Source organism: Streptomyces sp. NPDC006610 (assembly GCF_040611575.1).
Taxonomy (GTDB): Bacteria; Actinomycetota; Actinomycetes; order Streptomycetales; family Streptomycetaceae; genus Streptomyces.
Genome location: NZ_JBEXOP010000006.1, coordinates 139,032 through 225,223 on the forward strand (window position 1 = coordinate 139,032; position 86,192 = coordinate 225,223).

General features: G+C 73.8%; 67 protein-coding genes and 2 pseudogenes (1 of these 69 only partly in view). 40 read left to right on the plus strand and 29 right to left on the minus strand.

Annotated elements, in window-relative coordinates; all coding sequences use genetic code 11:
• The 3 genes from ABZY13_RS07295 to ABZY13_RS07305 all read left to right on the plus strand — a co-directional run.
• On the plus strand, positions 1-1,119 hold the 3' portion of the coding sequence (locus tag ABZY13_RS07295; protein ID WP_356627892.1) for a heavy metal translocating P-type ATPase. It extends 792 nt beyond the left edge of the window; the window shows 1,119 of its 1,911 coding nt (coding positions 793-1,911); its start codon lies off the left edge, out of view; it ends in the stop codon at positions 1,117-1,119.
• 362 nt (positions 1,120-1,481) lie between these two features.
• Complete coding sequence (locus ABZY13_RS07300; RefSeq protein ID WP_356627893.1) at positions 1,482-2,963, plus strand: AlkA N-terminal domain-containing protein; 1,482 nt, start codon at positions 1,482-1,484, stop codon at positions 2,961-2,963.
• Between the two features lie 35 nt (positions 2,964-2,998).
• Complete coding sequence (locus ABZY13_RS07305) at positions 2,999-3,502, plus strand: methylated-DNA--[protein]-cysteine S-methyltransferase (protein WP_356627894.1); 504 nt, start codon at positions 2,999-3,001, stop codon at positions 3,500-3,502.
• Positions 3,503-3,553: 51 nt separating this feature from the next.
• Here ABZY13_RS07305 and ABZY13_RS07310 read toward each other — a convergent pair whose 3' ends face one another.
• Positions 3,554-4,408, minus strand: coding sequence for an endonuclease/exonuclease/phosphatase family protein (locus tag ABZY13_RS07310; protein ID WP_356627895.1), 855 nt, complete (start codon positions 4,406-4,408; stop codon positions 3,554-3,556).
• Positions 4,409-4,506: 98 nt separating this feature from the next.
• Complete coding sequence (locus tag ABZY13_RS07315) at positions 4,507-5,244, minus strand: Sir2 family NAD-dependent protein deacetylase (RefSeq protein ID WP_356627896.1); 738 nt, start codon at positions 5,242-5,244, stop codon at positions 4,507-4,509.
• 79 nt (positions 5,245-5,323) lie between these two features.
• Between ABZY13_RS07315 and ABZY13_RS07320 the strand changes: the two genes are divergently transcribed.
• Positions 5,324-5,521 (plus strand): DUF2191 domain-containing protein, encoded by a 198-nt coding sequence (locus tag ABZY13_RS07320; protein WP_356627897.1) that lies wholly within the window; start codon positions 5,324-5,326, stop codon positions 5,519-5,521.
• A gap of 67 nt (positions 5,522-5,588) precedes the next feature.
• Here ABZY13_RS07320 and ABZY13_RS07325 read toward each other — a convergent pair whose 3' ends face one another.
• Positions 5,589-6,080 carry an NUDIX hydrolase gene (locus tag ABZY13_RS07325; protein ID WP_356627898.1) on the minus strand — a complete coding sequence of 164 codons (492 nt, stop codon included), beginning with the start codon at positions 6,078-6,080 and terminating at the stop codon, positions 5,589-5,591.
• Between the two features lie 196 nt (positions 6,081-6,276).
• Between ABZY13_RS07325 and ABZY13_RS07330 the strand changes: the two genes are divergently transcribed.
• Positions 6,277-7,413, plus strand: coding sequence for a glycerate kinase (locus ABZY13_RS07330; RefSeq protein WP_356627965.1), 1,137 nt, complete (start codon positions 6,277-6,279; stop codon positions 7,411-7,413).
• Positions 7,414-7,510: 97 nt separating this feature from the next.
• Here the strand turns inward: ABZY13_RS07330 and pssA are convergent, their stop codons facing one another.
• The 9 genes from pssA to ABZY13_RS07375 all read right to left on the minus strand — a co-directional run bounded on the left by pssA (position 7,511) and on the right by ABZY13_RS07375 (position 18,501).
• Positions 7,511-8,329, minus strand: coding sequence for a CDP-diacylglycerol--serine O-phosphatidyltransferase (gene pssA, locus ABZY13_RS07335; protein WP_356627966.1), 819 nt, complete (start codon positions 8,327-8,329; stop codon positions 7,511-7,513).
• 22 nt (positions 8,330-8,351) lie between these two features.
• Positions 8,352-9,008 (minus strand): phosphatidylserine decarboxylase, encoded by a 657-nt coding sequence (locus tag ABZY13_RS07340; RefSeq protein ID WP_356627899.1) that lies wholly within the window; start codon positions 9,006-9,008, stop codon positions 8,352-8,354.
• A 172-nt stretch (positions 9,009-9,180) separates the two neighbouring features.
• Positions 9,181-10,386 (minus strand): acyl-CoA dehydrogenase family protein, encoded by a 1,206-nt coding sequence (locus ABZY13_RS07345; protein WP_356627900.1) that lies wholly within the window; start codon positions 10,384-10,386, stop codon positions 9,181-9,183.
• A 3-nt stretch (positions 10,387-10,389) separates the two neighbouring features.
• Positions 10,390-10,902 carry a MaoC family dehydratase gene (locus ABZY13_RS07350; protein ID WP_356627901.1) on the minus strand — a complete coding sequence of 171 codons (513 nt, stop codon included), beginning with the start codon at positions 10,900-10,902 and terminating at the stop codon, positions 10,390-10,392.
• A 5-nt stretch (positions 10,903-10,907) separates the two neighbouring features.
• Complete coding sequence (locus ABZY13_RS07355) at positions 10,908-11,927, minus strand: CoA ester lyase (protein WP_356627902.1); 1,020 nt, start codon at positions 11,925-11,927, stop codon at positions 10,908-10,910.
• Positions 11,924-13,972, minus strand: coding sequence for a protein meaA (locus ABZY13_RS07360; protein ID WP_356627903.1), 2,049 nt, complete (start codon positions 13,970-13,972; stop codon positions 11,924-11,926). Before ABZY13_RS07360 ends, ABZY13_RS07355 begins: the two co-directional genes overlap by 4 nt.
• Positions 13,973-13,984: 12 nt before the next feature.
• Complete coding sequence (ccrA, locus tag ABZY13_RS07365) at positions 13,985-15,328, minus strand: crotonyl-CoA carboxylase/reductase (RefSeq protein WP_356627904.1); 1,344 nt, start codon at positions 15,326-15,328, stop codon at positions 13,985-13,987.
• A 379-nt stretch (positions 15,329-15,707) separates the two neighbouring features.
• Positions 15,708-16,535, minus strand: coding sequence for a TetR family transcriptional regulator (locus ABZY13_RS07370; RefSeq protein WP_356627905.1), 828 nt, complete (start codon positions 16,533-16,535; stop codon positions 15,708-15,710).
• 136 nt (positions 16,536-16,671) lie between these two features.
• Entirely contained in the window at positions 16,672-18,501 is a 1,830-nt protein-coding gene (locus ABZY13_RS07375; protein ID WP_356627906.1) for a 3-hydroxybutyryl-CoA dehydrogenase, read from the minus strand.
• 405 nt (positions 18,502-18,906) lie between these two features.
• On the opposite strand from ABZY13_RS07375, the gene ABZY13_RS07380 reads away from it, so the two are divergent.
• Positions 18,907-19,488 carry an adenylosuccinate lyase gene (locus ABZY13_RS07380; protein ID WP_356627907.1) on the plus strand — a complete coding sequence of 194 codons (582 nt, stop codon included), beginning with the start codon at positions 18,907-18,909 and terminating at the stop codon, positions 19,486-19,488.
• Between the two features lie 53 nt (positions 19,489-19,541).
• Here ABZY13_RS07380 and ABZY13_RS07385 read toward each other — a convergent pair whose 3' ends face one another.
• Positions 19,542-20,582, minus strand: a complete 1,041-nt coding sequence (locus ABZY13_RS07385; RefSeq protein ID WP_356627908.1) for an Rv2578c family radical SAM protein — start codon at positions 20,580-20,582, stop codon at positions 19,542-19,544.
• A 139-nt stretch (positions 20,583-20,721) separates the two neighbouring features.
• Between ABZY13_RS07385 and ABZY13_RS07390 the strand changes: the two genes are divergently transcribed.
• The 6 genes from ABZY13_RS07390 to ABZY13_RS07415 all read left to right on the plus strand — a co-directional run bounded on the left by ABZY13_RS07390 (position 20,722) and on the right by ABZY13_RS07415 (position 28,537).
• Complete coding sequence (locus ABZY13_RS07390; RefSeq protein WP_356627909.1) at positions 20,722-21,168, plus strand: SRPBCC family protein; 447 nt, start codon at positions 20,722-20,724, stop codon at positions 21,166-21,168.
• Between the two features lie 104 nt (positions 21,169-21,272).
• Positions 21,273-23,648, plus strand: a complete 2,376-nt coding sequence (locus ABZY13_RS07395) for an MFS transporter (RefSeq protein WP_356627910.1) — start codon at positions 21,273-21,275, stop codon at positions 23,646-23,648.
• A gap of 159 nt (positions 23,649-23,807) precedes the next feature.
• Positions 23,808-26,312: a SpoIIE family protein phosphatase gene (locus ABZY13_RS07400; protein WP_356627911.1), complete on the plus strand. Its 2,505-nt coding sequence runs from the start codon at positions 23,808-23,810 to the stop codon at positions 26,310-26,312.
• A gap of 114 nt (positions 26,313-26,426) precedes the next feature.
• Complete coding sequence (locus ABZY13_RS07405; RefSeq protein ID WP_356627912.1) at positions 26,427-27,152, plus strand: class I SAM-dependent methyltransferase; 726 nt, start codon at positions 26,427-26,429, stop codon at positions 27,150-27,152.
• A gap of 90 nt (positions 27,153-27,242) precedes the next feature.
• Positions 27,243-27,581, plus strand: a complete 339-nt coding sequence (locus ABZY13_RS07410; protein ID WP_356627913.1) for a PadR family transcriptional regulator — start codon at positions 27,243-27,245, stop codon at positions 27,579-27,581.
• On the plus strand, positions 27,578-28,537 hold the full coding sequence (locus ABZY13_RS07415; protein ID WP_356627914.1) for a hypothetical protein: 960 nt from the start codon (positions 27,578-27,580) through the stop codon (positions 28,535-28,537). Before ABZY13_RS07410 ends, ABZY13_RS07415 begins: the two co-directional genes overlap by 4 nt.
• Positions 28,538-28,616: 79 nt before the next feature.
• Here ABZY13_RS07415 and ABZY13_RS07420 read toward each other — a convergent pair whose 3' ends face one another.
• From ABZY13_RS07420 to ABZY13_RS07440, 5 genes are all read right to left on the minus strand, one after another.
• Positions 28,617-30,116 (minus strand): AMP-binding protein, encoded by a 1,500-nt coding sequence (locus ABZY13_RS07420; RefSeq protein WP_356627915.1) that lies wholly within the window; start codon positions 30,114-30,116, stop codon positions 28,617-28,619.
• Positions 30,113-30,412, minus strand: coding sequence for an acyl carrier protein (locus tag ABZY13_RS07425; protein ID WP_356627916.1), 300 nt, complete (start codon positions 30,410-30,412; stop codon positions 30,113-30,115). Before ABZY13_RS07425 ends, ABZY13_RS07420 begins: the two co-directional genes overlap by 4 nt.
• Before the next feature lie 46 nt (positions 30,413-30,458).
• On the minus strand, positions 30,459-31,487 hold the full coding sequence (locus ABZY13_RS07430; protein WP_356627917.1) for a 3-oxoacyl-[acyl-carrier-protein] synthase III C-terminal domain-containing protein: 1,029 nt from the start codon (positions 31,485-31,487) through the stop codon (positions 30,459-30,461).
• 32 nt (positions 31,488-31,519) lie between these two features.
• On the minus strand, positions 31,520-32,971 hold the full coding sequence (locus ABZY13_RS07435; protein ID WP_356627918.1) for an MFS transporter: 1,452 nt from the start codon (positions 32,969-32,971) through the stop codon (positions 31,520-31,522).
• Between the two features lie 179 nt (positions 32,972-33,150).
• Positions 33,151-34,116, minus strand: coding sequence for a helix-turn-helix transcriptional regulator (locus tag ABZY13_RS07440; protein WP_356627919.1), 966 nt, complete (start codon positions 34,114-34,116; stop codon positions 33,151-33,153).
• A 146-nt stretch (positions 34,117-34,262) separates the two neighbouring features.
• On the opposite strand from ABZY13_RS07440, the gene ABZY13_RS07445 reads away from it, so the two are divergent.
• Both ABZY13_RS07445 and ABZY13_RS07450 read left to right on the plus strand, forming a co-directional pair.
• Positions 34,263-34,898, plus strand: coding sequence for a 4'-phosphopantetheinyl transferase superfamily protein (locus ABZY13_RS07445; protein ID WP_356627920.1), 636 nt, complete (start codon positions 34,263-34,265; stop codon positions 34,896-34,898).
• Between the two features lie 237 nt (positions 34,899-35,135).
• Entirely contained in the window at positions 35,136-36,500 is a 1,365-nt protein-coding gene (locus ABZY13_RS07450) for a helix-turn-helix domain-containing protein (RefSeq protein WP_356627921.1), read from the plus strand.
• A gap of 165 nt (positions 36,501-36,665) precedes the next feature.
• Here the strand turns inward: ABZY13_RS07450 and ABZY13_RS07455 are convergent, their stop codons facing one another.
• Positions 36,666-38,408: an acyl-CoA dehydrogenase family protein gene (locus tag ABZY13_RS07455; protein ID WP_356627922.1), complete on the minus strand. Its 1,743-nt coding sequence runs from the start codon at positions 38,406-38,408 to the stop codon at positions 36,666-36,668.
• Positions 38,405-38,749: an acyl carrier protein gene (locus tag ABZY13_RS07460; RefSeq protein WP_356627923.1), complete on the minus strand. Its 345-nt coding sequence runs from the start codon at positions 38,747-38,749 to the stop codon at positions 38,405-38,407. Before ABZY13_RS07460 ends, ABZY13_RS07455 begins: the two co-directional genes overlap by 4 nt.
• A 153-nt stretch (positions 38,750-38,902) precedes the next feature.
• On the opposite strand from ABZY13_RS07460, the gene ABZY13_RS07465 reads away from it, so the two are divergent.
• Positions 38,903-39,691 carry an alpha/beta fold hydrolase gene (locus ABZY13_RS07465; protein ID WP_356627924.1) on the plus strand — a complete coding sequence of 263 codons (789 nt, stop codon included), beginning with the start codon at positions 38,903-38,905 and terminating at the stop codon, positions 39,689-39,691.
• Here ABZY13_RS07465 and ABZY13_RS07470 read toward each other — a convergent pair.
• The 5 genes from ABZY13_RS07470 to ABZY13_RS07490 all read right to left on the minus strand — a co-directional run bounded on the left by ABZY13_RS07470 (position 39,678) and on the right by ABZY13_RS07490 (position 52,852).
• Entirely contained in the window at positions 39,678-40,904 is a 1,227-nt protein-coding gene (locus tag ABZY13_RS07470; protein ID WP_356627925.1) for a cytochrome P450, read from the minus strand. The two genes, ABZY13_RS07465 and ABZY13_RS07470, sit on opposite strands and share 14 nt — an antisense overlap.
• A 79-nt stretch (positions 40,905-40,983) precedes the next feature.
• A complete protein-coding gene (locus ABZY13_RS07475) occupies positions 40,984-41,754 on the minus strand; it encodes an SDR family oxidoreductase (RefSeq protein ID WP_356627926.1) in 771 nt (256 codons plus the stop codon).
• A 56-nt stretch (positions 41,755-41,810) separates the two neighbouring features.
• Complete coding sequence (gene gntD, locus ABZY13_RS07480) at positions 41,811-42,890, minus strand: guanitoxin biosynthesis L-enduracididine beta-hydroxylase GntD (RefSeq protein ID WP_356627927.1); 1,080 nt, start codon at positions 42,888-42,890, stop codon at positions 41,811-41,813.
• 252 nt (positions 42,891-43,142) lie between these two features.
• Positions 43,143-49,631 (minus strand): amino acid adenylation domain-containing protein, encoded by a 6,489-nt coding sequence (locus tag ABZY13_RS07485; RefSeq protein WP_356627928.1) that lies wholly within the window; start codon positions 49,629-49,631, stop codon positions 43,143-43,145.
• The gene (locus ABZY13_RS07490) at positions 49,628-52,852 is read right to left on the minus strand and encodes an amino acid adenylation domain-containing protein (protein WP_356627929.1); all 3,225 of its coding nucleotides are present in this window, start codon (positions 52,850-52,852) and stop codon (positions 49,628-49,630) included. Before ABZY13_RS07490 ends, ABZY13_RS07485 begins: the two co-directional genes overlap by 4 nt.
• A gap of 328 nt (positions 52,853-53,180) precedes the next feature.
• On the opposite strand from ABZY13_RS07490, the gene ABZY13_RS07495 reads away from it, so the two are divergent.
• Positions 53,181-54,812 carry an AMP-binding protein gene (locus ABZY13_RS07495; RefSeq protein ID WP_356627930.1) on the plus strand — a complete coding sequence of 544 codons (1,632 nt, stop codon included), beginning with the start codon at positions 53,181-53,183 and terminating at the stop codon, positions 54,810-54,812.
• 119 nt (positions 54,813-54,931) lie between these two features.
• On the opposite strand, the gene ABZY13_RS07500 is transcribed toward ABZY13_RS07495, so the two are convergent.
• Entirely contained in the window at positions 54,932-55,951 is a 1,020-nt protein-coding gene (locus ABZY13_RS07500; protein ID WP_356627931.1) for a diiron oxygenase, read from the minus strand.
• Between the two features lie 228 nt (positions 55,952-56,179).
• Here ABZY13_RS07500 and ABZY13_RS07505 point away from each other — a divergent pair, with 228 nt between their 5' ends.
• The 22 genes and pseudogenes from ABZY13_RS07505 to ABZY13_RS07610 all read left to right on the plus strand — a co-directional run bounded on the left by ABZY13_RS07505 (position 56,180) and on the right by ABZY13_RS07610 (position 80,302).
• The gene (locus tag ABZY13_RS07505) at positions 56,180-57,001 is read left to right on the plus strand and encodes an alpha/beta fold hydrolase (protein ID WP_356627932.1); all 822 of its coding nucleotides are present in this window, start codon (positions 56,180-56,182) and stop codon (positions 56,999-57,001) included.
• 3 nt (positions 57,002-57,004) lie between these two features.
• Positions 57,005-63,706, plus strand: coding sequence for an amino acid adenylation domain-containing protein (locus ABZY13_RS07510; RefSeq protein WP_356627933.1), 6,702 nt, complete (start codon positions 57,005-57,007; stop codon positions 63,704-63,706).
• Positions 63,707-63,765: 59 nt separating this feature from the next.
• Positions 63,766-63,978, plus strand: coding sequence for an MbtH family protein (locus ABZY13_RS07515; RefSeq protein WP_356627967.1), 213 nt, complete (start codon positions 63,766-63,768; stop codon positions 63,976-63,978).
• Between the two features lie 96 nt (positions 63,979-64,074).
• Positions 64,075-65,214: a glycine amidinotransferase gene (locus ABZY13_RS07520; RefSeq protein ID WP_356627934.1), complete on the plus strand. Its 1,140-nt coding sequence runs from the start codon at positions 64,075-64,077 to the stop codon at positions 65,212-65,214.
• A 111-nt stretch (positions 65,215-65,325) separates the two neighbouring features.
• Positions 65,326-66,159, plus strand: a complete 834-nt coding sequence (locus ABZY13_RS07525) for a M55 family metallopeptidase (RefSeq protein WP_356627935.1) — start codon at positions 65,326-65,328, stop codon at positions 66,157-66,159.
• Positions 66,152-67,456 carry a M20/M25/M40 family metallo-hydrolase gene (locus tag ABZY13_RS07530; protein WP_356627936.1) on the plus strand — a complete coding sequence of 435 codons (1,305 nt, stop codon included), beginning with the start codon at positions 66,152-66,154 and terminating at the stop codon, positions 67,454-67,456. Before ABZY13_RS07525 ends, ABZY13_RS07530 begins: the two co-directional genes overlap by 8 nt.
• A 3-nt stretch (positions 67,457-67,459) precedes the next feature.
• Positions 67,460-69,424, plus strand: coding sequence for a prolyl oligopeptidase family serine peptidase (locus tag ABZY13_RS07535; RefSeq protein ID WP_356627937.1), 1,965 nt, complete (start codon positions 67,460-67,462; stop codon positions 69,422-69,424).
• A complete protein-coding gene (locus tag ABZY13_RS07540) occupies positions 69,421-70,344 on the plus strand; it encodes an LD-carboxypeptidase (RefSeq protein ID WP_356627938.1) in 924 nt (307 codons plus the stop codon). Before ABZY13_RS07535 ends, ABZY13_RS07540 begins: the two co-directional genes overlap by 4 nt.
• A gap of 18 nt (positions 70,345-70,362) precedes the next feature.
• The gene (locus ABZY13_RS07545) at positions 70,363-70,995 is read left to right on the plus strand and encodes a GNAT family protein (protein ID WP_356627939.1); all 633 of its coding nucleotides are present in this window, start codon (positions 70,363-70,365) and stop codon (positions 70,993-70,995) included.
• Positions 70,996-71,035: 40 nt separating this feature from the next.
• Positions 71,036-71,323: pseudogene (locus ABZY13_RS07550) on the plus strand (phage holin family protein); the annotation flags it as partial.
• A gap of 319 nt (positions 71,324-71,642) precedes the next feature.
• Positions 71,643-73,079, plus strand: coding sequence for an NAD(P)/FAD-dependent oxidoreductase (locus ABZY13_RS07555; RefSeq protein ID WP_356627940.1), 1,437 nt, complete (start codon positions 71,643-71,645; stop codon positions 73,077-73,079).
• Entirely contained in the window at positions 73,076-74,929 is a 1,854-nt protein-coding gene (locus ABZY13_RS07560; RefSeq protein ID WP_356627941.1) for a transketolase, read from the plus strand. The genes ABZY13_RS07555 and ABZY13_RS07560 overlap by 4 nt, the downstream gene beginning before the upstream one ends.
• Before the next feature lie 84 nt (positions 74,930-75,013).
• Positions 75,014-75,379: a gas vesicle protein gene (locus ABZY13_RS07565; RefSeq protein WP_356627942.1), complete on the plus strand. Its 366-nt coding sequence runs from the start codon at positions 75,014-75,016 to the stop codon at positions 75,377-75,379.
• 135 nt (positions 75,380-75,514) lie between these two features.
• The gene (locus ABZY13_RS07570; protein ID WP_356627943.1) at positions 75,515-75,940 is read left to right on the plus strand and encodes a gas vesicle structural protein GvpA; all 426 of its coding nucleotides are present in this window, start codon (positions 75,515-75,517) and stop codon (positions 75,938-75,940) included.
• Entirely contained in the window at positions 75,937-76,710 is a 774-nt protein-coding gene (locus ABZY13_RS07575) for a GvpL/GvpF family gas vesicle protein (RefSeq protein ID WP_356627944.1), read from the plus strand. The genes ABZY13_RS07570 and ABZY13_RS07575 overlap by 4 nt, the downstream gene beginning before the upstream one ends.
• Before the next feature lie 4 nt (positions 76,711-76,714).
• Positions 76,715-76,981: a gas vesicle protein GvpG gene (locus ABZY13_RS07580; protein ID WP_356627945.1), complete on the plus strand. Its 267-nt coding sequence runs from the start codon at positions 76,715-76,717 to the stop codon at positions 76,979-76,981.
• A complete protein-coding gene (locus tag ABZY13_RS07585; RefSeq protein WP_356627946.1) occupies positions 76,978-77,550 on the plus strand; it encodes a DNA primase in 573 nt (190 codons plus the stop codon). The genes ABZY13_RS07580 and ABZY13_RS07585 overlap by 4 nt, the downstream gene beginning before the upstream one ends.
• Positions 77,547-78,674, plus strand: a complete 1,128-nt coding sequence (locus ABZY13_RS07590) for an SRPBCC family protein (protein WP_356627947.1) — start codon at positions 77,547-77,549, stop codon at positions 78,672-78,674. Before ABZY13_RS07585 ends, ABZY13_RS07590 begins: the two co-directional genes overlap by 4 nt.
• Positions 78,671-79,048 (plus strand): gas vesicle protein, encoded by a 378-nt coding sequence (locus tag ABZY13_RS07595; protein WP_356627948.1) that lies wholly within the window; start codon positions 78,671-78,673, stop codon positions 79,046-79,048. The genes ABZY13_RS07590 and ABZY13_RS07595 overlap by 4 nt, the downstream gene beginning before the upstream one ends.
• Positions 79,045-79,836 (plus strand): GvpL/GvpF family gas vesicle protein, encoded by a 792-nt coding sequence (locus ABZY13_RS07600; RefSeq protein WP_356627949.1) that lies wholly within the window; start codon positions 79,045-79,047, stop codon positions 79,834-79,836. Before ABZY13_RS07595 ends, ABZY13_RS07600 begins: the two co-directional genes overlap by 4 nt.
• Positions 79,833-80,021 (plus strand): gas vesicle protein, encoded by a 189-nt coding sequence (locus ABZY13_RS07605; protein ID WP_356627950.1) that lies wholly within the window; start codon positions 79,833-79,835, stop codon positions 80,019-80,021. Before ABZY13_RS07600 ends, ABZY13_RS07605 begins: the two co-directional genes overlap by 4 nt.
• Entirely contained in the window at positions 80,018-80,302 is a 285-nt protein-coding gene (locus ABZY13_RS07610; RefSeq protein WP_356627951.1) for a gas vesicle protein K, read from the plus strand. The genes ABZY13_RS07605 and ABZY13_RS07610 overlap by 4 nt, the downstream gene beginning before the upstream one ends.
• A gap of 64 nt (positions 80,303-80,366) precedes the next feature.
• On the opposite strand, the gene ABZY13_RS07615 is transcribed toward ABZY13_RS07610, so the two are convergent.
• Positions 80,367-81,194: a methyltransferase domain-containing protein gene (locus ABZY13_RS07615; RefSeq protein ID WP_356627952.1), complete on the minus strand. Its 828-nt coding sequence runs from the start codon at positions 81,192-81,194 to the stop codon at positions 80,367-80,369.
• Between the two features lie 74 nt (positions 81,195-81,268).
• Complete coding sequence (locus ABZY13_RS07620; protein ID WP_356627953.1) at positions 81,269-82,792, minus strand: phosphatase PAP2 family protein; 1,524 nt, start codon at positions 82,790-82,792, stop codon at positions 81,269-81,271.
• 114 nt (positions 82,793-82,906) lie between these two features.
• Here ABZY13_RS07620 and ABZY13_RS07625 point away from each other — a divergent pair, with 114 nt between their 5' ends.
• Positions 82,907-84,526 carry an ATP-binding cassette domain-containing protein gene (locus ABZY13_RS07625; protein WP_356627954.1) on the plus strand — a complete coding sequence of 540 codons (1,620 nt, stop codon included), beginning with the start codon at positions 82,907-82,909 and terminating at the stop codon, positions 84,524-84,526.
• Between the two features lie 49 nt (positions 84,527-84,575).
• Here ABZY13_RS07625 and ABZY13_RS07630 read toward each other — a convergent pair whose 3' ends face one another.
• Positions 84,576-85,706: a Vms1/Ankzf1 family peptidyl-tRNA hydrolase gene (locus ABZY13_RS07630; RefSeq protein WP_356627955.1), complete on the minus strand. Its 1,131-nt coding sequence runs from the start codon at positions 85,704-85,706 to the stop codon at positions 84,576-84,578.
• Positions 85,707-85,793: 87 nt separating this feature from the next.
• On the opposite strand from ABZY13_RS07630, the pseudogene ABZY13_RS07635 reads away from it, so the two are divergent.
• Positions 85,794-86,009 (plus strand): annotated as a pseudogene (locus ABZY13_RS07635) (DUF6158 family protein); the annotation flags it as partial.
• Positions 86,010-86,192: the final 183 nt, after the last annotated feature.

An 86,192-nucleotide genomic window follows, 5' to 3' on the forward strand; every position in this document is an offset into this window, starting at 1 on the left:
GCGACCCTCGCCGTCTTCGCCGTTCCCCTCGCCTTCGGCGCGGAACTGGCCGACGCCCTGCTGCGGGCCATGACCTTCATGATCGTCGCCTCACCGTGCGCGGTCGTCCTGGCCACCATGCCGCCCCTGCTGTCCGCCATCGCCAACGCCGGCCGGCACGGCGTCCTCGTCAAGTCCGCCGTGGCCATGGAACGCCTCGGCGAGATCGACACCGCCGCCCTCGACAAGACCGGCACGCTCACCGAGGGCACCCCCGAGGTGACCGCCGTACGCCCGCTGCCGGGCTCCGGGCTCGACGAGGACGCGCTGCTGGCGCTGGCCGCTGCGGCCGAGCACCCGAGCGAGCACCCGCTGGCCCGCGCGGTCGTGGCCGCCGCCCGCACCCGCGGGCTGACCGTGGAGCCCGCCCGGGACTTCACGGCGCTGCCCGGCCGCGGGGTCACCGCCGTGGTCGGGGGACACGTGATCGAGGTCGGCCGCGCGGACGCCCCCGAGGGCGACGAGACGGCCGTCCGGGTCTCCCGCGACGGCGTCCCCGTCGGCGCCCTCGCCCTCACCGACCGGATCCGCTCCGACGCGCCCGCGGCCACCGCGGCGCTCACCGCCGTCACCGGCGCCCCGCCCGTCCTGCTCACCGGAGACAACCTGCGCGCCGCGACCCGGGTCGCCACGGCGACCGGACTGACCGACGTCCGCGCCGAACTGCTCCCCGAGGACAAGGTCAGGGCCGTGCGCGACCTCCAGGACGCCGGGCGCAAGGTCCTGTTCGTCGGGGACGGCGTCAACGACGCCCCCGCCCTCGCCGCCGCCCACACCGGCGTCGCCATGGGCCGCGCGGGCTCCGACCTCGCGCTGGAGACCGCGGACGCCGTCGTCGTACGCGACGAACTCACCGCGGTGCCGGCGGCCGTACGGCTCTCCCGCGCCGCCCGGCGTCTGGTGGTCCAGAACCTGGTGATCGCCGGTTCCTTCATCACCGTGCTCGTCGCCTGGGACCTGATCGGCCACCTCCCGCTGCCGCTGGGGGTCGCCGGCCACGAGGGCTCGACGGTCCTGGTCGGCCTCAACGGCCTGCGGCTGCTGCGCGAGTCGGCGTGGCGGCGCGCGGCCACGGGCTGAGCCGGGCCGCCCGGCAGGGCCGGGCGGTCCCGGCCGTGTCGCCGGGGCCGCACGGGTCCCGGGGGTCCGCAGGGCCGCTGCGGGCCGGCACGGGCGTCGGCGTGGCGAGCCGCACCGTGCCGACGGCCCCACCGCGTGCCGGCGGCGGCCCCGCCCTCGTGCCGGCGGCTCCACCTCTGTGCCGGCGGCCTTGCGCCCGAGCCGGTCAAGGGCCGCCGCGCGGATCCGATGATGCCGTGCATGCGTACCGTCGGCCGTGGACCGTTCACCGACCTCGCGGCGGCACACGGACGCGCTGGCCCGGCGAGGACGATGTCGGATTCCCGCCAGCCAGCGGGCCGCCGGTCGCCCATGCTGGACGCATGCAGAGGGCGATGCACACCGACACCGAGCGCTGCGTGCGCGCCGTCCAGTCGAAGGACGGGCGGTTCGACGGCTGGTTCTTCACGGCCGTCCTGACCACCCGCATCTACTGCCGTCCCAGCTGCCCGGTCGTGCCGCCCAAGCCGGAGAACATGACGTTCTTCCCCAGTGCGGCGGCCTGCCAGCAGGCCGGTTTCCGGGCGTGCAAGCGCTGCCGTCCGGACACCAGCCCCGGCTCCCCGGAGTGGAACCGGCGCGCCGACCTGGTCGCCCGTGCCATGCGGCTGATCGCCGACGGCGTCGTGGACCGCGAGGGCGTCCCCGGCCTCGCCGCCCGGCTCGGCTACAGCGCCCGCCAGATCGAACGCCAGCTCCTCGCCGAACTGGGCGCGGGACCGCTCGCCCTGGCCCGCGCCCAGCGCGCCCAGACCGCCCGCCTGCTGATCGAGACGACGACGCTGCCGATGGCGCGGATCGCGTTCGCCGCCGGCTTCTCCTCCATCCGCACCTTCAACGACACCGTCCGCGAGGTCTTCGCCCTCACCCCCAGCGGCCTGCGCGACCGTGCGCCCCGCTCCGGGGCCGGCGCCGCCCCGGGCGCCCTCTTGCTGCGGCTGCCGTTCCGCACCCCCCTCAACCCCGACAACCTCTTCGGCCACCTCGCGGCCACCGCGGTACCGGGCGTCGAGGAGTGGCGCGACGGCGCCTACCGTCGCACCCTCCGTCTGCCCCACGGCCACGGAATCGCCGCCCTGACCCCGCGCCCCGACCACATCGCCTGCCGCCTCACCCTCGCCGACCTGCGCGACCTGCCGGTGGCGATCAGCCGCTGCCGCCGGATGCTCGACCTCGACGCCGATCCGGTCGCGGTGGACGACCGGCTGCGCGCCGACCCCGTCCTCGCCCCGCTCGTCGACAAGGCGCCCGGCCGCCGGGTCCCGCGCACGGTGGACGAGGCGGAGTTCGCCGTACGGGCGGTGCTGGGCCAGCAGGTCTCCACGGCGGCCGCCCGCACGCACGCGGCCCGCCTCGTCGCCGCGCACGGCGACCCGGTGGACGACCCCGAGGGCGGTCTGACCCACCTCTTCCCGTCACCGCAGGCGCTGGCGTCCCTGGCCCCCGAGGCCCTGGCCATGCCCCGGACCCGCCGCGCGACCCTCACCACCCTCGTCACGCAACTGGCCGACGGCACCCTGCACCTGGGCGTCGAGAGCGACTGGCCCGAGACCCGCGCCCGGCTCCTCGCCCTCCCCGGCTTCGGCCCCTGGACGGCCGACGTCATCGCCATGCGCGCCCTAGGCGACCCCGACGCCTTCCTCCCCACCGACCTCGGCATCCGCCGCGCGGCCCGCGACCTGGGCCTGCCGTCGACCCCGGCGGCCCTGACGGCGCGGGCACAGGCGTGGCGGCCCTGGCGGGCGTACGCGGTCCAGTACCTGTGGGCGACGGACGACCACCCCATCAACTTCCTCCCGGTGTAAGGCACGTGATGAACAGGACGAGCAAGAGGAACCCGATGAGCAGGACCGGCACGACGACCAAGCGGCACACGGTGATCGACAGCCCCTACGGCCCCCTCACCCTGGTCGCCGAGGACGGCGTCCTGTGCGGCCTCTACATGACCGACCAGCGCCACCGCCCCCCGGAGGAGTCCTTCGGCAGGCCCGACGCGTCCCCCTTCGCCGAGGCGGAGGAACAGCTGGAGGCCTACTTCGCGGGAGACTTGAAGGAGTTCACCCTCGAACTCCGCCTGAACGGCACGCCGTTCCAGCGCGGCGTCTGGTCGGAGCTTCTCCGCATCCCCTACGGCGAGACCCGTTCCTACGGCGAACTGGCCGCCGCGCTCGGCAACCCCCGGGCGTCCCGCGCCGTCGGGCTGGCCAACGGCAAGAACCCGATCGGCATCATCGTCCCCTGCCACCGCGTCGTCGGCGCGACGGGCGGCCTCACCGGTTACGGCGGCGGCCTGCCCCGCAAGCAGCGCCTGCTGGACTTCGAGCGGGGTACGGCGCTGTTCTAGGCGCCCGCGAGCCCCGACGCGTACGGGTCCCGACGCGCAGGAGCCCGGACCCTACGAGTCCGGGCTCGGCTCCGGACCACCCAGGTCGGCGCGGACCAGGTGGTGGTCCGAGTGCGGGGTGGGATGCACGCCGTGCTCGCGCGGGACGATGCCGCGCACGAAGATGTAGTCGAACTTGCTCTCCCAGTCGGTCGTCGTCGCGCAGGCGCCGCCGGACGAGGGGTGACACCGGGGGTCCGTGTCCGTGGCCAGTGCCCACATCCCGGCGAGTTCGGGGGCGTACGGCACGGCGTTGAAGTCGCCGAGGGCGATCGCGCGGTCGTGCCGGGCGACGGCGGTGGCGAGGACGCCGACCTGGTCCGCCCGGACCGCTTCCTGACGGCGCTCGGCGAGGTGCGTGTTGAAGACCCGGGTGGGCCGGCCGCCCACCATGGTGGTGACCGCCACGTACCCGCGGTCCTCGGAACCCCCGTCGGGATACTCCACGTTGACGCGGTCGGTCATCGGCGCCGCGGACAGGATCGCCTGGCCGTAGGCCCCCGGACGCCACGGCACTCCACCGCAGCGGCCCCAATTGCGCAGGACCGTCCCGTACTCGACGTGGTAGACCAGCCCGAAACGCCTCGCCAGAAGGTCGCGGATCCTCTCGACGTGGCCCTGGCACGCTTCCTGGAATCCAATGACCTCGGGCGCGTACGCGGCGATCTCCGCCGCCTGCTCCGCGGCGCCCACCTCACAGGGGTTGCAGAGGTTCCACGTCATGACGCGGTTCGGCACCACGTCCCTGGCCTCACCGGCCGCCGACCCGGGGAAGCGGGCGCCGCCCGGCGCGCTGGGGCCGACGAGCACCACACAGGCCACGAACACGGCGCCCACGAGCAACCACATGCCCCTTCCGAGCACCATCGCCTCCTCGACGTGGATTTCCGATGACGACCGACGTCCCTCTGCACGAGGTTAGAGGCATCCGCCTCACCGGCTCGCGGTGCCCCGTCGGCGCCCGCTCACCGCGCGCCCCCTGCGCTCAGCCGCCGCAGCAGCCCGGGCAGCGCCGTCCCGATGCGTTCCCGCACGATCTCGTCGGCGATCGAGTCGTACGGCGTGGGCTCGGCGTTGACGATGACGAGGCGGGCCCCGTGGTCGACGGCGACCCCGGCGAGGCCGGCGGCGGGATGGACCTGGAGGCTCGTGCCGACGGCGATGAAGACCTGACAGGCCTTGCTGATGGCGAGGGCGTCGCCGAGGACGACGGGGTCGAGCCGCTCGCCGAACATCACGGTCGCGGGCTTCAGGACGCCCCCGCACTCCAGGCAGGGCGGATCGTCCTCGCCGGCGTCGACCCGGGCGAGGGCGTCCTCCATGGGCCCGCGGGCATGGCACCGGGTGCACACCACGCTGCGCGCGCTGCCGTGCAGTTCGAGCACCTTGCGGGCGGGCATTCCGGCGGCCTGGTGCAGGCCGTCGACGTTCTGCGTGATCACCCTCACCGGCACGCCCGACCGCTCCAGCTCCGTCACGGCCCGGTGGGCGGCGTTCGGCTCGGCGCGCAGCGTCCCGGTCGCGCGCCGCATCCGCCAGGAACGGCGCCGGATCTCCGGATCGCCCATGTAGTACTCGTACGTGACGAGCTTCTCGGCCTCCGGGTCCTTGCGCCACACCCCGCCCGGCCCGCGGTAGTCCGGGATGCCGGAGTCGGTGGAGATGCCGGCGCCGCTGAGGACGGCGACGAGGGGCTTGGTCATGCGGCCGAGGGTAGGCCGTGCCCGTGCGGGGCGGCGAACGGACATCCGGTGGCCGGACGGTGGTGCTAGGGTCCGCGGCATGGCAAAGGTCAACGTGTCCCTCGACGCCGAACTCGTCGTGGAGACCATGGTGCTGTCGGGTGTCGGCAACCCCCAGGACGCCGTGTCGCTGGTGCTGCGCGACTACATCGAGAAGGGGCACCGCACCGAGGCGCGGATCGCCGCGCGCGACGAGGCGCTGCGCGAGATCGACGTCAAACCCAGGGAAGAGGGCTGACGGCCCGACGTCCGGCAGGCCGACGGCCGACGGGCCGGCGCCCGACGGGCTGCTCCCCGACGACGGGTCAGCCCACCCGGTGACCGTTCTCCAACTCGACGGTTCCCGCGCCCTCGGCGAGCACGTCGAGGGCGGCCAGCACGCGGCGCCCCAGCGCTCCGGGCAGACGCTCGGCCAGTTCCTCGCGGGGCACGAGCCGCCAGGACAGCAGTTCCTCCTCCTGGAGACGGATCGCCCCGAAGTCCTCGTCGCCGAGGACGCCGCCGTCGTACAGGTACGCCACCAGCGGCGGCCGGCCCGTGCCCGGCACCCAGTCCACGGCCAGCAGCCGCCCCGGCTCCCGGTCGAGGCCGATCTCCTCCGCGGTCTCCCGGCGCGCCCCCTGCCGCGGGGACTCCCCGTCGTCGGACTCGACGGTTCCGCCCGGAAGCGCCCACCCCTGACGGTAGTTGGGCTCCACGAGCAGCACCCGCCCCTCGGAGTCCCGGAAGAGCACGGCGGCGCCGGCGAGGACGCGGGGCAGGCCGGCGATGTAGGCGGCGTAATCGAGAGTGGTCACCCCGGAAGGGTAACCAGCCCGGACGACGAGGCCGCTCGTCCCGTCACGGGGCCGGGCGGCGGCGACCCGTCGGTTCCACGGGCTGGGCAGGGGCATGACGGCCGGGGCGGGCGGCGGTTAAGGTCGCTGCGGCGCGACTGGCCCCGCCGACGTGCGCGGGGCCGTAGAGCAAGGGGAATGAGAAGTGGCTGACGCTGTGGACGGTGCCCGTCGGGTGCTCATCGCCGCGGACAAGTTCAAGGGCTCGCTGACGGCCGTAGAGGTAGCCGAGCGGGTGACGGCGGGGCTGCGGCGGGTGCTGCCCGGCCTCGACGTGACGGCCCTGCCCGTGGCCGACGGCGGGGACGGCACCGTGGCCGCCGCCCTCGCCGCCGGGTTCGAGCGGCGGGAGGCACGGGTCACCGGGCCCCTCGGGGACGAGGTCACCGCGGCCTTCGCCCTGCGCGGGGACACCGCCGTCGTGGAGATGGCCGAGGCCAGCGGCCTCCAGCGGCTGCCCGCCGGGGTCTTCGCCCCGCTGACGGCGTCCACGTACGGCTCCGGCGAACTGCTGCGCGCCGCGCTCGACGCGGGGGCGCGCACGATCGTCTTCGGCGTCGGCGGCAGCGCCACCACCGACGGCGGTGCGGGGATGCTGTCCGCGCTCGGGGCGCGGTTGCTGACCGCGGACGGGGAGCCCGTGACGCCGGGAGGCGGCGGGCTGGCCGCGCTGGCCTCCGCCGACCTGTCCGGGCTGGACCCGAGGCTGTCCGGGGTCGACCTCGTGCTCGCCAGCGACGTCGACAACCCCCTCACCGGCCCGAAGGGCGCCCCCGCGGTGTACGGCCCGCAGAAGGGCGCCTCTCCGGACGACGTCGCCGCCCTCGACGCGGCCCTCGGGCACTTCGCCGAGGTGCTGGAGGAGTCCGTCGGGCCGCGCGCCGCCGAATACGCCGCCTCGCCCGGCGCGGGCGCCGCCGGCGGCATCGGGTACGGCGCGCTGCTCCTCGGCGCCCGCTTCCGCCCCGGCATCGAGGTGATGCTCGACGTCCTCGGTTTCGCCCCCGAGCTGGCGCGGGCCGACCTCGTGATCACCGGCGAGGGCTCCCTCGACGAGCAGACCCTGCACGGCAAGGCCCCGGCCGGCGTCGCCGCCGCGGCCCGCGCCGCCGGCAAGGACGTCGTCGCCGTGTGCGGACGCCTCGCCCTCGACCCGACGGTGCTGGAGGCGGCCGGCATCCGGCGCGCCTACCCGCTCACCGAGGCCGAGCCGGACGTCGCCACGTGCATCGCCGAGGCGGGGCCCATCCTGGAGCGGGTGGCGGAGCGCATCGCCCGCGACTGCCTCGTGTGACCCTGCGCCCCCGCGGGGGCGGACGGCGAAGGGCCCCGAACCGGATCTCCGGTTCGGGGCCCTCTCGGTGGTACTCCGTGGTGCGCGGCCGCTACGGCTACGGCACCTGCGCCGCCCGCGCCTCGCGGCGGTTGTCGCGGAAGTTGTTCACCCGGCGGGCCGTGGCGAACAGGGGGATCACCGCGCCCATGACCAGCTGCAGGGCGCAGCCCGTCTGGAGCAGGAGCTGGCCGCTGGGGGCGCCGAAGGCCCACGCCACCAGCAGGCCCATGCTCAGGACGATCCAGGACAGCATCGCCCCGGCCAGCCGTCCCCGCGGCTTCGGGTACTCGACGCGGCTCACCATCAGCCACGCGGTGCCCAGGATGGCCAGGAGCGTCGCCACGAACGGCAGCTCCAGCAGCACGATCGCCACGACCGTCAGCGCGCCGAAGGGACTCGGCATGCCCTGGAACGTGCCGTCCTTCACCGTCACGCAGGAGAACCGCGCCAGTCTGAGGACCACGGCGAGCAGGACGACGATCGCCCCGACCGCGGCCACCCGCTGGTGCGCGTCGTCCGCGACCATGCCGTAGACCAGGACGAAGTACGCCGGGGCGAGGCCGAAGCTGATCAGGTCGGACAGGTTGTCCAGCTCGGCGCCCATGGGGGAGGAGCGCAGCTTGCGCGCGACCAGGCCGTCGAACAGGTCGAAGACCGCCGCGCAGAGCATCAGGATGACCGCCGTGGCCGCGCTGTGGCGGGCCATGCCGGTCTCCTGGCTGCCGGTGAGGTGCGGGATCAGGATGCCGGTGGTGGTGAAGTACACCGCCATGAAGCCGCAGGTGGCGTTGCCCAGGGTCAGCGTGTCGGCTATCGACAGGCGGAGCGAGAGGGGCATCTCCTCCTCGTCGTCCTCCGCCGCGGCCTCCGGCACCCAGCCGGTGCGTGTCTCCGGATCAGTCACGGTCAATTCGGGTCACCCCTGCCACCGTCTTCTGGCCGACCTCGACCGCGACCTCCACGCCCTCCGGCAGGTACAGGTCGACGCGCGAGCCGAAGCGGATGAGACCGATGCGCTCGCCCTGCTCGACCTTGGTGCCCTGCGGCACGTAGGGGACGATGCGGCGGGCCACTGCGCCGGCGATCTGGATCATCTCGATGTCGCCGAGCTCGGTGTCGAAGTGCCAGACGACGCGCTCGTTGTTCTCGCTCTCCTTGTTGAAAGCGGGAACGAAACCGCCGGGGATGTGCTCGACCGACGTCACGGTGCCGGCCAGCGGGGCGCGGTTGACGTGGACGTTCAGCGGGCTCATGAAGATCGCGACGCGGGTGCGTCCGTCCTTCCACGGCATGATGCTCTGCACCACACCGTCGGCGGGCGAGATGACCCGGCCCTGGGTGATCTCGCGCTCGGGGTCGCGGAAGAACCACAGCATCCCCGCCGCGAGCGCGGTGGCGGGAACGGCGACGGCCTTCGCGGCGCCGGAGCGGCGCGCGCGGACGAGGCTGAGGGCTGCGGTGGCGACGGTCGGCAGAAGCCACGGCGATGCTCCGCGCGCGAGGCGTACGCCGGCGAGGCTGTCGCGAGGTGCAGAGGTTTGGCTGTGGGGCATGGATGACCTTCGTAGCGGATGATGCCGCGCTTCGGAACGGGGGACGGCGGCTTACTCGCGATCGTAGCGGCTGTGAGCCACAACTGGGTAAGGCGGGAAGCCGAGTCGGTTTCCGAAGAGTGCCTACGGGGTGTGATCTTCTTCTCGAAGAAAACACCCCGTTCCCTGACATTCAGCCCTGGAACCGATACTCTTCGAGCAACCTGCGCCCGATGATCATTTTCTGGATCTCGGCGGTACCTTCACCGATCAGAAGCATCGGAGCCTCGCGGTAGAGGCGCTCGATCTCGTACTCCTTGGAGAAGCCGTAGCCTCCGTGGATGCGGAAGGCGTCCTCCACGACCTCCTTGCAGTACTCGGAGGCGAGGTACTTCGCCATCCCGGCCTCCAGGTCGTTTCGCTCCCCGGAGTCCTTTTTGCGAGCCGCATTCACCATCATGGCATGCGCGGCCTCCACCTTGGTAGCCATCTCGGCCAGTTTGAACTGAATCGCCTGGTGCTGGGCGATCGGCTTGCCGAACGTGTGACGCTGCTGGGCGTACTGGACGCCCAGCTCGAAGGCACGCTGAGCGACGCCGCAGCCGCGCGCGGCCACGTTCACGCGGCCCACCTCGACGCCGTCCATCATCTGGTAGAAGCCGCGGCCGGTGACCCCGCCGAGCACCCGGTCGGCGGGAATCCGCAGGCCGTCCATGATGAGCTCGGTCGTGTCGACGCCCTTATAGCCCATCTTGTCGATCTTGCCCGGGATGGTCAGGCCGGGGCGGACCTCGCCGAAGCCGGGCTCCTTCTCGACCAGGAAGGTGGTCATCGACCTGTGCGGGGCGGTCCCCTCGGGGTGTCCTTCGTCACTGCGGACCAGAACGGCCACCAGCGACGAGGTGCCGCCGTTCGTCAGCCACATCTTCTGGCCGCTGAGGACGTACTCGTCGCCGTCCTTCACCGCCTTCGACGTGATCGCCGACACGTCCGAGCCGAGGCCCGGCTCCGACATCGAGAAGGCGCCCCGGACGTCGCCGGCCGCCATCCTCGGCAGGAAGTGGTCCTTCTGCTCCTGGGTGCCGTGCTGCTTGAGCATGTACGCCACGATGAAGTGCGTGTTGATGATGCCGGACACCGACATCCAGCCGCGCGCGATCTCCTCCACGCACAGCGCGTAGGTCAGCAGCGACTCGCCGAGGCCCCCGTACTCCTCGGGAATCATCAGGCCGAACAGGCCGAGCTCCTTGAGCCCGTCGACGATCTGCTGCGGGTACTCGTCGCGGTGCTCCAGCTCGGTCGCGACCGGGATGATCTCCTTGTCCACGAAGTCCCGGACGGTGGACAGGATCTCCTGCTGGACGTCCGTGAGGCCGTGGGTCTGGGCGAGACGGGCCATCGCTTACTTCCCCTGTTCCTTGGGCTCGGGGCGGCCCGGCTGCTCGCCGCCGCGCTCCTTGACGTACGTCTCGGTGGGCACCATGACCTTGCGGCGGAACACGCACACGAGCGTGCCGTCCTGCTTGTAGCCCTTGGTCTCGACGTGGACGATGCCGCGGTCGTTCTTCGACTTCGACGGCCACTTGTCGAGCACCGTCGTCTCGCCGTAGATCGTGTCGCCGTGGAAGGTCGGCGCGACGTGCTTGAGCGACTCGATCTCCAGGTTGGCGATCGCCTTGCCGGACACGTCCGGGACGGACATGCCGAGCAGGAGCGAGTAGACGTAGTTGCCGACCACCACGTTCCTGCCGAAGTCCGTCGTCTCCGCGGCGTAGTGGGCGTCGAGGTGGAGCGGGTGGTGGTTCATGGTGAGGAGGCAGAAGAGGTGGTCGTCGTACTCGGTGACCGTCTTGCCCGGCCAGTGCTTGTACACCGCGCCGACCTCGAACTCCTCGTAGGTGCGTCCGAACTGCATCGCGCTCAGGCCTCCGGGATCTCGAACGTGCTGGTGCGCTTCATGCCGGCGGCGCGTCCCTTGCCCGCGACGACCAGGGCCATCTTGCGGCTGGCCTCGTCGATCATCTCGTCGCCGAGCATCGCGGAGCCCTTCTTGCCGCCCGCCTCGGACGTGTAGTAGTCGTACGCGTCCAGGATCAGCTCGGCGTGGTCGTAGTCCTCCTGCGACGGCGAGAAGATCTCGTTGGACGCCTCGACCTGGCCCGGGTGCAGCACCCACTTGCCGTCGAAGCCGAGCGCGGCGGCGCGCCGGGCGACCGCACGGTAGCCGTCGACGTTGCGGATCTGCAGGTAGGGGCCGTCGATCGCCTGGAGGTCGTTGGCGCGGGCGGCCATCAGGATCTTCATCAGGATGTAGTGGTAGGCGTCCGCCGGGTAGCCGGGCGGCTGTTCGCCCACGACCAGGGACTTCATGTTGATGGAGGCCATGAAGTCGGCCGGGCCGAAGATGATCGTCTCCAGGCGCGGGGAGGCCTGGGCGATCTCGTTGACGTTGTTCAGGCCCTGCGCGTTCTCGATCTGCGCCTCGATGCCGATGCGGCCGACCTCGAACCCCATCGTCTTCTCGATCTGGGTGAGGAGCAGGTCGAGGGCGACGACCTGCTGGGCGTTCTGCACCTTCGGCAGCATGATGCAGTCGAGGTTCGGTCCCGCGCCCTCGACGACCGTGACGACGTCGCGGTACGTCCATTCGGTGGTCCAGTCGTTGACGCGCACGACGCGGGTCTTGCCGGTCCAGTCGCCCTCGTTGAGGAACTTCACGATGGTGTGCCGCGCCTCCGGCTTGGCGAGGGGGGCGCAGGCGTCCTCCAGGTCCAGGAAGACCTGGTCCGCCGGGAGGCCCTGGGCCTTCTCCAGGAAGCGCGGGTTCGAGCCCGGCACCGCCAGGCAGGAGCGCCGCGGGCGAAGGCGGTCGACACGGGGAAGGGGGGCGGCGGAGCCGCTCGCTGAAAGGGTGGTGGTGGGAGACGGGCGGGCGGTCATGCGGGGACCTCCAGGGGGTCGAGCTCGTGTGCTGTCCGGATCTCGTCGACGATGCGGCCGATGATCCCGGTGATGTCGAAGTCCTTCGGGGTGAAGACCGCGGCCACTCCGGCGGCCCGCAGCTGCTCGGCGTCACCGTTCGGGATGATGCCACCGGCGATCACCGGTATGTCTGTGGCACCGGCCACACGCAGCCGCTCCAGCACGTCCGGGACCAGCTGGGCGTGCGACCCGGAGAGGACGGACAGGCCCACCGCGTGGACGTCCTCGGCCAGGGCCGCGTCCACGATCTGCTCCGGGGTGAGCCGGATGCCCTGGTAGACCACCTCGAAGCCGGCGTCCCGCGCGCGCACCGCGATCTGCTCGGCGCCGTTGGAGTGGCCGTCCAGGCCGGGCTTGCCCACCAGGAAGCGCAGCTTGCCGACGCCGAGGTCCCGCGCGGTCAGCTCCACCTTCCGGCGGACCCGCGCCATCGCGGTGCCCTCCTCGGCGGCGACCGCGACCGGCGCGGACGACACTCCCGTCGGGGCGCGGTACTCGCCGAACACCTCGCGCAGCGCCCCGGCCCACTCGCCGGTCGTCACGCCGGCCCGGGCGCACTCCAGGGTGGCCTCCATGAGGTTGTCGGTGCCCTTCGCGGCCTCCTTCAGCCGTTCCAGCGCCTTGCACGGGCGCGGGTGGTTGAAGGGCGGCTGGTAGCGGGTGTCCCGCCAGTGCCGGAGCGAGGCGACGACGCGGGCCTCGACCGCCGGGTCGACCGTCTGGATCGCGGTGTCCAGGTCGGCCGTGAGCGGGTTCGGCTCGGTGGTCTCGAAGATGTTGACGCCGACGATCTTCTCCTCGCCCGACTCGATCCGCGCCCGGCGCTCGGCGTGCGAGGCGACGAGCTGCGACTTGAGGTAGCCGGACTCGACGGCGGCCATCGCGCCGCCCATCTCCTGGATGCGGTCGATCTCCGCGAGCGACTCCTCGACCAGCTGGGCCACCTTCGCCTCGATCACCTTCGAGCCCTCGAAGATGTCGTCGTACTCCAGCAGGTCGCTCTCGTGGGCGAGGACCTGCTGGATGCGCAGGCTCCACTGCTGGTCCCAGGGCCGGGGCAGGCCCAGCGCCTCGTTCCAGGCGGGCAGCTGCACGGCCCGCGCGCGGGCGTCCTTGGAGAGGGTGACGGCGAGCATCTCCAGCACGATCCGCTGGACGTTGTTCTCCGGCTGCGCCTCGGTCAGACCGAGGGAGTTGACCTGGACGCCGTAGCGGAAGCGGCGGTGTCTGGGGTCCTGGATGCCGTACCGCTCGCGGGTGATGCGGTCCCAGATGCGGCCGAAGGCACGCATCTTGCACATCTCCTCGACGAACCGCACGCCCGCGTTCACGAAGAAGGACATGCGGCCGACGACGTCGCCCATGCGCTCCTCGGGCACCTGCCCACTGTCGCGCACGGCGTCGAGGACGGCGATCGCGGTGGACATCGCGTACGCGATCTCCTGCACCGGAGTGGCGCCCGCCTCCTGCAGGTGGTAGCTGCAGATGTTGATCGGGTTCCACTTCGGCAGGTGGGAGACCGTGTACGCGATCATGTCCGTCGTCAGCCGGAGGCTCGGCCCCGGCGGGAAGACGTGCGTGCCGCGGGACAGGTACTCCTTGACGATGTCGTTCTGGGTGGTCCCCTGGAGCCGGGTGATGTCCGCGCCCTGCTCCTCCGCGACGACCTGGTAGAGCGCCAGCAGCCACATCGCCGTGGCGTTGATGGTCATCGAGGTGTTCATCCGCTCCAGGGGGATGTCCTGGAACAGCCGGCGCATGTCACCGAGGTGGGCGACCGGCACGCCGACCCGGCCGACCTCGCCGCGGGCGAGGACGTGGTCGGAGTCGTAGCCGGTCTGCGTCGGCAGGTCGAACGCCACCGACAGACCCGTCTGGCCCTTGGCGAGGTTGCGCCGGTACAGCTCGTTGGACGCCTCGGCCGTGGAGTGGCCGGCGTACGTGCGCATGAGCCACGGCCGGTCCCTTTCCCTCGGCGCCTGCGCAGTCTGACGCTCTGACATCCGTGCCCGTCCTCAGATGTTCCGGAAGCGGTTGATGGCGTCGATGTGGCGCGCCCGCTTCTCGTGGTCGCGCACGCCGAGGCCCTCCTCGGGGGCGAGGCAGAGCACTCCGACCTTGCCCTGGTGGACGTTGCGGTGGACGTCGTGCGCGGCCTGGCCGGTGTCCTCCAGGGCGTACACCTTCGACAGGGTGGGGTGGATCCTGCCCTTCGCGATGAGGCGGTTGGCCTCCCATGCCTCGCGGTAGTTGGCGAAGTGGGAGCCGATGATGCGCTTCAGCGACATCCACAGGTAGCGGTTGTCGTACTCGTGCATGTAGCCCGAGGTGGAGGCGCAGGTGGTGATGGTGCCGCCCTTGCGGGTGACGTAGACGGAGGCGCCGAAGGTCTCGCGGCCGGGGTGCTCGAAGACGATGTCGATGTCCTCGCCGCCGGTGAGTTCGCGGATGCGCTTTCCGAAGCGCTTCCACTCCCTGGGGTCCTGGGTCCGCTCGTCCTTCCAGAACCTGTAGCCCTCGGCGCTGCGGTCGATGATCGCCTCGGCGCCCATCGAGCGGCAGATCTCCGCCTTCCGGGGGCTGGAGACGACACAGATCGGGTTGGCGCCGCCGGCCAGCGCGAACTGCGTGGCGTACGAGCCCAGTCCGCCGCTCGCGCCCCAGATCAGGACGTTGTCGCCCTGCTTCATGCCGGCGCCGTTGCGCGAGACCAGCTGGCGGTACGCGGTGGAGTTGACCAGGCCCGGGGCCGCCGCCTCCTCCCACGACAGGTGGTCCGGCTTGGGCATCAGCTGGTTGGACTTGACGAGCGCGATCTCGGCGAGGCCGCCGAAGTTGGTCTCGAAGCCCCAGATCCGCTGCTCCGGGTCGAGCATGGTGTCGTTGTGGCCGTCGCTGGACTCCAGCTCGACGGAGAGGCAGTGCGCGACGACCTCGTCGCCGGGCTTCCAGGAGTTCACGCCCGGCCCGGTGCGCAGCACGACGCCCGCGAGGTCGGAGCCGATGATGTGGTACGGCAGGTCGTGGCGCTTGGCCAGCTCGCTGGTGCGGCCGTAGCGCTCCAGGAAGCCGAAGGTCGACAGCGGCTCGAAGATCGACGTCCACACCGAGTTGTAGTTGACCGAGGAGGCCATGACGGCCACCAGCGCCTCGCCGGGGCCCAGTTCGGGCAGCGGCACCTCGTCCAGGTGGAGCGACTTGCGCGGGTCCTTGTCGCGGGTCTCGAGGCCCGCGAACATCTCGGTCTCGTCCTTGTGCACGGTGATCGCGCGGTACGACTCGGGCAGCGGCAGGGCGGCGAAGTCGGCCGGCGTGGAGTCGGGCGACTGGATCGCGGCCAGGATGTCCTTCACGGTCACGGTGTTGCCTCCGGCGGTGAGCGCCCCGAGGGAAGGGCGCTGAGGGTTGCGTCGGTGCTGCTGAGGGTGTGGGTGTGCCGTCGGTTCGGCGGGTGGTGCTGTGGGCGGCGCTTTGTGGCGCGGGAGGGTGCCTGTGACGCAGGCGTCCGGGCGCGCGGGACGAGACGGTCCCGCGGGGACAGCCCGGACACCCTCAACGTATGGCACCCCGTGACACCTTGCAAGGCACTGGGTGCCAGAAATTCCTCTCAGATGAAATCTTTACGCGACATATGAGCGATGATCGATCGAACGGCCCGCCGGAGCCGGGCGAAAAGCGCCTCTGACATGCCAAAACGGCCACCCGGGCGGGTGGCCGTCATCACAGCGGGAGGGTGACTCAGCGCTCTTTCAGCGCCTGCTCGATCGTGCGCATGACCTCGGCCAGCGGGGCGTCCGTGCGGGCCACGGCCACCAGCACCTCGCCCTGCGCGGAGACCGACGCCGGGCCGGACGCCGGGCCGGACGGCGGCTTGGGCGCCGAGGTGCGGCCGACGCCTATCCCGGCGCCGAACGTCCTGCGGACGATCGCGAAGGCGTGGTCCAGCTGCGCCTCCACGTCCCCCTGGCCGCCGGCCCGCAGCCAGCGCCGCAGCACGTGATTGTGGGCGGTGACCACGGCGGAGGCGGCGACCTCGGCGAGCAGCGGGTCGTCGTTGGCGTCGTCGTCGTGGGCGTGCTCGTCGAAGTGGCCGAGCAGATAGCGGGTGAACAGCCGCTCGTAGCGGGCCACCGACGCGATCTCCGCCTCCCGCAGGGTGGGCACCTCGCGGGTCAGCTTGTAGCGGGCGACGGAGATCTCCGGGCGTCCCGCGTACATCTTCATGACTTCCTTGATGCCGCGGCACACCGTGTCGAGCGGATGCTCGTGCGCGGGCGCGGCGTTGAGCACCGCCTCCGCCCGGACCAGGGTGTCGTCGTGGTCCGGGAAGATCGCCTCCTCCTTGGAGCGGAAGTGGCGGAAGAAGGTGCGCCGGGCCACCCCGGCGCGGGCCGCGATCTCGTCGACGGTGGTCGCCTCGTAGCCCTTGGTCGCGAACAGCTCCATCGCCGCGGCGGCCAGTTCCCGGCGCATTTTCAGCCGCTGGGCCGCCGCGCGGTTGCCCGCGGCGCTCTCCGGTGCGTCGGGCGTGGCTGGTGTACGTGAGGACTTGGCGGGCTGGGACATGACCCGAACGTACTGCATGTGCGCAGTTCGGCGCGCGGGCCCGGCACTTCCCCCGCCCGGGGAGGGCGGGGGAGCGCCGGCGGGGCCGAGCAGTCCGCCCCAGTCCGCGTCCCTGCGGAACCAGTCACCCGGACGGTCAGCGGCGGGCATACTCGCGGAAGCCGCGCCCCGTCTTGCGGCCGAGGCAGCCGGCGGCCACCAGGTGCTCCAGCAGCGGCGCGGGGGCCAGGCCCGGCTCGCGGAACTCGCTGTGCAGGACCTTCTCGATGGCCAGCGAGACGTCCAGACCGACCACGTCCAGCAGCTCGAAGGGACCCATCGGATAGCCCCCGCCCAGTTTCATCGCGGCGTCGATGTCGTCCAGGGACGCGTAGTGGTCCTGGACCATCTTGATCGCGTTGTTGAGGTACGGGAACAGCAGCGCGTTCACGATGAACCCGGCCCGGTCGCCGCAGTCGACGGGGTGCTTGCGGATGCGGCCGCAGACCTCGCGGACGGTGGCGTGGACGTCGTCGGCCGTCAGCACCGTGCGGACGACCTCGACCAGCTTCATCGCCGGGGCCGGGTTGAAGAAGTGCATGCCGATCACGTCCTGCGGGCGCGAGGTGGCGCGGGCGCAGGCGACCACGGGCAGCGAGGAGGTCGTCGTGGCCAGGACCGCGCCGGGCTTGCAGACCTTGTCCAGCGCGGCGAACAGCTGCCGCTTGACGTCCAGGTCCTCGGCGACGGCCTCGACGGCCAGGTCGACGTCGGCGAAGGCGTCGTAGGAGCCCGCCGGGACGATCCGCTCCAGGGTCTGCGCCGCGGCCTCCGCAGTCATACGGCCCTTGTCGACCGAGCGGGCCAGCGAGGCGCCGATCCGGGCCCTGGCGGCCTGTGCCTTCTCCTCGCTGCGGGCGGCGAGCACGACGTCGTAGCCCGCCTTGGCGAACACCTCGGCGATGCCGGAGGCCATGGTCCCCGAGCCGGCCACGCCGACGGAGCGCACCGGGCGGCCGGGCGCCCGCTCGCCGTCCCCGGCCGGGGTCAGGGCGTCCGGCACGACGGCGGCGCCGCCGGGGGCGTCGTAGGTGTAGAAGCCGCGGCCGGCCTTGCGGCCCGTCAGGCCCGCCTCGCTGAGCTGCTTGAGGATCGGCGCGGGGGCGTGCAACCGGTCGCGGGACTCGGCGTACAGGGCGTCCAGGACGGTGCGGGCGGTGTCGATGCCGACCAGGTCGAGCAGCGCGAGGGGGCCCATCGGCAGCCCGCACCCCAGCCGCATCGCCGCGTCGATGTCCTCGCGGGAGGCGTACCGGGACTCGTACATCGCGGCGGCCTGGTTGAGGTAGCCGAACAGCAGGCCGTCGGCGACGAATCCGGGCCGGTCGCCGACCGAGACCGGCTCCTTGCCCAGGTCGAGGGCGAGGCCGGTGACGGCGTCGACGGCACTGGGCGCGGTCAGCACCGACGAGACGATCTCGACCAGCTTCATCGCCGGGGCCGGATTGAAGAAGTGCAGGCCCAGCACCCGCTCCGGGCGCGCGGAGTCCGCGGCGAGCCGGGTGACGGACAGGGCGTTGGTGCCGGTGGCCAGGATCGTCTCCGGGCGGACGACGCCGTCCAGCTCGCGGAAGATCTGCTGCTTGATCTCGTACGACTCCGGGGCCACCTCGACGACCAGGTCGACGTCGGCGGCGGCCCGCAGGTCGGTGGAGGTGCGGACGCGGGCCAGGGCGGCGGTCCGCTCCCGCTCGGTCATGCGGCCCCGCTCGACGGCGCGGGCCGTCGCGGCCTCCAGCGCGGCGACGCACCGGGCGGCCTGGGCTTCGCTGATGTCGATGCCGACGACCTCGCGGCCGGCCCTGGCCAGCACCTCGGCGATGCCGGTCCCCATGGTGCCGAGGCCGACGACGGCGACGGTGCGCAGGGGCGAGCCGGAGGCGGGGGCGGGGGAAGCGGGAGAAGAAGGGGACAGGGGAGCGGCCATCGCGGGACTCCTGGATGAGGGTGACGACTGGGAACGCGCCCCGGTGCGCCGAAGGGGCGCACCGGGTGCGTGCGGAGCTGCGGTTGCGGGTGATGCCGGGCTGTCAGGGGCCTGACACGCAGGCCCCGGCGCACACGCCCGGGAGCCGTCGCCGCGGACGCGCACACGTCCGGCGAACGGTGATGCCGGCCGGCCCTGTCCCGGAGCCGAGCCGTACTGCGGTACACGGGGTACCGAACCGACTGCGCCCGCCACGGCTGCGTCACCAGGCCGTGGCGAGGGGGTGCGAGCGGGTGGCTCGCTCGTCTGAGCTTAACTCGCCGGTAACGAGCGCGCCAGCCCCCGTCCCGGCGATGTCTGTGTGATGTGGATCCCTCCGCGCGGGAGCGTTTGTACCCTCGGGACATGGACGAAGAGTTGCGATCGCTCACGGAGCGCTTACGGCGGGAGTCCGGCGCCCCGCCCGAGTTCGCGGAGCTGACGGCGACCGGGGACCTCGACGCACTGGCCCGGGTGCTCACCGAGCCGGGCCGGCCGCTGTGGGCGCGGGAACTGGCCGCCTTCCGGCTGGGCCTGGCCGGCGACCGGCGGGCGTTCGAGTCGCTCGTCCTGCTCCTCAACCACCGCGACCCGCCCCGCTGCGCCTCCGCCGCCCACGCCCTCGCCCGCCTCGGCGACCCCCGCACCGCCCGCGCCGCCGCCGCCCTCGCCACCAACGAACTGCGCGTCGCCTACGCCCTGCACCCGGTCCGCCTCCTGGTCCGGCTCGGTGCCCCGGAATCCGTCCCGGCCCTGATCACCACACTGCAGCGCCGCCTGCGCCCCCACGACCCGTACCGCCGTGTCGCCCTCGCCTGCGTGGAGGGCCTCGGCGAACTCGGCGACGCCCGGGCGGTCCCCGTGCTGAACGAGGCCCTGGCCCACCCGCCCCTGGCGGAGGCGGCGGTACGGGCGCTGGCGCGGATCCCGGGGCAGCGGCGCGGGTGAGGCCGCTGCCCCGCCCCGGCGCCGACGCCGGTCGTCCTCCAGCGCGGGCCCTCTCAGAGGAGGGACAGCTGGACCGGCTCCGCCGGCTCCGTCGAGAGCGGCTGCGGTTCGCGGACGCGGCGGGGCATGCCCGCGCGGGCCGGTCCGATGCCGTACTCCTGGGCCAGTTCGTGCACCTGGCGGGTGATCCGCCGCTGGTACCACTTGGGGGCGTACGCGCCGTCCGCGTACAGCCGCTCGTAGCGCGCCACCAGGTAGGGGTGCTCGCGCGCGAGCCAGGCCATGAACCACTCGCGGGCGCCCGGCCGCAAGTGCAGCACCAGCGGCGTGACCGAGGTCGCCCCGGCCTGCGCGATCGCCCGCACGGTGGCCCGCAGCTGGTCCGGACGGTCGCCCAGGAACGGGATCACCGGCGCCATCAGCACCCCGCACCCGATGCCGTGCCCACCCAGCGTCCGTACGACGTCCAGCCGCCGCTCCGGCGCGGGCGTGCCCGGCTCCACCGTGCGCCACAGCTCCGGGTCGGTGAAGCCGACCGAGACCGAGATCCCGACGTCGGTGACCCGCGCCGCCTCGGTCAGCAGCTCCAGGTCGCGCAGGATGAGCGTGCCCTTGGTGAGGATGGAGAACGGGTTGGCGTGGTCGCGCAGGGCGGCCAGGATGCCCGGCATCAGGCGGTAGCGGCCCTCGGCGCGCTGGTAGCAGTCGACGTTCGTGCCCATCGCGATGTGCTCGCCCTGCCAGCGGCGCGAGGACAGCTGGCGGCGCAGCAGGTCCGGCGCGTTCACCTTGACCACGATCTGCGAGTCGAAGCCCAGCCCGGTGTCCAGGTCCAGATAGCTGTGCGTCTTGCGGGCGAAGCAGTAGACGCACGCGTGCGTGCATCCCCGGTAGGGGTTCACCGTCCATTCGAACGGCATCCGGGACGCCCCCGGCACCCGGTTCACGATCGACCTCGCCCGCACCTCGTGGAAGGTGATCCCCCGGAACTCCGGGGCGTCGAACGTCCGCGTGACCACGGCGTCCGCGCCGAACAGCGCGGCGTCCGCAGGGCCGCGGCCGCCCGCCTCCAGTGAGAGGTTCTCCCAGCGCATGACGCCTCCTCGGTAGCACTGGCCTCAGAATAGAACACATGTTCCCTTGATCGTGCGCGCGACCGTGTGATTTGGGCGGCCGGGCCGTGGGGTGGTTGGCTTGCCGTCAACCCCGAGAACCAGCTACTGGAGGAACGCAATGGCGCAGGTCGAGGCCGGCACGGAACGGGTCGTCGCGGCGGGTCCGGAGGATGTGTTCGACGCCATCGCCGATTACAGCGGGACGCGCGGGAAGATCCTTCCGGAGCAGTTCAGCGAGTACGAGGTCCGCGAGGGCGGCGACGGCGAGGGCACCCTCGTCCACTGGAAGCTCCAGGCCACCAGCAAGCGCATCCGCGACTGCCTGCTGGAGGTCACCGAACCGAGCGACGGCGAGCTGATCGAGAAGGACCGCAACTCCTCCATGGTCACCACCTGGCGGGTCACCCCGGCGGGAGAGGGCGCATCGAGGGTCGCCGTCACCACCACCTGGGACGGCGCCGGCGGCATCGGCGGCTTCTTCGAGCGCACCTTCGCCCCCAAGGGCCTCGCCCGGATCTACGACGCCCTGCTGGCCAACCTGGCCGCCGAGGTCGAGAAGAAGTAGGCCGGCTGCCGCCACGGAAGCCGGCCCAGCCGTAACTCGTCGCGCCTGCTCGCAGTTGACGCTTTACGCGGAAATGTGCGGCAGCGCGACGAGGGGAGCGGTACGTGGGCGGGACGACACTGGTGCAGGACGAGCCGGTCGTGGCGGCGCCTTCGCCGCCGCCCGCGGCCCCGCCGCCCCCGGCGGCCACCGCCGAACTCGGCCCGCGCCGCGTGCGGTTGGTCTTCCTCGGCCTGATGCTCGCGCTGCTCCTCGCGGCCCTGGAGCAGATGATCGTCGCCACCGCCCTGCCGCGGATCGTCGGCGAACTGCACGGCCTGGACCGGATGTCGTGGGCTATCACCGCCTATCTGCTCACCTCCACCGTCGGGTTGCCGATCTACGGCAAGCTCGGCGACCTCCTCGGCCGCAAGGGCGTCTTCCAGTTCGCCATCGCCGTCTTCGTCGTCGGCTCGGCGCTCGCCGGCCGCGCGCAGACCATGGACCAGCTGATCGCCTACCGCGCGGTGCAGGGCGTCGGCGCGGGCGGGCTGATGATCGGCGTCCAGGCGATCATCGCGGACATCGTGCCGCCCCGGCGCCGCGGCCGGTTCATGGGCATGATCGGGGCCGCCTTCGGCCTCGCCTCCGTCGCCGGACCGCTGCTCGGCGGCTACTTCACCGACCATCTGTCGTGGCGCTGGTGCTTCTACGTCAACGTCCCCTTCGGCCTGTTCACCATGGCCGTCGTCGCCGTCGTGCTGAAACTGCCCCGGCCCGCGGTCCGGCCCCGCTTCGACGTCCTCGGCGCGCTGCTGCTCGCCGCGGCCTCGACCTGCCTGGTCCTGCTGACGAGTTGGGGCGGCACCGAGTACGCCTGGGGCTCCCGGACGATCCTCGGCCTCGGCGCGGGCGCGCTCGCCGCCACGCTGCTCTTCCTGGCCGCCGAGCGCTTCGCCGCCGAACCCCTCATCCCGCCGAGGCTGTTCCGCGACTCCGTCTTCAACGTCACCGGCCTGGTCGGTCTGGTGGTCGGCGTCGCCCTCTTCGGCGCGGCCGGCTATCTGCCGACCTACCTCCAGATGGTCGAGGGCGCCTCGGCCACCGAGTCCGGGCTGCTGATGCTGCCGATGATGGGCGGCATCGTCGTCACCTCCATCGTCTCGGGCCAGCTCATCAGCCACACCGGCCGCTACCGCGCCCACCCGATCCTCGGCGGCGCCCTGTCCGTGCTCGGCATGTGGCTGCTGTCCCGCCTGGAGCCCGACACCCCGCGGCTCCACTACAGCGTCTGGATGGCCGTCCTCGGCGCGGGCATCGGCATGGTGCTGCCGGTCCTCGTCGTCGCCGTGCAGAACTCCGTGCGCCCCGCCGACCTCGGCGTGGCCACCAGCGCCACCAACTACTTCCGGCAGATCGGCGGCAGCGTCGGCGCCGCCGTGTTCGGCTCCCTGCTCGCCGACCGGCTCGCCGACTCCCTGCACGACCGGCTGCCGGCCGGGGCCGGACTGCCCGACCCGCAGTCCATCACCCCCGCCGCCGTCCACGCGCTGCCCCCCGAGCTGCGCGAGGGCTACATCCAGGCCTACGCCGACGCCATGCCGAGGATCTTCCTGTACCTCGTCCCGGTGCTGGCGCTCGGCCTGTTCCTCGCCTTCTTCCTCAAGGAGAAACCGCTGGTGTCCCACAACGCCCCCGTCACCGACACGGCCACGATCCCGCAGGCCCGCGCGGCCTACGCGGCCGGAGTCCCGGTCTGCGGCACGGTGCAGCACCCCGACGGCACCGTCGTGCCCCGCGCGGCGCTCACCCTCATCGACGTCGCCGGACAGCAGATCGGGCGGGGCGCCAGCGGCGAGGACGGCCGCTACGCGCTGTCGACGCCGGGCGCCGGGTCGTACGTCCTCATCGCCGCGGCGGGCGGCCACCAGCCGCAGGCGGTCTCCGTGACCGTCGGGGAGCGGCCCGTCGAGCTGGACGTCGTCCTCGGCGGCGCCGGACGCCTCGCCGGCAGCGTGCTCACCGCCGACGGCAGCCCCGTGCGCGACGCCACCGTCACCCTCACCAACGTGCACGGCGAGGTCGTCGCCGCCACCCGCAGCGGACGTGAGGGCGGCTATGTGATGACCGAGCTGGTCGCCGGGGAGTACACCCTCGCCGCCAGCGCGCCCGCGTTCCGCCCGGCGGCCCTGCCGGTCAGCGTCCAGGCCGCCCGCGAGACCCGCCAGGACGTCGAACTCGCCGGCGGCGCCGTGCTGCGCGGCACCGTCCGGGCGACCGGAGGCCGGCCCGTGGAGGACGCCCGCGTGACGCTGCTGGACGCCGCCGGGAACGTCGTCGACACCCTCACCACCGGCGCCGACGGGACGTTCCGGTTCGTCGACCTGTCCTCCGGCGAGTACACCGTCATCGCCGCCGGCTACCCGCCGGTGGCCACCGTGCTGCAAGTGGCGGGCGGCGGACGCACCGAACGCGACCTCCAGCTGGGCCACGAGGACTGACTCCGGCCCTCCGCGACCCCCCCCGCGCGGGCGGGCGTGCGCCCCGCGCGGAGCGGTCGCACGAATTCCCGGATTGCCGCACATCGTGACGGACCGCGCCCTACGGTGGTGGCCGGGGGCACAGATCTTGCACAGCCGTGGGGAGAGAGGGCCTGGGCCATGGACCGTGGCGCCGATCGGCAAGCACCTCCCGGTCATCCCGCCGAGGACGGCGCGCCGCCGAACGGGCGCGCCCCGGCCGGCCGGGTGCCGCTGGCCGTGGTCGTGGTGGACCGGGAGGGCCTCGTCTCCCACTGGAGCACCGGGGCGAAACGGCTGTTCGGCCCCGCGCGGCAGGACGCGATCGGCCGCCCCGCGATCGACCTGCTGCCCGTCTCCGGGGTACTGCCCGAGCCCGACGACGAGAGTCCGTACGGCGGTCCCGACGGCCACGAGAGCCCGTACGGCGGCTTCGGCGGCCTCGGGCCCGACCTGGGCGCCACCCTCGACGGCAGGCTGTCCTACCCGGCCGCGGGCCGCGCCCGGCTCACCGGGCGCGGCGGTCACCGAACCGACATCCTGTGGTGGGCCTACCCGCTGGTCGGGCCCGGCGCCGAACGCCTCCTCGTACTCGCCGCCGACGCCGCCGTCGCCCACCCGCAGGGCGGGGCCGACGCCGAGCCCGGCACCGTGGAGCACGTCACCCCCGGCCTCGCCCGCCACACCGACCTCCCCGACGCCGACGAGCTCGCCCGCGGCCTGCCCGAGATCCTGCCCAGCATGAGCGTGGACGAGAGCGCCCGCATCGCCGCCCAGGTCCTCGAACTCGGCTACCCCGTCCTGGAGTTCAGCCGGAACGCCCGCGTGCCCGTCACCCCCGACTGGGGCGTGCCCCGGCGCGCCGAGCGCAAGGCCCGCCGCGAGCGCCTCGCCCGCGCCCTCGCCGCCGGGCAACCCGTCCCCGCGGACCTGCGCGACGAGGCCGAGGAGGACCGCGAGGACCTCGAGTACGCCGCCGTGCGTGAGCGCCTGGAGTTCCTCAACGAGGTCAGCGGCAGGATCGGCACCTCCCTCGACCTGTCCCGCACCGTCGTCGAGGTCAGCAAGGCGGTCGTGCCGCGCTTCACCGACGTCGCCGGCACCTATCTGCGCGAACAGGTCGTCGCCGGCGAGGGGTTCCCCGAGGGCGTGCCGGACACCACCACCCTGTGGCACCGGGTCGCCGTCGAGCACACCGACGCACCCGGCCGCTGGGACGACGTCGTGCCCGTCGGCGAGGCCATGCCCTTCCCCGCCCACACACCGTTCTTCCAGTGCATGACCACGGGCGAGCCCGTCCTCGTGCCGCGGATCAGCGAGCAGATGGGCCACGCCATCGCCTCGCAGTTCGAGAAGCGGGACATCCGCCCGCTGATCACCGGCCGCTCGATGCTGGTGGTCCCGCTGAAGGCGCGCAACGTCGTCCTCGGCTTCATGATCCTGCTGCGGCACCCGGAGCGCCCCGAGTTCAACGACATGGACCGGGTCACCGGCGCCGAACTCGCCGCCCGCGCGGGCCTCGTCCTCGACAACGCCCGGATGTACACCTTCCAGGAGAACGTCGCCGAGACCCTCCAGGACAGCATGCTGCCGCACATCCCGGCGCGCATGGCGGGCTGCGACATCGCCACCCGCTATCTGCCCGGCACCCTGCTCGGACGCGTCGGCGGCGACTGGTTCGACTCGGTGAAACTCCCCGGCGCCCGCACCGCCTTCGTCGTCGGCGACGTCATGGGTCACGGCCTCAACTCCGCCGCGATGATGGGCCAGTTGCGCACCGCCGTGCAGACCATGGCCGGCCTGGACCTGCCGCCCGCCCAGCTGCTGCGCAACCTCGACGACCTCGCCCAGCGGCTCGGCGACACCCACCTCGCGACCTGTCTGTACGCCGTGTACGACCCGATCGCCGGCGAGCTGCACCTCGCCAACGCCGGGCACATCCCACCGGTGCTGGTCCGCGCCGAGGACGGGCGCAGCGAGCTGCTGGAGCTGCCGACCGGCGCGCCCATCGGCGTGGGCGGGGTGCCGTTCGAGGCCGTGCGGGTGAGCGTGCGGCCGGGGGACCGGCTGGTCATGTGCACCGACGGGCTGGTCGAGATGCGCGGTGAGGACATCGGCGTCGGGCTGGCCACGCTGTGCGAGTCCGCCGCGCACCCGGCCGCCTCCATGGACGACGCCTGCGACACCATCATCCGCGCCCTCAACACCCGCGGCGGACGCAAGGACGACGTGGCGCTGCTGATGGCCCGCCTCACCGGCATCGGGCCCGAGGACGTGGCCGAGTGGCGGCTGCCCCTGGACGTGGCCGAGGTGCGCCGCGCCCGGGCGGCGGTGCGCGAGCAGTTGCACGCGTGGGGACTGGCCCGTCTGGCGGACAACGCCGAGCTGATGGTCGGCGAGCTGGTCACCAACGCCGTGCGCCACTCGCACCGGCGGCCCGTGGAACTGCGGCTGGTGCGCGGGGACACGCTGCTGTGCGAGGTGGACGACGACGACCACGAGCTGCCCACGCTGCTCAGCGCCGGCCCCGGCGACCTCAAGGGGCGAGGTCTGCGCGTGGTGAGCACCCTCGCCCGCGAGTGGGGCGCGAACCGCACCGCGTCCGGCAAGTCGGTCTGGTTCGAACTGACCCTGCCGCGCCGCTGAGTTCGTGCGGGCGTGCGCCCCCGGCCTTGTGGGCGTCGCCCGCCCGCGGTAGACCGTACTCGCCCGTCGGCTCGCACGGGCGGACACGGCGTCGGATCAGGGGAGTTGTCGGCGATGAGCGTGACGAGTCGGTACCGCGCGGCCTGGGAGGGCTTCTGGAGCGAGGCGCCGCAGGGGCAGGGCGCGGTCCTGTGGGACGCCGGGCCGGAGCTGACCGCAGGGCTGCATCTGCCGCTGTTCGAGCCGCACCTGGCCGACCCGGACCTGCCCCTGGTCGACCTGGGCTGCGGCAACGGAACCCAGACCCGGTTCCTCGCCGACCGCTTCCCGCGCGTCCTCGGCGTCGACCTGTCCGACGCGGCCGTGGCGCACGCCCGGCAGGCCGACCCCGCCGGGCGGGCCGGCTACCGGACCCTGGACGCGGCCGAGCCGAGCGAGGCCGCGGCCCTGCACGCCGAACTCGGCGACGTGAACGTCTACATGCGCGGCGTCCTGCACCAGAGCGAGCCCGGCGACCGCCGGCCCCTCGCGGAGGGCATCGCCACCCTCGTCGGCGCCCGCGGCAGGGCCTTCCTCGTCGAACTCGCCCAGGCCGCCGGAACCGCCCTGCGCGACCTGGCCGCCCGCCCCGGGGGCCCGCCCGCCAAGCTCGCCCCGATCTTCCGGCACGGCATAGCCCCCGGGGAGGTGGCCGACGACGCGATACCCGAGTTCCTGCGCGCCGCCGGACTCACCGTGCTGGCGAGCGGCGACCTGCCGCTGACGACCACCGAGCCCGGACCGGACGGCGCACCGATCCAGGTGCCGTCGAAGTGGCTGGTGGCGGGCCGGCCGGTCTGACCCGCAACCCCCGACCGTCGTACTCCGTTCACCGGTTGGCCGCACCCGGTCGCGTGACATTAGTGTGCGGCGCACAGTATCGTGTGAGTCGTGTCCGTAGAAGAGATGACCCTCAGCCAGGCGCAGGAGCTGCGTCGTGGAACGGTCGTGCTGGCTTGCCTGGCACTGCTCCGGAAGCCGAGCTACGGCTACGCGCTGCTGGAGACGCTCAACGATGCGGGGGTTACCGTCGACGGCAACACGCTCTACCCACTGCTGCGACGCCTGGAGAAACAGGGCCTGCTCACGAGCGAGTGGAACACCGACGAGTCCCGGCCCCGGAAGTTCTACCAGGTCAGCGCCGACGGCTCGCGAGTGCGCGCCGGGCTGGTGCGCGAATGGCAGGACCTCGTCGCCTCGATCTCACAACTGACCAAGGAGAACGAATGAGTACGGGCGTGCTCACCGAACGCTATGTGCACGAGGTCGTCCGGCGGCTGCCCGCCGACCAGCGCGACGACATCGCGGAGGAACTCCGCGCCACGATCGCCGACACCGTCGAGGGACGCAACGCCGCCGACCCCCGGACGGCGGAGCGCGAGGTGCTCACCGAGATGGGGGACCCGGTCCGCTGCGCCGCCCGCTACACCGAGCGGCCGCTCGCGCTGATCGGCCCCGATCTCTATCCCGCCTATCTCCGGCTGCTGACCGTCCTGCTGACCACCGTCCTGCCGGTGATCACCGTCGGCCTCGTCCTGCTGGAGCTGGCCGACACCGACGACGTGGGCGCCGCGCTGCGCTCCGGAGTCGGCACCCTGATCACCGTCGGCGCCCAGCTGGTCGCCGTGCTGACGCTGGTGTTCGCCGTGACCGAGCGGGTCCGGCACCGTCGCGGGGTGACGGGCGCGGCTCGGTGGACCCCCGACGACCTGCCCGACGTACGGCAGCCGGACCAGGGCGGCTTCGGGGCCATCGCCCAAGTGGTCTGGGACGCCTTCCTGTTCGGGCTGATCGTCTGGCAGCACACCGCCGAACCCTTCTGGGCGGACGGCGACGGCGCGGCCGGGGACGGCGAGTGGCTGGAGGTGCTCCACCCGGACCTGTGGTCGGGGTGGATCTGGCCGGTCCTCGCGGGCCTCGCCGGCCTGGTGGGCATCGGGCTCGCCCGGGTGGTGGCACGCGGCTGGACCGTGCGGCTGGCCACCTGGCACGCGGTCGCCCAGGCGCTGTTCACGCTGCCGCTGGCGTGGGTGCTGTACCAGCAGGAGCTGTTCAACCCGGACTTCCTCGCCGAGGGCAAGACCCTCTGGGAGTCACCGGACCCCGTCTACAGCGGCGCCGCGCTCATCGTGCTCGTCGTCGGCGCGGTCTCGGTGGCCAAGGCCTTCCGGGGCGCGCGCGGCTGAGGCACCGTCACGCGGGAAGGGGGGCTGCCCGGCCGGGCAGCCCCCCTTCCCGCGTTCCCGCGTCCGCCCTGTGACGCGGTCAGCGCGCGAGCAGGTCGGCCTTGATCCGGTTGCGGTCCACCTTGCCCGTCGACGTCCGCGGCAGCGGCTCCGACACGGTCTCGAACACGCTGGGCACGGCCGCGCGGACCGCGCGCTCCGCGCAGTACTGCCGCAGCGCCAGGACGCCCGCGGCGCCGGGCGCGGTCAGCCGCATCCGGGCGTGCAGCCGGTGGCCCGCCTCCGGGTCCGGGAGCGCGACGACGGCGGCCTCGACGACCGCCGGGTGCTCCAGCAGGATGCTCTCGACGTGCTGGGTGCTCACCTGGGTGCCGCGCACCTTGACCATGAAGTCGGTCCGGCCGAGCACGCTCAGCGAGCCGTCCTCGTGGCGCACGGCGACGTCGCCGCTGCGGTAGTAGACGACGCCGGGCTCCCCGTCGGGATGCGGGCCGAACTTCTCGCCGCCCGGCACGTTCACGTAACCGGCCGTCTGGAACGGGGTGCTGACCAGCAGCTCGCCCTGGCCGCGGCCGGTCAGCGCACGGCCGTCCTCGCCGACGAGCAGCCAGCGCACCCCGGGCAGCGGTCTGCCGATCGGCAGCGGCGCGGTGACCGGACGGCCGAGGTCCACCTCGTGCAGGAAGCTGTTGTTGGTCTCCGTGCAGCCGTAGTTGTTGTACCAGCGGGCCGACGGGAACACCTCCGGCAGGTCCGCCAGGATCTTCGCGGGCATGCTCTCGCCCGCGAACACCAGGTGCTCGGGCGTGGTCAGCGGGCCCGAGTCGGCCGCCGCCCGGGCGAGCAGCTGGAACAGCAGCGGCACGCCCTGGACGAAGGTGACCCGGTGCTCGGTGACCAGGCCGTGCAGATACTGCGCCGAGGCGCCGCGGTCCGGGTCGACGAGGACGACCGTGCCGCCGTACGCCAGGGTGGTCCACACGTCCAGCAGGCACAGGTCGAAGTTGAGGGGCGCGTAGTTGAGGACGACCGTGCCCCGGGCGATGCCGAAGGCGTCTGCCGCCCAGGCGGTGAAGCGGGTGAGCGCGCCGGAGGAGATCGGCACGATCTTCGGCAGTCCGGTGGAGCCGGAGGTCGTCAGCATGAACCCGGTCGCGTCCTCGGCGACCTCGGCCGGCGGGCGCGTCTCCGGCGCTCCCACGGCGGCCTGTGGGCCGGGGCCGACGTCCACGACGACGTCCACCAGCGGGTCGTCGGCGAGGCCGAGGACGACCACGCAGCCGGCCTGCCCGTACAGCTCCTTCAGCGGCAGCTCGGGCAGTTCGTGCGACGGCAGCAGGAAGCCGCGGCCCGCCATCAGGCAGCCCAGCACCAGGGCCACCGTCTCCGGCGACTTGCGCACCCGCAGGCCCACCGGGCGGTCGGCGCGCGGCGCGGCGGCCTCCACCCGGTCCCGGGCCCGGCAGGCCATCGCGTGCAGTTCCGCGTAACTCACCGCGTGCCCGTCCCAGATCAGCGCCGGCGCGGACGGCTGCGCCGCGGCGCGTTCGGCGAACGCGGCGGCGAGGGAACGGCTCATGCCCTCGCCTCCCCGCTCCCGGCGCGCTCCGCCGTGGCCCGGATGGCCCGCACGGTACGGAAGTTGCGGGTGGTGAGTTCCTCGTCGGGCACGAGGACGCCGTGCTCGTCGGAGAGCCAGGCGGCGATGTGCAGCACGCCGAGGCTGTCGATCACGGCGGTGGCCAGCAGGTCGTACTCCGGGTCCAGCTCGGCGGCATCGACGCCGGGCAGGAACCGCTCGACGACGAAGCCGGCGATGGCCGCCTCGGACACGGCCGAGGGCATCACCGGCGCGGCAGGGGGCTCGGCGGGCATATCGTCATTCCTTTCGCAGGTGCGTGGCGTCTTGCGCGCCGCCGCCTCACACTTCGACGATCGTGCAGAACCAGTGCATGCCGGGGGAGGCGACGCCGGTGAGCGCCACCAGGTCCCCGAGCGCCAGTTCGCCGTTCTCGATGTGCCGCCACAGGCAGACCAGTTGATCGGCGGCGCCCATGTGGCCGAGGCCGCGGGCCAGTGCGGCGTTGGTGCGGTCCAGGGGCATGCCGACCGCGTCGGCGACCGCGCGGAACGTCGGCTGGCTGTCGTTGATGTGGATGACCCGGGCCAGCTCGCCGCGGTCGCGTCCGGCGCGGGCCAGCGCCTCGTCGACGACGTCCGCCAGCCGGCGGCTGAGCTCCTTCATGAACGCCTGGAAGCGCTCGGGGTCCCGGCCGAAGTGCCGGTAGACCGAGGCCATCGGACTGACGTCCTTCAGCCCCCGGCCGGGCGGCGGCAGCGGGCTGGCGGCCCCGCCGAACTCGATGCGGAACAGGTCCGCGTACTCGGGGTTGGTGAACTGGGCGGAGGACAGCCGGCGCAGCCTCGGGTGCCCGCGCCGCACGACGGCCGCCACGGCCCCGTCGCTGGCGACGCAGCCGTTGAAGTCCATGCGGTTGCTGTGCGCCTCGCTCAGCACGTTGACCATGACCAGCAGCACGGTCTCCACGTCGGGGGAGAGGGCCATCGCGCCCGCCGCGTGGTCCAGCGCCGGCGACCAGGCGGCGCACGCCTGGGTGAACAGCACGGTGGGCGTGCCGTGTGCGCCGAGCGCCCGGGCCACGGCGGCGGAGGGGTCCCAGCCCAGGTAGTCGGGCACGTCGGAGTTGCCGACGACGATCAGGTCGACGTCCCCGATGGTCAGGTCCGCGTTCTCCAGGGCCTCACGGGCGGCCGCGGCCGCGAGGTCGGTCGCGGTGACGCCCTCGGCGACGCGGTGGTAGGTCTCGTAGCCGAGGGCGACGACCGTCTCGGGATCGGGAACGTAGCCGGCCGCGGTCTCGCGCACGCCGTACCGCTCGCCGAAGGCCATGCCCGTCGCGACGATGCCCGGCTCCACTGACGTGGCCATGTGGTGGTCCCTTCACTGCTGAACGGGGTGGATCAGCCCGCCCGGCCCTTCGACGGGTGGGTGAGGACGGGTTCGGGGTCCGGCTCCGCGGGCTGCGCCGGCTCGGCCAGCTCCTGGACCTCCTCCAACGGCGTGTCCAACAGCGCCAGTTGGCGACGCCCGGCGTGCAGGACCAGCGCCAGGACGGCCATCGCGGCGGCCAGGATCAGCACCGCGCGCTCCACGCCCACCGCGTCGGCGAGGAAGCCGGCGGCCAGCGGGCCGGTCCACTGCACGGCCTGGAAGCAGAACTGGCCCGTCGACGCCACCCGGCCCAGATAGGCGTCGGGAACCAGCCGGACCTCGTAGGACTCGGTGACGATGTTCATCGGGACCATGCTGGTCATGCCGATCAGCATCACGAGCCCGATGTGCCAGGGCCGGGGGACCAGGGCGACGGCGGCGAAGGACGCCGTGAACAGCCACGCGGACAGCAGCAGCACCCGCCGGGCGCCGATGCGCCGCATCAGCGCCGGCCCGGCGACCGCGCCGAGCACGCCGCCGGTGACGGCGAGCGAGGTGACGACGCCGATGGTGGTGGGGCTGCCGCCGCGGTGGTTCACGATGACGACGAACAGCAGCATGAAGCCCTGCGCCACGGTGTTCAGCAGCGCGCCCCAGGCCAGCGTGAAGACCAGGTAGTCGCTGCGGCGGATCATGCGCAGCCCGGCACGGACGTCGGCGGCCAGACCGGGCCGCCGCTCCTTCCCGGGCGTGCGGTCGGGGCCGAGCGGGCGGCGGATCAGCAGCGAGGACAGGGCGATGAACAGGAAGGTGATCGCGTCGAACAGGAACGGCACCCAGCGGGCCGTCGCGTACAGCAGGCCGCCGAGCGGGGCGCCGAGGAGCTGGGCGAGCATGTCGCGGCCCATGCCCTGGGCGGTGGCGTCGGCGACCTGCTCCTTGGGCACGATCCGCCGGATCACCGGCGCGGTGACGCCCGACCTCAGCCCGGCCGCGAGCCCGCCGGCCAGCGCGAGCGCGTCCAGTGCGAGCACCGGCGGGTCGCCCCGGTACACCAGCCAGGCGACGGCGCCCATCGACACGGCCTCGGCCAGCGCGGCCAGGCACAGCAGGGCGCGCCGGGAGACGCGGTCGGCCAGCGCGCCGCCCACGACGAGGGTGGCGAGCCTGCCGAGCATGTGCAGCACGGTGATGGTGCCGGCCTGCGCGGCGGAGCCGGTCGCGTAGAGCATCAGCAGCGGGAAGGCGAGCGTGGACACGCTGGTGCCGAGCTGGTTCAGCCCTTCCCCGGTCCACCAGTAGACGTAGTCGCGGCTGCGCCACAGGGACGGGAGCTTGGACTGCCCGGCGGGGGCGCCGGCGGCGGTGGGCTCCGTGGCGGTGGCCTCACCGGGGGAGGTCTCCTCGCCCGCGGGCCGCGCGGGGGTGTCCTCCTCGGGGGCGTCTTCCGCGGGGGAGCCCTCGGGACGTGACCGCTCCATCGTCGTGCGTCCCCCGTCGCTCGTGTGCTCGCTCGTGTGCTCACCGGTCCGGGGCGGCGCCTCGGATCCCGACGAGCATGCTGGTCGATGCGTCACCGGCCCGGCCAGGCAGCGCACCGGCAACTCCGGGGGAGAAAGTTGCCGCTCGGCACGGACCGGGCCCGGGGGCCGGCCGGGCCTCAGATCCAGCCGCGCTTGGCTGCCTGGTAACCCGCCTCGAAACGGCTCGCCGCGCCCAGCCGCACGCACAGCTCGGCGACGATCCTGCGCACCGTGCGCAGCGAGACGCCGAGCCGCCGGCGGATGGCGTCGTCGTTCAGGCCGCGCGCCAGCAGCCGCAGCAACTCCTTCTCGCGCGGGCTCAGTCCGTGCTCGTCCACCGTGGGAGCGGCGGCGCCGAGGGGCACGGCGCCCTCCCACACGCTCTCGAACAGCGAGGTCAGCGCCTCGACCGCGCCGGGCGCCGTGAAGTGCAGGACGCTGTGCCAGGGGTCGGCGGGATCGGCGGGCAGCAGCGCCCGGGAGCGGTCGACGACGAGCAGGTGCACCGGCAGCGACGGCACCGTGCGCACCCGGTTGTGCGGCTCGGCCTCCCAGGCGGCGCGCAGCCCGGCCCGGGTGTCGCCGCGGATGCTGTCCGTGGTGACGGTACGGGTGTCCACGCCACGGGCGCCGGCCCGCCGCTGGAGCACCTGGAGCTGTTCCAGCCAGCTCACGGACGGCGAACCGTCCGGCACGAACGCCAGCCACTCGGCGCCGGCCCGGCCGGACAGCTCACGCAGCTCCTCGGCGACCGCCTCGCGGCCGGTGACGTACGAGGTGCCGGGCACCTCCCCGGCGCCGGGACGCGCCTCGGTGTACTCGTCGATCAGTGCCATGACGGCGGCGCGGTCCTCCTCGAACTCGCGCAGCCGCTCGTCGATCCCGGACATCTGCCGCAGCAGCAGCTGTTTGAGGCCGAGACGGGGGTCGACCGGCTCGCCGACGCCGTCGGGCGCGGGCCGGATCAGCTCCAGCTTGGCCAGGCGGTCCAGGGCCGGCCGTATGTCGTCCGCGGTGACGCCCAGGTGGTCGGCCAGGTCGTCCGCGCTCCGGTACCGCCCGGCGATGAGCTGCTTGTACACCGCATCGCTCAGGTCGTCCAACCCTAGTCTGTGCAACATGGAGCACCCCCGTGGTCCCGTCACTCCCCGGATCTCGCGCATCATCCTCACATGAAGTTCGCGGATCAAGCAGAAGTCCCTCCGGTTCGGCGGGTGTCGAACGCCCTTATTTCCTGCGAAGTCCCGGCATGATCGGCGATCTCGTGCCGCCGGGCGTCGAGGCCCGGGAGGCGTACGGGGACGACGGGCCGGAGGCGTCGATCGCGCTGTTCGCCGCCGAAGAGGCGCTGGTGGAGGGCGTGGTGGCGGAGCGGCGGCGGGAGTTCACGACCGTGCGCGGGTGCGCGCGCCGGGCGCTTCGGCGGCTCGGCGCGCCGGTGGGCCCGCTGCTCCCGGACGCGTCGGGCGCGCCGCGCTGGCCCGAGGGCGTCGTCGGGAGCATGACGCACTGCCGCGGTTACCGCGCCGCCGCCGTGGCCCGCGCGTCGGACGTCACGGCGCTCGGGATCGACGCGGAACCGGCCGCGCCGCTGCCCGCCGCGGTCGCCGCGCGGATCGTGCCGAGCGCCGCCGCACAGTGGCTGGAAGACGACGTTTGGACCGCGTCCGACGTGCCACGGGACCGCCTGCTGTTCTGCGCGAAAGAGGCTTCCTACAAGGCGTTTTCGCCACGGCTGGGAAGTCGTTTCGGATTTAATGACTTTCGGGTCAGGTTGGCTCCCGACGGTACGTTCCGGGGCGATCCGCCGGACGGGTCCGGGGGCTTCCGGGGCCGTTGGACGGCGCGTTCCGGGTACCTTCTGGCGGCGGTGTGCCTGGTGTAGGGAATCTGGCAGGAAGCGGTCAGGTGGCGTCTTCCTGTAAGGGGCGGAACTCCCGTTCGGTTCTTCGGTCGAGTAGGGTCCGGTCTTGGCCAAAACATGGGGCATGGCGGTGTTGACACGGCGGAGGACCACGTCGTGTCCGCCGCCACGGGGTGATCATGCGGCGGCCTGTGTGTTTCATTTCCAAGGGGGATTCTGTCAATGGTGATTCAGGATGAGTTCACTTCCTACGGCAGAATGGACATTCACCAACTGCGTGAGTTTCTGCTCAATCGGCGGAAAATCTCCGGATGGACGCAGGAGGAGCTCTCGGAGCGCTCCGGCGTCAGCGTCCGGACGATCCGCAATCTCGAAACCGGCACCAACACCAATCCGCGTCGGGTTTCGGTCGAATTGCTGCTCAGTGCCCTCGGCGCGGCGCCCGCGGACGCGGCGCCCTGGAGCGGCGCCGGCTGGCCGCTCATGCCGGGCATTCCGGAGCAGCGCACCCAGACGCCGGGGGACGGCGCGGGGACGCCGTCCCCCTGGCACGGGCCCCGGCCGCTCGGCGACCCGCTGGTGGGCCGGCAGGCCGACATGCGGCACATTCTCGCCAGCGCGCAGCGCAGCCGGCTGGTCGTGCTCACCGGGCCCGGCGGCGTGGGCAAGACCCGGCTCGCGCTCGCGGCGGCGGCCCGGCTGCGCCCGCTGTTCCCGGACGGCGTCGCCGTCGCCGAACTGCACGACTGCACGCCGGAGCATCTGGACCCGGCCCGCGCGCAGGCCGAACTCGCCCGCATCACCAGGGACCTGGTCGGCGAGCCGGGAACCGCGACCCGTCGGCTGCTGGTGCTGGACGCCGCCGAGCGGGTGATACGGCAGACCGCGCGCCTCGCCCGTCAACTGCTCGACCGGCATCCCGGACTGCATCTGCTCGTCACCTCCCGCCGGGCGCTGGCCGCCGGCGCGGCCGAGAGCTGGGAGGTCCAGCCGCTCGCCGTCGACGACGCCCCGGGCCGGGACGCCGTGCCGAGCGCCGTGGAGCTGCTGCTCCGCCGGGTCCAGGCCTGCCTGCCGACGCTGGATCTCGCACAGCACATGGAGCAGGTCACCGCGCTGTGCCGGCTCCTCGACGGGGTGCCGCTGGCCATCGAGATCGCCGCGCAGCGCCTGCGGTCGCTGCCGCTGACCTCGCTGCTGCGCGAGGAGACGCTGTTCCAGCTGCTCGACCAGGTCGACGCGGGCGGCCTGAGCGCGCACCGGACCCTGTCCGGCAGCGTGCGGTGGAGCTACGACCTTTTGCCCGCCCCGCACCGGGCGCTGCTGCACGACCTGGTCACGCTGCCCGACGGCTTCTCCCTGGACGACGTGCTCGCCACCCGGCCCGACCGAGACCGCGAGATGACGCGCGTAGCGCATCTGCTGGCCGAACTGGCCGACGCCTCGCTCGTCCAGACGAACCGTCAGGGCCGTTACGAGTACCGCATCCACGCTCTCGTCCGTCACGTCGTCACCCGCACGGCCACCCGCTCCGGCGACGCCACCCACTCCCCGTCCCCGGACGAGGACCTGGTCGGCTCGGCCCCGACGACGAGGTCCGGCCACCCGGTCGACGTGGCCTGACCCGACGTGATCCGACGGTGAGGCGTCCGCCGGTCGGGCTCGTTCGGCCCGGGGGACGCCCCGGCCGGCGGGCCGCGGGCCCCGCCGGCCGGGCCACGGTCCGTCGGTTCGGACGCCACGGGCCGCCGGCCGGCGGCCCGTGGCCCGACACGCCCCGCACACCCGTCACCCCGCCCGGCAGGCCGCCTTCACCGCGTCCAGCGAGAAGTGGTCGGGGCCGTCCAGGCAGGACAGCATCAGTGACTCCAGGCGCGGCAGCAGCGACTCGTCCAGTTCCACGCCCGGCTGGAGGCGGGACAGCACCCGCTGGAGCGCCAGGATCACCCATGCCGTGCCCAGGGGCGTCGTACGCTCCTCCTCGAAGGAGTACAGCCACGTGTACAGGCACGAGGCCGCCGCGTGGTGGAAGCAGTGCTCCACCGCCACGTCCTGCGCCTCGGCCGTGCCCGCGTCCAGCTCGCCCGTCGCGATCACCGCGTAGAACGCCGTGCGGCGGGTGGACAGTTCGTCCAGCACCCGGCTGAGCGCGACCGCCTCCGCCGTCGGCAGCTCCCGCTCGGCGATCAGCCGGGCCCGCGCCACGGCGGGCTCCCAGCCGCGGGTGATCTCGTCCTCGCTGGCGTTGGTCAGCCGCAGCGCCCGGCCCGACGGCTCCCACACGGGCGCCTCCTCGGACCAGTCGAACAGCGCGCGCAGCACCGTGTTGCCCTCGCGCGCCGGCCGGTCGGCGACCCGCGCCACCGCGGGCAGCTGCGAGGCGATGCTGTGCAGGTTGACGTGCGTCGTGCCCTCGAAGATGCTCGCGATCGCGTGGTCGCGCTGCAGCTTCTGGAAGGCGCCGTCGGCCACGCCCTCGCGCAGATAGCTCCGGGCGCCCAGCACCCGCCCGGCCTCCGCGACGACCTCCTCGCCCAGCGTCGGCACCAGGTACTTCACCACCGACGACCACAGGCTCAGCCGCGACGGCGCCACCGACAGCGACCGCGTCACCGGGACCGCCGTGCACTCGGCGACGAGCAGGTCCAGATGGGAACGGACCAGGTGCCGCCGGATGACCGGGATGTGGTAGATCTCCCGCCCGTACAGCACCCGCTCCCGCGCGTGCCGCAGCGCGATCCGCAGCACCGAGTCCATCGTGCCCATCGACAGCGCGCCGATCGCCGTGCGCGTGATCTGGAGCACCTGGAGGATGCCGGGCAGACCCCCGCCGGGCCGTCCGAGCAGCGACCCCCGCGGCACCCGCGTGCCCTGGAAGACGATCCCGCTCAGGTCGTGCCCGCGCAGGCCGACCGTGCGCACGAAGGGATGGTTGGTCCACGTCGACTCGTCCAGCCGGGACTTGTCGAGCAGCAGCAGCGACGAGCCCACGCCCTGGACGTTGGCGTACACGGTGAGGAACCGGCCCCGCGTGGCATTGCCGACCGGCCACTTCTCGCCGCTGAGGAGGTAGTCGTCCCCGTCCGGCACCGCGACCGCCTCGTTGGTGCCGAGGTCGCTGCCGTGGTCCGGCTCCGACACCGCGAAGCACGCCAGGTCGCCGCCGAGCATGCCCTCGGCGACCCGCGCCCGCTGCTCCTCGTCGCCCCACAGCCACACCGGGTTGACCCCGAGCAGCGCCGAACCGAACATCACCGACACCGTCAGGTTCCGGCGCGCCAGCACCCGTGTGATCAGGAACAGCTGCTCCAGGTTCCGCAGCCCGCCGCCGAAGGCCTCCGGCACCAGAAAGCGGGCGAATCCCCACTCGCGCAGCTGCTCCACCGCGCCCGGCGGCAGCTCGCCCCGCTCCTCGTGCTCGACGATCCGGGCGAAGGAGAACGGGCCGCTCCCCGAGGCGGGGTCGCCGAGCAGTTCGTCCAGCTCGGCGGCCAGCCCGTAGGAGGGCCGGTCGAAGGCGCGCCCGGTCATGCCGCGGTGTCGTCGAGGCCGTAGCGGGCGAAGAGGAGCGTGACCTCCTCCTCGGCGGGCAGCTCGGCGCGGCCGGCCGCCACCTCGGTGCCCACCCAGTCGATCACGTCGCTGACGCGCTCCAGCTTCATGGCCTCCTCCGGCGTCAGCGACCGCAGACCGTACAGGTCCTCCAGGTTGTAGCCGAGCTCGGCGAGGACGAGGGAGTGGAAACCGAGGTCGCCGATGAGACGGTCGCCCGGGTCGACGGCCTCGGGCTTGCGCGGGGCGATCAGCCGGACCATCCCGAGGATCACGGGCGCGACGGCTTCGGTGGAGCTTGCGGCAGGGGTGTCAGTCATGACGCCGACGGTAGGGAGGATCGTACGGCCGCCCCAGGTAACCGGCCCGGCAAGCTCTCGGCAACTCGCCCGCCCGGCGGGGGTGTTGCTTCCGCCGAAACTGCCGCCGCGCTGCCTGGCCGTGGTGGGTCCGGGCCGGTAACGCTGTCCGGCATGAGTGCACCCGACCCCGTGACCACGCAGTGGATCAGCGCCCGGTACGCCGTCGGCCGGCCGCGGCTGAGGCTGCTGTGCCTGCCGCAGGCCGGCGGCAGTTCGGCGTCCTTCGGCGGCTGGCGGCCGTTCCTGCCGGAGGGGGTCGAGCTGGCCCCGGTGGAGCTGCCGGGCCGCGGATCCCGCATCGACGAGCCCGTGCCGGACTCCCTCGACTCGCTGACCGAGGCCCTGCTGAACGGCCTGCGCGGCGAACTCGGCCTGCCCTACGTGCTGTTCGGGCACAGCTTCGGCGCGGTCGTCGCCTTTGAGCTGACCCGGCGCATCGAACGGGAGGACGGGCTGCGCGGCCCCGAGGCGCTGCTGGTGTCCGGATCGCGCGCCCCGCACGTGCCGCTCGCCCGCGAGCCGCTGACCGGCAGAGACCGCACCCGGCTGGTCGCCTGGCTGCGCGAGCACGGCGGCCTGCCCGATCAGCTCCTGGAATACCCGGAGTTCCTGGACATGCTGCTGCACCCCGTGCGCGCGGACCTCGAACTCGCCGAGCGCTACCTGCTCGACGGGCCCGCGCCGGTGCGCTGCCCGCTCGTCGCGTTCGCCGGCGCCGACGACAGCGTGGCGACCCGGGCGCAGGTGGAACCCTGGGAGGCGTACACGACGGCAGCGCCGCCCCGGACGCGGGTGGTGCCCGGCGGGCACTCCTACCCGCAGGCGCATCCGGAGGCGACGCTGACGGCGGTCCTCGACGAACTGGAACGGCTCGGCGTGACGGCGCTTACGCGGCCTTGAGCGTGACCGGCAGGGCCGACAGGCCGCTGAGGAAGTTGGAGTAGACGTAGCGCGGTTCGCCGGCCGGCTCGGCGACCGCGACCAGCTCCCGCAGGCTCTCCAGCAGCGCCGACAGCTCGGCCCGGGCCAGGAAGGCGCCCAGACAGAAGTGCGGCCCGTGCGCGAACGACACGTGCTTGTTGGGCGTGCGGGACAGGTCGAAGACGTCCGGGTCCTCGAAGACCCGCTCGTCCCGGTTGGCCGAGGCCATCCAGGTCGTGACGATGTCGCCCTCCTCCACGAACTGATCGCCCAGCAGCACGTCCTGCGTCGCGGTGCGCCCGCTGTGCAGGGCCGGCGTGGTCCAGCGCAGCACCTCCTCCACCGCCGTGGAGACGGCCGCCGCCCCGGACGTGAGGGCGGCCCACTGGTCCGGCCGGTGCATCAGCGCGTGCAGCCCGCCCACCATGGCGAAACGGGTCGTCTCGTGGCCGCCCATGATGATGCTGTAGCAGTTGAAGACGATCTCCTCGTGCGTCAGCGGGCGCCCGTCGATCTCCCGCGTCACCAGCAGGCTGACCACGTCGTCGTACGGCTTCTTGCGCCGGTCGGCGGCCAGTTCGGAGAAGTACAGCAGCAGCCCGTTGCGGGCCGACCAGGTCGCCTCCTCGTCGGGCACGCCGTCCGCCGACGACAGCGCCCCCGACGTCAGGGAGATGATGTGCTGCCGGTCGGCGGCCGGCACGCCGAGCAGGTCGCAGATCGCGGCGAGCGGGATGTGCGCGGCGACGTCGGCGGCGAAGTCGACCGTGCCCCGCTCGACCGCCTCCTCGACCAGCCGCCGGGTGCCGCGCCGCACGCTGTCCACCACGACGTCCAGCGACCGCGGCGAGAACGGCTTCAGCAGCGCGCTGCGCAGCGCCTTGTGCGGGCCGCCGTCGGTCACGGCGAGCATCTTCCCGGCCGCCGAGTCGCCGCCGGCGAGCAGGGTGTCGAGCACGTTGCCCCGCTCGGAGGTGAAGGTCTCGTTGTCGCTGAGCACCGACACCACGTCGGCGTAACCGGTCACCACCCAGAACCCGGGCCCGCTCGGCCCCTCCGGCTGCCAGTGCACCGGCGCCTCGGTGCGCAGCCTGCGCCACAGCGGCCCCAGGTCGTGGCCGGCGTGCAGCAGCGGATCGGCGAGATCCACCGCGTCGAGCGTTCCCGGATCGAGCACGGGGCGGGTCGTCATGGTCGTAGTCCTCGGACTCGGTGGTGCGGTAGGGAAGATCGGGTGCGAAGGGGGTGCTGCGCAGGGGCGGGGCGGCCGGTCAGCCGACGGGTTCGGTCGGGCCCGGGAAGAACGCCGTGGTCGCCCCGGCGGTCTCCGCGCCGTCCACGGTGAACTGCTGGCCCGAGACGAACGACGCCTGCGGCGAGGCCAGGAAGTGGAACACGTCGGCGATCTCCTCGGGCGAGGCGTGCCGGCGGGCCGGAATGCGCTCGTTGACCTCGTCGAGCATGGCGTCGGTGTACTCGGCCCGCTGCATCGGCGTGAGCACCGCGCCGGGCGCCACGCACGCGGTGCGGATCAGCGGGGCCAGCTCCACGGCGAACGTCTGGCACAGCGACGTCACGCCGGCCTTGCTGGCGTTGTAGTCGGCGTACAGCGGGTAGCCGCGGGAGCCGTTGACCGAGGCGGTGGCCAGCAGCACGCCCGCGCCGGCGCGCAGCATGTGCGGGACGGAGTGCCGCCACAGGGCGAGGACGCCCATCAGGTTGACGTCGAGGGTGCGCCGGGCCTCGGCCTCGGTGATCTCCAGGATGCCGTGGCGGACGCTGATGCCGGCGTTGGCGACGACGACGTCCAGGCGGCCCCGCTCGGCGGCCACCCGGTCGACGGCGTCGCGCACGCCGTCCCAGTCGGAGACGTCCAGCTTCACCCAGTGGACCTCGCCGCCGCCCTCGCGCGGTCCCGTCGCCGTGTCCGGCGCCGGGGGCTGCACGTCGAGGTTGACGACGTAGTCGCCGGCGCGGGCGAAGCGCTCGGCGGTGGCGTGCCCGATTCCGCTGGACGCGCCGGACACGATGACGGTGCGCATGAGGTGCTGCCTGCCTTTCAGCTGCGGGTGACGACGGCGGTGCTCGGTACGGCCGGTCAGACGATGACGCGCGGGCTGCCGAGGGCGTACCCGCTGAAGTTGCGCCGCAGGTTGCGGCTGACGGTGAGCTTCTTCAGCCAGCGGTCGCTGCCGTCGTAGCGGGCGGTGAAGGGCCGGCGGCCGTGCACCGCGCGGTAGTTGTCGACGATCAGCATCGAACCCGGGCCGACCGCGATGTCCTGCTGCACGCGCTGGAGCTCGGCCATGAGCCGGTCGAGCGCCGCCTCCGCCTCGGTGTCGCCGGGCAGCGCGTCCATGAACGGCCGGTCGATCCGCAGGTACGGGCTGGTCCGGTCGCCGGACAGGACGGCGGTGGGCACCGGGTTCGCGGCCATCTCGCGCAACCGGGGCAGCGCCGGGTGGTCGGGGTGGTAGGTCTCCAGCTGGCGGATGTGCTCGGTGTCGGGGCGGATGTGGAAGCGCTCCTCGGCGAGCACCGCCCGGTCGTGGTCGTCGAGCCGGGTGTCGCGCACGGACGCCACGATCGTCGGCACCGCGTCGGGGTTGCGCAGCCCGAACAGCAGCAGGTAGTCGCAGCGGTTGGGGTGGAAGCCGTCCTCGGTGTGGAACTCCAGCAGCGCGTCGCTGCCGTAGCCGCTCTGCCGGTCCTCGTCGCCCCGGATCGGCAGGATGTTCTGGATGATCCGCCCCTCCTGGAGCGTCACCCAGCCGAACGGGTCGCCGAGCGCCATGCCGCACAGTGCCAGCCACAGCTCCTGCGGGCGGGCGCTGTCGCCGTGGATCGCCTCCCGCCAGTGGCCCGGCGTCGGGCCCAGCTCGGCGTCGTCCACCGGGAAGCCGTGCACCAGGCAGGCGGCGTTGCGCTCGCTCCTGCGGTACGTCAGCAGGAAGGTGCGCAGTCCGGCGGGCAGCAACTCCTCGGCGGCCAGAGCGCGGTCGTAGAACTCGGGCAGGCTCGGGGCGCCGTGGACCTCGCCCAGCTTCTCGGCGGCGGACCGCAGTTCGGCGACCTCGTCGGCGTCGAGGCGGTACTCGACGGGGGAGTCGAGGCAGGGCGCCGGGGAGTCGGCCGCGTCCCGGCGGAAGGCGTCGACAGTCGGAAGGGTGGTTGTCATGGTCGGTGTCCTCACCGGGTCGTGACCGCTCGGGTCGTCCGTCGTTCGGTCCTGTGCGATCCGCGCCGCGCCTCGTCGGTGCGGCCGGACCGCGTGTCGTGCGCACTGGACCGGCCGAGCAGGGTCCCGGCCGGTGATGCGGTCCAGTGGTCGTGCGGTGGTGCGGTTGTGCGGTGTGGTGCTCGTGGTGCCGTGGTGGTGCGGTGGTGCGTCGCCGGGGTGGTACGGCGGGTGGTGCGGCGGAGCCGACGGCTAGCGCCAGTCCTCCGCGAACCGGTCCAGCTCGGCGGCGTCCAGCTGGATCAGCGGCTCCTCCTCTTCCCCGGCCGGGTCCGCGCCGGGGGCGGGGGAGAGCTCCTTGACCGCCACCGCGAGCGCGGCCACGGTCTTGTGGGTGAACACGTCCCGCGGGGCGAGGTCGAGACCGGCCTCGCGAGCCAGGGTGACCAGCCGGATCGAGACGATCGAGTCGCCGCCCAGGTCGAAGAAGCTGTCGTCGATGCCGACCCGCTCCACGCCGAGCGCCTCGGCGAACAGGGCGCACAGCCGCTCCTCGCGCTCGGTGCGCGGGGCCCGGCTCTCACTGGCGGCGGAGTAGTCGGGCGCGGGCAGGGCGGCCGGGTCGAGCTTGCCGCTCGGCGTGAGCGGCAGCCGGTCCAGCACGACGACGGCGGCGGGCACCATGTGGTCGGGCAGCGCGTCGGCGACCCGCAGCCGCAGCGCCGCGGGCTCCGGGCGGGCGTCCGCGACGCCGGCCGCGTACGCCACGAGCTGCCGGTGCCCCGGCCGGTCCTCGCGCACGACGACCACGGCCTGTGCGACCGCCGGGTCCTCGGCGAGCACCGCCTCGATCTCGCCCGGCTCGATGCGGAAGCCGCGCACCTTGACCTGGTGGTCCGCCCGGCCCAGGTACTCCAGGGAGCCGTCGGCCGTGCGGCGGGCCAGGTCGCCGGTGCGGTACATGCGTGATCCGGGCGGCCCGAACGGGTCGGCGACGAACCGCTCGGCCGTCGCGCCGGGCCGGCGCAGATAGCCGCGCGCGAGCCCGTCCCCGGCCAGGTACAGCTCGCCCGGCGCCCCGGCCGGGACCGGCCGCAGCGCGTCGTCGAGCAGGTACACCCGGGCGCCGGCGACGGGTTCGCCGAGCGGCGGCCGGACCCGGCCCCGCAGCGGACGGCTCATCGTGGCCATGACGGTGGCCTCGGTCGGACCGTAGGCGTTGACCATGCGGCGGCCCGCCGACCAGCGCTCGACCAGGTCGGGCGGGCACGCCTCGGCGCCGACGACCAGGGTGACCCCGGGCGGCAGCCCGTCCTCGGGCATCACCGCGAGCGACGAGGGCGGCAGCAGCAGCGCGGTCACGCCGTGCCGGGCGACCGTGGCCGCGAGCGCCGGGCCGGGCAGCAGCTCGTCCGCGGGCGCGGTGACCGCGCAGGCGCCGGTGAGCAGGGCGGTGGCCAGCTCCCACACGGAGGCGTCGAAGCTGGGCGAGGCGAACAGCAGCACCCGCTCGTCCGGGCGCAGGGCGAGCCCGGCGCGCTGCTGGGCGGCCAGGGCGGCGATGCCCAGGTGCGGGACCAGCACGCCCTTGGGGCGGCCGGTGGAACCCGAGGTGTGGATCAGGTACGCGCCGTGGGCGGGCCGCAGCGGCGCCCTCCGGTCGGCGTCGGTCAGGTTCCCGCCGTCGTACGCGTCGGCGCTCTCCAGGTCGAGGCACATGGTCCGCCGGGCGCCCGCCTCCGCGAGCTGCCCGGTCGCCCCGGTCGTGGTGAGGACCAGGGTGGGGCGGGCGTCGCCGAGGATGTGCCGCAGCCGCTCCAGCGGATAGTTGAGGTCCAGCGGCAGATAGGCGGCGCCGGCCTTGAGCACCGCGAGGACCGCGAGGACCGACCGCGCCGACTTCGGCAGCGCCACCCCGACGACGTCCTCCGGGCCGACGCCCCGCTCGACCAGCGCCCGGGCCAGCCGGTTCGCCCCCTCGTTGAGTTCGGCGTACGTCAGCCGCAGCTCGCCGTCGAGCACGGCGAGCGCGTCGGGACGGGCCCGGACCCGCTCCTCGAACAGCGCCGGGAAGGTGCTCGGCTCCGGGGCGGCCGGCCCCTCGGCGGCGGCGCGCAGCAGTTCGTGCTCCGTGTCCGTCAGCAGGTCGAGCCGGCCCAGCGGCGCGGAGGGCGCGGCCAGGAAGCCCTCCAGGACCCGGCGGACCCGGGTGAGCAGGGCCGCGCCCGCCTCCTCGGTGAACAGGTCCGCGCGGTAGCTGAGTTCGAGGCTCAGCCGCTCGCCCGGCACCACGACCAGGTTCAGCGGGTAGTGCGAGGCGCCGGGGACGGGCTCGCCGTCCACCGACATCGTCAGGCCCGGTACCTGCTGCTGGATCGCCGAGCCGTCGAAGGGCGTGCTGGCGAAGTCCAGGACGGTGTCGAAGAGTTCGCCGAGGCCGAGGGAGCGCTGCACCTCGGTCAGGCCGATGTGCTGGTAGGGGCGCAGCCCGGCCTGCTGGTTCTGCACGTCGGTGAGCAGCGCGTCCAGCGGACGGGACGGGTCGAGCCGGACCCGGACCGGGACGGTGTTCATCAGCAGGCCGACGATGTCGCCGGAGCCGGTCAGCTCCGGCGGGCGGGCGGCGGTGGTCGCGCCGAACACCACGTCGTCGCGGCCCAGCAGTCCGCCCAGCACGACGGCCCAGGCGCCCTGGAGCAGGGTGTTGAGGGTCAGGCCCGCGGCGCGGGCGGCGGCGGCCAGTTCGGCGGTGCGCTGCGGGTCTAGGGCCTCGGTCACCAGGTGCGGCACGGTCGCGGTGGCGGCCTCCGCGTCGGGGGCGACCAGTGTCGGCTCCTCGAACCCGGCGAGCGCCTCGTTCCAGGCCCGCGCCGCCGCGTCCGCGTCCTGCCCGTCGAGCCAGCGCAGGAAGTCGGTGAACTGCGCGGGCGCCGCGTCGGGGGCGGCGCCGCCGCGGGCGTAGCAGGCGAACAGGTCGCGGAAGAACAGCGGCAGCGACCAGCCGTCGAGCAGGGCGTGATGGTGCGAGACGACGAGGAGGTGGTCGTCGTCGGCGATCCGGACCAGCGTGACCCGCAGCAGCGGCGGCTCGGCCAGGTCGAAGCGGCGCACCCGCTCGTCGGCCAGCAACTCGGCGATGCGGGCGTCGCGTTCGGCCTCGCCCAGCGCCGAGACGTCGACCTCCCGCCAGGGCACCCGTACGTCCTCGTGCACGACCTGGACCAGACGGCCCGAGCCGAGCAGGGCGAACGACACGCGCAGCGCCGTGTGGCGGGCCAGGACCGACTCGAACGCGGTGCGCAGCACGGCGGGGGAGAGGCGGCCGGCGAGCCGGACGGGGGCCTGGGCGGTGTAGACGTCGACGCCGTCGGCGGCGAGCATCGCGTGGAAGTGCATGCCCTGCTGGAGCGGCGTCAGCGGCAGCGCCTCGGCGAACGGCCGTCCCAGCGCGTCCAGTTCGGCCCGCTCCGCCTCGGTGAGGTCGAGCAGCGGCCCGGTCGGCGCGGCCGCCTCGGCGGGCTGCTCCACGACGTCGCGGGCGGCCTGTGCGAGCCGGGCGATCGTCTTGTGGACGAAGACGTCGCGGGCGCCCACGGCGAGCCCGGCGCGGTGGGCGCGGGCCGCGAGCTGCATGGCGATGATCGAGTCGCCGCCGAGGTCGAAGAAGCTGTCGTCGACGCCGACCCGCTCCCGGCCGAGCACGTCGGCGAACACCTCGTGCAGCACCCGTTCGCGTTCGGTGGACGGCGCCCGGTAGACGCTCGTCGCCCGGAACCGCGGCTCCGGCAGGGCCTTGCGGTCGACCTTGCCGTTGGGCGTGAGGGGGAAGGCGTCCACGGCCATGACCAGCGCCGGGACCATGTACGCCGGCAGCCGCCCGGCGACGGACGCGCGCAGGTCCTCGGGCCGCACCTCGGCGCCCTCGGCGGCACGCACGTAGCCCACGACGCGCTGCACGCCCTTGGCGTCGGCGGAGACCGCCGCGACCGCCTCCGCCACCGACGGGTCCGCGGCGAGCGCGGCCTCGATCTCGCCCAGTTCGATGCGGTGTCCGCGGATCTTCACCTGGAAGTCGGAGCGGCCCCGGTACTCCACCACGCCGTCGGGCCGGCGGCAGCCCAGGTCGCCGGTGCGGTACATGCGCGCGCCCGGCTCCCCGAACACGTCGGCGACGAACCGCTCCGCGGTCAGCCCCGGACGGCCCAGATAGCCGCGCGCCACGCCGTCGCCGGCGATGTACAGCTCGCCCACGACCCCGTCCGGCACCGGCCGCAGGAACGCGTCGAGCAGGTACACGCGGGTGTTGTCGGCGGGGGTGCCGATCGCGGGGCCCGCCGTCGCGCCGCCGTGCCACAGCATGGCGTCGACCGTGCACTCGGCGGGGCCGTAGAGGTTGTAGACCGACAGGCCCGGCGTCTCGTGCAGCCGCTCCCACAGGTCGGCGGCGACCTCCTCGCCGCCCAGCGCGAGCACGCCGACGCGGTGCCGCCCGTCGGCGGGGCCGAACATGCCGGCCGCGAGCATCTGCCGGGCCACCGACGGCGTGGTGTCGACCACGTCGACGGCCGCGGCGGCGACCAGCGCGGCCAGCGCGAGGGCGTCCTTGCGGACGGTGTCGTCCACGAGGAGCAGCTCGTGCCCGCCGACCATCCACAGCAGCTGGCTCCACGAGGCGTCGAAGCCGAGGGAGTTGGTGAGGGCGGCGCGCAGCGCCCGCCCGCCCAGGCGCTCCCGCTCGGGCTCGAAGAAGTTCACCCGGTGGCTGTGGAACATGTTGACCAGGTTCCGGTGCTCCACCACGACGCCCTTGGGGCGGCCCGTCGACCCCGACGTGTAGATCACGTACGCCGGATGGGCCGGCCGCAGCGGGGCCGGGCGGTCGGCGTCGGTGAGGTCGCGGGCGTCGTCGGGCAGCTCCGCCCGGTCCAGGAGGAGCGTTCGCGCGGACAGGGCGGGCGCGGCCTGCGAGGCCGCCAGGACCAGGACGGGCGCCGCCTCCGCGCAGATCGCGGCGATGCGCTCCGCCGGGTACTCGACGTCGATGGGCAGATAGCCGGCGCCCGACTTCAGCACCGCGAGGATCGCCACCACCGCGTCCGTCGTGCGCGGCAGGGCCACCCCGACCAGCGTGCCGGGGCCCGCGCCCTCGGCGACCAGCAGCCGGGCGAGCCGGTTGGCCTCGGCGTTGAGCCGGGCGAAGGTCAGCCCGGTCCTGCCGTCGCTCACGGCGACCGCGTCCGGGGTGGCCCGCACCTGCGCCTCGAACACCTCCGGCAGCGTCTGCGCGGGGCGTGCCACGGTACGGCCACCGGTGCGCCGTACGATCTCCTCCCGCTCGGCGGGGAAGCGCACCGGCAGCCGGCCCGCGGGCAGTTCGGGACGCTCGGCGATGTCGCGCAGCAGCCCGCACAGCAGCCGCAGCACCTCCGCCGCGGCGTCGGTGTCGTACACGTCCGCGCGGTGGTTGAGCTCCAGCCGCAGCCGCTCGCCGGGGTGGACGGCGAGGCTCAGCGGGTAGTGGGTGCCCTCGAAGGCGTCCGTGTCGCCGTCGGCGATGTCGCGCAGGATGCCCGCGGACAGGCCGGGCACCTCCGCGCCCCGGACGGCGCTCTCGACGGGGACGTTCTCGAACGCGACGGTGGTGTCGAAGAGTTCGGTGACGCCGGCCGCGCGGTGGATGTCGGCCAGGCCCAGGTACTCGTGGCGGGTGAGCGCCGACTGCTCCGCCTGGACGCGCGCCAGCAGGTCCGCGACCGGCTCGGCGGGGTCGATCCGCACCCGGGCGGGCACGGTGTTCATCATCAGTCCCACCATGCGCTCGCTGCCCGGCAGCTGCGGCGGACGCCCGGCGACCGTGTTGCCGAACACCACGTCCTGACGGCCCGTCAGCAGGGTCAGGAGCAGCGCCCAGGCGCCCTGGACCACCGTGTTGAGGGTGAGTTCGCGCGACCGGGCCGCGCGGGTCAGCCGCTCGGTGTCGGCCTCGGACAGCTCGGCGACCGCCCGCTGCTGCCCCCGGTCCGCGGCGTCCGCCGCCGCCCCCTGGGCCACCAGCGTCGGCCCGTCGAGGCCCGTCAGCGCGGAGCGCCAGGCCCGCTCGGCCTCGTCCCGGTCCTGGGCGGCCAGCCAGCCCAGGTAGTCCCCGAACGGGACCGCGGGCTCCAGCCCGTCCGCCGTGCCGCCGTCCCGGTAGATGCGGAACAGGTCGGCCAGGACCAGCGGCAGCGACCAGCCGTCCAGCAGGATGTGGTGGTTGGTGAGCACCAGGACGTGCCGCTCGGGCGCGAGCCGGACCAGGGTGAAACGCAGCAGCGGCGGCTTCGTCATGTCGAAGCGCCGCGCCCGGTCGCCCGCGAGCAGGCCCGCCAGGCGCGGCCCCTGCTCCTCGGCGTCGAAGCCGGAGAAGTCGACCTCCTCCCAGGCGGGTTCGACGGACCGGGCGATCGCCTGCACCGCCTCGCCGGAACGCCGGCGCAGGAACCCGGCCCGCAGGCTCGGGTGGCGGGCGGGCAGCGCGGCGCAGGAGCGGCGCAGCACCTCCACGTCGAGCGCCCCGGTCAGCTCCAGCGGCGTCTGCACGGTGTAGAAGTCGACGCTCCGCCCGGCGGAATCCGCCGCGTTCGCGGTGCCCGCCGCGGTCGCCGCGTCCTTTCTGCCGCCCTCGTCGAAGAGGGCGTGGAAGAGGATGCCCTGCTGCAACGGCGTGAGCGGCAGCACCGCTTCCAGGGATGTCTGTCTCACAGTGTTGTCCCCCACTGGGCTTCGAGCTCGTCGAGTTCGTCCGCGTCGAGCCGCACCAGGCTCTCGGCGCTCGGCAGCGCGGCCTGCGGGTCGGTGTCCCGGGCCGCCTCGGCGAGCCGTGCGATGGTTTTGTGACCGAAGACGTCCTTGGCGGTGAGCAGCAGACCGGCGCCGTGCGCGCGGGCCGCCAGCCGGGTCGCGGTGATGGAGTCGCCGCCGAGGTCGAAGAAGCTGTCGTCGACGCCGATCCGCGGCAGGCCCAGCACCTCGGTGAACACCTCGTGCAGGATCCGCTCGCGCTCGGTGGACGGCGCCCGGTAGGCGGTCGCGGTCTCGAACCGCGGCTCCGGCAGCGCCTTGACGTCCACCTTGCCGCCCGGCGTGCGCGGGAAGGCCTCCAGCACGGTCACCGCCGCCGGGACCAGGTAGCCGGGCAGCCGCTCCTCGGCGAAGGCGCGCAGCGCGACCGGGTCGGGGGCCGTCGCGGCGTCCGGGGCGGGGACGACGTAGGCCACCAGCAGCCTCGTCCCGGGCCGCACCTCGCGGGCGACGACCACCGCCCCGCCCACGCCCGGCGCGCCGGTCAGCACGCCCTCGACCTCGCCTGGCTCGATGCGGAAGCCGCGCACCTTGACCTGGTCGTCGGCGCGGCCCAGGTAGACCAGTTCGCCGTCGGCGCTCCACCGGGCCAGGTCGCCGGTGCGGTACATGCGGGCGCCGGGCGCGCCGAACGGGTCGGCGACGAAGCGCTGCGCGGTGGTGCCGGGACGGCCCAGGTAGCCACGGGCCAGGCCGTCGCCGCTGAGGTACACCTCGCCGGGCACGCCGGGCGGCACTGGGCGCAGGGCCGCGTCCAGCAGCCGCACCCGGGTGCCCGGCACGGCGCGGCCCATCGGAGGAACGATCCGTCCGGACAGCGGGCCCGTCTGGGTGGCGATCACCGTCGACTCGGTGGGCCCGTACGCGTTGACCATGTGCCGGCCCGGCGACCAGCGCGCGACCAGCTCCGGCGAGCACGCCTCCGCGCCGACGACCAGATTGACGCCCTCGGGCAGGGCGTCGGCCGGCATCGCCGCCAGCGCGGAGGGCGCCAGCAGCAGGCAGGTGACGCCGAGTTCGGCGACCAGGTCGGCCAGCGGCCGTCCCGGCGCCAGCCGTTCGGCCGGGGCGGTCACCGCGGCGGCGCCGGTGAGCAGCGCCGTGCACAGCTCCCACACCGAGGCGTCGAAGCTGGGCGAGGCGAACTGGAGCACGCGCGTGCCCGGCGCCAGGTCCAGCTGCGCGCGCTGGTGCGCGACCAGGGCGGCGAGACCGGTGTGCGGGACGACGACGCCCTTGGGGCGGCCGGTCGAGCCCGAGGTGTAGATGACGTACGCCGGGTGCCCGGTGCGCAGCGGCGCGGGGCGCTCGGCGTCCTCGACGTCCGTCTCCGGGAAGCCGTCCAGCGCCTCCAGGTCCAGGTGCAGACGGGGCACGCCGGGCGCGAGGCCCGGGTCGTCCGCCTCGCTCGTGGTGAGCATCAGCAGCGGCCGGGTGTCGTCGAGCATGGCGGTCAGCCGGGCCCGCGGATAGCCGAGGTCCACCGGCAGATAGGCCGCGCCCGACTTCAGGACGGCCACCACGGCGGCCAGGGCGTCGGCGCCGCGCGGCAGCGCCACGGCCACCAGCCGCTCGGGCCCCGCACCGCGCGCCAGCAGCGCCCGCGCCAGCCGGTTCGCGCGCGCGTCCAGGCCCGCGTAGTCCAGGGCGCCGGCGGGGGAGAGCACCGCCAGGGCGTCCGGGGCGCGCCGGACCTGCTCCGCGAACAGCTCCGGGAAGGTGCGCGGCACCACCCCGCCCGCGCCCGTGCCGGCCGCGAGCACCCGCTCCCGCTCCTCGGGCCCCGCCACCTCGAGCCGGCCGAGCGGCAGGTCGCCCGGCGCGGCGAGGAACCGGGCGAGGAACGCGGTGAACCTGCGCCGGTGCGCGGCGAGTTCCTCGGGCGTGTAGCGGTCCGGATTGGCCTCGAAGTCGACGCGCGCGCCGGTGCCGTCGGGCTCCGGGTGGCAGGTGATGTTGAGGTCGGTCACCGGGCCGCCGGACAGCGTGGTCAGGGTCGCCTCGCGTCCGGTGAACGCCGTCTCCGAACCGGCGGGCATGATGTTGACCAGCACGCCGTACAGTTGCTCGCCCGAGCCCAGCAGGCGCAGGTCGCGGCGGAGTTCGTCGTACGGGTAGCGCTGGCGGGTGAGCAGCTCGCCGAGCCGGCGCCCCACCTGGCGGACCAGGTCGAGGCGGCCCTCGGCGGGGCGCACGGCCAGCCGCAGCGGCAGCTGGTTGGACAGCATGCCGGGCGTGTTCCGGGAGCGGGCGCCGAGGCGGGCGGTGACCGGGACGCCGATCGTGAGGTCCTCGGCGCCGGTCATGCCGTGCAGGTACGCGGCGACGGCCGCCAGCAGCGCCACCGTCCACGGCGCACGCGCCGCACGGCCCGCCGCGTGCAGCGCGGTCAGCTCACCGGCCGACAGCCGCGCCTGCTCGCGCAGCGCCGAGGGGGCCGCGCCGGTGGGAATGCCGGGGGCGAGGCTCACCGTCTCGGGCCGGTCCTCCAGGACGCCGTTCCAGTAGTCCCGGTCCGCGGTGTAGTCCGCCGACGCCCGGTACTCCGCCTCCTCGGCGAGCAGGTCCCGCAGCGCGCCGAGCGGCTCGCCCGCGGCCTCGGCGCCCGCGGCCAGCGCCTCGTAGTGGGCGGCGATGCGGCGCGAGTGCAGCACCGAGCCGAACGCGTCGGACAGGATGTGGTGGCTGCGCTGGTACCACAGGTGATGGTCGGGTCCCACGCGCATCAGGAAGTGCGCGGACAGGGTGTCCCGCGTCAGGTCCAGCGGGGTGCTCCGGTCGCGGTCCACCAGCTCCCGCGCCACCGCGAACGGGTCGTCCTCGCCCGTCAGGTCCAGCTCCTCGAACGAGGAGCGGCCCGGCGGCAGCGGCCGCTGGAACACGCCCTCCGGTCCCTCGGCGAACTCGACGTCGAAGGTGCCGCTCTCCGCCTCCGACCGGCGGATCGCACGGCTGAGCAGATCCCCGTCCAGCGGTCCCCGGACCTCCATGACGGCCACCGTGTTGAAGGCCGGGTTCTTCGGGTCGAGGCTCTGGGCGTGGAACACCCCGCGCTGGGCGGCGGTCAGCGGAAGCGGGCCGGTGTCGGGAAGCAGACCGGCGTCGGCGTCGCGTGATGTCATCAGGTTCGTAACCGCTCTCGTGGACTTCCGGGGGACTTCCGAGGCCTTCCGTGCATGCGTGACCGTCCGCGTCGTCAGGGGCGGATCGGGAGCTGGAACCCCGCTCGATGCTGCACGGCCGCCGCGGCGGTCACCAGGCAACCGACCGGCAATCGATGTTGCTGGTGGAACTGCCGCCCCCCGTGGCCGAGTTACCGGTGTCCCTGCCTGGCGCCGCCCGTCCGCCCCGCCAAGGCTGGCAGGCACCGGGCGCGGCGCCCGCCCGTGCGCGGGCCCCGCCGCGACCGCGGACCTTTCCTGACGCCCGACACACCGGAGGACGAGGACGTTGGCAATCCCGGACCGGGGCCTGCTCGACTGGCTGGACGAGGCGTCCGCCGAGCGGGGCCTGTACTACGCGAAGCGCGGCGACGGCTGGGACTTCTGGTCCTACCGGGACCTGCGGGACCTGGTGCTGAGGACCGCCGCCGCACTGCGCGCGAACGGCGTCGAGAGCGGTGACGTTGTAGCGCTGGTGCAGCGCTCGGGCCCCGGCTTCGTCGCCACGTTCTTCGGCGCGCTCGCCGCCGGCGCGACCCCGTGCACCATCGCGCCGCCGTTCGCCTTCCAGAAGGCCGACGACTACGAGAAGCACGCCACCCACCTCTTCGGCACCGTGCGGCCCAGGATCACGGTCTGCGACGACGAGTCGCTGGAGCGGATCCGCAAGATCTCTGCCGCCGCCGACGTCCCCGAGCCGGTCGTCTTCGACGAACTCGTCGAAGGGGCGCAGCCGTTGGAGCGCCCCCACCCGCTGCCCGAGACGGCGCTGGTGCAGTTCACCTCCGGGTCCAGCGGCTTCTCGCGCGGCGTGCGCATCTCCGCCGAGGCCCTGCGCACCAACCTCACCGGCATGCGCCGCTGGCTCGGCTGCGCCCCCGAGTACCCGGCGATCAGCTGGCTGCCCGTCCACCACGACATGGGCCTGGTCGGCTTCCTGCTCAACGTCGTCGTCACCGGCTTCGACGGGCACATGCTCCAGCCCGACGACTTCATCCGCTCGCCGCTGCGCTACCTCAAGCACATCAGCGAGCAGCGCATCGTCATGACGGCCATGCCCAACTTCGGCCTGTCGTACATCCTGCGCCGCGTGCGGCCCGCCGACCTGGAGGGCCTGGACTTCTCCTCGCTGCGGTGCGTCATCATCGGCGCGGAGCGGATCGACCCGCAGGTGCTGCTCGACTTCCACGCCCTGCTCGGCCCGCACGGCCTCGACCGCGGCGCGCTGCTGCCCGCCTACGGCAGCGCCGAGGCGACCCTCGCCGTCACCGGCCTCGCCCCCGGCGCGGGCTGGACGACCGGGGAGCCCTACGACGGCGACGCCGCCGCGCTCGCCGGGACGGCGGTGGTCGGCTGCGGCGGGCCGCTGGAGGACCGCAGGGTCGCCATCGTCTCCGAGGACGGCGAGGAACTGCCGGACGGCCAGGTCGGGGAGATCGTCGTCAGCGGCGTCTCCATCGCCTCCGGCTACGTCGGCGACGCCGGCACCGCCTCCGGCACCAGCCTCGGCGACCGGCTCGAGACCGGCGACGCGGGCTTCGTGCGCGACGGCCAGCTGTTCGTGATCGGACGGCTCGGCGACGGGCTGAAGGTCAACGGCAAGATGGTGTTCGCCGAGAGCCTGGAGACCCTGCTGCACCAGCGGGGCATCCCCGAACGCCGGGTCGCCGTGCTGCTCGGCGTCCGCGACGGCGCGCCGACCGGCGTGGCCGTCTTCGCGGGCGTCCAAGAGGGCTGGCACGCCATCGCCCACGAGGTGCTGTCGGAGTGGCTGGGCGACGCCGAACTGCTCGCCCTGGAGGTGCCGCGCGGCGGCATCGCCGTCACCACCAGCGGCAAGCCCCGCCGCCGGGTCATCTGGAAGGCCGTCTGCGCGGGCTGGTTCGCCGACGCGACCCGGCCCCTGACGCCCGAGGGATGACCACCGGGCCCGCCCCGGCCGGGGCGGGCCCGCCGGGACCGCCCCGCGATGCGCACACACCACTGCCCCGGCGCGCCGTTTCGCGCCGGGGCAGTGGTGGGCCGGGGCGGGCCGGCCGGTCAGCGGACCGCGGCCATCGTCTCCGTGCGGACCAGGTTCTCCGCGATCAACAGCTCGCGCACCTTCTCCGTCAGCATCCCCAGCTGCCGCAGAACGTGGATGACCTGCTGGAACAGCAGCTGCCGGTACGTCGACATCATCGGGTTCGTCCGGGCGAACACCACGCCCTTGTCGACGTCGAGGTCCATCCGCTCCCACAGCTCGCGCAGCATGAACCGGCGCGACATCAGCCGGATCGCCTCCAGCAGGAAGTCCTCCCGGTCGCGCAGCTCCGCCGACGTCACCTCCTGGTACATGCCGGTGAGCATGGTGACCCCGAAGGCGATGTGCCGGGCCTCGTCGGCCGCCACCATCCGGGTGATCTGCCGGATCAGCGGGTCGCCGAAGCCGCTGCTGGCCAGCCGCAGTCCGGTGATCGCGAGGCCCTCCATCACGACCTGCATGCCGAGGTAGACGATGTCCCAGCGGGACTCCGACAGCACGTCGTGCAGCAGCGTCCCCAGGCCCGGGTTGACCGGGTAGACGACGCCGAGCTTCTCGTCCATGTAACGGGCGAACGCCTCGACGTGCCGCGCCTCGTCGGCGACCTGGGAGGCGGCGTACGTCTTGGCGTCCATGTCGGGCACGGTCTCGACCAGGCGCGCCGTGGTCACCAGCGCGCCCTGCTCGCCGTGCAGGAACTGGCTGCACATCCACGCCTGGTACTCCCAGCGGAACTGGGTGAGCAGTTCGGGCGGGACCGGGCTGCCCTCGCCGACGACGAACGACGCCAGCTTCGCGCCGTTCTCCTCCGTCAGCTCGGCGCCGAACTGCACGTCGTGGTCCCAGTCGATGTCGGTCGTGGCGTTCCACTGGGCGGCCTTGTTCTTCTCGTACAGGCTCCACACACGGCTGTCGCGCTTGCCGTAGTCCCAGTTCAGGCAGGCCCGGGTGAGGCTCTCCACCTGCATGAGGTCCGCCTTGGCGGATTCCAGGGTGAAGAACGTCGGGTCGGCTGCCTCGTCAGGAAGGGCGGTCATCGGGTTTGCGATCCCCTCGGCACAGGAGCAGGAGTGTCCCGCCGATCGTCAGCAGGAGTGTCCCGCCGATCGTCGCCGCGCCGCGTCCCCGGCTCCAGGCAGGCGCTGGGCAACTGGGCGGCAGACCTGTTGCCGGTCGGCGTGCCTGGTACGGGGGTTCGGGGGTCCGCACGATGATCCCCGCGGGTCACCGCCCCGACAAGAGTGCCGGCCGACGAAAGGAGCGGGATGCGAACTCATACCGCCGCACGACCTTCCCACCCCGCGCACACCCCCGCGCGGGGCGTGGACAGTCCGTGGATCGTCGGCCGGGTCATCGCGCCCGGAGCCCGTCTCAAGCTGATCTGCCTGCCCCAGGCCGGCGGCAGCGCCGCCTCGTACGCCCCGTGGCGGCTGCTCGCCCCGGCCGGCGTCGAACTCGCCACCGTCGAACTGCCCGGGCGCGGCGTCCGCAGCGCCGAGCCGCTGCCGGACACCCTCGAAGCGCTGGCCGACGCCGTCCTCGACGGCATCTGCGGCGAACTCGACGGCCCCTACGCCCTGTTCGGGCACAGCTTCGGCGCGCTGCTCGGCTACGAGATCGCCCTGCGCGTGCGCCGCCGCGGCCTGACCCCGCCCGTCGCCCTGCTCGTCTCCGCCTCCCGCGCCCCGCACGCCCCCGTCCTCAAGCGCGTCTCGCACCTGGACGACCAGGGCCTGCTCGACTGGCTCGACGGCTTCGGCGGCTTCCCGCCCAGTCTGCGCCGGTACCCGGCGTACCTGAGCTACGCCCTGCGCACGGTCCGCCGCGACCTGGCGCTGGCCGAGGCGTACACCGCCCCGGAGCCGGCCCCGCCCGGCTGCCCGCTGCACGTCCTCGGCGGCGCGGACGACCCGCTGGTGGGCCGGGAGCGGCTGGAGGACTGGCGCGCCTGCGCCGCCGACGGCTTCTCGCTGCGACTGCTGCCCGGCGGCCACGACTACCTCTTCAGCGGGGCGCAGCACACGCTCGACGCGATCACGCAGGCGCTGGAGCACGCCGAACCGGGCCCTTCGCCCAGGGAGTTGTGAGGATTGAAGACCCAACACGAGACCCAGTCGCCGATCGAGGCGGTCCTGCCCCTCACCCCGCTCCAGGAGGGCATGCTCTTCCACGCCCTGTACGACCCCGAGGCCGCGGACGTCTACACCATCCAGGCCCCCTTCGAACTGCGCGGCGACGTCTCGCCGACGGCGCTGCGGGCGGCCTGCGCCGGCACGCTGGCCCGGCACGGGGTGCTGCGCGCCGGCTTCCGCGAGCGCGCCAACGGACAGCCGGTGCAGCTGATCCGGCGCACCGTGGACACCCTGTGGACCGAGCTGGACCTCTCCGCCGAGGACGAGTCCGTGCGCCGCAAGAAGCTGCTGGTCTTCCTGGAGGAGGAGCGCCGGCGCCGCTTCGACATGGCGGACCCGCCGCTGATGCGGTTCGCCCTGGTGCGCCTCGCCGACGACCAGTACGCCTTCGTGCTGACGTACCATCACATCCTGCTGGACGGCTGGTCGTTGCCGCTCGTGCTGGAGGACCTGTTCACCCTCTACCACCGCGAGCGCGGCGGCCGGGGCGGCGCCCCGCGCGCCGGCACGCCCCTCACGGACTATCTGCGCTGGCTCTCCCGGCAGGACCGGCAGGCCGCCGAGGCGGCCTGGCGCACCGCGCTGGACGGGCTGACGGAGCCGACCCTCGTCGCGCCCGGCGCCGCCGAGGCCGGCCCCGAGGCGATGCCCGCGCTCACCCACGTCACCCTGTCCGAGGACACCAGCACGGCGCTGGCCCGGGCCGCCCGCGCGCACGGTCTCACCCTCAACTCCGTGGTCCAGGGCGTCTGGGCGCTGCTGCTGTCCGTCCTCACCGGACGCGACGACGTGGTGTTCGGGCAGACCGTGCACGGCCGACCGGCCGAACTGCCCGGCGCGGACTCGGTGGTGGGCCTGCTGATGAACGGCGTGACGGTCCGGGTGCGGATCGACCCCGCCGAGACGCTCGCCGCGCTGTTCGCCCGGGTCCAGGACGAGCAGCTCGCCCTGGCCCCGCACCAGCACCTCGGCCTGGCCGCGGTGCGCCGCCTCACCGGCCTCGACACCCTCTTCGACACCTCCGTCAACTTCGGCACCGCGCCCCAGGGCTTCGACGCCCTGCGCGACGGCGTGCCCGGACTGCGGATCACCCCTCTCACCGAACTGGCCGAGCCCGGCGCCGACACCGACGCCGAGGCCGACGGCGCGCCGGAGATCACCGGTGCGACCCACTACCCGCTCAGCGTCGTCGCCGTCGCCGGCCCCCGGATGCGGCTCAACGTCAGCTACCGCAGGGACCTGTTCGACACCGCCCGCCTGGAACTGATCCGCTCCCTGCTGCGCCTGCTCCTCGACACCTTCGCGCACGCTCCCCAGACCCCCGTCGCCCGGCTGAGCCTGCTGACCGCGCCGCAGCGCGACCAGGTGCTCGGGGAGTGGGGCCGCGGCGCCGGCGGACTGCCCGAACCGGCCACGCTCACCCGCCGTATCGAGGACCAGGTCCGCCGCACCCCCGACGCACCGGCCGTCGCCGACGCAGACCGCACCCTCACCTACCGCCGGCTGGACGACGCCGCCAACCGGCTGGCCTCACTCCTCGCCGAACGCGGCGTCGCCCCCGGCGACCTGGTGGCCGTCGCCCTCCCGCGCACCACCGACCTGCTGGTGGCGCTGCTCGCGGTGCTCAAGGCCGGCGCCGGATACGTGCCGGTCGACCTCGCCTACCCGGCCGACCGCATCGCCTACATGCTGGACGACGCCGCGCCCTCCGCCGTCGTCTGCGCCGACGCCGCCCACCCGGCGCTCGCCGCGCACCCGGTCGTGATCGGCCTGGACGACCCGGCCCTGCGGTCCGCGCTCACCGCCCGGCCCGCCGTCGCCCCGGACGTGCGGACCAGCCCCACCGACGTCATCTACGTCATCTACACCTCCGGATCCACCGGCCGCCCCAAGGGCGTCGTCGTGGAGCACCGCACCGTCGACGGCTACCTCGCCTTCTCCCGCTCCGCCTATCCGGGCCTGGCGCGGCAGGCGCTGGTGCACTCGCACCCGTCGTTCGACCTCACCGTCACCGGCCTGTTCGGACCGCTCACCCTGGGCGGACTGGTCCGGCTGGTCGACCTGACCGACTTCGACGCCCCGGCGGGCGCGGAGGACCACCCGCCGGCCTTCGTCAAGGCCACGCCGAGCCACCTGCCGGTGCTCGCCGCCTCCGACGACTGGTACTCGCCCACGGGCGAACTCGTCCTGGGCGGCGAGCAGCTGACCGGCGAGGCACTCGCGCCCTGGCGCTCCCGCCACCCGAACGTGACGGTCGTCAACGAGTACGGCCCCACCGAGACCACCGTCGGCTGCATGGAGTACCGCATCGAGCCCGGCGACCCGCTGCCGACCGGCGCCGTCCCGATCGGCGGCCCCGTCCCGGCCGCCCGCCTCTACATCCTGGACGCCTGCCTGCGCCCCGTGCCGCCCGGCGTCCCCGGCGAGCTGTACATCGGCGGCGACGTCCTCGCCCGCGGCTACGCCGGCCGCCCCGGCCTGACCGCCTGCCGCTTCGTCGCCGATCCCTTCGGCGCGCCCGGCGCCCGGATGTACCGCACCGGCGACATCGTCTGGTGGCGGCCCGACGGCGTCATGATGTACGGCGGACGCACCGACGACCAGGTCAAGATCCGCGGCTACCGCATCGAACTCGGCGAGGTCGAGGCCATGATCGGCGTCGACCCCGCGGTCGCGCAGGTCGCCGCCGCCGTCCGCGCGGACCGGCGCGGCGCCCCGCGCCTGGTCGCCTACGTGGTCGCCGCGCCCGGCCGGGAGGCCGACCTGGCGACCTTGGGCGAGCGCGTCGCCGAGCGGCTGCCCGCCCACATGGTCCCCTCGGCGTTCGTCACGCTGCCCGCGCTCCCGGTCACCCCCAACGGCAAGGTCGACCGCGCGGCGCTGCCCGCCCCGGAGGAGTCCGCCCCCGACCGGCAGGCCCCGTCCGAGGAGGCCCCCCGGGACCTGGCCACCACCCTCGCCGCGCTGTTCGGACAGGTGCTGGGCCTGGAGCCCGTCGGCGTGGAGGACGACTTCTTCGCGCTCGGCGGTGACTCGATCACGGTGATCCAGCTGGTGGCGCGGGCCCGCGAGGCGGGGGTGCGGCTGACGCCCAAGCAGGTCTTCGCGCACCGCACGCCTTCCGCCCTCGCGGCAACGCAGGCGCCGGCGCAGGCGCCGGCCGACCTGACGGCGCCGGAACCCGCCCCGGCCACCGGCCCCACCGCCTCCGCGCCCGCCGCTGCCGCTGCCTCCGCGCCCGCCGCCCCCTCCGCTGCGTCCGACCCCGCCCCGGAGCCCGCGCGGAACGACGCCGCCGACACGCTGGCCGGTCTGTTCGGGCAGGTGCTGGGCCTGGACGCGGTCGCGGTCGAGGACGACTTCTTCGGGCTCGGCGGCGACTCCATCACCGTCATCCAGCTCGTGGCACGGGCGCGCGAGGCCGGCGTACGGCTGACGCCCAAGCAGGTCTTCGCCCAGCGCACGCCCGCCGCGCTCGCGGCCCTGCTCGGCGCGGCGCCGAAGAAGCCCGCGCCCGCCGAGCCCGTCCGCCGCGACCGGCCGGAGTCCCGGCCGGCCACCCGTCCCGAGTCCGTCCCGACGGCAGAGCCGCAGCCCCACCGGGCCACCGCCACCGCCGCCCATGGGACCGGGCCCGCCACCGCCCCGTCGCCCGAGCCCACCGCCGTCACCCCGGTCATGCACCGCCTGCGCGAACACGGCGGAGCCTACGACGCGTTCCATCAGTCGACCCTGCTCAGCGTCCCGCCCGGCCTCGGCGCCGGCGACCGGCTGGTCACCGCCGTGCACGCGGTCCTGGAGCGGCACGAGGCGCTGCGCGGCCGGCTGCGGGAGGACGGCTCCCTCGCCCTGGCCCCCGCCGACCCGGCCGCGGCGCGGGAAGCGGTCCGGCGGATCGAGGTCCCCGGCACGCAGGCCACCGGCGAGGCCCTGCGCGCCCTGATCGCCGCCCGCGCCGCCGAGGACGCCGACGCCCTCGCCCCGCGCGCCGGCGCGATGCTGCGGGTCACCTGGTTCGACGCGGGCGAAGGACGCCAGGGGCGGCTGCTCGTCACCGTCCACCACCTGGCCGTCGACGCGGTGTCCTGGCACATCCTGCTCACCGACCTCTACACCGCCTGGCACGAGGCCGCGTCCGGCGGCGCCGTGCGGCTGGAGCCCGTACCCGTGCCGCTGCGGGAGTGGACGGCACGGCTGCGCTCCGCCGCGCAGTCGCCCGAGGTGCTCGCCGAACTGCCGTACTGGAAGCGGACGGTGAGCCCCGGCTGCGTCACCCTGACCGACGCCCGGCTGTCCCCGTCGCTGGACATCCACGCCACCGCCGGCGCCCTGCGCCTCACCCTCCCCGAGGACCTCACCGAGCCGCTGCTGTCCAAGGCGCCCGCCGCGTTCGGCGCCCGCACCAACGACGTCCTGCTGGCCGGCCTCGCCCTCGCCGTCACCGCCTGGCGCGGCGCCGGGACGGACGCGGGCGGCGCGGTCCTGGTCGACGTGGAGGGACACGGCCGCGAGCCGCTCGCCGACGACGCCGACCTGTCCGGCACGGTCGGCTGGCTCACCTCCCTGTACCCGGTACGGCTCGACGCGGGCGCCCCCGACTGGACGCCCGGCGACGACCCCGCGTCCGACGCCCGCCTCGGGGAGGCCGTACGCCGGGTCGCCGCCCAGCTCGGCCGGGTCCCGCGGCGCGGCATCGGCTACGGACTGCTGCGCCACCTCAACCCCGGCACGGCGGCCGAACTGGCCGGCGGCGCACGCCCCCAGGTGTGCTTCAACTACCTGGGCCGGCAGGACCGTTTGGAGCAGGCGGAGGCCGACTGGGGCGTCGCGCCCGAGGCGGACGCGCTGCCGCTCGGCGCGGACCCGCGGATGCCGCTCACCCATGTCGTCGAGGTCAACGCGGCAGTCGAGGATGGACCTGCCGGAGCCGGCGGCGCGGCCGGGCCCCGGCTCGTCGCCCAGTGGCTGTGGGCCCGGCGGCTGCTGTCCGACGCGGAGGCCGGCCGGCTGGCCGAGCTGTGGTTCGCGGCGCTGCGCGCGCTGGTGGCCTACGGCACCGCCCGGCCCGAGCGCGCCGAGCGCGAGGAGGCCGAGGAGCGGGCCCGGCTCGCCGCCCGGATCGGCACGCCGGTCGAGCGGCTGCTGCCGATGACCCCGACGCAGGAGGGGCTGCTCTTCCACGCCCGCTACGACAGCGGCGACCTCGACGTCCACAACGTGCAGATCGCCCTGGAGACCAGCGGCCCGCTCGACACCGACCGGTTCCGGGCCGCCTGCGACGCCCTGCTGGAGCGCCACCCGATGCTGCGCGCGGCGTTCCTCCAGCGCCGGTCGGGCGAGCCCGTGCAGGCCGTCCCCGAGCGGGTCGCCATGCCGTGGCAGACCCACGACCTCACCGCGCTCGACCCGGCCGGACGCGACGCGCGGCGGACGGAGCTGCTGGAGGCCGACCGGCGCCGCCGCTTCGACCCCGCCCGGCCGCCGCTGATGCGCTGCACCGTGCTGGCGCTCGCCGAGGACCGGCACGAGGTGGTGCTGAGCATGCACCACATGCTCGTCGACGGCTGGACCACCTCCCTGGTGCTGCGGGACCTGCTCGCCCTGTTCGACCAGGACGGCGACGACCGCGGACTGCCCGTCCCCGGCCACTACCCCGACTACCTCCAGTGGCTCGCCGCCCAGGACCGGGACGAGGCGCGGGCCGCCTGGACCGAGGCGCTGGCCGGACTGGAGGAGCCCACGCTGGTGTGCCCCGGCCGGGACACCGCGCGGGTGCGCGCCCTGCCCGAGACGACCACGGTCGAGTTGTCCGAGGCCGCCACCGCGGCCCTGCTCGACGCGGCGCGCGCCCACGGCGTCACCCTCAACACCCTGGTCCGGGTGGCGTGGGCACTGTGCCTGCACCGGCGCACCGGGCAGCGGGACATCACCTTCGGCGCCGTCGTCTCCAGCCGCGAGGCCGATCTGCCGGACGTGGACGAGATGGTCGGCCTGTTCATCAACACCGTGCCGGTCCGGGTGCGCCTGGACCCCGCGGAGACGGTGGCAGGCCTGCTGCGCCGGCTCCAGGGCGAACAGGCCGAGCTGCTGCCGTACCACCACCTCGCCCTGGCCGACCTCCAGCGCGCGGTGGGCAGGGGCCCGCTGTTCGACACCTGCGTCGTCTTCGAGAACTACCCCACGGCGCAGACCCTGCCGAGCCCCGACGACGGGCTGCGCCTGGTGGGCTTCACGGGGCACGACCCCTACCACTATCCGCTGAAGCTGATGGCCGCACCCGGCGACCGGCTCCGGCTGGTCGTCGGCCACCGCCCCGACCTGCTCGACGCCGACGCCGGCCGGCGGACCGCCGCCGACCTGCTCGAACTGCTCACCACGCTGCCGACGGCGCTCGGCGAGCCGACCGGGCGGCTGCTCACCGGCCCGCCCGCGCCCGGCGCCGCCGCCGGACCCGTCGAACAGCGGCTGTGCGAGCTGATCGCGGAGGTCCTGGAGCGGACCTACGTCGACGCCGACGACGACGTCTTCGCCCTCGGCTGCGACTCGCTGACCGCGCTGCGCCTCGCCGGCCGGATCGAGGCCGACCTCGGCCGCAGCCTCGACGTGGGCACCGTCTTCCGGTGCCGCACGGCCCGCGCCCTCGCCGGCGAACTCACCTGACCCCCGTGGATCGGCGCGCCACCGCCGACGAACTCCTGGAAAGAGAGCTGGGAAACGACATGACCAACCCGTTCGACAACGAGGACGGCACCTTCCACGTGCTCGTCAACGCCGAGCGCCAGTACTGCCTGTGGCCCGCCTTCGCCCTGGTCCCGCCCGGCTGGGACGTCGTCGTGGCCGACAGCGACCGGCAGACCTGCCTCGACCACATCGAGCAGAACTGGACCGACATGCGCCCGGCGAGCCTCGTCGCCGCCACGGACGCCGCGTAACCGCACACCCCGCCGCCGGTACCCCCGTACCCCCACCCCCCACGAACCGCCTCACCCCGCACCCCCGCACCTCCACAAGGACAGGTGGCCGCAGACATGAACACCGACTCCGTCGTCGTCAACTCCTGGAACGAATGGGACCCGCTGGAGGAGATGGTCGTCGGCTCCGCCGACAACGCCAACTTCGAGCCGGTCGAGCCCGGCAGCCGGCCCGCCGTCCGCAACGCCCCCGGCGAGCCCTTCCCGACCGGCCCCAAGTCCCAGGACGCCATCGACCTCGCCAACGCGGAACTCGCGGGTCTCGCCGCCCTGCTGGAGTCCCAGGGCGTCACCGTGCGCCGCCCCCAGCCGCACGACTTCTCCCGCCCGGTCGTCACCCCCGACTTCGAGGTGCCCAACCAGTACTGCGCGGTCTGCCCGCGCGACGTGATGATCACCATGGGCAACGAGATCATCGAGGCGACCATGTCGCGCCGCGCCCGCTACTTCGAGTACCAGCCCTACCGCAAGCTGGTCTACGAGTACTGGAACGCCGACCCGCGCGTGCTGTGGACCACCGCGCCCAAGCCGTCCATGGCCGACGACATGTACCGCGAGGAGTTCTGGGACTGGCCGCTGGAGAAGCGCCACGCCGAGATGCACTCCTTCGAGTTCTGCATCAACCAGGACGAGGTCGTCTTCGACGCCGCCGACATGAGCCGGCTCGGCCGCGACATCCTCGTCCAGGAGTCGATGACCACCAACCGGGCCGGCATCCGCTGGCTCAAGCAGCACCTGGAGCCGCGCGGCTTCCGCGTCCACACGGTCCACTTCCCGCTGGACTTCTTCCCCTCGCACATCGACTGCACCTTCGTCCCGCTGCGCCCCGGCCTCATCCTCACCAACCCCGAGCGGCCGCTGCGCGAGGGCGAGGAGAAGATGTTCTACGCCAACGACTGGGAGCTGGTCGAGGCCCCACAGCCGGTGCTCACCAACGACGAGATGCCGAAGTACTGCCAGTCCTCCAAGTGGCTGTCGATGAACGTGCTCAGCATCTCCCCGACCAAGGTGATCGTGGAGGAGCAGGAGAAGCCGCTGCAGGAACTGCTCGCCAAGTACGACTTCGAGGTCTTCACCGTCCCGTTCCGGCACGTCTTCGAGTACGGCGGCTCCCTGCACTGCGCCACCTGGGACGTGCGCCGCACCGGCACCCGCGAGGACTACTTCCCGAACCTCGACTACCGGCCGCTGGTCTGACCCCGTAGCCGGTCCCCCGGACCGGGTGTGCCGGGCCCCCGCATTCCCCCGTGCCCGGCCCGGCACACCCCTCATGGCCTGTTCGCGCCCCGGCGCGTAACGTGGCGCACCATGAAGATCCTCATCAGCGCCGACATGGAGGGCGCCACCGGTGTCACCTGGCCGGCCGACGTCCTGCCCGGGACACCGCAGTGGGAGCGGTGCCGCTCCATGTTCACCTCCGACGTCAACGCCGCGGCCCTGGGCTTCTTCGACGGCGGCGCCGACGAGGTCGTCGTCAACGAGGCGCACTGGACCATGCGCAACCTGCTGCTGGAGCGGCTGGACGAGCGCGTGGAGATGCTCACCGGACGGCACAAGTCGCTGTCGATGGTCGAGGGCGTGCAGCACGGCGACGTCGACGGCATCGCCTTCGTCGGCTACCACGCCGGCGCCGGCGCCGAGGGCGTCCTCGCCCACACCTACCTCGCCAACTCCATCACCGGCGTCTGGCTGGACGACGTACGGGCCAGCGAGGGCCTGCTGAACGCGCACGTCGTCGCCGAGTACGGGGTGCCCGTGGTCCTGGTCACCGGGGACGACGTGGCCTGCGAGGACGCGCTCGGCTATGCCCCCGAGGCGCGGAAGGTCGCCGTCAAGGACCACGTCTCGCGGTACGCCGCCGTGTGCCGTACGCCGGCCCGGACCGCCGCCGACATCCGGGCGGCCGCCAAGGAGGCCGCCGCCCTGGCCGTGCGGCACGAGCCCGTGCAGGCCGGCCCGCACACCGTCGCCGTCGAGTTCGACGCCGAGCACCTCGCCCTGGCGGCCACCGTCGTGCCGGGCGTCGCACGCGTCGGCGAGCGCAAGGTGGCGTACACCAGTGCCACCATGTTCGAGGGGATCCGCACCTTCAAGGCGGTCACCACCGTCGTCTCGGCCGCCGTGGAGGAGCAGTATGGCTGACCAGCGCGCACTGGACGAGGTCGTCGAGTTCACCTCCGACCTCATCCGCATCGACACCACCAACCGGGGCGGCGGCGACTGCCGGGAGCGGCCCGCCGCCGAGTACGCGGCGGCACGGCTGGCCGAGGCGGGCCTGGAGCCGGTGCTGCTGGAGCGCACCGAGGGCCGCACCAACGTCGTCGCCCGCATCGAGGGGACCGACCCGTCCGCGGACGCCCTCCTCGTGCACGGGCACCTCGACGTGGTGCCCGCCCAGGCGGCCGACTGGAGCGTGCACCCCTTCTCCGGGGAGATCCGCGACGGCGTCGTCTGGGGCCGGGGCGCCGTCGACATGAAGAACATGGACGCGATGATCCTCGCGGTCGTCCGCGCCTGGGCCCGCGAGGGCGTCCGGCCCCGGCGGGACGTGGTGATCGCGTTCACCGCCGACGAGGAGGACAGCGCCGTCGACGGCTCCGGCTTCCTCGCCGACCGGCACCCCGGCCTGTTCGAGGGCTGCACCGAGGGCGTCAGCGAGTCCGGCGCGTTCACCTTCCACGACGGCTCCGGCCGCCACATCTACCCCATCGCCGCCGGCGAGCGCGGCACGGGCTGGATGAAGCTGACCGCGCGGGGCCGCGCCGGGCACGGCTCCAAGGTCAACCGGGACAACGCGGTGACCCGCCTGTCGGCCGCGATCACCCGCATCGGCGAGTACGAGTGGCCGCTGCGGCTCACGCCGACCGTGCGCGCCGCGCTCACCGAGCTGGCCGCGCTGTACGGCATCGACACCGACCTGCGGGACGTCGACCGGCTGCTGGAGAAGCTCGGCCCGGCCGCCCAGCTGGTCGAGGCGACCGTCCGCAACAGCGCCAACCCGACCATGCTGAACGCCGGCTACAAGGTCAACGTCATCCCCGGCGAGGCCGTCGCCCATGTCGACGGACGCTTCCTCGCCGGCGCCGAGGAGGAGTTCCGGGCCACCATGGACCGGCTCACCGGGCCGGACGTCGACTGGGAGTTCCACCACCGCGAGGTCGCCCTGGAGGCGCCCGTGGACGCGCCGACGTTCGCGCGGATGCGGGCGGCCGTCGAGGAGTTCGCGCCCGAGGGGCACGTCGTGCCGTACTGCATGTCGGGCGGCACCGACGCCAAGCAGTTCTCCCGGCTCGGCATCACCGGCTACGGCTTCGCGCCGCTGAAGCTCCCCGAGGGCTTCGACTACCAGGCGCTCTTCCACGGGGTCGACGAACGCGTCCCCGTGGAGGCGCTGCACTTCGGCGTCCGTGTCCTCGACCGCTTCCTGCGGAGCGCCTGACCGATGGGGGAGAGCATGCAGACCCTGGCGTACGGCTCGTGGCCCTCGCCCGTCGACGCGGCCCTCGCCGCCGCGCGCGACGGACACCCCGAGTACGTCGGCTTCGTCGGCGACGAGGTCTGGTGGACCGAGCCGCGCCCTGCCGAGGGCGGCCGGCGCACCCTCGTGCGCCGGCACGCCGACGGCACCGAGGAGTCGGTGCTGCCCGCGCCGTGGAACGTGCGCAGCCGGGTCATCGAGTACGGCGGCCTGCCCTGGGCCGGCGCCGAGGCGGACGGCCGGCCGCTTCTGGTGTTCGCCCACTTCACCGACCAGCGCCTGTACCGCTGGGAGCCGGGAAGCGAGCCGCGTCCGCTCACCCCGCTGTCGTCCGTCGGCGGCGGACTGCGCTGGGCGGACCCGCGGTTGGTGTTGGAGCGCGGCGAAGTGTGGTGCGTGCTGGAGGAGTTCACCGGCGACGGCCCGAGCGACGTGCGCCGCGTGCCCGTCGCGGTGCCGCTGGACGGCTCCGCCGCCGACGACCGCGCCGCCGTGCGCGGACTCGCTCCCGCCCGGCACCGGTTCGTCACCGGACCGCGCCTGTCCCCGGACGGGCGGCGCGCGGCGTGGCTCGCCTGGGACCATCCGCGGATGCCCTGGGACGGCACGGAGCTGATCGTCGCCGACGTCACGCCGGACGGCGTCCTGGAGTCGCCCCGCACGCTCGCCGGCGGCCCCGAGGAGTCCATCGCCCAGGCCGACTTCGCCCCCGACGGCGCCCTGCTGTACGCGAGCGACCGCACCGGCTGGTGGAACCTCTACCGCGACGGCGTGCCCCTGTGCCCGCGCGAGGAGGAGTTCGGCGGACCGCTGTGGAAGGTGGGCCAGCGCTGGTTCGCCCCGCTGGACAGCGGCCTCGTCGCCGTCGTGCACGGACGCGGCGCCACCGCCCTCGGCGTCCTCGACCCCGAGACCGGCGAGGTCGTCGACGCGGCCGGCCCCTGGACCGAGTTCGCGCCCACCCTCGCCGCCCACGGAGAGCGCGTCGTCGCCGTCGGCGCCGGCCCGCGCAGCGCCTACGAGGTCGTGGAACTGGACACGCGGACCGGCCACGCCCGCGTCATCGGCGCCGAGCACCACGACGCCGTCGACCCGGCGTACTACCCCCAGCCGCAGATCCGCACCTTCACCGGACCCGACGGCCGCGACATCCACGCCCACGTGTACCCGCCCCACCACCCCGGCTGCGCAGCGCCCGCCTCCGAGCTGCCGCCGTACGTCGTCTGGGCGCACGGCGGTCCGACCGGCCGCTCGCCGCTGGTGCTGGACCTGTCCATCGCCTACTTCACCTCCCGCGGCATCGGCGTCGCCGAGGTCAACTACGGCGGCTCCACCGGCTACGGCCGGGAGTACCGCGACCGGCTGCGCGAGCAGTGGGGCGTGGTCGACGTCGAGGACTGCGCGGCCGTCGCCCGCGCCCTCGCCGACGAGGGCGGCGCCGACCCGGACCGGCTCGCCGTGCGGGGAGGCAGCGCGGGCGGCTGGACCGCGGCGGCCTCCCTCGCCACGACCGACGTCTACGCCTGCGGCACGATCATCTACCCGATCCTCGACCTCACCGGCTGGGCGACCGGCGAGACCCACGACTTCGAGTCGCAGTACCTGGAGAGCCTGGTCGGCCCGCTCGCCCAGGTGCCCGAACGGTACGCCGAGCGCTCGCCGGCCGAGCACGCCGACCGGATCACCGCGCCGTTTCTGCTGCTCCAGGGACTGGACGACGTGATCTGCCCGCCCACGCAGTGCGAACGGTTCCTCGCCAAGATGGCGGGGCGCGGGGTGCCGCACGCCTACCTCGCCTTCGAGGGCGAGGGCCACGGCTTCCGGCGGGCCGACACGTTGATCCGCGCACTGGAGGCCGAACTCTCCCTGTACGCGCAGGTGTTCGGGTTCAACCCGCCGGGTGTGCCGAGACTGGAGCTGACCACGTGAGGGAACTCGTCCGCCCCGCCCGGCTGGCCCCCGGCGCCCGCGTCGCCGTGGTCGCGCCCAGCGGCCCGGTGCCGGAGGAGCGCCTGCAGGCCGGGCTCGACGTGCTGCGCGGCTGGGACCTCGACCCCGTCGTCGCGCCGCATGTCCTCGACCGGCACCCCGAGTTCGACTACCTGGCCGGCGCGGACGCCGACCGGGCCGCCGATCTCCAGGCCGCCTGGTGCGACCCGGCCGTGGACGCCGTGCTGTGCGCCCGCGGCGGCTACGGCGTCCAGCGCATGGCCGACCTCCTGGACTGGGAGGCCATGCGCGCGGCCGGACCGAAGGTGTTCGTCGGCTTCAGCGACATCACCGCCCTGCACGAGGCGTTCGCCACCCGGCTCGGCCTGGTCACCCTGCACGGGCCGATGGCGGCGGGCGTCGACTTCCTCAAGAACGCCCGCACCCAGGACCATCTCAGGGCCACGCTGTTCGCCCCGGAGACGGTCCGCACCATCGCCTCCGACGGCCGGGCCCTCGTCCCCGGCCGGGCGCGCGGCGTCCTGCTCGGCGGCTGTCTGAGCCTGCTGGCCGCCGAACTCGGCACCCCGCACGCCCGCTCCTCCGCGGCCGGCGGCCTGCTCTGCCTGGAGGACGTGGGGGAGGAGACGTACCGCCTGGACCGGTATCTCACCCAGCTCCTGCGCGCGGGATGGCTCGACGGCGTGCGCGGGATCCTGCTCGGGTCCTGGGAGGGCTGCGTTCCCCACGACCGGGTCCGGGCCATGTTCGCCGACCGGCTCGGCGGCCTCGGCGTGCCCGTCGCCGAGGAGTTCGGCTTCGGACACGGCGAGGGGGCGTTGACCATGCCCTTCGGGGTGAGCGCCGAACTGGACGCCGGGGCCGGGACGTTGGTCCTCGACGAGCCCGCCCTGGCTTGAGCGTCGTAAGGTGGCGGGGTGCCGCACATCGCATCCCGCTACCTCGCCGAGGGCCCCCGCGTGGGCATACGCGTCTTCACCCTCGACGACGGCCCCGAGTTCCTGGCCCGCGTCCGGGAGAGCAAGGACCTGCACCACCCGTGGCTGTTCCCGCCGGACACCCCCTCGGCCTACTCCCGCTACGCCGGCCGGCTGATCGACGACCCGACGAAGGCCGGCTTCCTCGTGTGCGAGAAGGGCGGGAAGGGCGAGAACGGTGAGAAAGACGGGAAGGGAGCGCGGGGCGAGGCGGGGGAGCGGGGCGGCGGGAGTGAGCGGGAGCCGCACGCCATCGCCGGGTTCATCAACATCAACAACATCGTCGCCGGGGCGTTCCAGAGCGGTGCTCTCGGTTACGGGGCGTTCGCGCACGCGGCCGGGCGGGGGCTGATGCGCGAGGGACTCGACCTGGTCATCGACTACGCGTTCGGTCCGCTGCGGCTGCACCGCCTGGAGATCAACGTCCAGCCCGGCAACACGGCGTCCATCGCCCTGGCCCGCGCCTGCGGCTTCCGCCTGGAGGGGTTCTCCCCGAAGATGCTGTTCATCGACGGCGCCTGGCGCGACCACGAACGGTGGGCGCTCACCACCGAGATGCGGGCGTCCGCCTGATCCCCGGTGTTCCGGGCGTGCGGCCGGGTACCCGCACCGGATGAAACGTCTCGAACATCTGGAGCACATCGACAAGGGCCTGGCCGACGAGCTGGCCCAGGTGGCGCGGGAGACGGTCCGCGACGAACTGCGCCGGCAGACGCGCAAGCAGCGCCGCAGGGCGTCCCTGTACGCGGCGTCCGGCGCGCTCGCCCTCTACGCGGGCGCGGCGGTGGCGCTGGCCGTGGGCCTCGCCCTCGCCCTTGCCCTGCCGGGCTGGGCGGCGGCCCTGATCACGGCGGCGATCCTGGCGGCGGCCGCGTACGCGCTCCGCAACGCCGCCCGGCCGACGACGCCCGCCGCGCCGGACACCCGTTCCTACCCGCCGATGCCGCCCTTCCCTCCGGACACCCCCCGTTCCTGAACACGCCGGGGGACCGCGACGCCCCCGGGGGCGCGGGAACTGCGCGAGAAACCCCCGCCGGCCCGCAGCTGCAAGTCGCGACGGATCCCCGGCGTCCGCAGCTTTCGCAGGCGCGGGGAACTGCGCAAACACCCCCACTGCGCCGCACCCCACCCCCGAACCAGCCCCGGCAGGGGAAACGTTTGCCACCCCCGGCAGGGGAAACGCGGAACACCTCGTACGAGACGACCGCCGGAGGCGAACCGTGAGTCGACCCCGCATCGTGATCGTCGGAGCCGGCTTCGCCGGATACCGCACGGCCCGCGAGCTGTCGCGGATGTCCCGGGGCAAGGCCGACATCACCCTGCTCAACCCGACCGACTACTTCCTGTACCTGCCCCTGCTTCCCCAGGTCGCCGCCGGAATCCTGGAGCCGCGCCGCGTCACCGTGTCCCTCTCCGGCACCCTCCCGCACGTACGCCTCGTCCTGGGCGAGGCCGACTCGATCGACCTCGACGCCCGCACCGTGCACTACACCGGCCCCGAGGGCGAGCCGGGCACGCTGGAGTACGACCGCCTCGTCCTCGCCGCGGGCAGCGTCAACAAGCTGCTGCCCATCCCCGGCGTGGCCGAGCACGCGCACGGCTTCCGCGGCCTGCCCGAGGCGCTCTACCTGCGCGACCACGTCACCCGGCAGGTGGAGCTGGCGGCGGCGGCAGAGGACCGCGAGAAGTGCGCGGCCCGCTGCACGTTCGTCGTCGTCGGCGCCGGCTACACCGGCACCGAGGTGGCAGCGCACGGCCAGCTGTTCACCGACTCCCAGGTCCGCAGGCACCCCCTGCGCGAGGGCATGCGCCCGCGCTGGATGCTGCTGGACGTCGCCCCCCGCGTCCTGCCCGAGATGGACGAACGTCTGTCGGAGACCGCCGACCGGGTGCTGCGCGAGCGCGGCGTCGACGTGCGCATGGGCACCTCCGTGAAGGAGGCCACGCACGACGGCGTGCTGCTGACCGACGGCGAGTTCGTGGAGACCCGCACCCTCGTGTGGTGCGTGGGCGTACGGCCCGACCCGCTCGCACAGTCCCTCGGCCTGCCCCTGGAACGCGGACGCCTGCTGGTCGACCCGCACCTGCAAGTGCCGGGCCGCCCGGAGGTGTTCGCCTGCGGCGACGCCGCGGCCGTGCCCGACCTGGAGCAGCCCGGCCAGTACACGCCCATGACCGCCCAGCACGCCTGGCGGCAGGGCAGGCTCTGCGCGCGGAACGTCGCCGCCTCCCTCGGCGTCGGCGAGCGCAAGGCCTACCGCCACCGTGACATGGGGTTCGTCGTGGACCTCGGCGGCGTGAAGGCCGCGGCCAATCCGCTCGGGGTGCCGCTGGCCGGACCGGTCGCCGGCGCCGTGACGCGCGGCTACCACCTCGCCGCCATGCCCGGCAACCGGGTCCGGGTCGCCGCCGACTGGCTGCTGGACGCCGTACTGCCGCGCCAGGCCGTGCAGTTGGGTCTCGTACGGTCCTGGTCGGTGCCGCTGGACACCTCGTCGCCGGAACTGGCACGCGTGCCGAACGGCGCCTCAGCGGGCAGGCCCCCAGCCGAACCCGCACCCGGCCGGCCCGGCGGGGACCATCCAACCCCCGGACCCGTCAAGCGCACGGACCCGCCCGCCGACCGGCCCGACACCCCCGCCGAAGGAGACCGATGAACACCCGGGAACTCGCCGAACTGGGACAGCAGTTGCGCGTGGACAGCGTCCGGGCCTCCGCCGCCGCCGGCTCGGGGCACCCGACGTCCTCGATGTCCGCCGCCGATCTGATGGCCGTCCTCCTCGCCCACCACCTGCGCTACGACTTCGAACGCCCCGCCCACCCGGCCAACGACCGCTTCGTCCTGTCCAAGGGCCACGCCTCCCCGCTGCTGTACTCCGCGTACAAGGCGGCCGGCGTCATCGACGACGAGGAACTGCTCACCTTCCGCAAGCTGGGCAGCCGCCTCGAAGGACACCCCACCCCGCAGCGGCTGCCGTGGGTCGAGACGGCCACCGGGTCGCTCGGCCAGGGACTGCCCGTCGGCGTCGGCATCGCGCTCGCCGGGAAACGGCTGGAGCGCGCCGACTACCGGGTGTGGGTGCTGTGCGGCGACAGCGAACTCGCCGAGGGCTCCGTGTGGGAGGCCGCCGAGCACGCCGCGTACGAGCACCTCGACAACCTCACCGCGATCGTCGACGTCAACCGGCTCGGGCAGCGCGGCCCCACCCGGCACGGCCACGACCTCGACGCCTACGCCCGCCGCTTCCAGGCCTTCGGCTGGCACACCGTCGAGGTCGACGGCCACGACGTCGACGCCGTCGACCGCGCCTACGGCGAGGCGATCTCCACCAAGGGCCAGCCCACCGCCATCCTCGCCCGCACCCTCAAGGGCAAGGGCGTCGAGGCCGTCCAGGACCGCGAGGGCCTGCACGGCAAGCCGCTGCCCGAGGCCGAGGACGCCGTCGCCGAACTCGGCGGCCCCCGCGACCTGCGCGTCCAGGTGCACGAACCGCCCGAGACCAGGGCCCTGCACTCCGTGCCCACCGGCGACATCCGGCTGCCCCGCTGGGACAAGGGCGCCGAGAAGGGAGTCGCCACCCGCGACGCCTACGGCAAGGCGCTCGCCGCCCTCGGCGCCGGGCGCGGCGACGTCGTCGCCCTCGACGGCGAGGTGAGCGACTCCACCCGCGCCGAGTTCTTCGCCAAGGAACACCCCGAGCGCTACTTCGAGTGCTACATCGCCGAGCAGCAACTGGTCGCCGCGGCCGTGGGCCTGGCGACGCGCGGCTGGGTGCCGTACGCCTCCACCTTCGCCGCCTTCCTCACCCGGGCGTACGACTTCGTGCGCATGGCGTCCATCAGCGGCGTCGGCGTCAACCTGGTCGGCTCGCACGCGGGCGTCGCCATCGGCCAGGACGGGCCCTCCCAGATGGGCCTGGAGGACCTGGCCATGTTCCGCGCCGTGCACGGCTCGACCGTGCTGTACCCGTGCGACGCCAACCAGACTGCCAAGCTCGTCGCCGCCATGGCCGGCCTCGACGGCATCCGCTATCTGCGCACCTCGCGCGGCGCGGCCCCGGTGATCTACGGGCCCGACGAGGACTTCCCGGTGGGCGGCAGCAAGGTCCTGCGCTCCTCCGACGAGGACCGGGTGACGCTGGTCGCCGCGGGCGTCACCGTGCCCGAGGCGCTGGCCGCCGCCGACGCGCTGGACCGCGAGGGCATCCGGGCCAGGGTCGTCGACCTGTACTCGGTCAAGCCCGTCGACCGGCTCACGCTGCGCCGGGCCGCCGAGGACACCGGCTGCCTGATCACCGTCGAGGACCACCGGGAGGAGGGCGGCCTCGGCGACGCCGTCCTCGACGCCTTCCTCGACGGCCGCCCCACGCCCCGCCTGGTGCGGCTCGCGGTCCGCACGATGCCGGGCTCGGCCTCGCCCGAGGAGCAGCTGCACGCGGCCGGCATCGACGCCGAGTCCGTCGCCGCCGCCGTACGACTCCTGGTGGAGCAGGGCGTCGTGCGCTGAGCGTGTGAGAACGCGGATGCGGATGCGGAGCGTTCGCGGAGGTTTGGCGAACGCTCTTGCGGCCACCCGATGCGTGAGGTGGCCATGTCGAACACGAACAGCACATCCGAATCCGAGACCGCACAGGAGCCGCAGGCTTCGCAGAGTTCACAGTCCTCACAGCACCAGGACGGTGCCCGGGACCGGCCCGGCCCCATGGAAGTGCTGCGCCAGGCGCGGGCACAACTGGAGGAGCTGACCGGGATGACCGCCGAGTCCGTGTCGTCCTTCGAACAGACCGAGGACGGCTGGGCACTCGACGTCGAGGTGCTCGAACTGGCCCGGGTGCCCGACACGATGAGCCTGATGGCCAGTTACCGGGTCGAACTCGACCCGCAGGGGCAGCTCACGGGCTACCGGCGCGTCAAGCGCTACGAACGCGGCCGGGCCGACCGCAGCGGCGGCCGCTAGAACCGCGGCGCGCATCGGCGCGCAACGGCCCGCGATCCGACGCACCGTCGCATCGGTGCATCCCCTATCACCACATACCGACACATCCCATCACCGATCACACCATCGGGACCCAACCGAGGAGGCAGAGCCGGAATGACCGTTGTACCGGCACAGCAGACCGGAGGCGGAGGCGGCAGCAGCGGCCTCTACGACGTGCTTGAGCTTGTACTGGACAGGGGGCTCGTCATCGACGCATTCGTGCGCGTGTCCCTGGTCGGGATCGAGATCCTGAAGATCGACGTACGCGTCGTCGTCGCCAGCGTCGACACCTATCTGCGCTTCGCGGAGGCCTGCAACCGCCTCGACCTCGAGGCCGGTCCGCGCAAGAGCCCCGGACTGCCCGACGTCGTCGGCCAGATCACCGAGAGCGGCGCGCGCGGCAAGTCCAAGGGCGCCCTGTCCGGCGCCGCGCAGACCATCTCGGACGCCTTCAAGCAGGCCCGTGACGAGGGCCAGGAGGAGGAGCGCCCGCGGGCCCGCAAGACCGCGGCCGCGCGCCGGAAGGAGGAGCAGGAGTGAGCACCTACGTCTACGGCATCACCGCCGGTTCGCACCCCGCGCTCCCCGACGGCATGGGCGGCGTCGGCGACCCGCCCCGGCCGGTGCGCATCCTGCGCGAGGGCGACCTCGCGGCGATCGTCAGCGACGCCCCCGAAGGCCTGCGCCCCAAGCGCAAGGACCTGCTCGCCCATCAGACCGTGCTCGCCGAGGCCGGATCGGCCGGCTGCGTGCTGCCCATGCGGTTCGGCAGCGTCGCCCCCGACGACGCCGCGGTCACCGGGGTCCTCGCCGAGCGGGCCGAGCACTACCAGGAGCGGCTGCGCGAGCTGGAGGGCCGCGTCGAGTACAACATCAAGGCCAACCACGTCGAAGAGGCCGTCCTGCACCACGTCATGGCCGAGAACGCCGAGATCCGGGCGCTCGCCGAGGCCAACCGGCAGGCGGGCGGCGGCAGTTACGAGGACAAGATCCGGCTCGGCGAGCTGGTCGCCTCCGCCGTCAAGGTGAAGGAGGCCGACGACGGCCTCGCGCTGCGCCGCACCCTGGAGCCGGCCGCCGCGGCCGTCGGCGTGGGCCCCGAGTCCACCGGCTGGCTGGCCAACGTGTCCTTCCTGGTCGACCGGAAGACCGCCGAGGAGTTCCTGGCGGCCGTCGAACGGGCCCGTCAGGACCTGCCGCACCTGGAGATCCGGGTGAACGGCCCGCTGCCGCCGTACAGCTTCGTCGAGCCTGGCCCGGGCGAGCCGGCGGGCGCCGCGACGGCCGGCGCGGACACCGGCGCCGGCTGAGCCCATGGGACTGATCTCGGAGGTGCTGCTGCTGCCGTTCGCACCGGTGCGCGGCAGCGCCTGGGTCATCGGGCAGGTGCTCCAGGAGGCCGAGCGGATCTACTACGACCCGGCCACCATCCGGGCCGAACTGGCCCGCCTGGAGAAGCGGCTGGAGGCCGGGGAGATCACCGAGGAGGAGTTCGACCGGCAGGAGGACGACCTCCTGGACCGGCTGGAAACGGCGGCGCGCGACGACAGCGCGGGAACGGGCAAGTGGACGACACCATGAACCGAGTGGGACTGGGCCTCGCCATAGGGGCTGGATACGTCCTCGGACGGACGAGGAAACTGAAACTGGCGGTCGCCGTCGGCGGCCTCGTGGCCGGCAAGCGGTTGAACCTGACTCCGCGGGCGGTGACCGGGCTCGTCGCCGAACAGCTGCGGAACAACCCGCAGTTCAAGGAGATCGGCGACCAGCTGCGCCAGGACCTGCGCGGCATGGGCAAGGCGGCGTCCGGCGCGATGGTCGAACGGCAGCTCGACGGACTCGCCGACCGGCTGCACGGCCGTACCGCCCAGGTGCGCGAGCAGCTGACCGGCGGCCCGGCGCGGCGGGACCGGGACGACGATGCCGACGACGGCCCGGAGGACGCCTACGACGCCGGGGACGGCGTCGACGACGAGAGCGGCGAGGAGGACGAGCCACGCCCCCGGCGGTCGGCGGGCAGGGCCGCGAAGAAGGCCCCCGCCCAGCGCGCGGCCAAGACGGCGAAGGCGGCCAAGAAGGCGCCCGCGAAGAAGACGGCCGCGGCCAGGGGCAGCAGGGCCCGGCTGCCGAAGGGAGGCGACGACGCATGACGGAGACCCTGGGACGGACGGCCTCCGCGGCAGGCGGAGCCGCCAAGAACCCCCTCACCGGCGTGGCCCGCAGCGAGGCCGCGGACCGGGTCAAGGCGGAGTTGCAGGAGTACCTCGCCGCCCAGGCCCAGCGCATGCTGACGGGCGTCGGCCGCAAGCTCGGCGAGACCACGGTCAGGCTCAACGACATCGCCGACGGCAAGAGCCCCGGCTTCGCCAGGCTCGCGCGGGACGGCGGGCGCAAGATCGCCGAGGGCAAGGGCCCGCTGCGCTCCGCCGTGGAGCTGGGCGCCTCCCGCGCCAAGGACAACGTGGTCGGCGCCCTGAAGAACCTCGGCGGCGGCAAGGGCGGCCGCAAGAAGGGGTCGGGCCGCAAACCGACCGTGATCATGGAGCAGATCGACGTCGGCGTGCCGCTGCGCACCGCCTACGACCAGTGGACGCAGTACCAGGACTTCAGCACCTTCGCCAAGGGCGTCAAGAGCGCGAACCGCGCCGACGACACGACGTCCGACTGGCAGGCGAAGGTCTTCTGGTCCAACCGCAGCTGGAAGGCGAAGACCACCGAGCAGGTGCCGGACGACCGGATCGCCTGGTCCTCCGAGGGCGCCAAGGGCACCACGCGCGGCGTCGTCTCCTTCCACCCGCTCGCCGAGAACCTCACCCGGGTGCTGCTGGTCGTCGAGTACTACCCGCAGGGCCTCTTCGAGAAGACCGGCAACCTCTGGCGCGCCCAGGGCCGCCGGGCGCGGCTGGACCTGAAGAACTTCGCCCGCTTCATCACCCTCAAGGGGGAGGCGGAGGACGGCTGGCGGGGCGAGATCCGCGACGGCGAGGTCGTCCGTTCCCACGAGGACGCGCTCGCGGACGAGGACGCGGATGCGGACGCGGACGACCGGTACGAGGATGAGGAGCAGGACCGGACGGACGAGGCGGACGACGCGGAGGCCGCGTACGACGACGAGGCCGATGCCGAGCCGGACGCCGAGGCCGAGACGGAGCCGTACGACGAGGCCGAGGCCCCGGAGGAAGCCGACGCCGAGTACGAGGACGACGAGTACGTGGACGAGGAGGGCGCCGACGACACGGAGGACGAGGACGCCGAGGCGGGGAGCCGTCGATGACGACCGCGAGCCGGCTGCCCGACCCCTACGGTCACGGCAGCGGCGCGAACCTCGCAGACATCCTGGAGCGCGTCCTCGACAAGGGCGTGGTGATCGCCGGTGACATCCGGATCAACCTGCTCGACATCGAACTGCTCACCATCAAGCTGCGGCTGATCGTCGCCTCCGTCGACAAGGCGAAGGAGATGGGCATCGACTGGTGGGAGGACGACCCCGCGTTGTCCTCCAAGGCCCGCCGCTCCGAGCTGGCCCGGGAGAACGCCGAGCTGCGGGAGCGGCTGGCCCGCCTGGAGGCCCTGGAGTCGCCGGACCGCAGCGGCCACGACCGTGAGGTCCATGAGGTCCTGGACGTGCGTGAGGAGGACAGGCCATGACGACCGGACTGCGCTACGTCTACGCCGTGTGCCGCCCCTTCGAGCAGCCGCTGCAGTGCCAGCTCACCGGCGTCGCGGGGGAACCGCCCCGGCTGTTGCACCACGGCGGCCTGGTCGCCGTCGTCAGCGTGGTCCCGCAGCGGGACTTCGCGGAGGAGCCGCTGCGGGCCCATCTGGAGGACCTGGACTGGCTCACCGCGACCGCCCGCGCCCACCAGGGCGTGATCGACGCGCTCACCACCGTCACCACACCGCTGCCGATGCGCCTGGCCACCGTCTTCCGGGACGACAGCGGCGTCAGGACGATGCTGGAGGCCCGCGAGCGGGACTTCCAGCGCACACTGGACCGGCTGGAGGGCCGGGTGGAGTGGGGCGTCAAGGTGTACGTCGAGTCCGCGCCGGCCGAGCAGCCGGCGTCCGGGCGGGACGAGGACCCGGCGCAGGCGAAGCCCGCCTCGGGGCGCGACTACCTGCGTCTGCGCAGCCGCCGGCTCCGGGAGAGCGAGGACGGCCTCCAGCAGGCGGAGCGGTTCGCCGAGCGCCTGCACCGGACGCTCGCCGAGCACGCCGAGGACGTCCGGCTGCACCCGTCGCAGAACCCTGCGCTCTCCGGCGTTGCGGGCCGCAACGTGCTCAACGCCGCGTATCTGGTGCCGCGCGCCCGCTCGGAGGAGTTCGTGGAGATCGTGGACCGGACGAAGGACGAGTCGCCCGCCGGCGTGCCCGGCCTGCGCGTCGAGCTGACCGGCCCCTGGGCGGCCTACTCGTTCGCCGGGGAGAAGCCGTGACCGTCGTCGAACGCCGTGAGATCGCCCTCGTGGACCTGCTCGACCGGCTGCTCGCCGGCGGTGTCGTCATCGCCGGCGACATCACCCTGCGCATCGCCGACGTCGACCTGGTCCGCATCGACCTCAACGCCCTGATCAGCTCCGTCAACGAGAACGTGCCGTCGCCGTGGGGTGATCCGACGTGACCGCCCGCCGAGGCCGCGTGGAGTTCGAGCCCGACACCGTCGAGCGGGACCTGATCAAGCTGGTGCTGACCGTCGTGGAACTGCTGCGCCAGCTCATGGAACGGCAGGCGCTGCGCCGCTTCGACCAGGGCGACCTCAGCGAGGAGCAGGAGGAGCGGATCGGGCTGACGCTGATGCTGCTGGAGGACCGGATGGCCGAGCTGCGCGACCGCTACGGCCTGCGCCCCGAGGACCTCAACCTGGACCTCGGACCGCTCGGCCCCCTGCTGCCCCGGGAGTGACCGGGGCGGCAGGGTGCCCGGGAACGACCGGTCTGCAGCCGCGGATCGGGAGCGGAATCGGCAGTCAGCGGCCGTCGTCCTCGCGGCACAGGATCTCGCCGTGCAGGACCGCGAACCAGCCGTCGTCGCACTCGCCCCACGCCCGCCACGCCGCCTCGATCTCCCGCAGCCGTGCCGCATCGGCCCGGCCGCCCTCGGTGGCGCGGCGGGCGTAGGCGGACTCCACCGTGCGGTCCGCCCACAGCCCGCTCCACCACGCCCGCTCGTCCGGCGTCGAGAAGGTCCAGGTGCTGGACGTGGCCGTGACGTCGGTCAGCCCGGCCTCCAGCGCCCACGCCTTCAGCCGCCGCCCCGCGTCCGGCTCGCCGCCGTTGGCGCGGGCGACCTCGCGGTACAGGTCCAGCCAGTCGTCCAGGCCCGGCGAGGCGGGGTACCAGGTCATCGCCGCGTAGTCCGCGTCGCGCACGGCGATGTGGCCGCCGGGCCGGGTGACCCGCCTCATCTCGCGCAGCGCCTGCACCGGATCGCCGACGTGCTGGAGCACCTGGTGGGCGTGGACGACGTCGAAGGAGTCGTCCGGGAAGTCGAGGGCGTGCACGTCCGCCACCGCGAAGTCCGCGTTGACCAGTCCCCGCCCGGCCGCCTCGGCCCGCGCCCGCTCCAGGATCTCCGGCGCCCGGTCGACGCCGGTGACCCGGCCCTCCGGCACCAGGGCCGCCAGGTCGGCGGTGATGGTGCCGGGCCCGCAGCCGACGTCCAGGACCTTCATGGCGGGTTTCAGCACGCCCAGGAGATGGGCCGCGGAGTTGGCGGCGGTGCGCCAGGTGTGCGAACGCAGCACGGATTCGTGGTGTCCGTGCGTGTAGACGGCGGTCTCCCGAGCCTTCGGCATGGCCGTACCCCTTCTCGTCGTGACGACTGATCGTCACGGTACGCGCGTGCCGAATGCTGAGACATATGATTTCACTATGCGGACTGACGGTTCGTCGGCCAAACGTGCGCGTGAGGCAGCGGCCGGTACACCACCAGCGCCTCCGGAAGCTTCTCCAGCGTCACCTCGCCCGCCACCTCGGTGACTTCTCCGTCGTGGGCGAGCAGCGTGCCCGGCTCCACGCCGGACAGCCGCAGCCGTGCGACCTGGACCGCGGCGTGGGCGGGGGAGCGGGTGAGCGGGCCGGCGAGGGCGGCGGCCAGCAGCCGCAGCGCCGGGCGACGGCCGCCGTGCACCACGCGCACGTCGAGCTGACCGTCGGCCAGGTCGAGGCGGCGCGCGGGGGCGAGCCCCATCCGGCGGTAGGTGCCGTTGCCGGCGAACAGCAGCCACAACGGCCGGGTGCGTCCGCCGACCTCGACCTCCAGCGGATGCCGGTCCGCGCTCAGCACCCGCAGCGCCGCCAGCACGCCCGCGGGCCAGCTGCCGATCCGTTCCGCCCAGCGCTCCCGCTCGCGCACCAGCTCCGGATAGACGCCGAGGCTGCAGGTGTTGACGAAGACGCCCTGCTTGTCGCCGCAGACGAACCGGCCCATGTCCACCCGCACGGCCTCGCCCCGCTCGACCGCGCGCACGAAGGACCGGACGTCCTCCACGCCGAGGTCGTAGGCGAAGTGGTTGAGCGTGCCGCCCGGCAGCACCGCGAGCGGCAGCCCGTGCCGCAGGGCGGTCCCGGCGGCGGCGTTCACCGTGCCGTCGCCGCCGCAGACGCCGAGCACCCGCGCCCGCGCCGCCGCCTTCTCCAGGGCGTCGCCCACCTCGTCCGCCGCGCACTCCACGATCTCCGCCCGTGGCAGGGCGTCCCGCACCGCGCGCACCCGGTCGGCGCTGCCCGCCGCCTTGTTGGCCACCATCACCAGCCCCTCGCCCTCGGGCAGCGCCGGGACGTCCGCCCGCGGCCGGGCCGGCGGCGCCACCTGGGCCCGGCCGGGCGCGAGACCCCGTACGACGTACGCGGCGCCCACGCCGAGGGCCGCGCCCGCGAGGACGTCGCTCGGGAAGTGCACGCCGGTGTAGACGCGGGACATCGCCACCGAGAACGCCACCGGCGCCACGGCGGCGCCCCAGGCGGGCGACTCCATGGCCACGCCGGCCGCGAAGGCCGCCGCCGAGGCGGAGTGGCCGGAGGGGAACGACGTGGTGATGGGCTGCCGCTTGAGCTGCCGCACGGCCGGCACGGGGTCCAGGACGGGGCGGGGGCGGCGCACACTGCGCTTGCCGACGGTGTTGATGGTGGCGGACGCCAGGGCCAGCGAGGCCAGGCCGCGCGCGGCGGCGCGTCGGCCCCGAGGGGTACGGCTCGCCGCCATCACGGCCGCGGCGGCGAACCACAGCACACCGTGGTTCGCGCTCCGGCTCAGCCGCGGCAGCACCGGCCCGGCGGCGGGCCAGTGCCGCTCGGCGGCGAACTCGAACAGACGGCTGTCCAGGGCGAGGAGCTTGTCCCGCAGAAGATGAGGACCGGGCTCGGGGAGGGTGAGGTCGACGTCGGGGCTCATGACAGTGCTGATACCCGGAGACGGCGGTTTGGTGTCCGCGCGGGCCGTCCCGGCCCTCGTCCGCACGGATAAGGGTTTGCCGGGCGACCGGCCCCGCCCGCAGAATGCCACCCCATGGGAGATCTGGAAGCCGCGCACCTCGAGTACCACCTCCCCGACGGGAGGACGCTGCTCGGCGACGTCTCCTTCCGGGTGGGCGAGGGCGCCGTGGTCGCCCTCGTCGGGCCCAACGGCGCCGGCAAGACGACCCTGCTGCGGCTGATCTCCGGCGAGCTGAAACCGCACGGCGGCACGGTCTCCGTCAGCGGCGGCCTCGGCGTGATGCGGCAGTTCGTCGGGTCGGTGCGGGACGAGACGACGGTGCGGGACCTGCTGGTGTCCGTCGCCCCGCCGCGCATCCGGGAGGCCGCGCGGGCCGTCGACGCCGCCGAGCACGCCGTCATGACCGTGGACGACGAGGCCGCCCAGCTCCGGTACGCGCAGGCGCTGTCCGACTGGGCCGAGGTACGCGGCTACGAGGCGGAGACGCTGTGGGACATGTGCACCACGGCCGCGCTCGGGGTGCCGTACGAGAAGGCGCAGTGGCGGCAGGTGCGGACGCTGTCCGGCGGTGAGCAGAAGCGGCTCGTGCTGGAGGCGCTGCTGCGCGGCACCGACGAGGTGCTGCTGCTCGACGAGCCCGACAACTACCTCGACGTGCCCGGCAAGCGCTGGCTGGAGGAGCGGCTGAAGGAGACCCGCAAGACCGTCCTGTTCGTCTCCCACGACCGGGAACTCCTCGCCCGCGCCGCCGAGAAGATCGTCTCCGTGGAGCCCGGCCCGGCCGGGGCCGACGCCTGGGTGCACGGCGGCGGGTTCGCCACGTACCACGAGGCCCGGCGCGAGCGCTTCGCCCGCTTCGAGGAACTGCGCCGGCGCTGGGACGAGAAGCACGCCCAGCTGAAGAAGCTGGTGCTGAACCTGCGCCAGGCCGCCGCCGTCAGCCACGAGATGGCCTCCCGGTACGCCGCCGCCCAGACCCGGCTGCGCAAGTTCGAGGAGGCGGGCCCGCCGCCTGAGCCGCCGCGCGAGCAGGACATCCGCATGCGCCTGAAGGGCGGACGCACCGGGGTACGCGCGATCACCTGCGCCGGCCTGGAGCTGACCGGCCTCATGAAACCCTTCGACCTGGAGGTCTTCTACGGCGAACGCGTCGCCGTCCTCGGCTCCAACGGCTCCGGCAAGTCGCACTTCCTGCGCCTGCTGGCCGGCGAGGACGTCGCCCACACGGGGGAGTGGAAGCTGGGCGCGCGGGTCGTGCCCGGCCACTTCGCGCAGACCCACGCCCACCCGGAGCTGACCGGCCGCACGCTGCTCGACATCCTGTGGCGCGAGCACGCCCAGGACCGGGGCGCGGCCACGTCCCGGCTGCGCCGCTACGAGCTGACCGCCCAGGCCGAACAGACCTTCGATCGTCTCTCGGGCGGTCAGCAGGCCCGCTTCCAGATCCTCCTGCTGGAGCTGGAGGGCGCCACCGCCCTGCTGCTCGACGAGCCGACCGACAACCTCGACCTCGATTCCGCCGAGGCGCTCCAGGAGGGCCTGGAGGCCTTCGACGGCACCGTCCTCGCGGTCACCCACGACCGCTGGTTCGCCCGCTCCTTCGACCGCTACCTGGTCTTCGGCAGCGACGGCCGGGTCCGCGAGACGCCCGAGCCGGTGTGGGACGAGCGCCGGGTGGAACGGGCGCGCTGACGCCCGGCGGGGCGGGCCGGCCCCGGGTCAGGTGGGTGCCGTCAGGCCGTCAGGCCCAGCGCAGCAGCGCGCCCATCCCGCCCACCGGGACGTCCTGGTCCTGCCGGTGCTCCTCGCCCTCCAGGGCCGGGGCCAGGGAGATCGCCGGAGCGCCGGTGGCCACCGCGGAGCGGATCAGGGCGTCGTCCGCGCGGGCCGACCAGGAGTTCTGCTCGCCGAGGATCTTCAGTTCCGTACGGCGCACCGCCAGCTGGTCCGGATCCTCGCCGATCCACACCTCCCGGTGCGTGTCGGCGCCGTCCGGTCGGATCACCAGTTCGTCGATACGGTGCTCCCGCGCCGCCTCCACCAGCGCCGGCACGCCCTCCACGGCCGCCGCGCGCCCCTCGGCGTCCGGCGCCCGCGCGGCCAGGAACCGCTCCAGCTCCGTCTGCGCCAGCTGCCGCGCGTGGGCGGCCCGGGCCTCCTCCACATCGGCGTCCAGCAGCCTGCTGCCCGCACCGTGCCGGGCCTCGACCACCCGGTCGTGGAGCCGCTTGGGCAGCCGTTCGTGCACCGACCGCCGCTCGCGGTCCTCGCCGACCAGGATCAGCAGGTCGGCCCGCGTCTCCTCCTGGCAGACGGCGAGGGCGTCGGCGATCTCCGCCGCGTTGTGCTCCCAGGTGTTCTCCACCCGCAGCTGGAAGTGACGCTCCGACCAGTCGACGCTGCTCGTGCGGTGGATCGGCCACTGGCGTCCGGTCACCGACCCGGCCTGCTCCCTGGTGATCGCGGAGCGCAGCTCGAAGTCGGCGCCCTTGCGGTCGACGTAGGCCACGACGCAGAGGGTGTCCTCGCCCTCCAGGTCCAGCAGCGGGGCGACGCGCGGCAGCGGCGCCCACTGGGCCCAGCTGCCGCCCTGCGGCGGGCGGGTCAGCGACGGATCGAGGACCACTTCACCCGCGCGGGCGAACAGGGCCCGGCCGTGCGGCTCGGACGAGTGGCGCAGCTCCTCCAGCGCGTCGCGGACGGCTTGGCAGGTGGCCTCGTCGGCGCCCTGCGCGCGCAGGTCCCGCGCCATCGCCTCCGCGGTCAGATGCCGCTCGTGTGCCATGTCCTCCGCGTGCCGGGAGAGGTCGACGTACACGGAGGCCCAGGGGCCGGGATGTTCGTACAGTGGATTCAGGAACGCGAGATCCATGGCTCCCTCCCGGATGCCGCTCGGGGGTAGTGCTTGCCGGGCGGGTACCCGTACCGCACGAATGAACACGACGAGCGGGGCACCACGATGACCGGAGTCGAACCCGACCGGCTGGACGACCAGCAGCTCATGAAGGAGCTGGAGACCATCCACCGCACGCGCCACGACACGCTGCTGCACGGCTCGAACGACGCGCTGCGCGCCCACAACGAGCGCATGGCGCAGCTGGAGGGCGAGTATCTGCGCCGCAACCCGGACCGCTTCGTCGCCCCGGGCCGCACCCGCGACGGGGCGCGAGAGCGGGAGCCGGACGGGACGCGCGAGCGGGAGACGCCGGTGGGGAAGTGGGGCTCCGGGGACGCGGGCGGCGGCCCGGGCGGAGGCCGCGCCCAGCGGTCGTAGACGGTCGCAGAGCCGCGGGGGGGGGGGGGGGGGGGGCCGCCCCCCCCCCCCCCCCCGCCGCCCCCCCCCCCCCCCCCCCCCCCC

Bases quoted from the DNA above. Each gene is read 5' to 3' on its own strand.
- ABZY13_RS07300 (WP_356627893.1), top strand. From the start codon at position 1,482: ATGCAGAGGGCGATGCACACCGACACCGAGCGCTGCGTGCGCGCCGTC.
- ABZY13_RS07305 (WP_356627894.1), top strand. From the start codon at position 2,999: ATGAGCAGGACCGGCACGACGACCAAGCGGCACACGGTGATCGACAGC.
- ABZY13_RS07310 (WP_356627895.1), bottom strand. From the start codon at position 4,408: ATGGTGCTCGGAAGGGGCATGTGGTTGCTCGTGGGCGCCGTGTTCGTG.
- ABZY13_RS07315 (WP_356627896.1), bottom strand. From the start codon at position 5,244: ATGACCAAGCCCCTCGTCGCCGTCCTCAGCGGCGCCGGCATCTCCACC.
- ABZY13_RS07320 (WP_356627897.1), top strand. From the start codon at position 5,324: ATGGCAAAGGTCAACGTGTCCCTCGACGCCGAACTCGTCGTGGAGACC.
- ABZY13_RS07340 (WP_356627899.1), bottom strand. From the start codon at position 9,008: ATGCCCCACAGCCAAACCTCTGCACCTCGCGACAGCCTCGCCGGCGTA.
- ABZY13_RS07345 (WP_356627900.1), bottom strand. From the start codon at position 10,386: ATGGCCCGTCTCGCCCAGACCCACGGCCTCACGGACGTCCAGCAGGAG.
- ABZY13_RS07350 (WP_356627901.1), bottom strand. From the start codon at position 10,902: ATGCAGTTCGGACGCACCTACGAGGAGTTCGAGGTCGGCGCGGTGTAC.
- ABZY13_RS07355 (WP_356627902.1), bottom strand. From the start codon at position 11,927: ATGACCGCCCGCCCGTCTCCCACCACCACCCTTTCAGCGAGCGGCTCC.
- ABZY13_RS07360 (WP_356627903.1), bottom strand. From the start codon at position 13,972: ATGTCAGAGCGTCAGACTGCGCAGGCGCCGAGGGAAAGGGACCGGCCG.
- ABZY13_RS07370 (WP_356627905.1), bottom strand. From the start codon at position 16,535: ATGTCCCAGCCCGCCAAGTCCTCACGTACACCAGCCACGCCCGACGCA.
- ABZY13_RS07375 (WP_356627906.1), bottom strand. From the start codon at position 18,501: ATGGCCGCTCCCCTGTCCCCTTCTTCTCCCGCTTCCCCCGCCCCCGCC.
- ABZY13_RS07380 (WP_356627907.1), top strand. From the start codon at position 18,907: ATGGACGAAGAGTTGCGATCGCTCACGGAGCGCTTACGGCGGGAGTCC.
- ABZY13_RS07385 (WP_356627908.1), bottom strand. From the start codon at position 20,582: ATGCGCTGGGAGAACCTCTCACTGGAGGCGGGCGGCCGCGGCCCTGCG.
- ABZY13_RS07390 (WP_356627909.1), top strand. From the start codon at position 20,722: ATGGCGCAGGTCGAGGCCGGCACGGAACGGGTCGTCGCGGCGGGTCCG.
- ABZY13_RS07400 (WP_356627911.1), top strand. From the start codon at position 23,808: ATGGACCGTGGCGCCGATCGGCAAGCACCTCCCGGTCATCCCGCCGAG.
- ABZY13_RS07405 (WP_356627912.1), top strand. From the start codon at position 26,427: ATGAGCGTGACGAGTCGGTACCGCGCGGCCTGGGAGGGCTTCTGGAGC.
- ABZY13_RS07415 (WP_356627914.1), top strand. From the start codon at position 27,578: ATGAGTACGGGCGTGCTCACCGAACGCTATGTGCACGAGGTCGTCCGG.
- ABZY13_RS07420 (WP_356627915.1), bottom strand. From the start codon at position 30,116: ATGAGCCGTTCCCTCGCCGCCGCGTTCGCCGAACGCGCCGCGGCGCAG.
- ABZY13_RS07425 (WP_356627916.1), bottom strand. From the start codon at position 30,412: ATGCCCGCCGAGCCCCCTGCCGCGCCGGTGATGCCCTCGGCCGTGTCC.
- ABZY13_RS07430 (WP_356627917.1), bottom strand. From the start codon at position 31,487: ATGGCCACGTCAGTGGAGCCGGGCATCGTCGCGACGGGCATGGCCTTC.
- ABZY13_RS07435 (WP_356627918.1), bottom strand. From the start codon at position 32,971: ATGGAGCGGTCACGTCCCGAGGGCTCCCCCGCGGAAGACGCCCCCGAG.
- ABZY13_RS07445 (WP_356627920.1), top strand. From the start codon at position 34,263: ATGATCGGCGATCTCGTGCCGCCGGGCGTCGAGGCCCGGGAGGCGTAC.
- ABZY13_RS07450 (WP_356627921.1), top strand. From the start codon at position 35,136: ATGGACATTCACCAACTGCGTGAGTTTCTGCTCAATCGGCGGAAAATC.
- ABZY13_RS07455 (WP_356627922.1), bottom strand. From the start codon at position 38,408: ATGACCGGGCGCGCCTTCGACCGGCCCTCCTACGGGCTGGCCGCCGAG.
- ABZY13_RS07460 (WP_356627923.1), bottom strand. From the start codon at position 38,749: ATGACTGACACCCCTGCCGCAAGCTCCACCGAAGCCGTCGCGCCCGTG.
- ABZY13_RS07465 (WP_356627924.1), top strand. From the start codon at position 38,903: ATGAGTGCACCCGACCCCGTGACCACGCAGTGGATCAGCGCCCGGTAC.
- ABZY13_RS07470 (WP_356627925.1), bottom strand. From the start codon at position 40,904: ATGACGACCCGCCCCGTGCTCGATCCGGGAACGCTCGACGCGGTGGAT.
- ABZY13_RS07475 (WP_356627926.1), bottom strand. From the start codon at position 41,754: ATGCGCACCGTCATCGTGTCCGGCGCGTCCAGCGGAATCGGGCACGCC.
- gntD (WP_356627927.1), bottom strand. From the start codon at position 42,890: ATGACAACCACCCTTCCGACTGTCGACGCCTTCCGCCGGGACGCGGCC.
- ABZY13_RS07490 (WP_356627929.1), bottom strand. From the start codon at position 52,852: ATGACATCACGCGACGCCGACGCCGGTCTGCTTCCCGACACCGGCCCG.
- ABZY13_RS07500 (WP_356627931.1), bottom strand. From the start codon at position 55,951: ATGACCGCCCTTCCTGACGAGGCAGCCGACCCGACGTTCTTCACCCTG.
- ABZY13_RS07505 (WP_356627932.1), top strand. From the start codon at position 56,180: ATGCGAACTCATACCGCCGCACGACCTTCCCACCCCGCGCACACCCCC.
- ABZY13_RS07515 (WP_356627967.1), top strand. From the start codon at position 63,766: ATGACCAACCCGTTCGACAACGAGGACGGCACCTTCCACGTGCTCGTC.
- ABZY13_RS07520 (WP_356627934.1), top strand. From the start codon at position 64,075: ATGAACACCGACTCCGTCGTCGTCAACTCCTGGAACGAATGGGACCCG.
- ABZY13_RS07525 (WP_356627935.1), top strand. From the start codon at position 65,326: ATGAAGATCCTCATCAGCGCCGACATGGAGGGCGCCACCGGTGTCACC.
- ABZY13_RS07530 (WP_356627936.1), top strand. From the start codon at position 66,152: ATGGCTGACCAGCGCGCACTGGACGAGGTCGTCGAGTTCACCTCCGAC.
- ABZY13_RS07535 (WP_356627937.1), top strand. From the start codon at position 67,460: ATGGGGGAGAGCATGCAGACCCTGGCGTACGGCTCGTGGCCCTCGCCC.
- ABZY13_RS07560 (WP_356627941.1), top strand. From the start codon at position 73,076: ATGAACACCCGGGAACTCGCCGAACTGGGACAGCAGTTGCGCGTGGAC.
- ABZY13_RS07565 (WP_356627942.1), top strand. From the start codon at position 75,014: ATGTCGAACACGAACAGCACATCCGAATCCGAGACCGCACAGGAGCCG.
- ABZY13_RS07570 (WP_356627943.1), top strand. From the start codon at position 75,515: ATGACCGTTGTACCGGCACAGCAGACCGGAGGCGGAGGCGGCAGCAGC.
- ABZY13_RS07580 (WP_356627945.1), top strand. From the start codon at position 76,715: ATGGGACTGATCTCGGAGGTGCTGCTGCTGCCGTTCGCACCGGTGCGC.
- ABZY13_RS07585 (WP_356627946.1), top strand. From the start codon at position 76,978: ATGAACCGAGTGGGACTGGGCCTCGCCATAGGGGCTGGATACGTCCTC.
- ABZY13_RS07590 (WP_356627947.1), top strand. From the start codon at position 77,547: ATGACGGAGACCCTGGGACGGACGGCCTCCGCGGCAGGCGGAGCCGCC.
- ABZY13_RS07595 (WP_356627948.1), top strand. From the start codon at position 78,671: ATGACGACCGCGAGCCGGCTGCCCGACCCCTACGGTCACGGCAGCGGC.
- ABZY13_RS07600 (WP_356627949.1), top strand. From the start codon at position 79,045: ATGACGACCGGACTGCGCTACGTCTACGCCGTGTGCCGCCCCTTCGAG.
- ABZY13_RS07615 (WP_356627952.1), bottom strand. From the start codon at position 81,194: ATGCCGAAGGCTCGGGAGACCGCCGTCTACACGCACGGACACCACGAA.
- ABZY13_RS07620 (WP_356627953.1), bottom strand. From the start codon at position 82,792: ATGAGCCCCGACGTCGACCTCACCCTCCCCGAGCCCGGTCCTCATCTT.
- ABZY13_RS07625 (WP_356627954.1), top strand. From the start codon at position 82,907: ATGGGAGATCTGGAAGCCGCGCACCTCGAGTACCACCTCCCCGACGGG.
- ABZY13_RS07630 (WP_356627955.1), bottom strand. From the start codon at position 85,706: ATGGATCTCGCGTTCCTGAATCCACTGTACGAACATCCCGGCCCCTGG.